Genomic DNA, 115,343 nt, shown 5'->3' with positions numbered 1-115,343 from the left:
CAACCCGGCGATTTCGACGTAGTGTTCCAGCCCGGCGATCGGCCCCTCGACCTGCACCGAGCGACACCACTGCACCGGCATGCCGAGTTCGGCGGTGATCACCTGCGCCATTTCGTCCGCCCGCGCTCGCAGCTGCTCGACCAGTGCGCGGATGTAACCCGCGCGGACGCTGGACGAGGTTCGCGACCATGAACCAAAGGCTCGTCGGGCCGCGGCCACGGCGCGATCAACGTCACGCTCGTCGCCCAACGGTACGGAGCCTGCGACCTGTTCAGTGGCCGGGTTGATCACTTCCGCCAGGCCCTGGCCGGAAGGTTGCTGCCAGGCGCCATCCATAAACAGCCTGCTGTAATTACGCATCGCCCCGTCCCTCCATCAATTCATTGGCGCAGCGGACAATCCGCTGGCAGGCATCGCGCAGGGGTTCGGTGCCCAGTACCAGCCCCAGGCGAATATGCCCGGCGGCACTCGGGCCGAACGCTTCACCGGCCAGCACCGAGACGCCGTGTCGATCCAGCAGGCGGTCGGCGAAGGCCTGGGCACTGAGCCCGGTTTCGCGGATGTCGACCATCACGAACATCCCGCCATCGGGCTTCAGGGCACGCACGCCTGGGCAGTCGGCCAGGCATTCGCAGACCAGGTCCCGACGCTGGCGATAGGCCTGGCGCATGGCCTCGAGTTCCGGCAGCTGGGTCTCCAGCGCGACGACCGCGGCGTCCTGAATAAAATCCGGGGAGCCGTAGAGCATGCACAGCGCGAGGTTTTCCAGATGCCCGGCGAGTGACGGCGGCGCGACCACCCAGCCGACGCGCCAGCCGGTCATGGCGTGGGATTTCGACAGGCTGTTGAGGGTCGCGGTGCGCTCGGCCATGCCTGGCAGACTGGCCGGGCTGACGTGCTCGCCTTCGAACAACAGCTCGCTGTAGACCTCGTCGGAAATCAGCCACAGGTCATGGGCAATGCACAGCTCGGCCAGCGCCTGCCAGGTGGTGCGCGGCAGGCTGGCGCCGGACGGGTTGTGCGGGCTATTGAGCGCCAACGCGCGAGTACGCGGGGTAATGCGTGCGGCGACGTCTTCAGGCAACACCCTAAAGCCGTTCTCGGAGCGCACCGGCACCGGAATCACCACCGCGCCGCAGGCACCGAACACCGCTTCATAGGTGACGTACATCGGCTCGGCGACTATCACTTCATCGCCGGGATTGAGCACGCACTGGGCGACGCTGAACAACGCACATTGCGCGCCGGCCAGCACCACCACCTGATCGGCATCGACCGGTTGACCGCTGCGTTGCCGATGTCGTTTGGCGATGCTCTCGCGCAGGGTACGCTTGCCGCGCACGTCGGCGTAGTGGGTATTGCCTGCCTGCAGGCTATCGATGGCCGCTTGCACAATCGGCACCGGGGTATCGAAATCCGGGTCGCCCACCGACAGCAACAGAATGTCCCGGCCCTGCTCCCGAAGCGCCAGGGCACGGTAATGGATCTCCCAGGCGGCGGCACCGTCACCGGCGACACGTTGGGTCAGATCGGAAAAACGCATAGAGTTTATTCCTTGTTGATGGTTTAACCGACCAGCGCACAGGCGTGCTTGAGTTCGATCAGGGTCACACCGTTTCGTTGGAAGCCGGCACGCAGGTCGGTTTGCAGTTCGTCCAGGTTCCGGGGTTGCGTCACGGTGCAACCAAAGGCGCGGCCCAATGCGGCAAAATCCGGGTTGCGCGGCAGCACGCCAATCGGTTCGATGTCGAGGCCGAGCATGTCGTCGCGGATCTGCCCCAAGGCTTCGTTGTTCCACAACAGCACCACCAGCGGGCTGTCCAGCTCTTCCACGGCGGTCGCCAGTTCTTGCGCGGTGTAGAGAAAACCACCGTCGCCGACCAGCACCAGGCCGGGCCGGTTCGGCGCACCGAACTTGGCGCCGATACCCGCTGGCAAGCCATAACCCAAGGTGCCGTAACCGGTCGGGTGCAGCCAACTGCGCGGCGCCTTGCTGCTGAAGGCGTAGTTGCCGGTGTAGGCCAGTTGAGTCATGTCGCTGCTGATAAAGGCGTTGTCCGGCAGTTCGGCCGAAACCCGGTCGAGGATCGCCTGATGGATCGACTGCAAGGTGCCGTGCCCGGCCTTGACTGCTTTGCGCAAGGTGTCGACGGCTTGAATGGAAGCGCTCGCATCCCGTGGGGATTCGGGCAGGCGCTCCAGCAAGGCCACGACGGTTTGCCGCGCATCGCCTTGCAAGGCCACCGCGCACGGATAGAAATCGTTGAACTTGCGCGAGTCGATATCCACCCGCAGCAGCTCGGCATTCAGCGGCAGACGTTCACGCCAGTAATCGGTGTCGGCCATCTCGGTGCCCACCGCGAGCACCACGTCGGCTTCGGCGATCAGCGCCCAGCCAGGTTCCACACACAGGGTCGACCCGGCATTCAGCGGTGCATCCGGCGGCAACAAGCCCTTGCCGGCGACGCTGCTGAAAAACGGCGCGCCCAGCCGCGTGCTCAAGGCCTCGAGCGCCTGGGCGGCATTCAGCGCGCCGCCGCCGGCGATGATCATCGGCCGGCGTGCCGCCTGCAGTTTTGCCACCGCCTGATCCAGCGCCTCGGCAGCCGGCAGGCCGCGTCCCGGACGGCGCACCACCTCATTGCTCCAGTCACGCGTGACGGGCGCGGCCAGTACATCCAGCGGCACCGAAATATGCACCGGACGCGGACGTTCGCTGTCGAACACCCCGTAAGCGCGGGCGATCAGCCCGGGCAAGTCCTCGGCACTCAAGGCCACCGCCGAAAACGCGGTGATCGGCGCGGTCATGGCGCGCTGGTCCTGGGTTTCGTGCAGGCAACCCCAACCTTTGCCAAGACTGGCCGTATGGTTGACGCTGGAAATCACCAGCATCGGGATCGAGTCGGCGTAGGCCTGGCCGATCGCGGTCGCGGCATTGGTCACGCCGGGGCCGGTGATGATGAAGCACACCCCCGGCTTGCCGCTGACCCGCGCATAGCCGTCGGCCATGAAACCGGCCCCTTGCTCGTGCCGGGTCAGCACATGGCGAATGCCACTGCCGGGCAAGCCGCGATACAGCTCCAGGGTATGCACGCCAGGAATGCCGAACACGGTGTCGACGCCGTAATTGGCCAACAGGCGCACCAGGGTCTGGCCGCCGGTCAAGGTTTTGCTTTGCATGCTCAGATCCTCAAGCTTGGCCGAGGCGTATCAACGCATCGACCGCAGTGGTGCCTTGGGCACCGACCAACAATGGGTTCACATCGAGTTCGAGCAACTGCCCGGCGTTCTCACAGGCGTAGTCCGCCACAGCGCGGATCGCCGCCACCAGCGCCTCCAGATCCGCGGCTTCGCGACCACGAAACCCTTGCAGCAAGGCGGCGCTGCGCAGGCTCGACAACGCGTTGCGAATGGCACCGTCAGTGGTTGGCAACAGCAGGCTGCGGCTGTCCTTGAGCAGCTCCACCAGAATCCCCCCGGCACCGATGACCAGCGCCAGGCCGAAGCCGGTTTCGCGCTTGATCCCCACGATCAGCTCGGCCAAGGGCGGGGTTGCCATGCGCTCCAGCAGCACCTGATCGAAGGCTACCCCCGGTGCGTAGTCGGCTATCCGCGTGCGCATCTGTTCCAGGGCGTCACTCAAGGCCTGCGGATCGCGCAGGTTCAGTGCCACGGCACCGGCTTCGGTCTTGTGCGGCAGCTCGGCGCTGACCGCCTTGAGTACCAATGGATAACCCAGGGAATTCGCCGCGTGCAACGCCTCGCCCGGCGTGCTCAACAGGCCTTGCGGGATCGGCAGGCCAAAGGCGCGCAAGGCCTGCTTGGATTGCCATTCATCAAGCAGTTGCCCCTCGCCTTCCAGCGCTGGCGGGCAGAGCGGCACCAGCGCCGACTCACCGAGTGCAAGCAGCGCCAGGCGCTTGCGCTGATAACCGGCGATCCGCCCCCACGCCGCCAAGCCATCCTCGACGCCCTGCAATGCCGCCACCCCGCGAGCATGCAGATGCTCGCGAGCACTGGCCGGCAGCAGTTCGGGAAAGGCCGAGGTGACGAAACCGGTCTTGCCGTGACGGCTCAACGCATCGCAATACAGCTCCAGCAGCAGGTCACATTCCTTGCGCTCGCCGGTGGCCTGCGAGGGGTAATCGAGCACCAGCACCGCGGCGTCGGCTTCGGTGCGCAGGGCACTGTCGAGCATCTTGTCCAGCGCTTCGCGGTCACCCCAGATCGCCGTGGTGAAATCCAGCGGGTTGACCAGGTTGGCGTAGCTCGGCAGCACCTGATCGAGTTCGACCCGCTGGCTTTCATCGAGCTTGGGCAGACTCAAGTCATTGCGTTCGGCATAGTCGGCAATCAACCCGGCATCGCCACCGGAACAGGCCAGGGCGATCAGGCTGTTGCCTGCCGGCAGATTGCCGCAGGCCGCGGCTTTGAGGGTTTCGACAAAACTCACCGGACCACTGACGCGAATCACCCCGAGGCGCTCGAACAGGCTGTCGTACAACACATCGGAACCGGCCAGCGAGCTGGTGTGGCTGAGGGCCAATTCGGCGCCGATCTGCGACACCCCGGTTTTCAGCGCGATGATCGGAATACCTTTTTCCAGCGCCTTGTGTGCCGCTCGAGCAAAGCCTGGAACGTTTTTCAGGCCTTCCAGATGCAGGCCGATCGCGGTGACGCGCGGCTCGTCGAGCAGCACATCCATCAGCTCGGCGATGCCCAGTTGCGCCTGGTTGCCGACTGAGGCCATATAGGCCACTGGCAACGAGCGGTCACTCATGGACAGGTTGTAGGCAAAGTTGCCGCTCTGGGTCAGCACGGCGACGCCCTTCTCCACTGTCTTGCCGCCATGGGCGACCGGCCACAGGGCCGAGCTGTGCAGGTAATCGAGCAAGCCGTAGCAGTTGGGGCCGAGCAAGGCCATGTCGCCGGCCGCCTTGAGCAACTGGTCTTGCAGGGCCTGGCCTTGCGCGCCGGTCTCGGCGAAACCCGAGGCGTAGCAAATCGCCCCGCCCGCGCCCCTGGCCGCCAGTTCGGCGACACAGGTCAAGGTCAGCTCGCGGTTGGTGGCGATGAACACCGCGTCCGGGCCACACGGCAGTTCTGCCACGCTACGCACACAGGGCACGCCTTCGAGGCTGTCGTGCTGCGGGTTGACCAGCCACATCTGGCCTTGATAACCGCCCTCGGCACAGCGCTTGAGCGCACGGGCCATGCTCCGGCCGCCAATGAATGCCAGGTGGCGCGGCGCGAGCAGGCGTTTGAGGTTGTCGCGAATCTGTTGGGACATATCCGTTCTCCGATCCGATCAGCGCAGCAGCGGCCGCAGCAGTTCGCGGGAAATAATGTGACGCTGGATCTCCGAGGTGCCTTCCCAGATGCGCTCGATCCGGGCGTTGCGCCAGATGCGCTCGACCGGACCTTCGTCCATCAAGCCCATGCCGCCGAAAATCTGCACCGCTTCGTCGGCCACGCGACCGAGCACTTCACTGGCGAACAACTTGGCCATTCCGGCTTCGCCGTCGGTCATGCTGCCCTGATCCATTTTCCAGGCGGTGTGCAGGGTCAAGAGTTCGGCAGCGCGGATTTGCGTGGCCATGTCGGCCAGCTTGAACGACACCCCTTGATAGGTGCCGATGGGTTGGCCGAACTGCTTGCGATCCGCCGCCCATTGCAGCGAAACGTCCAGCGCCCGCTGGGCCTGGCCGACGCAGTTGGCGGCGACCATCACCCGCCCGGCGGTCAGCCAGGCGTTGGCCACTTCCCAGCCCTTGCCGACTTCACCGAGCACTTTGGAAGCCGGGACGCGGCAGTCGTCGAAGAACATTTCATAGGTGTGATAACCGCGGTTGCTGACGCACTTGGGCCCGCGGCGGATCGTCATGCCCGGCGTGCCCCGGTCGACCAGGAACGAGGTCACGGCGTTGCGCTGGCGACCATTGTGTTGGTAGGTGTCGGTCACGGCGAAGACAATCGCGAAATCGGCGTGCCCGGCATGGCTGATGAAGTGCTTGCTGCCGTTCAACACAAAGTCGTCACCGTCGCGTACGGCACGGGTCTTGATGGCGTTGGCATCGGAACCGGCACCCGGTTCGGTGAGGGCGAAGCAGTCGATCTTTTCGCCCTGGATGCACGGCAGCAAATAGTCCTGAATCTGCTGGCCGGTGCAGGCCATGAGGATTTTCGACGGGCGTGCGACGAACACATGCAGCGCCCACGATACCTTGGACAGTTCGCGTTCGATCAAGGCCTGGGACAGGTAGTCGAGCCCGCCTCCGCCGACTTCTTCAGGCATGTTGAAGGCATAGAAACCTGCCGCCAGGGCCTTGCCGCGAATCTGTGCGGCGAGTTCCGGGGACACTTCGTCGGCGCGATCGACCGCTTCCTCATGGGGCAGCAGTTCCTTGGCGACAAAACTGCGAACCGCGTCCACCAACATTTCTTGTTCTTGGGTCAGCTGGAAATTCATAACGCTACCTGTTCTTCGATCATCGTTTTTATTCGTGGGCTGCGATGGCGCATTTATTGGCCAACCTATTTACCTACAAAGGCAGGCAGACGTTTTTCCATCGCCGCGCGCAAGGCCTCGGCGCCATCTTCACTGCGACCACAGAGCAAACCGGCGGCGAGTTCCGCGCTCAGTTGTTCCGACAGGCTGCGCTGGGCGCCTTCACGCATCAGTTGCTTGGTCTGGGCAAAAGCGAAGGTCGGACCGCTGGCCAGGCGCGCGGCCAGTTCGCCCACCACGCCCGGCAGTTGTTCATCGGCGCAGACTTCGCTGACCAGGCCGGCCCCCAGGGCGCGATCGGCACTCCAGAGTTCATCGAGGAACAGCAGACGCTTGGCCTGCTCGGTGCCGATCAGACGTGGCAGATGCCAGCTGGCACCGGCGTCCGGCGAGTAGGCCATGCTGGTGTAACCGGCCTTGAACCGGGCGGACTGCGCAGCAACTCGCAAGTCACAGCACAGGGTCAAATCCATCCCGGCTCCGACGGCGGTGCCGTTGATCGCGGCAATGGTCGGTTTATCGAGGCTGTACAGGCGGCTCATCATGGCGTGGGCGGTTTCTGTCCAGCCGTAGCTTTCCAGCGCACCGCGGGCCTCGGCTTCGGCCCATTCGGCGAGGTCGGCACCGGCGCAGAAACTGCGACCGGTCCCGGTCAGCACGATCACTCGCACCGCCGGATCGACGTTGAATTGGTCGAGCAAGGCGTGAAGGTTTTTCAGGGTCGGAATGTCCAGCGCGTTGCGTTGCGCGGCACGGTTGAGCGTGATCCAGGCAACACCCGCTTCGACCTGACTGAGCAGAGAAGATTGAGTAGTCATACGAGTCCTCGAATTGTTGTGTTTGGCATGAGGGGGGAGCGACATGGCGACCATACTAAACGAGTGTTCAGTAAGACGGCAATCCTGGGGCCTGGGTGCCTGTAACAGCCGCAAAAACCATCTAACCTATTGTTTTAAAAGAGAATAACTAAAGATTTCGAGCACCCGTCGGAAAAGTTGTTACATCTTTGAACAACTGACTACGGGGGCTATGTACGGGGGTCTTGATGTCGAGGAAATCGAAATGTGGGAGCGGGCTTGCTCGCGAAAGCGGTGTGTCAGTCGACACAGATGTTGAATGCCACACCGCTTTCGCGAGCAAGCCCGCTCCCACATTTGGCCCTTCGTCTGTTGGCTTAAACCGTCGCCTGCGCCAATGCCGCCTGGCGTTTGCCATTGGTCAGGAAGTAAGCGCCGTAGCAAATGGCGATAAAGCCAAAGCCCCAATACAGCGACGGACGCTGCGTCTCGTCCAGCGCCAGGAATACGAACAGCGAACAGCACAAGGCGATGCATAGCAGCGGCAGGAACGGGAACCAGGGTGCGCGGTATTTCAGATCGCTGAGCTTGCCGCCTTCCCTGATGAAGGCGCGACGGAATTTATATTGCGCCAGCGCGATCACGATCCAGGTCACAGTACCGGCCATGCCGCTGACGGCCATCAGCACCATGAACAGGGTGTCGGCGGCAATGAAGCTGGTCAGCAGCGACACCAGGGCAAAGCACAGAGTGATGCTCAGCGCCCGCAACGGCACGCCGCGAGAACTCAAGGCCGAGAGGCTTTTGGGTGCCATGCCGGTTTTCGACATGGCCCAGAGGATCCGCGTCGAGGCATACAGCCCGGAGTTACCCACCGAGAGAATCGCCGTGAGGATCACGAAGTTCATCAAGTCGGCGGCGTAAGGAATGCCGACCATGTCGAACACCTGCACGAACGGACTTTCCATCAAGCCGGCCTGCTGCCATGGGACGATGGCCGACAGCACCACGATGGCCAGCACATAGAAGATCAGCACGCGGAACACCACGTTGCGCACCGCCTTGGGGATGCTCTTCTCCGGCTGGTCGGTTTCGCCAGCGGCAACGCCCATGATTTCACAGCCCTGAAAGGCATAGACCACAGTCATCATCACCGCGAACACCGCCGACAGACCGTTGGGAAACAGCGAGTCGCCGATCAGGTTGGTCATCATCGGCGCCGGGGCGCCGCTGGTCAGCGGTATCGCGCCGAAAATCACCAGGACGCCAACGATGATAAAACCGAGGATCGCCGCCACCTTGATCCCGGAGAACCAGAATTCCGCTTCACCGAAGGCGCGAGTGGCCAGGGCGTTCAACCCGAACAGCACCACCACAAATAGCGCCGACCAATACCAGATAGGGATGTCCGGGAACCAGCGCACCATCAACATGCCCGCCGCGGTGAATTCCAGGCCGACGGTGGTCGCCCAGCTCATCCAGTACACCCAGCCGATCATGAAACCGGTGGCCGGCCCGATGTACTTTGTGGCATGGGTCTGGAACGAGCCGGACACCGGCATCTGCACCGACAGCTCGCCGAGGCAGACCATCACCAGGTACATCAGGAAACCGGCCACCAGGTAAGCCAGGACCGCCCCCATGGGACCGCCCTGGTTGATGGTGACGCCCGAGCCCATGAACAGCCCGGTGCCAATCACCCCGCCCAGGGACAGCATGAAAATGTGCCGGCTTTTCAAGGCTCGGGTCAGCTGTATGCCTTTACGCTCGATAGATTCGCTCATGTCCGCACCTCTCAAGACTGGGCGAGGTGCAAGGCGGATGACAGGAGGTCATTGCGCGGGGGAAGATCAGCTTTACGGCAGTTCATTATTATTATCTCCAATAAGCTTCGAAGACCGCGTCTGGCGCGGTTGTGCCGATTATTGGAAAGCCATGTAAGTTCGCGTTGAAGCTGAAGATCAAAGTTGTAAAAAGTCGTAACGATTTTGTACGTCAGGCGTTCAACACCTCCGCCAGCACCCCTTGCGACCCCTGCAACACCCCATGAAACCTCGGCACCAACGCTTGCACCGCCGTCGTGTCGTTGCTCAATGCCGCCTCTTCCAGGGCTCGCAACACCTCGGCCAAGGCGCGAAAGCCCAGTGAGTCACTGCTCCCGGCCAAACGGTGGGCCAGATGCGCAACCTCGGTACAGTCACCGGCTTCAATGGCTTCCATAATCCCCACGCGGTGCTGGGCAATCGAGTCGCGCAGCACCCCCAGCAAGCCCTGTAGTTTTTGCTCGCCGAGCAGGCTGCGATGGGTGTGCAGCAACTGCCAGTCCATCAGCTGCCAGCCCATCGGATGAGTGTCCGGCGCCGGCTCGGGCATCGGTAGTTCACCGGCCAGTGCCTGGCGCAGGTTGTCGAGCTTCAGCGGCTTGGCGAGAATGCCCTGCATGCCGGCATCCAGATAACCGCGAACCAGCGCCGGCTGCACACTGGCAGTCAGGGCGAAGATCCGGCTGTGTTGATTGGGCCCCGGTGTGCTGCGGATCAGCCTGCACAGTTCGACGCCACTCAAGCCCGGCAGATGCACATCGAGCAGAATCAACTCGAAGGACTGCCGGCGGCAGAGTTCCAGCGCTTGCTCGGCATCTTCCGCGAGGCTGACCCAATGCCCGTCGCGTTCCAGCAGGCCGCTGACCACTTCCCGGTTCAGCGCCACATCTTCGACCACCAGAATGCTCAGGGCCTGAACCGGTGAAGTGGCGCGTGTGACAGGGGCCACGGCCAAAGCCGGTTGCAGGGACAGCTCGAACCAGAAGCAACTGCCCTGCCCTTCCTGGCTGTCGACACCGATGCGCCCGCCGAGCAACTGCACCAGGTGTTTACTGATGGCCAATCCCAGCCCGGTACCGCCATAACGCTGGGCCACGTCTTCGCTGGCCTGGGTAAAACGCTCGAAGATCTTTTCCTGCACCGACGCCGCGATGCCGATGCCATTGTCGGTCACGCTGAACCGCAGGTGTTGCCCTGTGGACGGGTCGCCCGCCGTCAGTAGCGCGACTTCGACGCTAATGTGTCCGGCCTCGGTGAACTTGATGGCGTTGGCCAACAGGTTACTCAACACCTGACGTAAAAACTGCTCGGCGCCACGACAACGATCGTCGACCTGCGGATCGACCCGACACTGCAGTTGCGTGCCATTACTCAGCCCTCGCGGTTCCAGCAACGTCAGTACCTCATCGAGCAGTTGCCTGAGGGAGAAGTCGACCTGCTCCGGATGGCTTTCGCCCTCCTCCAGCCGGGCGAAATACAGCACTTCGTTGAGAATTGTCAGCAGACCTTCGCCGGCTTTGTACAGCGCTTCCAGGCGTTTGCCATCGCGCTCGTCGAGGCTGGCGCCGCGCAGCAATTGGGCCATGCCGAGAATGCCATTGAGTGGCGTGCGCAGTTCATGGCTCATGGTGGCGAGGAAGCGCGTCTTGGCGAGGTTGGCCGCTTCGGCCTCATCCTTGGCGCGCAGCAGACTGGCCGTGCGCCGCTCGACCATTTTCTGCAGTTCGTCGCGCTTGTCCTGCAGCGCCAGGCGGTCGACTTCGCGGCGGTGGATATCGCTGAGAATCGCCCGGCGCATGTCATCCAGGGCGTGAGCCACGGTATCGATTTCGTCTTCGCTGCCGGTGCTGCTTTTGTCCAGGCGCAAAGGTTCATGCCAGTCACCGGCGGCAATGCGTCGGGCAAAATCGGCCATGACCTGCAAATGCCGAGTCACCAGCCGGTAGAACAACCCCGACAGCGCCACCGCCAGCCCACAGAGGAACACACTCATCCATAACAGGCTGGTCAGGCCGGTGGCGTACAACCGGCGGTATACCGCGTCCAGGTCGATACTGACTTCCAGCTCGCCCAGATGTCGCGACGGGCCGGACGGCGGCTGATAATTGAGCTGGAAACGCTCGATGCGCAAGGGGCCGGCCGGCGCGGCGCTGCCTTGCAGCAGGTCGAAATCGGGACTGCGCAAACGCACCCGGGCCACATCGGAAAAATCCACCAGGCCGCGCAGTTGCACATTCAACTGCTCCTGGTTGAGATCCCAGAGGCTGCGTTCCAGGCTTGCCAGGTAGCCGGCGCGGATCAGCTCCATGCGCGAATCGATATCGCGCATTTCACGGCGGTACTCGAAATACAGCTGCACGGTGCTGGCGAGAATGGTGAAGCACAGGCTGAACAGCAGGATGAACAGCAGCAGGCGGCGCAACAGGCCGCCGGGACTGGCTCGGCTCATTGCACGTCCGCCGGCAGTCTGATCATGTCGCGATAGGTGGCTTCACTCTCGTTCAGCCAGCGTTCGATCTCGCCCGCGTCAACCATCCGCTGCAGTTCGGCGTCAATCGCGGGCATGCGCTCGGCCAGCGTGGAACGGCGCGATACGGCGATCCGCAAATAGTCGACGCTCAATGAATGGGGCAACGCCTGGATGTCTGCGGCACCCGGCAGGGTTTCCACGAACAGCTGCCCGGTGCGCCGCTCATGGGTGATGAAGTCGATTCTGCCGCGAATCAGCTTGCCGAAGTTCTGGCGACTGTCGGATACCCATTCGATATTGCCGTGCCGGGCGACGAAGCGATCGAAGTCCAGGCCATAGCTTTCCCCAAACAGCAGGCCGCCGCGGTAATTGCCGAGGTCTTCAAGCCGTTCGAACTTCACCGGGTGTTGGCGGTTGAAGAACACCGCGACCTCTTCACGCAACACCGGCACCGTCGAGAAGCGCATGGTCTGTTCACGTTGCGCCGTGCTGTAGGCCAGGACCACGTCGACCCGGCCTTCGGCGGCGTCCAGCAGGCAGCGCTTCCAGTTGCCCAGCACGACGATCTCGACCTCGTACCCCAGGTTGCCAAACAGCTTCTTCACCACACTGGGCGCCAGGCCGCGCACCTGTTTGCCGTCGCTCCAGGAAATCGGCGGGTAGACCGGGTAATCGCAGTAGCGAATTTTCTCGGCCGCAGCCGACGTGCCCGTCAGTGCCAGAAGTAACCAGAGCAGCCGCCACACAGGGTTCAGGCCGCCACGCTGGCGGTGAACAGATAACCGGCGCCATGGATGGTAATGATCAATTGCGGCTCGGCGGGATCGTCATGCAATTTGCGCCGCAAGCGCCCGACCAGCACGTCGATGGAGCGGTCGTTGGGCACCCATTCACGGTTGCGGATCTGATCCATCAACTGATCTCGGCTCAAGGTATGCCCGCTGTTGCGCAGGAAGACACTGAGCAACTGGAATTCACCATGGGTCAGCAGGGTTTCGCCACCGGCATCATCGATCAAGCGCCGGCGATCAGTGTCCAGGCCCCAGGTAGCAAACTGTTTGACCTGACGCAGCGCCGGCGCCGGTTGCTGCAGCTGGGCATGGCGAACCCGGCGCACCAGGTTCTTCGCCCGCGACACCAGTTCCCGTGGATTGAGGGGTTTGATCACGTAATCGTCAGCGCCGCATTCGAGGCCGACGATGCGGTCGATTTCGTCATTGCGCCCGGTAATCAGGATGATCCCGACTTCCGAGCGCACGCGCAGCTCGCGGGTCAGGGTCAGGCCATCCTTGCCCGGAAGGCGGATGTCCAGCATCACCAGGTCGACAGTATTGGTCGCCAGAAAGGTTTCGGCCAGCTCCGCCGTCGCGGCGCAGTGCACGTCGTAACCTTCTTGCGAAAGATAGGCGTGAAGGAGTTCGCGAATCAGCGGATCGTCGTCGACGATCAGTACCCGAGGAGTCATCGCTTGGTGTCCTTCATAAGCCCGAAGGGCATGCTTCTTATTAGAATTTGTCTTGCTTGAGCGGCAGAGAGTAGCGATTGCTGAACGATCGATCAACAGCCCTCTGTCTGCAAACGAAAACGCTGGTGACCGCCTGCCTGCAAACCGTCGACCCAGGCTTCACAGATCTGCACGCCCTGGCTCGGGGTGAAGGTGCCGGGGTTGAGTCCCGACTCCAGCCACAAGCCATCGAGCAGCGCACTCAGGCTGATGGCGGCAAGGTCGGCATCGAAAGCCTCCCAGCCCTCTTGCCGAGCCAGATCGTTGAGCACCTTGCGCAATTCGCTGCGGTATTCACCATAGGAATGCTCATGGGCGAGATTGATCGCTTCGGCGGTCTTTACCGCGCCCCAGAACGCCAGCCAGGCATCCAGCAGTTGCGGGTCCAGCAGTTCGGCGGAGAACGACGCGCGAAAAAACGCTGACAAACGCTCACGGCCATTCGGCGCGGCTTGCTCCATGGCGTCGCGTAACAGGCTCATGACTCGCCCGGTGACCGCCATATAGGCTTCGGCCACCAGCTCATCCTTGCCGGAGTAGTGATGGCTGATCAACCCGACCGACACCCCCGCTTCAGCCGAGATCTTGCGGATCGAAGCCCCCTGGAAGCCATGGCGCTTGAGGCATACCAGCGTCGCCTCGACCAGATTGGCCTTGCGCAACTCCGGCTCCATTCGGGAAAAGCGGGCTTCCTGGGTCATGGGATCAATCTCCTTGGAACAGTCGTTGGGCTGGTGTTTTGCAGCCACTGAGCTGAACGACTGTACAGCAGGAGCGCAATTTGTGGCGAGGGGGCATTGCGCTCAATCCCGATAACCCGGCGCCACTCGATCCGCCAACCGCACCAACGCCGACCATGCCAACTGCATGGCATCCGGATCATTCAGCTCGCCCTCCGCCAATGGCCGACCCGGCTCGTTGAACTGGCGCTCGGTGTGCTCGCAAACGGCCGCCGGTGGCAGCACCAGTTCGCCGCAGGCCTGTGCCGCCAATTGGATCTCGCAGGCTTTTTCCAAGTAGTACATGCGCAGAAAGGCCTGGCCGACGCTCGCACCGAGGGTCAACAAACCATGGTTGCGCAGCATCAACACCGTCTTGTCACCCAGGTCATGAACCAGTCGCCGCTGCTCGCCCAGATCCAGCGCCACGCCCTCATAGTCGTGGTAAGCGACCCGTTCGTAGAACTCCATGGAGATCTGATTCACCGGCAATAACCCGCACTTCAACGCCGCCACCGCGCAACCGGCCCTGGTGTGGGTATGCAGCACGCACTGCGCATCTTCGCGGGCACCGTGGATGGCGCTGTGAATCACGAAGCCAGCCGGGTTGACCGGATACGGCGACGACTCCACCGCACGACCATCGAGGTCGATCTTGACCAGGCTGGAGGCGGTGATTTCGTCGAACATCAGCCCATAGGGGTTGATCAGGAAGTGATGTTCAGGCCCCGGCAGACGCACCGAGATGTGGGTGAAAATCAGGTCACTCATGCGAAAGTGCGCGATCAATCGATAACAGGCAGCCAGCTCCTGGCGCAGCCGTTGTTCGGTAGAAACCTGCTCGGCAGCGGCAGCCGTCGTGTGTGCAATTTCATTCATTGTTTCTGCTCTCTGGGCTGATCGTCTGCGCGAAGAATAGGACTCGACGTCCCAATCTATTTATCCACCAGTAAAAAAACAAGTTGATTTTTTACTGAGGGTAAATTTCTATAGCGCAATAATAACAACGCCGAACACCCTGTTTTCCAGCTTCGGCTCGCCTGGAGTATCGCACTATGCCGACTTCCACCCCAGCGTTCGCGCACCTGTTCGAACCGCTGCAGATCCGTGGCAAACGCCTCAAGAACCGCATCATGTCCAGCGGCCACGACACTTCGATGCCGACCGACAACCTGGTCAACGAGCAATTGATCGCCTATCACCGGGCACGTGCCGAAGGCGGCGTCGGGCTGATCGTGCTGCAGGTTGCCGGGGTGCATGACAGTGCGCGCTACACCTCCCATGTGCTGATGGCCACCGATGACGCCTGCATCGACGGTTATCGACAGCTGGCCGACACCTGTCATGCCCATGGCACGGTGGTGCTCTCGCAGATTTTCCATCCGGGGCGGGAAATCATGGAGTCCAGCGATGGCCTGCTAGCCGTCGCCTACTCGCCTTCGGCGGTGCCCAACGAACGTTTTCGGGTCATGCCGCGCGCGCTGGATCAAGCCATGATCGACGAGATCGTCGCCGGTTATGGCGCGGCGGCCCGGCGTTTATACCAGGCCGGGCTGGACGGCGTGGAAGTGGTCGCCAGCCATGGTTACCTGCCCGCGCAATTCATCAACCCGCGGGTCAACCGGCGCACCGACGGCTACAACGGCGACCTGCAACAGCGCCTGCGGTTTTTGCGCGAAGTCATTGCGGTGGTCCGCGCCAACACGGATGAGCAGTTCATCATCGGCTTGCGCATCAGTGCCGATGAGCGCGACCCCGAAGGCCTGACCGAAGACGAGTCGCTGGCGGCGGTCAAGTCATTGCAACAGCAGCTGGATTACGTGCACATCGTCGCCGGCACTTCGGCATCGTTGGGCGGTGCGGTGCATATCGTGCCGCCGATGGCCATCGAAGCGGCCTATCTGGCCAAGGAAGCCGGGACGTTCAAGGCCAGTCTGTCGATTCCGCTGTTCGTCACCGGGCGCATCAATCAGCCGCAAGAAGCCGAGCTGATCCTTGCCCGTGGTCAGGCCGATGTCTGCGGCATGACCCGCGCACTGATCTGCGACCCGCAAATGCCGAACAAGACCGATGCCGGGCGCAGCGAGGATGTACGAGCGTGCATCGCCTGCAATCAGGCGTGCATCGGGCACTTTCATAAAGGCTTGCCGATCTCCTGCATCCAGCATCCGGAAACCGGTCGGGAACTGATCTTCGGCAAGCGCCAGGCGACCGCCAACCCCAAGCGCATCATGATCGCCGGCGGCGGCCCGGCCGGGATGAAGGCGGCCGCCGTCGCCGCCGCGCGCGGGCATGAGGTCACACTCTACGAAGCCGGTTCGCAGCTCGGCGGGCAAATCCTGCTGGCGCAACTGCTGCCGCGGCGCAGCGAATTCGGCGGCGCCAGCACCAACCTGCAGCGGGAAATGCAACTGGCTGGCGTACGCGTGGTGCGCAATACCCGCGTCGACCGGGCGCTGGTCGAACGGGAACGGCCGGACCTGGTGATTGTTGCAACCGGTGCCGAACCCTACTGGCCGACCTTCGACCGGGGTGGCGACCTGCAAGTGGTGGATGCCTGGCAGGTACTGCGCGACGAGGTCAAGCCTGGACGTTCGGTGCTGGTCGTCGACTGGCGGTGCGACTGGATTGGTCCTGGCATCGCCGAACGCCTGGTGCGTGCCGGCCATCAGGTGCAGCTGGCGGTCAACGGCACCCATTGCGGAGAAAACCTGCCCCTGTACGTGCGCGATCAATTGGCCGGAGAACTGCACAAGGCGGGCATCCCCATTACACCTTACGCCCGCCTTTACGGCTGCGATGACAGCACCGTGTACATGCAACACACCGCCAGCGCCGAGCCGATCATTTTCGAAGACATCGACACGCTGGTGCTGTGCCAGGGCCATCAGCCGGTGGATACCCTCGGCGCGGAACTGCAAGGGCTGGTGGAGTTCCGGCGGATCGGCGACTGCCTGGCTCCGCGCACCGCCGAAGAAGCGATTTATGACGGTTTGAGGGTTGCGTGGGACCTCTGAGGCTGCTCTATACTCCCGGCCTTTGTCAGCCATCAGGCCCGAGGGTTTCAACCCGCTCGGGCACAGTCCGGTTCGGAGCACGCAATGAGCAACAGCAGCAACCTGCCGCCTGCCAGCGCGCCCGCAAGTCAGCCCGCTGCCACAGGGCCGCACTTCCTCGGCACGCGGATTCGCGGCCTGCGCAAACGCCGGGGCATGACCCTGGCCGCGCTGGCAGACATGAGCGAGCTGACAGCGGGCTATATCAGCCAGCTGGAACGCAACCTGGCTTACCCGTCGATTCCGGCGCTGTTCAACATCGCCCGCAGCCTGGGCGTGACCATCCAGTGGTTCTTCGCCAGCGAAGCCGGCACGGCCCCCGAGGACAGTGGTTATGTGGTCCGCAAGCACAGCCGGATGAGCGTGCATTACGAAGACGGCATCGTTGACCAATTGCTGACCCCGCAGCCCAATCGCCAGCTGGAGATCCTGCATTCGCGCTTTCCACCAGGCAGTTACAGCCAGCAAAGCTATAGCCATGAAGGCGAGGAAGCCGGCTACCTGCTCAGCGGCAGTTTCGAGTTGTGGGTTGGCGAACGCCATTTCCAGCTCAATGAAGGCGACAGTTTCAGTTTTTCCAGCCAGGAACCCCATCGCTATGGCAACCCCGGCGAGGTCGACGCGGTGGTGATCTGGGTGATTACCCCGCCGACGTTTTGAGGGGCAAAAACAACAAAAAAGCTGCCGGAACGTTTGTGTTCCGGCCAGTGAACTTCAGTCAAGTCGGCGGGCAGAAGCTTTCACCGGCATCACGCGTGCGTGGCGCGTTCGAACACTTCGTCAGCCCACTGGTTCAGGACCAAAATGGACCGACCAAAATGGGGACTGATCTATTTCGCGACCAAAATGGGGACTGATCTATTTCGAGACTAGAGCGATTCAATCGCTTGTTGATGCCTGGTGAGTCAAATATGAAATCGCCGCGACCAAAAAAATGGGGGCGGATCTATCTTAGGAGACCTTCTGTACTCGCCTGCAAATAGATCCGTCACCTTTTCCACCGTCACCTTTTCCACGCATGGAACATCTCGACTAACAAGGACGCGATACTTATGGAAATCCCCTTTTCTCAAATCAGCGAGCGTTTGAACAACCGCCGATTTACGGTCGCGGACAACGCCCAAGGGCTATCCGGTACAGGCACAGTATTTCTTTACCACGTCGAGGGAGATGCCATTTCGGGCACTTACCAAGGCGGCCGGACCCGCATGGGTCATCAAGTCGGGCGCGCGACAGGCCCCGATACCATCGAGCTTCTTTATCAGTGTTTGACTACGGACGGCGAGACGCTTGCCGGCTGGTCTCGTGGCGCGGTAGGCATTGATCACGCAGGACGTACCACACTGTCCTTCGTATGGGGCTGGTTGTCGGGTGCAACTGGAGGTGGGGAGTCCAGCTACGTCGAGCTTCTCGAATAGCGTTCAAGGATTTTTTGATGACAAGCGAGTGCAGAAATCAGGGCGTGCCGTCACGTTCGCTCGCAAATTAAACATCCGCGCAAGGCGCGTGTTTAAGCGCCCTACTGCTTACCTCCTGAAAGCTACAAGACCTGGGGTCGTTGCCTACAGGTACGCCAGAATCCGCCGGCTTGTGCGCCTTGGGGCCGCCCGGTAACTTGATTCGTGTCACTGCTCATCAGTGATCGGGTTTAGCAGTCCGCGATTTTCCGATTTAAAAAGGAGTTTCGCTCGTGAGCGAAGAACAATCCGAAAAACCCACTTACTTTGGTAAAGCGTTAGCAGGGGAGTTTGAGCCAGCTTACCCTGTCAAAGACGCGTTCAGCGATCTTGAAAACGTCCTCGGTGACATGATGTCCATCACTATTTCTACTAGCAATTTGGCCGTTTTTAATCTTGAGAATCTGGTTCTCGACGATGATAGGCGCAGCGAAGGTCTGGATCTGATTGCAGAGCATAAAAAATCGATGCAGGCATTATCGATTCGACTGACCACTATCCTTGAGCGCGCAAAGGGAGCGGAAAATGGGAGCAATTGACGAATCCCTGCTGAGAAAGTTAGAGCAATCGGGTCGAGGAAGCAGTCTGCCAAGCGGAAGTGACAACGGCAAAAGTGGAGGCCATACTGAGCGCATGAACGAAATCAGTCGCGAAGAATTCAACGCAAAACTCGAGACCATCGAAGTCAAGATGGATGCTCGAGTCGAGTCTGTATCCGCGAAAATCGACGGTTTTCTATCTGCTCAAGCTGAACGTGACAAGCGATTGGATGCGACGCTTTCGCAGATCGGCGCGAACCACGCCGAGATTCAAAGCAGCCTCGGCTCCATGAAGGCCGCTATGGTTATTACAGCCGTATCGACAGTATTGGCAATCGTTTTCGGAATCGCTTCGTTTAACACCGCACTGACCGCCAATATGATGGCTGCATTCCAGGTTGGGCTCAGCAAATCCGAACAGTCCCAAGTCCCCCCTCCTGTTCCAACAATTCCGCCAGAAAATCCGACGAATCAGCCAGCACAAAAATGAATGGAGTTCGGCCGAGCGCCGGGCTTTTCCGTTCTGTTGTTTACGGTTTTTTCATGACACGGCGCGTAGCGTTGTTTCTGCTCTTGCAAGACTTTAAGCCCCGCTAAACTCCATCGCGGGCTTTTTCTTCCTGTGATTCAATACTATTCCCTCCTACGTTCCCCCACCCACGCTCTCGATCGTACGTGGACGCATGGCAGGCAAGATTCGCACAAATCACGGGGCCCTGTTTTTTGGGCCGTATGCGTCCGGCCAGCACACCTTTCTGACCCCGATACCAAAGGAGATGGTGTCCACCTGATTTGGTGGACCCAATCGCCTTTGGCGTCGGGTCAGGAAGGTGTGTTGGCCGGACGCCTACTTTGGGCCGGGATCCCAACGTAAAGCTCTCGCAACAGACACAAGGAACCGACAGGATGTTGCACGCCATCACCCATAAAAAGACCCAACTACATCACCGTTATTTTGGGCATCGGGAAGTAGGAGAAACACGGGTCGCTGAAGAGGACGAAATCACATCGCTGCTTATGGGCCCCTTGGCCTTTGTGTCTCCGACTGGCATCGCGGCCTTCTGGACGGCGGTAGTCCGCCATTCAACCCACGATCTGGATTGGCCAGAGGGGCCACGGGAGGCAACTGGATCAGTGCCTACCAACAGGATGACCATGGCTACATGTATTACTCACTGGCAAGCTCGCTACCACTGGTGCTCAAGCCAAAGCATAAAGCTAGCAGCTATCTCGTTTTCCAGATCAGTTTGGCAGGGGATGGCATACAAGCTTCGGATAACGTCGAACCGTTGCTCCATATTGGTCGCTGGGATGCGCACATAGATTTTGATAATGGCCCTTACATGGGGTTTCCTCTCAGCGGCTATGATGGTCCCGAGTTCAGCATCGAAAAGGATGTTCTCATGCGCTGGCAAGGTGACACGCAGCCAGACTCCTGGCTATACAGCCTCCAGCTTTCAGAGATCAATACCCTGCATGATGTGCATGTGAAGATTCTTGAACCGGTACGGACGCTTTTACTCGGAGCACGAGTCGAGCAAGCTCTGCCTGTTACGCTCACCGGATTGGTTCGGTACATAGCCATGGATGAGGGAAAAGGGCAATTTCGAACCGCCTTCTGTGGGTGACCGCTACGACCACTTCCACCCTGACGGAGTGGGCCCCCACCTGAAGCTCGCCAATCTCTGGCGGTTTTTTTTTGAACCTTTACGACCTGGTGTAGCCCCTAAGCTATGGAACATTGACACGCATTCTGAGAAATGGGAACGCTCTATCACAGGAGGAATGACCATGATTGACGAATCGAAAATCCGGCAAAGAGCTTATGAATTGTGGGAAAGAGATGCTCGTCCCGATGGCGCTGAAGAACATTATTGGTTGCTCGCTCAAGAACAGCTTGAGAAAGAAAGGCAGCCGTCTGCTGCCGACACTGTTGTGCCCGCCTCTGGCGAATGGGAAAGCGGCTCAGACGAACCCACGCAGCAGGCTGAAGGTGGCGAAAAAGCTGACGAGGATGACTGGCCGGCAAAAGGTGAAGCCGCACGCTACTCAGGCGCGTAGTTTGTCCCGTGCGGTGTACTTGTCCAACCGCGCCGCCATCAAGGTCAGGTCCTCGACCTCTCTGGACGAGAGCATTGCGCCATTGAACATCGTCGGCAGCAAGCGACCGTCGTTGTACTTGAGTAGCAGAAAGGGACAGGCGTACCGTCATGTGCGCTCGCAAATTAAACATCCGCGCAAGGCGCGTGTTTAAGCGCCCTACTGCTTACCTCCTGAAAGCTACAACACCTTGCGCCGTTGCCTACGGGTACGCCAGAATCCGCCGGCTTGTGCGCCTTGGGGCCGCTCGGTAACTTGATTCGCGTCACTGCCCATCAGTGATCGGGTTTAGCAGCCCATAGATAACCTAAGACGTGCAACGCTCCTATCAGTCAGGTTTTTTGCCTGCATTTTGATGGTGGCTGTGCGCAGGGCGCCCTTGGGCGCGCCGGTTTCTTAGGTTCACCGGTCTGCTAACCTGCGTGCAGCTGCCACCCTCTTCGTTTAGCAGCAGGGGGGTTGGCACACCTTCAGGAACCTAAGATATGTTCAAGGTCACACCCAATCCCCCGGACACCGTTCCAGCATCCCCAAACGAACGCGATTCAAACACACTCCACGAGACCGCCGAACGCGCCCTCGATTTTCACTTCCCCTCGACTGCCGACATCAAAGCCACGCCGCGCACACCCAGTACCCTGTTTACCGTCGACCCAAAGACGACGACCGAAACCCTCATGGTTTATCTGGTCGAAACGCTGGCCTCGGTCGATGTGATGGTTCACCACCTGGTGGATCATCTGGACGGCGGGTCGCGTCACGCCTTGTTGGGCATTTCCAATAGCATCATGCTCGCCGAAATCACGGCGAACCAGGTGCTGGATCAGATCGATCCGCGCGAGTAGCTGGGGTTGACTGAGGCCGAATGAGTAAGCTCTGCGGTCTGTGCTGCGGTCTCTTTATTCGGGACCGCATTTCTGCCAAGCAGCGCCAAGGCCGATTCCTCTGGCAAGATGCTCGGCACGGTTCGTAGTTGGAACTGCTCAGCTGCCACGTAGGGGATTACCTGTACCAACAAGCGGACCTGAGCGGCATAACGAGGATCAAGCGACATTGGCAAAACGAAGGAACTCTTTATCAAGTCGACCACCTGGGGTGATCTGACGTTTGCCTTTGCCTAAATCGATCCTTGAAAGAACTATTCGCTCATACCATGCGTGGCCAGCGTTTCGAGCCAGCAGAAGGAAGACACGCTTGACTCGAATGGAGCTACAGGCTTCAAGCAGTTTTTGTAAGCGTCGAGGACTTAGCGTGGCCAAGCCGCTGAACACATCGACCACACTACTGAAAAGAACTTCATTTGCGCTGCGGTGGATAAGCTCGAGCACGGCACGCTCTGGAGTGGAGATTTTCAGTTCAAATCGAGAGTAAGGCACTTGAAAGGTTTGCAACGCAGGGTCTTCCATTGAAGTGAAGAGCCCGGTGGAGTGAAAATTTACCGGGACTTCCCAAGCGTACTTGCTGAACCAGCCAGGCAGGCTGGTGCCGGCTGTACCGAACAGCTCGACAGCCTCTTTCCCGAATGACAGGTAATGGCTATATCCAGCCAGGCTCAAAGCGGTCGCCCCACCCGGCCAAATCCGTAATGGGTCTTCCTGTTGCAATGCGAAAACGCCGCCTTGCCAGTCAATCTTATCGCCGCTGCGCTTCCACGTGCCATGGCCGATACGCTCCAGCCAACCGGTATGCTGATACTTTTGTACCAGGTTTGGCCCTACGCCATGCTCATGCAGCCATTCAGCCAGTCGGATGTCGGCGGGCATGCTCTCTGGTGGATCATCTGGACGGTGGGTCGCGCAATGCCCTGCTGGGTATTTCCAACAGCAGCATGCTGGCGGTAATCACGGTGAACCGGATGCTGAATCAGATCGATCCGCCCGCTTGAGGCGAACGAGTCAGCCATGCGGGCTGTGCAGCGGCCCCTATTTTTAGGGGACCGCATTTTAGCGGATGGTCATTCCAATATCGAAACCAGTCGCGGCCCAATCGAACAATCAAGCCCTCTAAAAATGAGAGGCACATAGGCTCGCGCGCAAACCCCGCACCCTGCGAAAAATCGGCTCAAACGCTTACAATCCTGCCTTTCGAAGCTCATGCTGCTGGCGCAGTCGCCTCCACAGGTGATACCAGCCGCTCGACAGAAGTCGCAATTCAATCCCGAGCAATCTTGTCATTTGCCAAGGCTTAGGGCAGGGTCGAAACCACTGACATCTCTGCCAAAGGAGTCACCCCATGTCAAAGCTATATCCCAGTATCGATCCTGAGGGGCTGGTCGAGTACTCAGTGGTCTACACCGACCGCTCGCTCAACCACATGTCGCAGTCATTTCAAGCCGTAATGAAGAACATTTCCAGGACCCTGAAACAGGTCTACAACGCCCAGGCTGTTGCGGTGGTCCCGGGCAGCGGCACATTCGGCATGGAAGCGGTGGCGCGACAGTTTGCCACCGACCAGCAATGTCTGGTGATACGCAACGGCTGGTTCAGTTATCGCTGGAGCCAGATCCTTGAGATGGGCAACATCCCGGCGGCCACCACGGTGCTGAAAGCCCGACCGGTCGATACGGGTCGCCAGGCTGCCTACGCCCCACCCCCTCTGGACGAAGTGCTGGCAGCCATTCAGGCGCATAAGCCGCAGATTGTCTTCGCCCCCCACGTTGAAACCTCATCAGGGATTATCCTGCCCGACGCCTACCTGCGGGCCGTCGGCGACGCCGTGCATGCGGTGGGCGGCCTGTTCGTGCTGGACTGCATCGCCTCAGGCACGCTTTGGGTTGATATGCACAAATGCGCAGTCGACCTGCTGATCAGCGCACCGCAGAAAGGCTGGAGCGCCTCCCCTTGCTGCGCCCTGGTGATGTTCAGTTCTTTGGCCCTCGAGCGCATCGAGCAGACGCAAAGCAGCAGCTTCGCCTGCGACCTGAAAAAGTGGCTTCAGATCATGCAGGCCTACGAACAGGGCGGACATGCCTACCATGCGACCATGCCCAGCGATTCCCTCGCGCGGTTTAACGAAGTGATGAAAGAGACGCAAGCCTACGGTTTCGACAAGGTCCGCGGCGAACAACAGGCTCTGGGCGATCGGGTGCGCGCAATGTTGACCGGCAAAGGCATCAAAAGCGTGGCCGCGGCCGGCTTTCAGGCCCCTGGCGTAGTGGTGAGCTACACCGATGATGCCGACATCAAGAGCGGCAAGAAATTTGCCGACCACGGCCTGCAGATCGCCGCCGGAGTGCCGTTGCAATGCGACGAGCCGGCCGACTTCCAGACCTTCCGCATCGGCCTGTTCGGACTCGAAAAGCTGCACAATATCGAGCGCACGGTCAGCACCCTCGAGCAGGCACTGGACGAGGCGATGGTTAACTAAGCCCTCATCTTGCCCGCAGCACATACCGAACTTGTGAATTCAAGGAAGGCATCCTGCCCTGGACTGCCGGCCCATGGCGCTGATCTTCGACGAATATGACGCTGGTCGCCCGGACGTCATGTTAGAACCACAAGGGAAAGCCCGTGCACGCGTCTTGCTGACACCTGCGCCCTTCAGCGCTATCAAAAAGGGCTCCAACGAAGCCTTTCACGGGGCGGATGATTGGCGGCTGTATGACTTGGATCGACCCAAACCGGCCGGTCGTATCCGACAGGCATTCACCCAGCGAACAATTCAGGGATTTATGCCCACTTGATTCGATCCAGCAGCCGATGCTGTCCGACTGCGACGACAAGTCAAGGTAAGCGAACGAGACTGCGCATAACGCGTTTATGGTAAATCCGCGTCCGTTCAGCCCGTGTCTAGGCGGTTTTTTCCTTAAGGCTATTGAGAAAGGAGGGACCAACCCGCAGCCCAACCCCGTACATGAACAAGTAGTAGAAGAGATTCATGGTGAACGTGTCGAGCTTGAGCGTGATGCCATAGAGGGATGCGGCAATGGCAACACCACAGCCCACCACTATGGCGCCACCTACTGTGCCCAATCCCCACAATAATCCGACAATTTTCGCCATGCCCCCAAAACGCCGAAAGCCCGGCAAAAAAGCCTCAAAAAATTTTCAAACAAAAAAAAATGAACTATACCCAATGAGGAAAATCGCTGTCTGACCCCGATGTCGCCGTCGCCGTTCTTTCAGTGGATGATTTGGCAGCAGGAGCGTTGGACTCCATCAGGCGAACCGGCTTCGACACACGCCCCGCGCTATCTGGCTGAGTTCGAATATCGCTTCAATCGCCGCTTCGATCTCGGCTCGATGATAGAGCGTTTCAGCTATGTCGCCCTTCGGACACCACCCATGCCTTATCGACTGCTCAGGATGGCTGAGGTTTATGCGTAATCAGGTAGTTATTAACAGTCGACTTGAAAATGTTGGCTTCAGTCCCCGGAAAACCTTGGATCGGCATGTATGGAAAATATACGATCGGCGCGAACAACAAATGAGGATTTTATTGGCTGGCGAGAAGTCGATACCGCACAGCATTGCGACACTCGACAAGGTCCGCGGTGTAGCGCTGGTGAGGGATATTGTGGGATGGGGAAACACACACATGAACAGTAACCCACATCAGCGGTTCGCTCACTCTTTGGCACGCGCCGCGTTATGCGCTGGTGCGCTCTGCTTAAGCGCGGCAAATGCGCAAGCACGGCCGCACGACCAGGAAGATTTGCGCTCCTATATGCATGGCATCGAAGCGGTCAAAGGGGCCGACGGCCGTTTTTTGATTTTCATTAGCAGTTCCGGAATTCCACCAAAAGGCGAGGACGAAAACGGCAACTGGCCGCACGACATCTACCTTTCGAAATGGGGAATCAATGATACGCGGATCAGTCCGCCCACACTATTCATCCAAAAGCCGGAAGCGCAAGAACCGGTGTCGGTCGCCCAAACAACTGACGGCAATGTCATGCTTTCGTTTGAAGACGGCTGGAATACCACGAACGAAGTCAATCAACGTTATGGCGTTTACGATGCGAAGCTGCGACCGATCGCGCCGTATCCGCGCGACGTTGCGACCGGCGGACATTCCGGCCATGTTGCCGCAGCAGGAAAGCATTTCGTCGTGTTGTATTCCGAGGACTGGGTCAACGGTGGCGGTGTCGATGATCTCGGTACCGGCAATGGTGTATATGCAAAGGTCTTCGATAGTCACGGCCACCTGCTCAGTACGTCCGATGTCGCACCCCAGCGGCGTGAATGGTGGCCGATGATTGCTGGTTCCAGCAATCGCGCGCTACTGGTCTGGCAACAATTCGTACCTGATCAAACCTCTGCAAATTTGAAGATAACGGTACTCGATCCTGAGACCGGGAAACTCTCCGCCCATAAGATCCTGAGATCCGGCTTGAATTACTACACCTACAAAGCCAAATATATTCCATTGATCGATCGTTTTCTCGTGACCGGTACAACGGTGAACGGTAAAGGTTTTGCGTACTTGATCAACAACGACGGCAAAGTCAGCGCGACGTTGGAATGCATGCCGGCAACTGTGAGGGGAGCCGATATTGTCGCCAGCGAGAATATCGCCTATACGCCTTCGCAAGACAACCGCCTTCTGCACCTGGAGCTCACACCCTCTTCAATCAAGCTGAAAGCTGTGCAGCGCTCGCCGCTGACTTGGTCCTATATCGGGAGCCTCGGATTGATGCGAAATCCCTCTTCAATTCATTGGATATCGCTGACAAAGAATGGAGTCGAGGAAACCGATTTTGATTTGCGCAATGCGGTGCAACCCGATCGATCCGACCTGTGCCGATGATGGTTGCGCCAAGGCGGAAGGGTAAATTTCTGTCATTACCGAAATTTTTTCTGCCGCACCCCAACCTCTATAAGTGGAACAGTCAACTGGGCACGCGCAGCCTTGGCGCTGTCTTAGTACCCAATCACTCGACGTTTTCCAAGAATCGTCACGGCCGTTTCCGAGACAGCGATCTATTTCGCTGGTTGTTCAATGAAGGGCTGCGTTGTTCTCGCTGACAGACAATTGACCCCTGTTAAAAAATCGCATCAGCGCCAACAACTAAACCCCAGACGCAAAAAGCCGGACGCCGAAGGGTAACCCCGCGTCTGACGAGTAACGGAGATCTGTGAAGGCCCCTGAGTGCTTTTACTACTCCTCGAAAAGGTCAGCGTGGGTTCCGGCTCGAACAAAGACGATTTGCTCTTGTTTGCTTTCAGCAGCCAGACGGTAAATCAGCAGGAAATCTCCGCCGACATGGCACTCCCGAAAGCCCACCCAGTTGCCTTTTAACGGATGGTCTAACCATTCAGGCGCTAAAGCCCCATCATTGACGACCAGCAGCATCATGACTTCCTTGAGCCGGTTAAGATCAAAACGACCGGAGCGCGACAGTCGCTCCCAATCCTTTAGGAAGGTCTTCGCATAGTCAGACGTGCGAGGTAACGCCGCACGTTTACTGGCCGCTGTTTTTTTCAAGGTCATCGACCAGCTCGTCAATTGATTCAAAGCGCGCAGCGTTAGTCCGCATGATCTCTTCCGCTTCGGCCATCGCCACGCGGGTCTTCGCATTGGGCACTTTTAGTTCGAGCGGAAAAGCCTGATCAACCGCGATGCGGTGCAAAAAGATCCGCACGGCTTCGGACATACTCATGCCCAGGTGACCTAACGCAGCGCTGGCCTGAGCCTTGATGTCATCATCAACACGGACATGCAGCATGGATGTTTGGGTAGCCATAACGACCTCCTGAGCGAATAAAGCCTATTGTATCTCAACTGAGATACAATACAAATGCCGATACATTCTCAGCAACACTCCTGACTGCGCAGAACGGCGTTTACGTAAAAGAGGACCCCACACTGAAGCCCGGTGTGGGGGCCTTTTTTTGGAGACAGGGAAACCACCCCCGCCGGGGCTGGTCTACCATTCCATACCCGTCTGGCTGACGCGCAGAGCGTCCTCACTTGAACAGGAACACTGCTCCTGTCCTACGCCTACGAAGTGTTGGCATGGGATACGGGGGCGGATTTGATTCCCCTGGTCGCAATCGTCTGCTATGGGTCGATTCTGTTGAAAAAGTTGGCCATGGTTTCCGCAGCAGCAAAGCATGCGTCTGAAATTGAAATCATTACTTCCGAGAGTGGCTGTTGGACTCAGATTTCACGTTGCAGCGTCCTAAAATGGTGTATTCACCGATCGCTCTCCTGGCCATTTCAGATAACCGACTTTTTCAACACAATCGGTCGTTTTCAGCCGGTCGCCACAGGCAGAAAACGGCCAGCAGCGGTCATTCGTCAATCGCACTCGACACCCCCACGTCTGGCGCGGACGGCTGGATGCGCTGCGCAATCCAGCTCCGAATGTACTCCAGAACGCGCTTCGCGCCTTCGACTGTTTCCGCAAGCTCGATCGGGCTCTCGCCGTCCAGGCATGGGTTGGGCTGCTCCATCCATTTGTGGGCGGCGGCACGACTTCCGCGGACAGGGATCGCGAGTTCCATTATTTCCTTCAGCAACTCTGGTTGCCCATACCAAGATTCCGGCTTGGTGGTCGGGCGCTTGCCCGTGTTGCGGATTGGCGTGTGCGATGTAACAAATTTGGTTAACCTCAGGTAGAGCAGTCAGCGATTCATCCACGATTTAGAAACGTTCGCTCATGCAACTTAAACGTCCGCAGAAGGCACGTGTTTAAGCGCCCTACAACTTACTTCCTGAAAGCCACAAGACCTTGCGCCGTTGCCTACGGTTACGCCAGAATCCGCCGGCTTGTGCGCCTGTGGCCCGCTCGGTAACTTGATTCCCGTCACTGCCCATCAGTGATCGGGTTTAGCAGCCCGGGGTTATAAGTAAGGAGCACAAGCTCTTGTCAGTCAGGCATTCCCATGCCTGCACTTGATGGTGGTTGTGCGCAGGGCGCCTTTGGGCGCGCCGGCTTTGCTAGCTTCCCCGGTCTGCTAACCTGCGTACAGCTGCCTCCCTCTCGTTTAGCAGCAGGAGGGCTGGCACCCAATCACGGAAGTCAGCTTATGTTCAAGGTCACACCCAATCCCCCAGACACCGATCCGGCATCCCCCTACGAAAGCCCCGATTCAAACACACTCAACGAAGCCGCCGAACGCGCCCTCGACTTCCACTTCCCGTCGACGGCCGACATCAAAGCCACGCCGCGCACACCCAGTACCCTGTTTACCGTCGACCCGCAGGCCACGACCGAAACCCTCGCGGTTTATCTGGTCGAAACGCTGGCCTCGGTCGATGTGATGGTCCATCACCTGGTGGATCATCTGGACGGCGGATCGCGCAATGCCCTGCTGGGTATTTCCAACAGCATCATGCTGGCGGAAATCACGGCGAACCGGATGCTGGATCAGATCGATCCGCCCGCTTGAGGCGAACGAGTCAGCCATGCGGGCTGTGCAGCGGTCCCTTTTTTAGGGGACCGCATTTCAGCGGAGGGTCATTCCAATATCGAAACCAGCCGCGGCTCAATCGAACAATCAAGCACCTCTGATGATGAGAGGCACATAGGCTCATGCGCAAACCGCTGCAGCGCGTTCGGCCACGTGCCGTAACATGTCGAAATTGATATTGGCACCGGAGTCGATGGCGATCAGGGTCTGACCCCGGACACCCGTGCGCGCTACGTATTTCTTGATCCCGGCCACGGCCAAGGCACCGGAAGGCTCAGTGATTGAGCGGGTGTCGTCGTAGATATTCTTTGTTGCGATGCACAGCTCATCGTTACTGACGGTTATCACATCATTGACGCAGAAGCGGCACACTTCGAAACCATGGGCACCGATCTGCGCGACCGCTACGCCATCGGCGAAGGTGCCCACGCTTGGCAGGACTACACGCTCATCGGCCTGTAAAGCCAATTTCCCTACCCCTCTTTTTGGCCTGCCCAACTGTACCTTGCACCTGCGGGTCATCGCGCGCACCGACGATCCACGTCACTCCCATTGATTCGCCACTTCGGCAGCGCTTTGTCACGCCCCGAACTGATATGATTTTTTTCAACTGTGTTGCATATGGATTTTTATTGTGTCATTTATAGCTCGCCGATCACAGGACTGATCCACCGCGCCAACCCGGATGGCGGGCACCCGCTCCCCCAAATGCCCTCAAGGAGTCAACAATATGAACAAGACTGAACTTCTAGGTGCGCTGGCGTTATGCGCTTTCAGCTTCCTGGCACAGGCCGACGAAGACAGCCTGCGTATCGGTATCGAAGCCGCCTACCCGCCCTTCTCCTTCAAGACACCAGAGGGCAACGTGAGCGGCTTCGATTACGACATCGGCAACGCCTTGTGCGAAGAAATGAAGGTCAAGTGCGAGTGGGTCATTCAGGAGTTCGACGGCATGATCCCGTCGCTCAAAGTGCGCAAGATCGATGCCGTGCTGTCGTCGATGTCCATTACCGAAGACCGGATGAAGTCCGTGGACTTCAGCAAAAAGTACTACCACACACCGGGCAAGTTCGCGATGAAGGCCGGCAACGTGATCAATGACCCTTTGGTGGACCTCAAGGGCAAGAAAGTCGGCGTGCAACGCTCCTCGACTTACGATCGATTTGCCACCGAGCAACTGGAAAAAGCCGGCGTCGTTGTGGTGCGCTACTCCTCACAAAATGAAGCCTTCCTCGATCTCGCCTCGGGTCGCCTGGACGCCACCCTCGCCGACATCGTCAACACCGACGAGAGCTTCATCAAAACCCCGGCTGGCCAGGGTTTCGCGCTGACAGGGCCGGACATCAACGACCCGAAGTATTTTGGCCGGGGCGCCGGGATCGCTGTGCGCAAAGGCGACAGTGCCAACGTTGCGCGCCTGAGTGCCGCGATTGACGCCATTCGCGCCAATGGCAAGTACCAGCAGGTGATGGCCAAGTACTTCGCGTTCGATATCTACGGCGAATAAACCTTGCTCTCCGCCCCGGCGCCGGCCCATTGCAGGCGTCTCCCGGGGCTTGTCTTGCGCGCCTCGCGGCGCTCGCTTGAGGAACTTCATCATGCTCCACGGCTACGGATCGAGCATTCTCGATGGCGCCTGGCTGACCATTAACCTGGCCTTGACGTCCATGTCCCTGGCGATTGCCCTGGGTCTGATCGGCGCGGCTTTTCGCTTGTCACCGCTCAAATGGCTGGCCATGCTCGGGGAAAGTTACACCACCCTGATTCGCGGTATTCCAGACCTGGTGCTGATCCTGCTGATCTTCTACGGCGGCCAGGATCTGGTGAACCGCATGGCCCTGGCGCTCGGTTACACCCGCTATATCGACATCAACCCCTTTATCGCCGGCGTCTGCACCATGGGCTTCATTTTTGGCGCCTACCTCTCGGAAACCTTTCGCGGCGCCTTCATGGCGATCCCCAAGGGTCAGGCCGAGGCCGGCGTGGCCTATGGCATGGGCGGTGCGCAGGTGTTCTGGCGAATTCTGGTACCGCAGATGATTCGTTTCGCCATTCCCGGGTTCACCAACAATTGGCTGGTGCTGACCAAGTCCACCGCGCTGATCTCGGTGATTGGCTTGCAGGACATGATGTTCAAGGCCAAGAACGCCGCGGATGCCACCCACGAGCCCTTCACGTTTTACCTCGCGGTGGCGGCGCTGTACCTGATGCTCACCAGCCTGTCCTTGCTGGTGCTGCGCTATCTGGAAAAACACTACTCGGTCGGCATCAAAGCCGCCGAATTGTGAGGGGAGCCCGCCCATGATTCTCGACTACAACCTGATCTGGGAAAACCTGCCGCTGTATTTCAATGGCGCCTTGTTGACCCTCAAAGTCCTGCTCATTTCCCTGGCCCTGGGTTTGGTATTGGCGATTCCACTGGCGCTGATGCGGGTGTCGCGGTCGCCGCTGATCAACTTCCCGGCCTGGCTCTATACCTACGTGATTCGCGGCACGCCGATGCTGGTGCAATTGTTCCTGATCTATTACGGCCTGGCGCAGTTCGAAGCCGTGCGCCAAAGCGTGCTCTGGCCTTACCTGTCCAGCGCCACCTTTTGCGCCTGCCTGGCCTTCGCGATCAACACCAGTGCCTATAGCGCAGAACTGCTGGCCGGCAGCTTGAGAGCCACTCCCCATGGCGAGATCGAAGCCGCCAAGGCCATGGGCATGTCACGCCTGACCCTGTATCGCCGCATTCTCATGCCGTCGGCCTTGCGCCGGGCATTGCCGCAGTACAGCAACGAAGTGCTGATGATGCTGCAAACCACCAGCCTGGCCTCCATCGTCACCCTCGTCGACATCACCGGAGCCGCGCGTACTGTCAGCTCACGGTTCTATCTACCGTTCGAGGCGTTTATCACCGCCGGTCTCATCTACCTCGTCCTGACCTTCATCCTGGTGCGTCTGTTCAAGCTGGCCGAGCGCCGCTGGCTGGCGTACCTGGCACCGCGCAAGCACTAAGGAGCTGCAATGGAGCACATTCAATACCTGTTGCCGTGGAGTGCCTCGGGCACCGAACGCACGCTGACCCTGTTTCGTTTTGGCAGTGGACCGCGCAAAGCGTACATCCAGGCGTCATTGCATGCCGACGAATTGCCGGGGATGCGCGTCGCCGTCGAGCTCAAGCAACGCCTTCTGGAACTGGAAGCACAAGGCCGCCTGACCGGGGTGATCGAGTTGGTGCCAATGGCCAATCCGATCGGTATCGCCCAGATGTTCCAGGCCACCCATCAGGGGCGCTTTGAATTCTCCAGCGGCAAGAACTTCAATCGCGACTTCCCGGAGTTGGTCGATGCCGTTGCACGGCTGCTGGAAGGCCAACTGGGAGACGATGCCGACGCCAACATCGCACTTATCCGCGGTGCCATGGGCGATGCCCTGGCCGCCATGCCAGCACCGACCTCGGAGCTCGACGGCCTGCGCCGCCTGTTGCTGCAGCATGCCTGTGACGCCGATGTGGTGCTGGACCTGCACTGCGATTTCGAATCGATCATGTTGTTGTATGCGATGCCGCAACACTGGCCACGCTTGCAGTCACTGGCCGCTCGCCTCGGCGCAGGGGTCACGTTACTGGCCGAAGATGCGGGCGGCAGTGCCTTCGACGAAGCCTGCGCCATTGCCTGGCTACGCCTGGCCGAGCGGTTTCCGGAAGCCAATATTCCCCTGGCGTGCGTGGCCACCACCATCGAATTGCGTGGCATGGCCGACACCGAACGCGAGCAATGCGTCGACAGTGCCCAAGCCATTCTCGGGTATCTCGCCGAACAAGGCCTGATCAGCGGTGACTGGCCAGCGGCACCGCCGAGCCATTGCCAGGCCCTGCCATTCGCCGGCGCGCAGTACGCCTGTGCGCCCCATCCGGGTGTAGTGAGTTTTCTGCAACCGCTGGGTGCGCAGGTCAAGGTCGGCGATCCGCTATTCGAGGTCATCGACCCCCTGACCGACCGCCATAGCGTGGTGAGCGCCAGCACCGACGGCATTCTCTATGCCCGCGAACGGCTGCGCTTTGCCCAGCCTGGATTGTGGCTGGCCAAGGTTGCAGGCTCTACCCCCATTCGCCAGGGTCGCTTGCTCAGCGACTGACTCCAGAGAGTTCAAACCATGTACAAACTTGAAGTTCAGGACCTGCACAAAAGTTACGGCGCGCACCAGGTGCTCAAGGGCGTGTCCCTGCAAGCACAGGCCGGTGACGTGATCAGCATCATCGGCTCCAGCGGCTCGGGCAAAAGTACCTTCCTGCGCTGCATCAACCTGCTGGAGCCACCCAATGCGGGCACTATCGTGCTCAATGGCGAACCGCTCAAGCTGGCGGCCAACAAGCTTGGCGGGCTGAAGGCGGCCGAACCCAGGCAGTTGCAACGCATGCGTTCGCAGCTATCGATGGTGTTTCAACACTTCAACCTCTGGTCCCACATGAGCGCTTTGGAAAACGTCATGGAAGCCCCGGTGCATGTGCAGGGGCTGGGCAAGAAAGAGGCACGGGAAAAGGCCGAGCACTATCTGAACAAAGTCGGGGTGGCGCATCGCAAGAACGCCTGGCCGGCGCATATGTCCGGTGGCGAGCAGCAGCGTGTGGCCATTGCCCGCGCACTGGCGATGGAACCGCAAGTGATGCTGTTTGATGAGCCGACGTCGGCGCTCGACCCGGAACTGGTCGGCGAAGTGCTTAAAGTCATGCAGGATCTGGCGCAGGAAGGCCGCACCATGGTGGTGGTGACTCACGAAATGGGCTTTGCCCGCGAGGTTTCCAACCAACTGGTGTTCCTGCACAAGGGCGTTGTCGAAGAGCGCGGCGACCCGCGTGAGGTGCTGGTCAACCCGCAGTCCGAACGCCTCCAGCAGTTTCTGGCCGGGAGCTTGAAGTAAGACCGCCGCCCGCCCATCCACTGCTCGGCGCTGCCCTGACAAGGCAGGCTTGGGATACACTCCGGCCAACCTTGTCAGGGCATCAGGCACAGCCCTTCTCTCACCTTCAGGAAATGTTGAGCTGGATATGCCAACCCCATCGAAAGACACCACAGTCTATGCCGCGCCGGTCATGCGCAAACTGACGGAAATCGTTTGCGAACTGCCGCCGTCACTGCGCAAGGTGGCGGACTTTATCCTGCGTCACCCGCTCAAGGCCGCGACCCTGACCATCGAGGAGATGGCTCACGCAACATTGACCTCACCCGCCGCCGTCAACCGTCTGGCCAAAGCGCTGAACCTCGGTGGTTACAGCGGCATGAAGGCCGAGCTGGTCGCAACGTTGCAGCAGATGGTGTCGCCGGTCGACAAACTGCGCAACGAACTTGCCCATCGCCCGGGCGGCACGTTTGGCCTGCACGAGCAACTCCAGAGCGCCAGCAGCAACCTGGCCACGGCGGTGACCAACAACCACGCCGACACCTTTGAAGCGTTCGTCACTCGCCTGACCACAGCACGCAAAATCTACATTCTGGGGTTCGGCAACAGTGTCTACTTCGCCGGCCTCGCCGCCTCGACCCTGATGCCCTTCTGTGCCGACGCCACGGCCATCAGCATGGAGGGCGGTAACGAAAACGCCGCTTACCGTCTGGCCGCAATCACCGATCAGGACGTGCTGCTGGCGATCGCCCTGCCGCGCTACTCCCTCGACACCCTGCAACTGGCACGCTTCGCCAATGAACGTGGCGCATCGGTGCTGGCAATTACCGATTCACCCGCCTCGCCGCTCACCGGCATTGCCGAGCACACGCTGTTTGCGCCTTGCGATCACCCGGTGCTGACCAGTTCCAACATCGCCGTGCTGGCCTTGATCGAAGGCTTGGTCGCCGGCGTGATGGCGCGCAATAAAGAAGCGGTCAAACTGGCAACCGAACTGACTGAAAGCGTGATGTCGTACCTGCACATCCCTACCAGCGGTAAACCACCGAAAAAGTGATCAAGGCGCATCTCATGGATGCCAGCCTGACGACACAAATTATTACAAATACACTGTGCGCACCAGCATTCTACGGCTACGCTCAAAGCTCCAAATTGGTGAGGCTTCGTCATGTCGAGTAGGATTTTTCAGGTTGATTTTTGCGCAAGCATCGGTGATTGCGGCGACGGTTTGGTGGTTGTAAAAGACGGCGCGGTGAATGGGGAAACCCTCACTATCTGTATCAAGGATGTACAGGCCTGATTGAAACTCCTTTTTGGGAATGCTTAAGCTCCCATCAAGCGCGGATGATTACTTCTACCTGTCCGTGCTGCCCCCCTACTAATAGTCAGCCGACCGGAAAGCCCAACCGATGGCACATCATTTTTTTGGGTACAAGGATAGAAAACCCATGAGCACCCCACTGCGCATCAACGAAGCACTTTTGATTGTTGGCGACGCATTCGAACCTTTTCAATGCGTCGCCTGGGCTCCGCAAGACGGTAATGGCGAACTGAGCCTGACCGTCATCGACCGGGCCAGCACTCGTATTGGTCACAAACAGATTCCAAGGAGTACCTATACCGATTCGGCGCAGCTGGAAAGCCTGCTGGAAGAGGCGCGCGCCCAGTTGAGCCAGGAGGGCTACAAGCTGCAATCCTGGTCAATGCCAGAGTAAGCACTCTCCCGGATCGCTACCGGTGAGCGCGCGTCACGCAATCAGTAAAAAACGGTGGTTTCATCCCGCCGTTTTTTTTCGTCTGTATAAAACCCTGTTACCGACGTTTGACTAAGCTGAACAGATCGCTACGAACTGAAATCCAAACAATTGCGGCCATCAGCGCATCCTGATGGGTATGAAGACGGTAACTCATGAGGGAGACGACTATGTATGCGGTTATAAGAACCTACTCGGGTCCTGGCGCAAAGCAGCTTTTCGATGTGTTAGAACAGCAAAAGGCCGACGTCGAAGCTGCGCTCCGGAAAGTGTCTGGCCTGGCAAGCTACACCCTGATACCTCTCGGTGATGGCGGTATGTCGGTGACCGTTTGCACGGACAAGGCCGGCACCGATGAGAGCATGAAAGTCGCGCGCGACTGGATTCAGAAGAACGCCTCACACATTCAGGCAACCCCGCCGGTCGTTACGGAAGGTCCGGTCATTGTGCAGATCACTGATCCGCGGACCCCGTAACGGCGAAAATGTTGCAGGGCACTCGATACAGAACATGCTCTGTCGTACTGCCCACCCATTTGCCCAGTCCCTTGCGATGCGCATTTCCCATGACGATCACATCGGCCCGGTGATGCGCTGCAAAGTCGGCCAGCGCTTTGCCAGGCGGCCCTTCGACGAAGTGTTGTCGCTCCGTGGGCACGCCATAGTGGGCGGCCAATGCGATAAACGCTTTTTGCAGTGACTTGCGCACATCGCTGCTGAAGCCTGGCATCGTCACTGCACCAGCGCCTGCGTCGGATATATGTGTCACCGATAGATCGTAGGCATGCAGCAGATGCAGTTCCGCGCTGCATTGCATCGACAATCCGTTCGCCGCCTGGATGATGCGGTCGTTGATGCCAGTGATCTGAGTCTCGGGTTGTGACGGATCGACTGCCGCCACTACCACCCGCGGAAGTGGACACCTGACTTCGCTGACCAGATGCACAGCCACCGGACATTCGCGCAACAGGTGCCAATCCAGGGGCGTAATGAAAACGCGTTTGAGCGCTGACTCGTGTTGCACGTCCTTGATCACCAGATCCGGCTGCATTTCTGCCACATGCCGAAGTATTTCTTGCAGCGCGGTGCGCGTAACAAGCACTTCGGTACTCACCATAACCCCGCGCCCGCGGATTAGATCGGCCTCATCCTTCAGCCACGTTTCGTTCTCTTTCTGACAGGCCTCACGAAAACGCGCACCAGCGCTCGTCAAACCCAAGAGGTTGGAGTCTTCGATAAACACCGTGATGTGCAGCGCTGCGCCAGTGGCTTCGGCAATGGCGACCGCTCGCTCCAACGCCGGCGTGTGACGCATGGCTGGACCGGCTATCAGAAAGAGTCGTTGATATTGGCTCATGTAACACCTCCAAACGTTCCGGGATATCTAGCTCCCCCAGCGCTCTCGCCTGTCACGTCGCCGACGATTTACTATCGCCTCAACCATCTGGATCGACACTATCAATATACGCCTGGATTCCATCAATGCCCCACTTGGCCGGGTCGACTTTTTCAACAGAAGCGGCCAGAAGCAAGCATTAGCTGCCGGCAGCAATCCAGCGTTTGTCCCGAGACGGCTGGAGACCACGTTTTTACTGGACCAACGGGCAAAGAGCACTAGACTAGCAGCCATGATGCTGACATTTTTTTGGTTCGGGTTTTACCGGCTTTGGCTCGGCGAATATTCGGGCATGTAGTCACAAAAAAGGAGCACCGCCATGCAGGAGCATCTGATGCCTGTTCCGTTCTACGAGGACACGGTAGTTCTGGTTGGTCAGGGTACTGTTCCGTTTGTAGCTGTGAAGCCGATCGTCACAAATATGGGACTGGACTGGCAAACGCAGTTCCGAAAACTGGAGGAGAGATTTAATTCGGTTATGGTTGAACTGACCACAACTGGAGGTGATGGCAAACAATACGCAATGACCTGTCTCCCCCTTCGCAAGCTTCCGGCGTGGCTCTACTCAATAAGCCCGGACAAGGTGAAGCCCGAGTTTCGCGCCAAGATCATTCGCTACCAGGAAGAATGCGACGACGTGTTGTGGGACTACTGGACCAAGGGCAGCACTTCTCGCGCAGAATCGCCGAACGTTGCTCAACTGATAGCCCTCTCACGCCATCGGGTTGCACTGCTCAAGGAATTGAGTCGAACCTGCGACAACGCCATACGCACTGCAATCCATGAGCAAGTCGCACTCGCCTCCCACCAGTTAGGCTTGTCAGTCCCCGACCTGACCACCATCGGGACTGGGACACCACCTACTGCCGACATATTGGTCGAGTTCTGGGATGCGCTGGCGTTTCTGGACAGCAAGGGTGTGCGCTACAACCACTGCACCCCGTCGAAGGATTTTCTCTACTTACAGCTTCCCCACCTTGCGCAACTATTCAAAAAACACAACATCGAGATCAAGTTCACCCGCGAATTACGCCAGGCGATGAGAGAGTCCAAGCATCCACGTTATGTCAGTAATACGACTCAACACAGCGCTATAGAACGTATATCGTTGAAATGCTGGGTATTTGAGTGGCCCATTCGCCGTGAACGAGATGTTTTTGAAGCCCTCGATAAATATCCGGCCAGGCGAAATACAGCCTGACTGGATTTACCCCTGCCGAGAGAGCCCGCGACTGCGTTTTTTTTTGCCGGGCTACAGGCGTCGTCGACCGCCACCCGGGAAGTTCAGCATCGTTACGATCGTAGTTTGGGGCCTGCCGCAGAAGATGTCCGCACTAGACTCGCTCATCCTGCAGCCCTGCCATACTGTTCAGTATGACCAGTGCAACCTTCCGCTTCTACGAGGAGCTCAACGATTTCCTGCCGGCCGAACGGCGGCGGCAGTCATTCACCTGCGAGTGCGCGCGAGGGGCGACGGTCAAGCACATGATCGAGGCGCTCGGGATACCGCACACGGAGGTCGAGTTGGTGCTGCTCAACGGCGAGTCGGTGGGCTTCGAGCGGGTGATCCTCGACAGTGACCGGCTGGCGGTGTATCCCAAGTTCGAAGCGCTGGACATCAGCCCGCTGCTCAAGGTTCGTGCGCAACCTTTACGGGTGCTGCGCTTCGTCGCTGATGCGCACCTGGGCGGGCTGGCCAGCCTGCTGCGCATGAGCGGCTTCGACACCCTCTACGACAATGGCTTCGAGGATGGCGAGATCGCCGAGATCGCTGCGCAGCAAGGACGCATCGTGCTAACCCGCGACCGCGAACTGCTCAAGCGGCGGATCATCAGCCACGGCTGTTACGTGCATGCCCTGAAACCGTCGCTGCAGCTGCGCGAATTGTACGAGCGCCTCGACCTGGCGCGTAGCGCGCGGCCCTTCAGCCTGTGCCTTCATTGCAACCTGCCGCTGCGCGAGATCAGCCCGGAACTGGCCCGGCCACAGGTGCCGCCACGGGTTGGCGCCCTCTATTCGCGCTTCCTGCACTGCGACACCTGCCAACGGATTTACTGGGAGGGTTCGCACTGGCGCGGCATGTGTGCACTGCTGGCACCGCTGCTGGACCGAAAGCCGGGCACATCGGGCCAGCTGTAGCCAGGGATCACTGGCTTTTGCATCAAGTAGATAACGGCCCAAAGCAGTCGGTTGCGTCAGGCAAATGAGTTGCTTGCCGCTGATCTATTCGGCGAGTCGGACGCACAGCGCTTGAGCAACGTCCTGATCGATCCACGAACATTTCGTTTGTCCAACTCCTTCGTTGAAAACCAGCGACAATCATCGATCTCGTTACATGGGCGGGGTTTGCGCTGCCCTGTCCGCCGAGCTTCGAAGAGGAAATGGATAACCTTGTCCTGCTCGTATTCGGAGACGTAGGCGAGTTGGTCAAAGGTCAAACCGGTCTCTTCTGCCATTTCACGCACGGCAGCCTGCAGGGGCGTCTCGCCTTGCTCGACGCGACCGCCGGGCAGGTTCCACTTCGCATTGCGTTTGCGCACAAAAAGAATCTCTTCGTCGCGGCGATAGATCACCGTCGCTCGCCTTTTCAGATTCTTGTCCTTTGCGGTCTCGGCTTCCATTGCCCCCATGAGCGATACCTTCCGTCTTATTATTGAATAGGTAGGTCAAGCACCATCAGTAGCTCGTCGACCAGAGTGCGCGACGAAGATGTCGTTATGATGACCGTCCAGTATTACAACTTCACGTGCGACGAACTCTGAGGGTGGCTGCCTCATCTCGGCAGCGCTAGGCTAGGATTCGTCAGTGCAGGAAATGCTGAACCAGCACCCAAGCTCCTATGAGAGATTCAGGCCGCTGCATAGGGATATAAAGCACACCAAGGGATTCTCTCCATGAACGCAATATCGGCATTGTTTAGACGTCTGCATCGCAAAGCGGCTGACTCAATTACGCCGACCAGGCAATTGAACCTTCTGCGGTGGTTTTCGATTATCAGTTTCATCCTCATCAGCGTGATAGCTTTTGGGCTGGGTTCAGTGGCGACGCGTTTTCTAGTCATCGAAAGCCTGGAGCGCGATGCCCTATTGTCAGCGCAGTTTATCCAGACCATCGCCAAGGGTGAGATACGTCACCACGGGTTGGCCGGGATGCGGATGGGCGACGTTCTGGCAGCTACCCAATATGGAATGCTGTCGGAAGAAATGTCGCAGAACAGGCAACGTGCACGCTCCGAGTTCCTCGACCACCTTTCACACCTCCCGGACTCACTCCTGATAAGCATCTACTCCCCTCTTCGGACAGTGATGTGGTCGACCAATGCGCAGCTTATCGGACAAAAATTTCTCAACGACGAGGCTCTTGAAGCGGCATTCAGCTCTAAAGACCGGGTTTCTACCAAATACAGCAATGCTGATGAAATCCGTCCCGAACAGCAATTTTTGCATCCTCCCAAAATGTTCTTCATCGAAAGCTATATCCCTCTGGTAGATGACCTGGGGAATACCCTGGCGGTGGTTGAAATTTACAAGGAACCGGTCGACCTGATCGAACGCCTCGATCGTGGCCACTGGATAATTTGGCTGTCTACGGCAGTGGGCGGCCTGCTCCTTTACTTCGGGCTTTATTGGATTGTCCGACGGGCATCGATCCAGCTGGCGTCACAGGAAGCGCAGCTCGTCGCCAACAAGACCTACGTGGGTTTGGTCGAGATGTCCACGGCGGTCGCCCATAGTCTTCGGAACCCCCTGGCCTGCATCCGCTCGAGCGCAGAATTGGCGAACGACATGGACGCTCAACCCGCGAAGAAGAACATCGACGACATTGTGGGTCAGGTGGATCGGATGTCGCAGTGGGTGCATGAGTTGCTGCTGTGCTTGCGCCCGATCCGTGGAGAGGCAGAGCTGGTGGAGCCAATGGCGGTGGTACAGGCCACACTGAACAGCTTCAGTGCGCAACTGACTCAATCAAGAATCCAGGTCGCGTTCAAAAATGAGCCCGCCCCTCGGATAATTACTAATCCGCTTTTGCTTTCTCAGATTCTCAATAGCGTCATTGCCAATGCCATAGAGGCGATGCCGGGAGGAGGGAAATTAACCTTTCAGGCCAGTGTGGATGAAGCCAACCAATGGCTGCATCTGACCATTGGTGATTCCGGGGAAGGAACCTCACGGAAGCAAGAAATGATGGCTTTCAAATCCTTCTACACCACCAGGCAAGGCAGGCTAGGTATCGGGCTGATCATGGTGAAGCAGATCATGGAAAGTTTTGGTGGAGAGGCCAGTCTGACCAACCACGAACCACAGGGAACATCAGTGCACTTGAGTTTCAAGGTTGTGGAAAGAAGGGGCAGCGCGTTGAGCTAGTCCTCGTCCGCGAGCAGCCGTTCGCAAAGCTGATGACTAAGTGAAGGCTGCCCCATGTGATCCGTATGGGGCGGTACATTTACGCATAAGTAGAAAGGCAGACTCGTCGGCCGCTCCCGCGCCTCTCAGTAATCCTGGCCTGCCACCTTGCCTTGGTCTGCCGCCCTCCCCTCGACGTTTCTGACGTAACAGATCCCGACCCACGATTACTGGCTTCGCCGTCAAGAGTGCGCCGGAGGGTGGTCGCTGCCTGCCTTCCAGGCCCCGGCTCAGCGTCCCAATATGCGAAGAAGTTGTCCCGCAATGCCCATGGCATCGCAGCCTCAGTACCTACTATCAGTCCCGTGGACCGATGAGGCGGCGCCCGTGCCCGACTGACAGAGGCCCAGTTACACCTGCCGGATTTTCCTATTGCGCACCGCCGCAAAAGTACAAATTGGAGAGCACAATGACAACAGTCGCCGAAGCCCAAGACACCACTTCGCCAACTTCACCAACTGCACCCTCGGCACCCTCGGCACCCTCGGCACCCTCGGCACCCTCGGCACCGGCCATCATCCGGCCGTCGGTGCGCCAGCATTCGATCAAGGTAGAGCGTTGCACGCCCGCCATCGGTGCCGAGCTCAGCAACATCAGCCTTGTCGACGCTGCACATGACCCGGAAATGATCGCGGAAATCCGGGCCCTGTGGCTGAAGCACAAAGTGCTGTTCTTCCGCGATCAGGACATCACCCCGATGGAGCAACAGAACTTCGCCGCTCAATTCGGTGAACTGGAAGGTCATCCCCTGGCACCGAGCCATCCAGAGGCGGACAAGCTGCTGATGCTGTATCGCAATCTCGATCCGGGCAAGCCCAAGAGCTACGTCGAGAAGGCCAGCCGCGAAAACCTTTGGCATGCCGATGTCACCTTCAAGAAGGCTCCGCCCCGCGGCGCGGTGTTGCGCTGCGAACTGGGTCCGGACACCGGCGGAGACACCCTGTGGTCCAACATGGTGATGGCCTACGAAAACCTGCCTGAAACCATCAAGCAACGGATCGATGGCTTGTATGCAAAGCACGGTGCCGAGCAGTCCTTTGGTGCCCAGTTACCCCGCGAAGAACGGCACGCGATGGCCCTGAAGACCCCCGCCGCTGAACACCCCGTAGTGCTTACCCATCCTGAAACGGGCGAAAAGGTGCTGTTCGTCAACTCGGCGTTCACCACCCATTTCTCGAATTTCTTCAACTTCAAGGACATCCGCTACGGCCAGGACTTCATGCCGGAGGCTCATCATTTGATGAACTACCTGACGTCTCAGGCCACGATTCCGGAGTATCAGGTACGTCTGAAGTGGCGAACCAACACGATTGCCATGTGGGACAACCTGCAAGTCCAGCACTACGCGGCGGCTGACTACGGCAATGCGCCAAGAAAGATGCTGCGCGCCACCCTCGCGGGCTCCCCTCTCGCCTGATCCGAATCGTCCCCCCCCCCGGGGAGTCCAGGGTTCCCGACCATGAGAGACAGTCGGGCAGCCCTGGCCCCTCACCAATGCTCGACCTCAACTGCATCAATGGAGATGGATATGCTCTACGAACACGTCGACACCGCAGTCATCGATGGCGAATCGCTGCCGTGGGTGCCGTTTACGCCCTATGCGCAAAACGTCCTGCTGAAGTACTTCAAGCTCGACCCGATCCGTGGTGAATGGATCGTCATGATGAAAGCGCCGATCGACATGCAACTCCCCAAGCATCACCACACTGGAACGGTCATGGTCTACACGTTCGAAGGCCAGTGGAAATACAAGGAGCATGACTGGATCGCCGGCCCTGGCAGCATCGTGTACGAGACGGCCGGATCGACTCACACGCCGGAAGTCGTCAGCACCGCAAGTGGAGACGGATACGTGCTCACGCTGGTTCAGGTAAATGGTGATCTCGCGTTCCTGGATGGGAACGACAACATCGTCGCGCTCGAAAACTGGAAGTCCGGGCTGCAACGTTATCTTGCCTATTGCGAGCAGCATGGCATCACGCCAAAAGACCTCACGGCATTCAACTGAGTAACAGGGCATTGCCGCGAAAAACGCGAATCGGGGCGAGCGCGTCAAGGCGCTCGCCCCGATCATTAGAACTGCCTGAGAAACATCAGGAGCAATTCGTTGACTTGATCGGCGCTCTCTTCCGCGGCGCTATGGCCCACGCCGGGTAGCAGTACCTTCTTCTGCAGTGCGGGTAGATAGGTGTCGAGCTGGTCGTAGAGACTGCGGATTTCGATCGGCTCGAGTGAAGGGTCGGCAGCACCACCGATGAACATGCTCGGCTGACGTACCACTGCACCGTCGAGAAATGCTGTGATTTCCCAATTCCGGTCGCGACAGCGGTAGTAATTCAGAGCACCGGTAAACCCTGTGCGCGTATATTCAGCGACGTAGTAGTCGAGCGACCGTGCGCTCAACCATGACGGGAATTGCGCCTTCGGCTCGGTGAAGGCGTTGAGAATGGGCTCACCCGGCTCGACGAACAGGCGCCAGCGCTCCGCACCGACGGCGTTGCCGGAGATTGAGTAGAAGACGCTGCGCAACGTCTTGCGCGGATCACTGGCTAACTCGCGATCCGGCTTACCGAGTTGCTGGAAGTACAGATGGTGGTACACCCTGCCCTTGGCCATTGCCTGCAAACCTACGGTCGGTTTGACCTTGCCGCGCGGTGGCACCGGTGTATTGAGCATCACGAGGCCACGGAACAGATCCGGTCGCAACATGGCCGACGCTTGAGCGACCCATGCACCCAAGTCATGTCCAACGATTACCGCAGACGTTTCGCCCAAGGTCGCCATCAAACCAACCATGTCGCCGACTGCCTGACTCATATCATAGGCTTCAATGGCGTCTGGTCGATCCGTTTGCCCAAATCCCCGTTGATCGGGAACGACGACCCGAAAGCCGGCCTCGGCCAAAGCCAGTATCTGGCGCCGCCACATGTACCAAAGGTATGGGAAACCGTGCAGCAGAATGACAAGCGGGCCCTGCCCCTCATCGATGTAATGCATACGAATGCCATTGATTTCGGCAAAGCAGTGGTTGAATGCATCGGGGTCGTCGACATCTACTTGCCGCGTTGCGGTGAGCGGTTGACCGATGCGCATTGCAGTGCGCGTATCCATTATCTACCTCCATCTATTTTCAATTGTCGGCCTGAAGGTAGCCCTGGCAGGGTGCTATGCACTAAGCTTTTCAGGACACAATCTGGTGAAATTGGGACATGAGGGAAAGCATGTATACCCTGACGCGAAGCGCTAGCATTACCGACTATGAGCAGGTTGCCCGTTCAGTGGGGCTCGATCCTTTCCGTATGCTGCGGATCGCCAAGCTGCCGGCCAGTGTCCTCGACGATCCGAATATCATGGTCAGTAGCGATTCGGTTGGGTGGCTGCTGGAGGAGTCAGCCCGCTTGTCCGGCCAAGAGGCCTTTGGACTGCTGCTCGCGGAAAGGAGACACCTTTCCAACTTTGGCATGCTGGCGCTGCTCATCCGCGAAGAACCGACACTGCGCGCCGCCTTGCAATCTTGCTTGCGCTATTTGCGACTGCATAATGCCGGTGTGCAATTGCGGCTTGAGGATGCAGGCGACCTGATCCTGCTGCATGTGGGTGTGAATATGCAGGGCCATCACGGCGTCTGGCGCCAGGCTATAGAACAGTCGACCGGTATTGTATTGCGCACGTTGAGCATTCTGAGCGGCGATGCCTTCCGGCCGGTAAGGGTCTGCTTCACTCACGAATGCCCTGCCAGCCTGCAAGTGCACCACCGCGTGCTGGGAACATCGATCGAGTTTTCACAGGAATTCAATGTCATCGTTTGCCGCGGGCGCGATCTGGATATGGCAATCCCTGCTGCAGACCCGGCGCTGCATCGCGAAGTGAAGCGATCGCTGGACATGCTGTTGACTAACCTGCGCGACGAGCCGGCGCAGCGGGTGCGCCAGATCGTCAAGATGCTGTTGCCAAGCGGGCTGTGTTCGGTCGATGTTGTGGCCCAACATCTTGGCGTGCATCGACGCACGCTTAACCGACACCTGGCGGTCGAAGGTGAGAGTGTCACAACGATCATCAGTGCTGTACGTGCTGAACTCGCCGAAGAGTATCTCTCCAACAGCAAACGCCGACTGTATGAGGTCGCCGAACTCCTCGGCTTTTCCTCTGCCGGTGACTTTTCACGCTGGTTCCGCAGTCACTTTGGCAAGACACCCTCGGATTGGGCTGCCTGCTACCGAGAGCGCAAGGCGATACCCGGGTCCATAGCGCATGCTTGATCAGAGTGTCCATCGGCACTGGCCTTATCATGCCGATTGTCTGCGCCAAGTGCCGGGTGATGTGCCGAACTGGCGTTTGAATGCGCGACTGAATGCGGCTTCGGATTCGTAGCCAACTGCAAAGCCGATCTGCGCCACATTACCGCGACCTTCGCGCAGGTGCTGAGCGGCCACGTGCATGCGCCAGAGCGTCAGGTATTGCATCGGTGGCTGTCCGACCAATGCAGTGAATCGTTGCGCGAATACCGAGCGCGACATGCCCACTTCCAGAGCCAGGGCTTCTGCTGTCCAGCTCTCGGTGGGACGAGCATGGAGCAGCGCCAGTGCGCGCCCGACATGCGGATCTCGCAAACCCGCCAGCCACCCGCGCCGCTCAGCGGGGAGGCTGGCGACATACTGGCTGACAGCTTCGACAAACAGCAATTCAGATAGCTTGGCGATGACCGTTGTCGAGCCGACGCGCCCCGCCGCGATCTCACTGACCGCGAAACGGAATGAGCTTTCGATCCAGGCGCCCGAAGCCGTCGCGCGCAGGTCCAGTTTCAATAAGGATGGCAGCGACGAAAGCAACGGACTGAAGGGTGTTTCAGAGCCGAGGAATCCGCACAATAACTGCGTGGCCTCCCCGCCCCCGCCGTACTTGATCCGTGAAATGCCGCCGACTTCCGGCGGCTGGACAACGTCCCTCGCCGACATGGGCGCAATGCTCAGGTCGCTGCCAAAAGAATGAGCGTCGTTGCAAGGTAGCAAAACGAGTTCGCCTGCCCCCACGTCGATGGCGGCACCACCGTCGATGCGTATTTGCATGTGCCCCGCGGCGACAAAATGCGAGGCAATGATATGTCGGGGAGCCGCCAGGAACGGTTTGCAATCGTCCGCCGAGATCCTTCCGCTGATGCACCAGGGCGCAGTGAATTCCGCCTCGAGGAAAACCCCTCCAGACAGCCGAATCACCCGCAAGACATCAGAAAGCGCATCCAACAATTGCCAGCCCTCCTTTCCGGAGTCCGGAGCAGGTAATCAGGCGCAACGGTCATTCATCACCTGAACGGCGAGGCCTAGATTAGCACCAACGCGGACTCGGCGATCGAGACCACCCCCAGAGGCTTCACCATCGGTCATTGGTTCCGCCGTCAACCGTAACTGCCCAACGCAGGAGATCGATATGAACACCGTCGCGACCATACCCGGTTCAGATTCGGGCAACGCCGCCCGTTATGCTCAACTTGTCAGATCATCGAAGAGAGCGGAATGGCAGATCGATCGCGATTTGCTACAGGACCGCAGCTTCGACTTCTCGCGCAAATTCTTGCCCGACGGACTGTCGCGGATCGACCGCCTGACGTTTCTCGCCGCGGACGAGGCGCGCCTGCTCAGTCAGCTTCAGGGCCGAACCTATGCGTACCTCTTTGGCCTGGTCGAGCGCTTTATCAGTGCCAAAATGCTCGATCAAGGTCGCGCCCACGTCTTTGACGATCAACTCGCACTCGAAGCACTGGTGCGCTTTTCCAGCGACGAGATCAAGCACCAGGAGCTGTTCCGGCGCATGGAGACGATGATGGGTTCGCAAATGCCCGCGGGATATCGTCAAGTTGCCGATCCAAACGAGGTGGCCCGCGCGGTACTGGCGGCCAGCACCTGGTCGGTGCTGGCGCTGACCTGTCATATCGAGCTGTTCGTTCAAACGCACTACGCGCAAAGCATCGCCCCGCGCGAGGAGTTGTGCCCACTGTTCAAGGATGTTTTCAAATTTCACTGGAAGGATGAAAGCCGTCACGTAGTACTCGATGAACTGGAGTGGAAGGCGGAACACGCCAAACGCTCGCCAGCCGAACGCGACCAGGCAGTGAACGATCTGATTGCGCTGGTGGCGGCCGTCGACGCCATCTTGCAGGCACAATCGGCCGCCGATGCCGACTACTTCACGGGAAATGTTTCACGATCACTCAGTGTCGATGAGTCCGCGCAAATCCAAGCCTGCGTGCTGGGCGCCTACCGCTGGCAATACATTATCTCGGGCGTGCAGCATCCACACTTTGCTCGGCTGCTGACGCACATGACAACACCCGCACAGATGTTCAGGATTCAGACCGCACTGGCACCCATCATGGGCCAGTGATCGACAGCGCGCGACCGACCGCTTGTCGGCCGCGCAGCTGTGGGATGACGTGCTGAACCGATTGATCGAGGATGGCAGCCATGACGATACCCATGTGGATGTTGCTTGGATTTGCGACCTGGACATTGCTGCTATTGATGGCAACCGTCGGGGTGTATCGCTGGGTCTTGATCCTGTTCTCGAATGTTCCGATTGCCTCTTTCCGAAGCGATCGGCTCGAAGGCGAGGATTGGTATCGGCGCGGGACAAGAGCACACGCGAACTGCGTGGAAAACCTGCCGGTCTTTGGCGCTATCGTGTGGGTGATTTCAGCCCTTGAGGTCAACGGCCCTGCAGTGAGCTACTTGTCCGTACTCGTCCTGATCGCTCGCGTGTGCCAGTCTCTGGTTCACGTATCCCATGTGCAAACCGATACGTTCGTGGCGGTTCGGTTTACCTTCTTTTGCGTTCAGTTGGTCTGTTTTCTCGCGCTCATTGTCATAGCAGCTTGTTACGGCCAGGTTCTACCAAAACCTCTACACTGAATTCCCAACTGACTGCTGTAGTCATCGCCAAAGTGAGCAGCCATGTAACCACCAACGATTTACCAATCCAACCATGGGTATACATCATGAAATTCATGATCTTGGTGCAGCGTACCTGGAACTCCGTAGCCTCTGCGAACCGCCCTTACTCCCACGTCATGCGACGCTATAGTTCGCCCCTCGCCGTACTTGGAATGAGTCTGATAGCTTCAATGGCGGTGTTCGCTGCCGACCCCTTACCGTCCTGGAATGAAGGGCCGGCCAAGCAAGCCATCGTAGAGTTCGTCAAGGCGACCACCCATGAAGGCGATGCTCAATACGTGTCGCCGGCCGAGCGCATCGCGACCTTCGACCAGGACGGCACATTGTGGGTCGAGCACCCTGCCTATGGTCAATTGTTCTTTTGCCTGAGTCGCATACCTGCGGCGGTCGAGGCAAAGCCTGAGTTGGCTCACGTCGAACCCTTCAAGACAGTGCTATCGGGGGATCGTGCCGCTATGGCGAAACTGACCCTTGATGACTATCTGAAAATTGCCATGGTGACCCTGAGCGGCATGCCCACGGACGAGTTCAAGCAGCAAGTCCATGCCTGGCTGGCCAAAGCCAGTGACCCACGCTGGAAGCGCCCCTTTACAGAGCTGACGTACCAGCCAATGAAGGAAGTTATGCAATACCTGCGTGACAATGGCTACAAAACCTACATCGTCACCGGCGGTGGTCAGGACTTCGTTCGCGCCTATTCCGAAGAGGTCTATGGTGTGCCTCCGGAACAGGTAGTCGGCAGTGCCGGGGCGACCGAATATGGCTACGACAAGAGCGGCAAGCCGCAGTTGATCAAGCAACCCAAGATATTGCTCAACGACAACGATGCCGGTAAGCCAGAGAACATTTACTTGCTGGTTGGCCGTCAGCCCTACGCCGCCTTCGGCAATTCCACCGGTGACAAGCAGATGCTGGAGTACACCAAGGCCGGCAAGGGTGCGCGCCTGGCGATGCTGGTATTGCATGACGACGGCGAACGTGAATATGCCTATGGCCCGGCGCAAGGACTAACGGATACCAAGGTGGGCACCTTTACCCAATCGTTGTATGACCAAGCGAAAAACGAAGGCTGGATTGTTATCAGCATGAAGAAGGACTGGAAGAAGATTTTTGCATTCGAGTGAAATGCAGCTGTAGTTGAATTTTAGCTGTAGGCCGATATCGATCGATACGAGAGGAATAGAACACGTTTTTACACAGCCTCGGCCAGAAGCAGCCGGTGGCGCAGCACCGATCTTACAGGTCTGCGGCACCGGGCGCTTCGGGTCAATATCAGACTGCCAGGAATGACTGCTTCGGGCGCTGCCAGTTAACATCCCGGAACCCTGCATTCATTAAGGAACGTGACCACATCAGTTTCAGACGCTATTTGCCCATCGCCGCCCTGGCCGCCTCGATCTTGGCTTTTACCGAATCAAGGTTGAAGCTCGCGCCTTTTTGCATCGGCGGGAATTCAATAGCCGTTTCGGCGAGTTTGGCAACCTGCTGCTGCACGAACACGAAGCGCCAGAACTCGAACCTGAACCAGTCGAAGTATTGCATGGAGCCATTGGCCGCCTGGTTCTGCGGCCAGCCAGTACGTTCGAACGGATCCAGGCGCAGATTGGTCAGTACGGGCACGTCGATACTGACCTTGGCACCCAACCAGCCGTCTGGCTGATCGATGAAGCGGTACTTGTAGTCGTCGATTCGTACCGCACCCAGATTGCTTTCGCCGAAATAGAAAATTTCGTGACGGTTGGACGGCCCTTTTCCGGTGAGCATGGGGGTTTGGTCATAACCGTCCAGGTGCACCTTGTAGTTCGTGCCAGCCAGTTGTTTGCCTTTGAGCAGTTCCTCGGTGATGTTCGGGTTGCCCGCGGCCGCCACTAGAGTCGGGAACCAGTCCATGCCGGACATGATGCCGTTCTCAACCTTGCCCGCCGGCACCTTGCCCGGCCAGCGGATGATCGCCGGAGCCCGGAAGCCACCCTCCATGACCGTCCCCTTGCCCATGGCGAACGGCGTCTGACCGCCATCGGGCCAGGTGAAGTTTTCCGCACCGTTGTCGGTGGTGAACACTACGATGGTGTTTTCGTCCAGGCCGTCTTTTTTCAGCTTGGCCAGGACATCCCCGACGACGTCATCGAGTTGCGCCATGCCCGCTTCCTGTTCGGACCAGCCATTCTGCGAGTTGCGCATGGCCTCGTACTTGTCGGAGAGGTGGGTGACGATGTGCATGCGGGTCGGGTTGAGCCAGACGAAGAACGGTTTGTTGTCCTGCTTGGCCTTGTCAATAAAGCTGAAGGCCTTGTCGCGTATTTCGTCGTCGACGGTTTTCATGCGCTCAGGATAAAGCGTGCCGGCGTCTTCGATTTTCTGTTTGCCCACTTTGCCCCATCGCGGCATGACGGTCGGATCGTCAGTGGCGGTTGCCCAGCTGTGCACCATATTGCGCGGGCCGACGGTAGCCAACAGTTCTTGTGGGTAGTTGGGGTGGGCGGGGTCTTCCATGGCATCGAGGTGATAGAGGTAGCCGAAGAACTCGTCGAAACCATGTACGGTAGGCAAGAACTGATTCAGGTCACCCAGGTGGTTTTTGCCGAATTGGCCGGTGGCGTAGCCCATGGACTTCAGTACAGTGGCAATGGTCACTGCCGGTAATGAAGTTGGATCGACCAGCGGTGCAGCTGGCTTCTGCATAATAATCGGTGAAACGCATGCCTTCGTTGGCCAGGGTGTCGAGGTTGGGGGTTCTGCCGGCCATCATGCCCTGGTTGTAGACACCGATATTGGACCAGCCGATGTCGTCACCCATGATGACAAGAATGTTCGGCGCCTTATCGGCCGCTTGGCACAGGCCAGGTATCGCAGCCAGCGACAGCAGCGCCGTGGCCGCCAATAGGCTTGTTCGTATGCTGTGGTTCATATGAGCTCCGTCACACTTACGTGAGTATTTTCGAGAATTCCCCGCACATTTCCCGAAAATGGATGCCCCCCGCAGATAGCGTAGTAGGAAGAATGGAAAATCCAGTATCTTTTTTACCGTGCGTGCGTGCTTTGTTATTTCGAAAGCAACTTAGAAATATCGACAATTACGTACGCCTAAAAACAAGGTACCCAGGGAAATCCACTTGCCCAACAGCTGTTTTGGCTTTGACGGTTGTTTACACAATTGAAGGCGTCGCGGTCGAAGCGAATCAATGGGCCGTACAGGGTTGGATAAGCAGGGGGGGAATTACTTGGGAAACAACAGCGTAAACGCCACCCGAAATCCCCAGCCCTCAGCGCCATCTTTCGGGCTATCAACCCAGTAGCGCGGTCCTGCTTGCAGGCTCATGGGTTGATGACCCACTTTGAACAACTGGGTGACGAACAGGTTAATCGGCACTGACCATTCGCGGGTTTGCCAGTCGTAGGTGGATTCGGTGTTAATGCCGTAGGTTGTATAGGTATGGGTGGTGTAGCTGAAGAAAGGTTGCAGAAAGGTTTGGTTGATTTTGTCTTTGTCATCGGGCGGGCTGTTGTCCAGCGACCAGATGTGGTTGGCCAGAATACCGCGGGTCCAGCCATTACTTTGTTTGAGGGCAACCACGGTGGGCCCCGCCCCCCATTGTTCACCGCTCAACAGCTCATCGCTGCCAGTCGGCACCAGAATCGCCGGCCCCGCCCCCCAAATCCAGCCGCTTGCGGTCGGGTGTTTGGGTGAAAAGAAGAAACTCTGGGTCACGTCACCGATACCGGATTTGTCTGCCTGCCCGCCAGGTACCAGGCCATGCTGATCGATGATCGGCAAGATGGTTCGGGAAATAAGATTCCACTCGTCGTTGAGACTGAATGGCAATACCGGTTGGACATTGGTGACGCTTTGATAACCCTCACCGCTGGGACCGAGTTTCTGGTTCCAGTTGTACTGAATGGGCACGCTGTAGAGAGCGGCAACCGGATTCAGTGATTGCTTGGCCAGCTCAGCCTGGCTATCGGCAGTAAGCCCGATTTTGGGCCAAATAATTGCCAAAGCCATAACGGGGGTGAAGTAAAAGCCTTTTTTCATCAGTAGCGCCTTCCCGATATTGAGAATATGGACTACCACTTATGTGTGACCGAACCGGCCCCGTTAGCTTAGTTCAGGTTTTCTCGACTATGGCTAATTCGACTTGAGAGGGTGTGTGGTGCGCCCATTAATGACCCTGTGTCCAATGGCCGCCAGCTACCCTTACTCGAAAGTGGTATTTGGCTTGCAGGTGCTCTACGGCGACCTGAGCTTCGATCGCGACGCAGGCACCAATGTCCCGGGCAGCGGCAGGACTGGTCGGAGTTCGGTGACATCGCCGTGCAGGTCGACACCACGGCGTTCGGATCGCAATCGAAAACCGTCGACGATGGCGATTCTGAAGTACCGCTAACAAAAAAACGACTCAATCCATGGAGCACACACTGCTATGAACTTGCCCCGAAACTTGCTCGTCGGCGCCACACTGGCCGGTCTGTTGCTCAGCGGTTGTACCTCGAAAGTCACGGAACGGGACCAGTACTCCGGCTTTCTGCCCAACTACAACAACCTGGAAGAAGTGACCACCACCAGCGGCGAGAAGGCCATGCGCTGGGTGAGTCCGTCGTGGAACGCAAATGCGTACGACACAGTGGTGTTCAACAAGCTGGAACTCTATCCGGCGCCCAAACCCAACGAGCGGGTCAACCAGCAGACGCTGGACGAATTGCAGAACTACATGACCAGCAAGGCCAAAGGCGTGCTGGGCCAGAAATACCGGGTAGTGTCCAAAACGTCCGCTGCACCGGGCGGCTCAAAACCCCTGATCCTGCGCGCAGCGATCACCGGGGTGAGCGCCTCCAACGAAGGCATGAAGTGGTATGAAGTGGTGCCGATCGCGGCCGTGGTCGGGGCGACGCAGGCAGCCACCGGTCACCGGGATCAGGACACTAACCTGTTCATCGAAGCCGAGTTTATCGACGCGAAAACCAATCAGACCGTGGCCAAAGTGGTGCGCAAGGTATTTGGCACCATACTGGAAAATGAAAGCCAGAAGGTTACTGCCAAGGACTTCAAAGCCGCGATCGACAAACTGAACGCCGATCTCTGGGCGTTCATCCGCAGTTGACTCCCGTTTCAACCACCAACAAACGTTGGCGGTTGAACAAACTCAAGCAGAGGGTAGCTGACATGTGGACCCCTTCATCGCTTCGATTCTCAAGATTGCACAGACCGTTACTACTCGCAGCCCTCATCACCAGTGTGCTTGGGCTGAGCGCTTGCGCATCGGTGGATGCGCAGACGACCGCTTACGTTGGGGTCGAACATCCCGCGCCGACCCTGCCCAGCGAAGTCCAAGTATTACGCGCAGAACCGACGCGCCCCCATGTGCGGCTGGGCGAAATCCTGATCGATGCCACGGTCGACCCGGCACCGCCCATCACTCAGGTCGAGCAAAAATTGCGTGAAGAAGCTGCCAAGCTTGGCGCAGACGCGGTAGTCGTGGTTTACGACCACATTCAGCCCGTCGCCGCTTACGTGACTGGCCCTCTGTGGAGCCGTGGCATAGAAACGATCCAGGGACGCAAACTCAAAGGCATTGCCATCAAATACCAATAACGAGGTGCACAACAATGAAAGCTATCCTGTCCTGGTTGACGCTCACGTTGGCGACCGTGCTGATAAGCGCCTGCTCCGCCGTGGGATCAACCGATGGCGGTGCCGGTGAAATAGAAATTCGCTCAGGGAAGATTGAGCAGATATCGCTGACGCAGATGCAGACCAACCACGACAGCGGCGTCGGCGCCGTACTCGGAGGCCTTGGCGGACTAGGTATCGGCAGCTTGATCGGTCGTGGCACCGGGCGCGATGTCGCCATGGTTGCTGGTGCTCTCGCCGGTGCTGTTGGCGGTAATTACGCAGAGAAGAAAAAATACGACCAACCGATCGAGGCGCAACAGATCATCGTGCGGGTCAAAAGTGGCGTGCTGGTATCGGTTACCCAGCCGATCAATCCATCCCTGGGTAAAGGTATGAACGTTTACATCCAAGGTTCAGGTAATGATGCCCGAGTGGTGCCGCAAGGCGGTTAAACGGCTGGGGCATGGGTCGGGTTTAATTCGAGCAACTGACGACGCCTGGCCCGCTAGCCTCGTGAAAATCCATCTACATCGACTTGATCGAAACCACTTCCACAAATCGGAATTTTTTCCTGGCCGCCCTGGTAGCTTCTTGCTCAGCCAGGAGGGTACTTAACGTATCGGCCTCATGGACCATCTCGTGCGTCTTGCCTTCAAATTCATTGCCCACCCGAAGCGTGACTCTCAGCCTAGGTGTAAATGCTTTCGCGACCTTCTTTTTCTCTGCCACTTTCGGCGTCTGCGTAATCACGATATCCGAGAGAGGCTTTTGCACTGGAGGCGCATTGTCCTGCGCAACTTGCTCGCCAGCACCGAACAGCGCCCGGCGCATCTCTTCTTCAGTTAGTTCTTGATTCATGCCAATTCTCAGAGGGATGTTATGAGTAGCTAGTACGATTCTATCAGCATGACGAGTTTTTCCAGTAGCAAGTCCCCTCTGATCAGCTCTAAATCCTTGGCGACCACGGCTGGAGAAGCAAGGACGCATCGTGCCAACCCGCGACCGCGAACTGCTCAAGCGGCGGCTCGCCTTGCGCGCAGCGCTGACCCGCTCGGGGTCTTCTAGGTTCCCAGTTCGTTGAGCATGCCCGCCAGGGTGTTGAACAGTGTCACGCCATTCGAACCGTCGGGATCAGCGACTTCAGGCTGTGCCGCCAGCACGCTGTTGTCGGAAGCGGGCGGCCCCGGCCAGATGCTCTGGATGCGGCCGTAGCCGCCCTGCCTCAGCAGGTCGTTCACCACGTCGAAGGCCGAGACCGGCCGACCCAGTCGCACCCATTCGCCGCTCAGCGCCTGGCCGGCGGCGGGCGCCGGCACGTTCATCTTCGCAGCCATCAGCGCGCGGCGGTAATTGCGTACCTTGGTCGAGTATCCATCGGTGATCTGCCGGTCGAACGAGGCGATCGCCGCGCTGCCATCAAACGTCATGCCGCGCCGGCGAAAGTGGGTCGCGCCGACCAGGCACCAGACATCATCGACGATGACGGAGGTGGTACGGATGTAAGCCGCCCTGCCCGGGAAACCGACCGGATGGAACAGCAGCACGCGATCTCTGGCGGCGGCCTGCAGGTTGCCGAAGGCTTCCATGCGCGCCGCGTAATGCTGCCGGTGAAACGTCTTGTAGCTGTCGGCAAAGTCGGACAGGCGCGGCGTGCAGACGATCACGTGCAGGTTCGGCTGCGCCACCAGTCGGGCCGCGAGTTCGGCCACCAGATCGACTTCGAAGGGCTGCGGGGTTCCAGTGGCGTGCGCAGTGCGGGCGAACTGCGGCGACTCGATATAGACCAGTTCGCGCGCCTCTGCAAAGGCGCGTCGCAGGGACCACTGCGCATCCCGAAAGCCCTGCTTGGCGGCAAAAAACTCGCGGCGCACCTCGCGCTGCAGGCGCGGCTCGTTGTTGACGGTGACGGTCAGCGCTGGCGCCGGCACGCCGATGGCAGTGGCCGCGCTCTGGATCATCTGGTCGATCGTGTTGTTGGCTGGCGGTGGCGTGAAAGTCGCCAGCCAAGGGGTTTCGCAGCCGACGGCAATGGATTGGAGCAACACGCCGCTCCCGGTGTTCACGACGTTCGCCGAATCCGACGGAACGTCGAAGTTGTCGCCCATCGACGTCACCAACCAGCCCTGCACCGTGCCAGCATTCGACGCCGGCAGCGGAATCAGCGGCTGCGCCCGCTTGAGCGCATGCAGCGCCAGGTCGTAGGCCAGCGCGCCCGTCACCGCAACGCCCGGCGCATGCACATCGGGCCCGGCCGGGTTGCCGGGATTGCCGTCGGCATGCTGCGCAGAGCGCGACTCGGCCGCCCATCGGGCGCCGCTCAGCACCGCCTGCCAGAGCAGCGAGCCGGCGGGCAGCGCCCCCGCGCTGGTGGTGCCGGTGACGGCGACTGTCTCCAGCCGGCCCATGGTCGGCAACCGCGGCGCCTTGCGCGGCGACGGCTCGGACGCCAGGCTGAGCACCAGGTCGCGCAGAGTAGCCGGCGGCGCGGGCGGCGGCGCGGTGGTGCTCGGAATGCCGAACAGCGGCGCTTCGCTGACGCCCTGCAGGCTGATGGGCATGATGCCCATGATGTTCGCCGACGCTGGACCAAAAAAAGGATCGGTCGGCGGCGAGGCCGGCCCGGCTGCAACATTGACCGCCACCGCGCCGGTCAGCCGGCGCCGGCCGACGCGCGGCGCGACGACGATGTCCATCGTCAGCAGCGCCGGGTTGGGCAGCGGTTGCGCCGCCCCTAGGTTGAAGGGATTGCGCAGCAGGATATTCACCGCACTGGCGCCGTTGACGATGTTGGACCCGCCATCGGCACGGACGAAGGACGGCTCGGCGCCATTGATGGAAGCGATTTCGACGAAGCGCTGGGTAAATATGCGCACCGTCGCGCCGTCGGGCGCGGCGCCGGCGGCCAGCGTCACGACCACGTCCTTGCCGGCAAAGGCTGCCGAGACATTGGCCGATGTCAGCCGCACGGGCGGCGCTGGAAATGGCGCGTTGGTGTTGACGGCCGGAAACGTCGGCCAGTGCGCTTGCGCGCCCGGCAGTGCGGGCGTGATCAGCGTCTGGTCGATGTTGGGCGACACCGAGACGATCATGCTTTGCGACGGGCGCGTCAGGATGCGCGTCGCCTCGGCCAGCATGTCGGGCCCGTCGGCGAGGTAGTCGATATCAACCTGGTCACGCACCGCCGGCAGCAGGTCGGACGGAATGCGCCCGTCGTCCCCCAAAACGCCCAGCACCGCCGCCCCAGTGCGGTTGCCGAGCAGATACCAGGGCTGGTCAACGACCATCATTCGGTAAAAGCGCCGGGCGATGGCGCCGTTGGCCAGCGCCGGAATCGCCAGCGGATTTGCGCTCAGGGTGCCGTTGGTGGCGAAGCCGAAGCGCAGCGGCGTGGTCGCGGCGCTGGCGTTGGCGGCAATACGATTGCCAGTGGCCAGCGTGATCAGATTGCCTGAGACAGTGCCGGTGCTGGTGCCGGCACCATCGTCGGTGATCAGGCCGGCGCCCGGCGATGCGATGCGCGGCGCATTGCCGTGCGGGTCGATGAAGTGCACACGCACATCGGCGGCGGCCAGTCCGGCAATCGACTGCACGCCACCCGGCCCGTTGGCGGCGGCGGTGACGGCAGGTGGAATCAGGCCCGGCAGCGCGCCGGCGCCACTGAGGTCGGCGAACAGCCCGGCGACATAGATGGGGTCGATGATGAAACCGCGCGCGTCGTGGAAGGAAATCGCACCGCTGGCGTCGTCGAGCGTTTCGTCTGCGCGGTACCAGCGCGATGCGCGAAAGCCCGCCGCGCCCTGCACCAGCAGCGTGGCCGGCAGCGGCAGCGTCAGCGGCTGGCCCGCCGGCGCATAGCGCGCGGTGCAAATCGTCTGCAGCCGCACCGCAGCCTGCGGATGCAGGCGCAGGCCGGTGGCGTTGACGTCGAGCGGCGCGCCGTTCACGTCGTAGAACGCGCCGACGCGCTGCGCCGGCGTCAGGCGCAACGTCACCCGGTCGCCGTCCCCGAACGCCTGTTTCGCAGTGCCGAGCGCGCCGCGAACGACCGTCAGGCTGTCGCCGATGAGCTGGGTGCATTCAACCACTTCCTGCTTGCTCCCCGAGCTGTCCGACAGCGTGAGCAGTATGCGGCCCGGCGTCACCGGCGCGGGAAAACTGCTGCCGGTGCCGACTGCCAGCGCCAGCGTGGTGGCGTTGGCCGGGGCCGCCGTAGCCAGGGTGGACGAGGCGTCGCGAAACAGGTTTTCGCGGATGCCGAGGAAAGGCGCGCGCACCGTGCCGGCAATGGCCAGCGTCAACGCGATGCTGTCGAAGTCGCCGCTGCCCGGCGTGACGTCGGCCCAGCGCGTGCCGAGCGCCACGGTGGTGAGGCCAAGTGCCGCCAGGCCATTGTTCTGGAGGCTTTGCTGCACCGCATTGGGTGTGAGGGTTGCCATGGCGAGTTATCCGGGAAGCTGAACGATCTGCGTCACCCGGCCATCGGGGGCGGTCAGGCGCACGGTGATCTGCGTGAAGGCGATGCGCACGAAGACGTAATAGTTGAAGTCCGGGCCAGCACCGGGCATGCGGCGCACGCGCAGCGGATCGACGCCCGCTGGCACCGGCCCCGGCTCGTCGAGCGGTACGTCGGACAGTGCCATCTGCAACGAAATCGGCGGCTGGGGCAAGAACCAAGGGCCCAGCCTGCGCGGCGGCCGGGCAATGGTGACGCGCACTATGTAAACGCCGGGATCGAGCGGCGTGCTGCTCGACCAGTTCAGTTGCGCGCCAGGCGGCGGCACGTTCATCGTGATCAGCGGCTGTGTGATCACCGGATCCGGTAGCAGCGGCCCGGCCTTGATCGTCGCCAGTGTTTCGGTCGAGCGGCCGACCGGGTCGGTGATGCGCACGCTGATTTCCACAGCGTCGTTGACATCGGTGCGGCGGATCAGCGCGCTGTACTGCGCGGGCTTGGCGGCGCCTTCGCGCCAGGCGCCCGAACCGGTGGCCGGCTGCACCAGTGGCAGCTGCGACAGCGGCCCCTCGAAAGCCAGCAGCGCCGGCTCTTCCTGGGGCGCACCAACGCGCCGGGCGCGGATCGACAACGTGTGGTGGCCAATCGAGGTCTTTGGCACCGGCGCGGCGCTGGTCCATTTCAGCAGCACATCGGCCATGGCGCCACCCGGCCACTGCAGGGCGATGGCCGAAAGGTCAGGCGCCGTGGACGGAGGAATCACCACCCAGGCTGCGGTGCTGGCCGGTGAGCGCGCGCCCAGCGTACCGTGCAGCAGATCGGCGTCGGACCAGGCCGTAACGCGGTACCAGACGCGTTTCCAGGAGCCGGCCGGGGTGTCGGTTCCGCTGGCGCTGGTGATGTGCATGCCCAGTTCGTCGCTGGTCTGCGCGACGCTCCAGCCTACCGTCGATGGCTCTACCGTCAGCACCGGCGGCCCCATGGTGTCGAGGTCTTTCGCTGCATCGTCGACCCGCACCCGGTGCAGGTGGAGGCGGCGCACGCGCGGGCCCTTGCGCGTGGCGATGCGCAGCTGCGTCCGGAACACCGGCGGCGTCACGCTCTTGTCGAGCACGCAGGTCGCTTCGATCGTCGGCGCGGCCGGCTTCGGCACGCGCGGCACGGCGAAGGCGTACAACGAGGTCGAAGCGCCCGGCCATTGCGCTTCGACCTGTCCGGCGCTGACGCCAAGCACCACATAAAGATGGATCACCGTCGATCCGCGCGGCAGCGTGACGTCGGCCGAGCTTGCCTTGATCAGCCGGCTGTTGCGCCGGGTAAATGCGCTACGCATGCGCGCCGGCTGGGCATCGAAAATCTGCCGCAGCCGCGTCAGCCGCTGGCTCAGCGTCTTGGCGGGATCGGGATCGGCTTCGCCAGCCGCCTGCAGCAGCCTGGATTCGGTGCTTTCGTAGATGAAATAGCCGTCGGCGCCGCTCGAGCCCGACCAGTTCAGCACGGCATGCGACTCACCAGCGGCGTCCGGCAGGCTCGACAGCGCAACGATGTCCGCAACGATTAGCGGCGGCCTTGGATCGGACGTGGCAATCATGCTGGGCTCGGTGCTCCAGCCGCCAACGCGTTGCGGCGCAATCGCTTCCTGCCCCTGGGCCCACAGTGCCAGGCCGATATGGCCGGGCGGGCCGAAGTCGAGTTCAAAGCCCGGGATCGTAACCCGGTAGCGGCGCGTCTCGTCCCCCTGCGCGGCGCCGAAAGCCACTTGCGTGTCGCCGGCCTGGTTCAGCGCGATGCAGTGCGTCCCGGCGATGTAGCCGGGCCAGGACGAGGTCGGCGCGCCGCTGCCCGTCAGCACGTCGAATCGCAGCGTGAAGGTGGTCACAAGCGGACCGCCGAGCCGGGTCTGCAGGCCACCGGGCAGCGTCTTGTCGGGCGGTGGCTCGCCGTGGTAAGCGGCCGCACTCAGGCGGCCCCGGAAGCTGACAGCCAGCGGGCTGCGAATGCGCCAGTCCCAGAGAAATTCCAGTACCAGGTTCGCGTTGCACCGGGCCAGCGGCGGCACCGGCACGCTGGTGAACTGGAAATCGCCCGATACGATGCGCACATCGTCAACGCCCGGCTGCGTCAGCGTCGCGTCGAGGGCGACCCACTTGCTCCACTGGCCGTAAATGTCCTGCTGCGCCGCGGCGTACTTGAGCATTCGGCTGCCCGGGTCGTTGGGAATCGGAATCTCCCGTTCCACCGCGCTCAGGCGGTTCGGCTCCGGGTCGGTCGGCCCACTGGCGTAGTTGATGGCGATCGCCAGGGGCGCGCCGTCCGAACGCTTGTTCATGATGAGCGTTGCCGGCGACGCCGGCGCAACACCCGAGCGCGCCAGCGCGAACGAGCGCGGACGAAAGAGCGGAATCGGCACCGGTTTGTCCCAGGACACGCGCACCGACGCGAGCCAGTTGCCGTCCGTGAAGAATGGCCGCAGGTTGCCCATCATCTGCTGCGCCATCGCGGCCGGCGGCGGCGTGCCGATGGCCTGCTGCGGTGACGGCACGATGGCCGCGTAGTCGACGGCGCTGTCGGTGCCGCTCAGGCCCTTTTCATAGCGGGCCGTGATCATGTAGTCGTAGTCGAGCGCGCTGCCTTGGTTGTCCGGCCCGAGGACGACGGCGTAGGCGGTGCCGAAGCCCAGTCCCAGGCAGTTGAAACAGTCGGTGCAGGCGGCCATGTAGGTCATGCCGAGCGGCGATACCTGCGAAGTGGTTCCCGGTCCCGACATTCGATCGCCGGAGGAATTTTCCGGCGGCGGCAGGCTTTTCCCCAGCCTGGTCGCTGCCTGGCTGGCCGGCGGCAGGCCAGCGATACCGCGCAGATCGTCGAGCAACCCCTTCTGCAGCTCGGTCACCACGACCGTCCCGGCCGGCGCGCTCCAGGCCGGTGCCGGCAATGCGGCCTCGATCAGCGCGGCCCAGCCGAACGGCGGCGCGCCGCGCTCCAGCCTTTGCAGCGCTGCCGATTCCGCGTCAGTGAGCGCGCTGAACATGCCCTGTTCGGTGCCATGGTCGCCAATGCCCTGCCCGGCCCACTCGCTTTTCTTCACCGGCAGGCCGACCCGTTCGAACTTTTCCCAGCCCGAAGCGGCGCAAAGATCGTCGGCGCGCACGCCGTTGATGCTGTTAATGCTGTTGATGCTGTTCGACACCATCAGCCCTTCGATGGCTGGAGCGGTGAGCGACACCGTCTGATTCGCGCCGGCCGGCACGGCGGCGATGGCGACAATCGACGTCAGCCAGGGGCTGCCGACAAAGCCGTACACCACGCCCGGGCCGCCCGAGACATTCAGGGTGACATGGGTGTATGAGCCTTTCAGGTCAACGACGACGCCTTGGCCAAACAGGCCCGATGAATGGGTCTGGGCCTCGATGCCCTTGGGCTGATTGAGCTTGCGGTTGCGCCGCCAGACGATGAAGGGCTCGGTCGGCAGGCCGAGCTCGGGCTTGAGCGTCCAGCGCAGATGAAGCACAGACGGCATCAGCCGGTTGCCTGCCGCGTCGAGCATGCCGAGCCGGCGCGCCACCAGTTGCCAGCGCAGGTAGGCGCCTTCGGCCTGGAACTTGGTGGTATCGACGAGGTAGACCATCAGTCTTCTTCCTCCCAGGGCGCACGGCTGAGCCTGGTGTCGACGATGGTGAACAACTGGTCGGCGGCGGCCGGCCCGTCCAGGTAGTCCTGCTTCATCGCGACCTTGCGCAGCGCAAGGCGCAGGGTCTTGCCGCGCGCATTGGCGTTGAGCGTGATCAGCGCGCGCTGGCCGCCGGGGGCGCGGATCATGCTGGCCACGATCGCATCGCCGCCGGCTTCCTGTTCCAGCTTGAGCCATTGCACCGGCGTCATTTCGTAGCGCGACGCATTCGGCGGATTGGGGTCGATGCTTTCGACCGGGATTCTGCGGCTGCGCCACATCGGTTCGCAGGCATCGACCAGCACGGCAGCCGGTTGCGGGTCGGGAACGCCCGCCTGCCAGAACACGACGATGCGCGGCGCTTCGGGAACCCCCATCGGCTCAAGGCCGGCAGCGATCATCGCCTCGTCGAGCTGATTGCCCTGCGGATCGGCTGCCCATGGCAGCGCGGCAATCGCCTGCAGTTTGCCAGGCTCGCAGAAGCGGTGCAGCACGCGGTTGAACTGGAAGGACTGCGCGAACGCAGCCGGCGTTGCGAAACGTCCGGTCGAAAAGCCGGTGCGCCAGACGACGGTGCCGGTGGTGTCTTCGGGCGCCGTCTTGTCGGCGCTTTCGATGTCGAGCACATAATCGGTGAACGGCTCCAGCGGAATCGGCAGCGTCGTCATCGAATGCCGGATTCGGGTGCCGCTGACCGGCACGCACGACCCCGCCAGCTGCTCGGCGGCGACGGCTTCCCAGGGCGACAGCACGCTGGCCTTCACCGGAATCAGCGTTGCGGGTGTCAACGGGAATGGATGCGGCACGCTGGGGGTGCTTGGCAACGGCCGGAACGACGCCGCGCGGAGCCGGATCTGCAGCCGCTTGCCGTACGCGTCGTAGATGCGGCCGACATCCGGGCTGTTGAACACGATGTGCACCGCCAGCTCGCCGAAATAGTGGTGCTCGTTGTCTTCCGGCGTGCTGCACATCATCCATGGGTCGAGCCGGCGCGGCGCCTGGTTGTCGGTGAAAAACCAGAAGGTCTGGTGCAGATTCGGCGCCGCGACAATGTCCTTCACCGGCTCGCCCGGCGCCCGCTTGCCGCGCTGCGCGTCGTAGCTCACCTTGACTGCGTAGGCCGTGTCGGGCTTGAGCAGCGCCTGGCCCGAACTGCTGTCGCCCAGCGCCGCCTCCAGCACGCCCTGTTTGCTCGTTTGCTGCGCCGTGTCATAGCTGGAACGCAGCGCCTCGGCGGCGGTCAGCACTTCGACTGCGGCGACATAGAAAGGCCTGTCCATGTGCTTGCGGTGCCAGTCGGCGCTTTGCGGCAGCAGTCCGATCTGGAAGCGATCGGCCTTCTCGTGGCCCTTGAGGGTGACCAGCACGCCGACGAAGCCACGCCGCTGCAGCGTGCCCTGGTGCTGCGCGACATGCGCGATTTCGTCGAACCACGGCCCGGCCGGGTCGATCCAGTGCGCCGGGAACACCTGCGGCGGCATCATGAACGAGCTGTCGAGGATTTGCTGGTTCAGCACCGTGTCGCTCGCGTCGGTCGCGGCCACGACGACGGTGCGCGAACCCAGGATCTCGCGGTGCACAAACAGGTAGAAAGTGGCAACCCGCGCGGGGCCGGTATGGAACACAACGGCATCGTCGAACGGGCCCGGCCTGAAGCCCGATTTCTTGCGGGCCTGGCCCGCCTGCTCGATACGCTCAGGGCCGCCAAAGGGACGCAGCTCACGCCCGTCGAGCACCGGCGCCGCCAGCACCCGGCTAGTGCAGGCAGCGCGGTCCGGGTTGGCCGGCGTGGCGGTTGCGGGCGTGACGACCAGCCGGGTCAGCATCCCGCGGGAAATATCGAAACCGGAATTTGCGCGGCCGGCCAGTTCGATCAGCGAAAACTCTTGCGTTACAAAAGCATCGGGCCGCTTGCTGCCGCGCGCCGCCAGGACCGGGTTGATCCGCAGCCGGCCCGCCACGTTGCCCGGTAGCGGGCGCACACCGGGCTCGATCCGACCACCCTGTCGGGGCGGGCAGATCACCGACGAGCCTTCGACCACGGCGGGAATGACGCCGATCAGGTTGTCGACCTGCGCCTCGCCGCTGCGCCAGCGCTCAGTCACCTTCAGCAGCAGCGTCGGCGGTGCCGAGCGCACCGTGCCGGACGGGTCGGGCCAGGCTTCGCCGTCGAGCATCCAACCGATGGCCGACGGTCCGAAAGGCTCCTGCAGGCAGGTGAACAGCACGGAGGACGGTGGCGCCGCTGGACGGCACACCGTGCCCCAGGTTTCGGTGAAGGTTTGTTCGAGGAACGTGCTGCGCTCGATGGCTTTGGGCGTCGGATCGGGCACCCAGCTCAGCAGGCCGAGCTGCGCCGCCACGTCGCCGGCCTTCTGCGGCCACCACACGGCCGGCGTCGCGCCATCGAGCAGTTCGCCAATCAGCTCGACACTCTTGAGTGTGTACTGGAACACGTCTTCGCCGCGCTGCACCCAGCCGTCGGCCGGCGCATTCGGCGTGCCAGGCGTCTGCGCCACCGGGGCTGCGCGGAAGATGTATTGCGTTGCGGCGATGGTCGGCGGCATGGCAAGCATCGCCAGCGCAATCGCGTCGATCGGCACGCGCCGGTCGGTCATCGGAACATCGGGCTGCGGCTGGCCGATGGCAGCCGGAGGCGGCGGTTCCGGCGGTGCGGGCGGCTGTGCATCGCCCTTGATGCCTTCGGCAATGCCGCCGTCGATGGCCTTGTCCACGCCGCTTCCGATGGCCAGTGCCGGCGAGCGGCTGACCAGCCGCAGCGACTGAAACAGTTCGGGCGGCGCGATGGCCGGAACCGACGTGGCGCCGACGGCGAAATCGACACAGCCCTGGATGTCGAAAAAAAAGAACTCGACCTTGCCGCAGATCTCGCCGGAAATGCGCGAGACCTTGGACTTGTCGGGCAGCTCGCCGATCTCCACCGTCAGGTCGGCCCAGGCGCTCAGGTCGAGGATGAACAGATGCAGCGTGCCGCGCAAATAGAGCTTGCCGGCCAGCAGGAATGGATCGAAGCCGAGCACCGCGTCGAAACCGGCCGCCACTTGCGCATACAGCCCGACGCTCTTGCTGCCCCAGACAATGGACACATGCAGGCCGGTGGAAATGGCAAAACCGGTCACCGCCGGCAACGCGTCGGCAATCTCCGCGTCAGTGAAGCCCTTGCCCGACAGCATCAGGTAGCCCGAGCCTTCGAACACCTCGAAAATTTTCGCGTGAACCGGGTCGACGTAGCGCCCCAGGTACAGGTGCCAGTCTTTGCCTTCGTTGAAGTTGAAGAAGGCCTCGACCGGGATGCGGATTTCCAGCAGCGGCTTGATATCGAACTGCACGGAGACGCCGATGGTCAGCGTGCCGCGTCCCATGTCGAGGTCGATCACCGCCAGGAAAGTGCCCTCCGCGGTGCTCTTGAGCTCGGGCAGCACCGACAGCAGCTTGGCCTTCATCACCAGCAACAGCCGTGGGCCCGGCAACTCGAGCAGTATCACGCCCTTCAAGTTGAAGATGACGCTCGATCCCATGGTGCCGACGATCGCGCCGATGCCGAATGCCCAGGTGTCGATCTTGGGCTCCCAGGCCACGAGATCCATCGGGTTGCCGTGGGCCACGTCCTTGAGCCATGCCAGGGCTGGCGCCATCGTCGATGTTGCGGGCTCCTTGCGCCGGTAATGCATCGCGAACAAGCCGAGAAAACCGTAAATCCCCAAGCCCGAGTTGGCCAACGGTATCGCCACTGGAAATTCGACTTCCAGCGCGATGATCACGCCGGTCGCCTTGCGCCCACCCTCGTCGATGTCGGCGACGCCAACGCCGGCAGCAATCCGCACCTGGACCGGAACGATGGTCAGGTCGATCTGGCCCTTGATCTCGTTCTCGTTGAGTTCCATGTAGCCCCGGCCGCGCAGCGCGCCGGGAATATCCACGCCGGCGGCAAAGGCGGTGAGTTCGGGCGAGCCCAGCGGATCGAACTTCATGCGAATCCGCGCCCGCTCGATGGTGACCACACCGAGATCGACGGCAAAGCCCAGGTCGATCTCGAAGACCAGCGGGTTGTTGCGCGCAATGCGTGCGCCCAGGATCGTCAGAATGCTGTCGAGCGGCGACGCCACGCTGATCGCGCCCGGCTTGGACACGTCGATGGTGTAGCCCTTGGAGGCGTCGAACACCGGACGGAACTGGAACTTCGGCTGGTCCGGGTCGTTGCCGATGCGGATGCCGACCGCCTTGTAGCGCACCGACAGCGGCGAGCCGGGCTTGATTTCGATCAGCTTCTTACCGCCGATGGAAACGTTCAGGTTCAGTGCGGCTTCCATGTCGAACAAAATCACCGCTTCAACACCTGACGGTCGGCTGCGGAACTGCACTTCGCCGCCGTACCAGATCACCCGTTCGCAATGCACCTTCACTGGGCTGGCGCCGATCTCGGCCAGGCCGGCGATGCTCGCCGGAATCGCCAGCATGGCTGCCGTCATTCCGATCTCAGCCAGCGCGCCGTCGTTGGCCACCGCGCCGGCAGCCGCTGACAGCAGCGGCATGAAGACGATCGTCGTGCCAAAGAAGTTGAGCCCGAAGCCCGGATTGGCGGGCGGCATCAGGCCGGGCCGGGTTCCCCACAGGTACAGGCCGTCGACGTCGGCCGGATCGGCGCCGTAGTAGCCGATCACGGTGACGGTGTCCGTCGCGTCGTCGATCTGCACGACCAGCCGGAAGTCGATCAGGCCATCGGCCGGGTTTGCGCCAAGCGGCGCGCCCGCCGGCAGCGCGCCCGAATTGCCGGGGGGCATGCCGGCCTGCAGCCGGTCTTCGGCGGCGGTCTGGATGTCGATCTTGGCATTAACCTCGCAGGCGACGAATTGGTCGCGAATGATGCGCACCTTCGCGCCCATCTGCCGGAACCAACGCGGCGGCGCCGCCGGCTGCGCGTTGGGCGGCGGGTCGATCACCGTCGGCGCCGACGTCGAGGGCGTCTGCGGGTCGCGGTGCAACGTGATGGTGGCGATGGTTTGCGGCGTGTTCGCCGGCGGCCACGAGGCCACCGCCTTCCACCAGATGCGGCGCGTCTCGACTGCCGGGAAGCCCTGGCTGGTCCAGTTCGTCATGTTCGGCGCATGGCTCACCGTCATGTTCCTGGCTGCCAGGCCGGTGCCGGGGTCGGCGATCAGCGCTTCGACAATCGCCCGCAGGCTCAGCGCGCGGCGGCGCGCCAAGTCTTCGTTATAGGCGCGCTTGGTGGTATCGACGGCGGGTGGTGGCGGGCCTTCGTAGCTGGCAAAGCCTTCGATGTTGATCGCGGTGCCGACGGGAAGACTCTGCAACACCGGCAGGAGCGCGGTTTGCACTTCGCTGCCGCCCAGCCAGCCGGCGGTCGTGCCCTCGTCGGCCGCCGTGGTGGTGTGGGTGTTGTCCGGATTCAGCCCGAAGGCGCGGGTATCGGCATCGGTCTGGACGCGGTTGCTATCGATGTAGGGCGGCTTGTCGAAGCGCAAGTAGCTGGTGAAATTGGCCACGCCGGTTTCGCCGGGCAGCGTTGCGGTGACGGTGGCGTCGGGGCCGCCGGAAGGCAGATCGACCGTCAGCGTCGCACTGGTTCCGGCCGGAGCACCGTTGAGCTTCCACTGCGTCAGCGCCGCCCGGGCCGGCGCCACGTTGAGGCCCACCACCACCGACGTCGATGTCTGCGAAACGATCTCCAGCCGGGGCTGCTGCACCGCAACGCTGCCCTGCAGCGTCGAGGACGCGGTGATTTCTGCCGCCTTGACCGGGCCTAGCGATGTCGTGCCGGGCACCTCCACTGCCGGCGGCCTGCGGCTGGCCTCGACAGTAAACGTAGCGGCGCGCTGCGGCGAGCTGGTGTCGCTGGCAGTAATGACAATGGTGCGCGTGGCGCTGGAGAACAGGTCGATGGCGGCCTCGCGGCCGGCAATCGGAGCACCGCCGGAAATCGTTACCGACACGGTGATCGGTGTGCGCCCGCCTTCGACATCGACGACCATGCGCGACTGCTCGGGCAACTGCACCGTGGCCGTGGTGTCCGAGGTCCGGACGATGCCGTAGCCGCGCTGGTCGGCGTCGTAGAAACGCGCGCCGAGCTTTAGCGGGCCGGCGCCCTGGTCGATCACCTGGAGCGAAAAATCGCCGGTGACGCCCGACGACGCGCCAATGCCGATCAGCAAGTTTTCGACGCCGCCCTCCACCGCGAAATCGCGCGCGCCGTGCGGGGCCACGAACAGCCGGATTTCGGGCAGGTACAGGCCCGTCCACGACTCATCGAAACCGAATTGCGCCAGCACGTCGGGCGGCGTTGACTGGTCCGACAAGTCGAGCGTGCCCGAGCGAAAGCCGAAGCCGACGACCTGCGAGGGGCCGATGAAGGCATACGGCGGCTCCATCTTGATCAGCTCGGCAACGGCGATATCGCCCGGATCGTCGAGCCCGCTGGCGCCGGCCGACAGCAGCGTCGCCACGATCGGATCGCCATTGAGCGGCCCCTGGGACAGCCGGAATTTCAGTCGCGGCAGCGAGAACTTGACCTTTTCGTTTTGCGGGTCGGGCACGAGCTGCCCGTTGGGGTCGCGCTTGGCGCCGCGCAGGAAAGGTGGGCGCAACACCACCGTGGTCAGCAGCAGGTCGAGCACGAAGCCGGTGGACGGATAGTCCGACGGCGGCGCATCGATTGGAATGTTGTCGTAGGCGGACAGCACCTGGGCGGTGTTGGCAAAGGCCGGGCTGGCGCCGATGGCCGCGACTGCGGTGGAGACTTTCTGCGACGCGACGCGCGGTACGACAAGCTGGAATTCCAGCCGGGCATCGCGCACGTCGATCCATGGATCGCGCCGCGAAGCGTCGTTCTCGGGATGGCTTTCGGTATTGCTCCAGGCCAGCGACATGTTGGCCGGATCGACCGTCAGGTTACCCTCGAAATCGACGCTGCCACGCAGGGTGATGCCGTTTTCGTCGCAAGCCACCTCATGTTCAGAGACGCGCAATGCCGCGTACACCGCATGCCAGGCGCCGAAGGTGTCGCCCTGCAGCACGTAGGGCGACACCAAGTCGATCAGTGACAGCTCGAACGGCATGGCGAGCTCAGGTTCGGCGGGTCAAGGAATGGCGCGGGTGTCTGGCAAGCCGTGTCTGAAAGATGCAAGGGGGCGCAGGTGCGCCAACTGAAACCGAAGCGCCGCTTGAATCTGGCATCGCGTTCTCCCCTTGTTCACTTGTCTGGCTGGATTAGGCCCTGAACAATCTTAGTCGACGCCAATGATTAGCCGAATCAAGACTTAGATATGTTTGGTCTATTGATCATAAGCAAATCGTTTGATACCGACAGCGACTGGGATTACCTCGACGTCTGCCCCTCCAGAATCAGGGTCAGAAGGAAATCTTGATCTCCACCCACAATTCCTTCTGGTGGTAAGCCAAAACAGCTCGGTTCTGCGGTGCCGTAGGCGTTGTCATAAACGTTGCAATTTCATTTGCGATCACGCTGTCACCGATCACCACACGCTGACTGGTTTTCGTATTCAAGGCTTCATAAAGTTCGGGATAAGGCATATTCCAGTCGTTGTCCTGTGCGACTTGCCGCACCACGGGGATCATCGCCACCAACCTGGTGTCGGTCATTTTTTCCAGCCCCAACTGCCGCAGCGTGGCGTTGTGGCTGCAATGGTGACCGACTTTGTACAGCGTCACGCGCGCCAGGATGTCATCGACGGTCAGCGCGCCGCCCTGCGCCGGATCGGGAGTTCGCGGATAGGTCTGGTCGGCCCATGACAGCCAGTTGCCTACCTGGGCGTCTCCCGGAAACAACAGGACCTGCCCGTCCGGAAGTTCGAAGGCCAGTACCAGGCTTGTGTTGTTGGTGTCGGAGTCCATCTTCAGTGCCAACGTCTCGGCGGATGAATACCACTCGTCATCGATTTTCCGCTTCGTGGCTGTGGGGTCGTAGTACAGCTTTTGGGGGATGGTGCGATCCGTTGCTTTTTTCTGCGTGATTTCGTCCAGCGGTCGTTGATGCGGGCACGCAAACGGCAGATCGAGCGCTGAAACGGTATGACCGTCGAGATGATCGAGTTGAAGATTGATGGCATGTACGTCCTCCTGACGGGTCAGGTACACCTCCTTGGCGGCACCCTTGGAAGGTAAATCCTTGCGCAAACGTTCTTCGTTCCTGGGCGGCCCCATTACGTAGGCCCTGAGCCCGGTAATCTCGGTCGGCCTGACCACGTCGCCCGGTTCCAGATAACGGGTTCGCGCCGGGGTTGCCTTTTCCTTGAGCATTGTCAAGGTGCTGGCGCCGGTGGGGCGACCTCCTTCGGCTGCGCCCATGAAAGCGCTGAGCTCTAAAACGGTCGTGATATGAGCATCGTGATCTTTCAATGCCGTCATTTTCGAATGAGTGGCCAAGGCGGCCAGCGTATTTTTGGCCTTGTCAAACCGCTCATGCAGCATAACCGCCTTGGGATCGTTGGGGTTCTCGGTCCAGGCAAGCCAAAACTCACGGATCTCGAAGTTCTTCTGGAAACAATCCCGCTCATAGAGAAACCCTGAGAGGTGATCGTGGTGCTCATGGGTCACAACCAAAAGATCAAGCTTGCCACCCGTGGTTTCAAGAAGATCGCTGACGATGTCTTTCATCCGGCCTTTGGCATTTGCGACTCCTTGCAAGACCCCGCAATCGATCAGGATGTGCTTGACTGCGGCCCCGTCCTGCTCATGCCGCAGCAAAAAACAGTCGCCAAGAATGCCGCGATACATGCGCACTGATACTGAGCCTGAAGTACTATTTTTGGTCATGACCTCAGACTCCACGATGCGTCATGGCGAACGGATTATCCTTGGCGTTTACGCCACGGTAGGTCAGCGTCAGACTGTCCGTGCCCGTCTCGAAGAATTGACGCTGGGCCGCCAGTCGGTCCACGTCATCTATACGCTTGCGGATGACATACCGCACCTTACCGTCACGCAAATCGATGATCAGCGTCGCTCCGCCCCGAAACTGGAAATCACTGGTCAGCGGTGGCGTCAAACCGACCAGTTCCTGCTGATCCTGGAACTCCTGGTCCGCCGTATTGAGAAAGCCCTGGCGTCGCTGCGTCACTTCAATCACCAATTGGCGTAGATCCTGGCCATCGGGGCCTGCACGGCGGCAGGTCCTTACCGAGTGCACCTCGACTGCTGGCCGACTGAGGTCCCGTCCAAAGAAGAGACTGCCAGCGATGTAGCCGCTCGTGCGGTTGGTATTGAAAACCACGCCCAGTGCATCGACCCAATGGGAATCCGAGCTGCAGACCTTCATGACCCAATACCAGACAATCTTGCGATTGCGCTCGGCCTGGCGAAAGCCCTTGTGTCGCTGATACTGCGGTGTGATATCGAGCGCGTGCGCCCCTTTGGGAGCGTTCAGCAGTTCTTTAGCCTCAAGCTCAATATTGGGCGACTCCCACAACAGGCTGTCCGGTGCCAGTGACAGGCATTTTTCGGGCAGTATGCCGCGGCGACGGAACGCCTGAATCATCGCCAGGCGATACTGCATCGGATCGTTCGGAACCAGGTCGGTGTCAGCGGTGATGATTCCACGCAAGAACTCACCGAATCGCACATCCACCGGCGGCAAGTAATCCAGCGCACGAATGCACATGCGCAATACATGGTCCGCCGACTTGGTTGCTTCGCGGGTCAAACGCTGAACCAGTTCCGGTGGCAGATGACTGCCTGTGCGGCCCGCGCCATCGGCCAGGCGCAAGAGATCGGCCGAGCGCTGCTCATAGATGCTGATAAATGCGTCGAAGACCGCGGCGACAAGAATTGCGCCGCGCTTGTGTGGCTCGCGTGTCTTCGACAGCAGGGTCGGGTCGGGCAACTGCTGGCTGTCCTTGTCATCGATTGCCTCGCGCAGTGCGGCATAACGTCCAGTGGCTTCGCCGAACTGCCGGGCCAGGCCGCTCATCCAGGAACGCTGGCTGAGGTTGCCGCCATTGGCGGCGACATGCATGGACACTGCCTCCGGCAACATGAAGTGCATCATCAGGGCCACGATGTCAGCAAATGCCTCATGGAACGCCAGGCTGTCCGGACCGGTCGCTTCACTATAGCGACGGTGCAAACCGTCAAGTATCGCGTGGGTAGTTTCGTGGGCGATGATGTCGTGGGACAACGCTGTGAACACCCAACTTCCCGGAAGATTGACGCCGGGATCGGTCATGGAAGCCTTGAAGTAACCGAACAACAACGCTTTTTTCTCTTTGCTGTAATACGCATTCGCTTCGCGTAACGCATGAGGATAAATGCGCAATTTGCGCACCTGCTGGTAAGAGCCGGAATTTTCATCCCACTGCGGGCACCAATACACCTTTCGTCCCAGCGCCCGCTCGAACAGCTTCACGGTTTTCATCGCCACGGCAAACACCATCTGCTGATGGAAGCGTGGATCACCCTCGGAAGGCGTAAGTCCGTCCTGCGCCAGCAAATGCTGGTCGTTCAGATCCACCGCATCGTAAAACTGGCCGCTGCTCGGATCGATATCGATGACTTCGAAATACTCGTTGACCGGGCCGGGCTGCATCTTTGCTTCCCATCGCTCCTCCCAGGGAATCTGGATGGTCGCGTGGCTGATGCGGGCGGTATCCAACTGTGTGGCGGCCTGCGGGTCGAAGGCATAAACCCTCAGTTTGCGCATCGGTGGCGGTGGGTAGTTGGTCATATGCACTCCACTCTTCAGCGTGACGTCATCCGTTTGAATTTCTCCCTGGCTGACTCAGCTACCTGACGCTAAAGAAGTTCCGGGGCATAGGCCGCAATCCGGGCCTTGACCAGAGAGGCGCCATGGCGAGTCAGCACGGCCATTTCTTCCGATGACAATCGACGCAGGTTTGTGTCAATGGCTGACGCAAATGCCGCGTCCCCCTGCCGAGCCTCACCGTCGCGACTGTCGATCGAGAACCACATCGGTTTGGGCCCCTTCCCTGCCAGATGCCGGTACTGCAGACGGTCGAACTCCAGGCCACGGATTTGCTCCATCATGATGTCCAGCGCCGCCTTGAGCACGATTGCACCGGACTCCGTCGGTTGACTGTTGTTCGCAAACGGCTTTCCGCCGTCGCTGACAATGATGTAGTCCAGTGCATTCCTGTCGCGCAATAGCGGGTTGACCCCCATGTTGTCGTAGACGCCACCGTCCGTGAGCGTCACGTACTCCACACTGGCGGGGCCGTATGCGCTGGAGTCGAGCCTCAGGGGAGGAAAAACGGGAGGAAATGCAGATGAAGCTGCAACGGCCTGACAGACAGGGAACTGCGGTGCCGGAACCACTCCGAGCTCATGCTCCCCCATTTCGCATGCCCCACCGCCGCCGGCAACGAAGAAAAACATGTTGCCGGTCGCCAGGTTGGTGGCATTCAAATAAATACGCGGGCCATTGCTCAGTGCCGATAGATTCTTCTTCTGGAACAGATCTTTATCATAACTGTCGGCCAGTTTCTCAAGTCGAGACTCGAACGGATCGAGAGAGCCCGCAATGAAAGATGATACGGCGATTGAACGTGTACGCAGGTAAGTATCGAGCAGCTCGAGTTTGTTGGCAGCGCCCCAGTTCAGGGCAACCGTGGTCCCCGCGATACTGCCGCCGCTCACACAACTCAACAGATCAATTTTGTCGAGAAGTCCGTTATTTTTCAGCTCCTGCATCACACCCAAGTGGAAAGCGGCGGCTCTGAACCCGCCCCCCGACATCGCCAGACCGATGCGTTTGGTTTTGCCATCTATGACCACAGACATGATTAGCTCCCTTGAATTGAGAACCCGCTGCATTGGTTCAGCATAGCGTGGATCCATTTTTACGCCTGTGGACACTGGGCCGCCGAGTACCAGTCTTTCAAAATGATGTCAAAACTACCAATCCACCTCCCTCCAATAAAAGTCCTACCGCGCCTCTGGCCACGTTAATCGAGGAACTTTTTTCCTCTCAAGGCGCTGTTCGAATCAAAGCTTACGAATCGCTGGTCCGAAATGAGTGTGCTCCAGCGACACAAACAGTAGCTCAATCTGGAATAATCGATATTCCAGACAATACTATAATAAACCCACCCCCAACAATTTTTGAAACATACAATCAATTAACCTTACTTAACTAAAATTGCATCTTGCGTCACGCATCTACAGCCAGGTTCAAAGCGGAGGCAACCATGAGTGTTAAAGTAAACCTCGCCCAAATACTGAAACTTTCCCCCAGCGCAAGGACCAGCTACCGAGAAGCTTTCGAGCAGAGCCAACCTGTCCTTGATCACTACGGCATCTCAGCCAACTCGTTACGGGTTGCCCATTTCATGGCTCAAGTGCTGCATGAATGCGGCGGTCTCACCATCCAGTTCGAGAATCTCAATTACAGCCCTGAGCGATTGCCTAAGGTCTGGCCAAGCCGCTTCCTGCCCAAGGGCCCTCTCGATCCTCAGGCATACGCACACAATCCACAGAAACTGGCCAATTCAGTCTATGGCAAGCGCATGGGCAATACGGGGCCAAATGATGGTTTCAACTATCGAGGTCGCGGATTGCTCCAGTTGACAGGCAAAGAGAGCTACACCAGAGCCACGGAACTTCTACGCCAATGGAAGCCCGACGCACCGGACTTCAGCCTGTCACCTGACGAGGTCCTCAGTGCCCAGTGGTGCGTGGCCATCGCCGCTGCAGTATGGGATGCAAAACACTGCAATGCGCTGGCCGATTCAGACAGCATTAGAAAAGTCACACTGGCCATCAATGGTGGTTTGATCGGGCTCGCTGAACGTGAAGAATGGCTACGCAGAACCAAAAATATATGGTGATTCACCCGCATCCCACACCACCCTTCAACGCTTTCTGCGCCGAAGGCCGCGATTCAACCTGATCGACCGTACTTTTGCGACCACCCGAAATCCGTACTTAACGCAACTGAAACCAGGTGGTTTTCAGTTGTGTGTATTTATCAAACGAATGCAGCGATAGATCGCGACCGAAGCCTGACTGCTTGCCTCCGCCAAACGGCACCGACACATCCAGCGCGTCGATGGTGTTGACGGAGACAGTACCGGCATTCAAGGCACGGGCTACGCGGTGCGCGCGGTTCAGATCATCGCTCCAAACAGACGCAGCCAGTCCGTAGATGCTGTCATTGGCTTGCTGCACCGCCTCTTCCTCAGTGTCAAAAGCGCTGACCGCCAGAACCGGACCGAACACTTCATCCCGTGAAATGCGCATGCCGCTGGTCACGTCACCAAAGATCGTCGGCTGAATGAAGTTTGAAGAACCATTGATGCTCAATTGCTCGCCACCGGACAGCAGCGTGGCCCCGTCAATACGTGCCTCTGCGACCGCTTTCATAATTCGGCTGGTTTGCTCACTGTCGACGATTGCCCCAGCAGCGCTCCCAGGGTTCAGTGGATCACCGGGCATCCACGCACGCGACTTGCTGATCAGCCGTTCAACAAATTCGTCATGGATGGATCGTTGCACGTACAGGCGGGAATTGGCCGAGCACACTTCACCCTGGTTGAAGAAAATACCGAAGGCGGCCTTCTCCGCAGCCAGGTCCAGATCCTGACAGTCTTCAAACACCAGGTTCGGGCTCTTTCCGCCGCACTCCAGCCAGACCTGCTTGAGGTTGGACTGCGCCGAGTACTGCATAAAGTACTTGCCTACCTGAGTGGAGCCGGTGAACACCAGACAATCCACGTCCGGATGCAACCCCAGTGCCTTGCCGGCGCTTTCGCCCAGGCCCGGTACCACGTTCAGCACGCCCTCTGGAATGCCTGCTTCCAAGGCAAGCTGAGCCAGACGCAGGGCCGAAAATGGCGATTGCTCGGCGGGCTTGAGTACCACGCTGTTGCCGGCCGCCAATGCAGGCGCTAGTTTCCACGCAGCCATGTCCAGCGGGAAGTTCCACGGCACTACTGCGGCAACTACCCCCAAGGCTTCCCGCGTGATGGTGGCCAATGCATTCTGGGCCGTAGGCGCGACCTGATCGTAAACCTTGTCGAGCGCTTCGCCGTACCAGGCAAAGACGTGGGCGGCGCCGGGCACATCCACGTTGTAGGCATCCATCACCGGCTTGCCCATGTTCAGCGAATCGAGCAGCGCCAACTCTTCGCGATGCACCATCAGCAACTCGGAAAGTTTGATCAGGATTTTCTTGCGCTCGCCGGGGGACATACGCCGCCAAGGGCCTGCATTGAAAGCCCGGCGTGCGGAGCGCACTGCCAGGTTGACGTCTTCTTCGCCGCAAGCGGCAACACGCGCGAGCAATTGATTGGTCGCAGGGTTGATGGCGTCGAATGTCGCTCCGGATATCGACGACACTGGCTGGCCGCCGATCAAGGCGGTGTCGATGAAGGATTGGCGGGCAACACGCTGCTGCCAGTAGTTAAGGTCGAACACGTTGTACTCCCACATTGACCGTCTACACGGTCAGTTGTTATTGATCTGGATGGATGGTGCGCAACTATCGAGGCAGGAAGCACGGCCTGGTACAGGCCATCGAGCCGACTCAAACCGCAATGACCTGTTGTCAAAACCTGCGTGTTTTGGGATGTATCACTCCGCCATCTGCAAGTCCGGCATCTTCACCCTGAACCCACGCGTGACACCCAACAAACAAATCAGCCCCAAACCCATCCAGCACAGACCAATCGTGAACGCCATACCGGAAAGGCTTGTCCACAGCCAAATGGTGCTGAGAAACCCCAAGGCCGGCAGCGCCGCGTACATCAGGTAGTTGCGTGTGCCGCGCAGTTTCTGGTCGACCAGGTAATGCTTGATCACCGCCAGGTTCACCGCCGAGAACGCGAAGAGCGCGCCGAAGCTGATCATGTTGGCGACGGTATCCAGGGTGATAAACAAGGCAATCAGCGAGAACAGGCTGACCAGCATGATCGCGGGGGCCGGCACGCGCTTTTTCGTGACCAGCTTGCCGAACACGCTCGGCAATGCACCATCGCGCCCCATCGCGAACAGCACGCGCGAGACACTCGCCTGGGAGACCATTGCCGAAGCGAAACAGCCCGCTACATAGGTCGCGGTAAATGCAGTCACCAGCAGTTCACCGCCGACGCGGCGCATCACGTCCACTGAGGCTGAATCAGGGTCGGCGAAACTGTTCCATTCCGGAAACACCATCTGGGCGAAATACGAAACCAGCAGAAACAACAGCCCCCCGAACAACGACACCACCATAATGGCGAGCGGAATAGTTCTTCGCGGGTTGGGTGTTTCCTCGGCCATGGTCGACACGGCATCGAAGCCAAGAAACGACAGGCAGAGCACCGCAGCGCCCGCCATGACCAGCGGGACGCTGAAACCTTCATGATGGAAAGGTGCGAGCAGCGAAACCGGGGCAGAATGCCCACTCAGGTTGTGAAGCGATAACGCGACGAACACAACGATGAAGACCAACTGGGCAACCACGAGTATCCAGTTGACCCGCGTGATGGACTCGATGCCGACCAGATTTAGAACGGTGACCAGCGCAATTGAACCGAGCACCCACACGGCGGTAGGCACAGCGGGAAAATATTCCGACATGTAGATGCCGATCAGCAGATAACTGAGCAACGGCAAGAAGATGTAATCCAGTAACAAGGTCCAACCTGCAATAAAGCCGAAATACGCGCCAAATGCCTTGCGCGTATAGGTATAAACCGATCCTGAATAGGGGTGCGCCTGGACCATGCGTCCATAGCTGTAAGCGGTCAGCAACATGGCCGCAAGGGTCAGCAGGTAGGCGGTGGGCAAGTGCCCTTTGGTCATCTGGGTGACGAGGCCATAGGTTGTAAACACCGCCAGCGGGACCATGTATGCCAGACCGAAAAGTACCAGTCCGACGAGCCCCAGGGGCTGTCGAAACCTACGCGATGAAGTGGGTTGCGATGGGGAATGATGGGAGGGAGCATCGGCCACGTTTGTTATTGTATTCATTGCTGACTCCTGGAAATGGGCATGCAGGACGCCGCGGTATCCGATGAAATCGATACCGTTATCCGTTGAAAAGTGGACTGCCCTATGTGCACGCTGGGCAATGTAACGATGCGGTTCTCCACCCCTTGCGCGGGAGTGGAAAACCGCTCACTTCACAGCTTTCCCGCGATCCGTGCGGTGCGGTCTACCGCGATACGGGTCTTGTCCACCAGTTCGTCGAGTTCCGCGCGCGTTGCTACCAGTGCCGGCGCCATGATCATGCGGCCGAGTGTCGAGCGAATGATCACACCCTCTTCAAAACCAAAGGTGCGGCACTGCCAGGCCAGGTCATTTTCATTGTCGAAGCGCTTGCGTGTGTCTTTGTCCTCGGCGAACTGCATGGCCGCGAGCAGACCGGTTCCCTGGACCTCGCCGATCATCGGATGGTTGCCAAACACTTCACGCAGGATCTGCTGCAAGTACGGCCCGGTATCTTCCTTTACCGTGCGAACAATGCCTTCATCACGCAACGCCTTGAGGTTGGCGAGTGCAACCGCCGCCGCGACCGGGTGCCCGGAATAGGTCAGGCCGTGGGCGAACACGCCGCCCCGCTCCACCAGCGCATCCGCAATGCGTTTGCTCAGCACCAGGCCGCCCATGGGGATATAGCCGGAGGTCAGGCCCTTGGCGATCGAAAGGGTGTCGGGCTCGAAGCCGAAATACTCGTGGGCGAACCACTCGCCCGTGCGACCAAAACCGCCAATCACCTCATCGGCGCACAGCAGCACATCGTATTGACGGCAGATGCGCTGGATTTCCGGCCAGTAGCTTTGCGGCGGGAAAATCATCCCGCCTGCGCCCTGGAAGGGTTCGGCGATAAAGCCCGCAACATTTTCGGCGCCCAGTTCGAGAATCTTCTCTTCCAGTTGCAAGGCGCAGCGACGACCGAACTCGGCCGGAGTCAAGTCGCCGCCCTGTGCGTACCAGTAGGGCTCATCGATGTGCGCCACGTCCGGAATCATGCCGCCCATCTCGTGCATGAACTTCATGCCGCCCAGCGCAGAAGCCGCCAGGGTGGAGCCGTGATAGCCATTCCAGCGACCGATCATGATCTTTTTCTTGGGTTGGCCGACCACTTGCCAGTAGCGGCGAACGGTACGGATCAACACCTCGTTGGCTTCGGAGCCGGAGTTGGTGTAGATCACGTGACTGTAGTGGCCCGGGAGCAGGCTGAACAGCAGCTCGGACAGCTCAATCACCGCCGGATGAGTGGTGTGGAAGAACATGTTGTAGTACGCCAACTGGTCCATCTGCGCGGCGGCGGCGGCGGTCAGGTCCTTTCGCCCATAACCGAGCTGGGTGCACCACAGACCCGACATGCCGTCCAGGTAGCGCTTACCTTCACTGTCCCACAGATACAGGCCCTCACCACGCACCATCACGCGCGGGCCTTCGGCGTTCAGCGCCTTTTGATCCAGAAACGCGTGGATGTGGTGGGCCGCGTCGGACTTCTGATAGTCCTGGGTTTGGCGTTTGGGTTCGAATGGCAGGTTCATGTTTTTTCTCTCTTGTTAGTCGTCATCCGCTCAGCGGATCTTGTTCATGTAGCTTTCAAGGGGGTCCTTGCTCAGCACGCCCTGTGCCTCGGCCAACGAATCGATGAACAGCGAAAACAGTTCCGATTGCGCACCGATATCGAGCTTGCTGTAGATGTGTTTGCGGTGGGATTTGATGGTGTCTTCCGATACACCCAGGCGCTCGGCAAGCGAGCGGGTGGAGTGCCCACGCAGGATCAATTGGGCGATACGACATTCGCGCTCGGTCAGGATCGACGAGCCAAAATTGTTCAGCGCCGAGTGAATACGCTGCTCCAGCAGGCTTTCGAAGCGGGAACCCTGCGCTTGCAGACCAACGAAGTGTTTGCCCAACACCGCCAGCACCCAGGGCGCTATACGCTTGAATTGTTGGGTGGTGGCCGCGTCCAGCTTCTGCGTAAATGCCAGAGATACCGCCAGACTCAACCCGTTGTTGGACTGCAGGATGTAGTTCAACTCATCCTCCAGGTGCGAATGTCGGTAAAACGACTGGAAGTACTCGCTGAGCTCGAAATGATCGGGGGCGACATCGGCAAGGTCGTAACACCCGGAGCCGACGCCCTCTACGCACGCGCCGTAAAACGGATCGAGCAAATAGAAGCCCGACAGGTACTGACGCACATTACCCTGCGGCAGCCATGGGCCTTCCAATTCAAACAATGCGCTGGGCATGCCACCGTGCGGATACAGGTAGAGCGTGGTGGCCTGGATCGGCCAGATACAACCGAGGGCCTCGAACAAAGTGGCGGCGAAGCCCGCTTGCCCGATGCTCTCGGTTACCTTGGCGATCTGTTCAAACCATTGCGCAGAAGAAAGCCGGTCGTTTTCCACTTCGAAGACTCGCTGAAAGAACGTTAGAGATGGTCCCACACCCGGGAAACCATCGAAATCACCCTATAGGGTGAGCCTGCATCCGATATTTATGCTCACTTCCCAGCTTAATAATATTTTATTAACAGCCCCCCTCCCCCTAGCCTTGAAGTCATGCACGAACTGAATCCACCTGCCGATTATCGCAACCGGGATTTCTGCTGGTGGCTGGGGGTGTTGGGCGAGTGGGACCAAGCGGCGATGAAACCCGGCCGTGAGCACGTAACCATTGCAGTGAGCGGTGCACACGGCGGCAAGACAATCGATTTCCGTGAGCTGGCCCAGCAAGGCATGACCCTGGTTGGCCTCACGCAATCCTTCAGCGGCAACCTCGCCAGCTTCCAGCCCAACCTGGTGGAAAACCTGGCGCGTGGCGATGAAAACTACCTGGCCTTGCTGGATGCGGCCGACGCCTACGTGGAGCGCAACGGCCTGGACTTGCCGCTGGAGCCTGAAGCCCGTCGCGTGTTTCCCGACGCCGACTGTATCAAGAACCCGATTCTGGGACTGGACCTCGACAAAGCCGGCATCACCTCGATCATCTGGGCCACTGGGTTTGCCGTGGACTACAGCTGGCTGAAGGTCGATGCGTTTGACGCCGCCGGCAAGCCCCAGCATCAGCGCGGCGTCTCCAGCGAATCCGGGATCTATTTCCTCGGTTTGCCGTGGCAGTCGCGCCGTGGCTCGTCGTTTATCTGGGGCGTGTGGCACGACGCCAAATACGTCGCCGACCATATCGCCATTCAGCGCCAATACCTTGAGTACCGCGACGCCGCCCCGGTGGTTCGTCAGTCCCCTGTCAACGCCTGATCCCTTTTTTCCGGAGTTTTTTGATGCCTACTCACACTCGTATCCGTATGTTCAACACCAAGGAAACCTACCCTAACCAAACCCTGGACAACGACCTGTGCCAGGCCGTACGCGCCGGCAATACCGTGTATGTTCGCGGCCAGGTGGGCACTGATTTCGAGGGTAACCTGATTGGCCCCGGCGACCCGCGCGCCCAGACCGAACAGGCGATGAAGAACGTCAAGCAACTGCTGGAAGAGGCCGGCAGCGACCTGAGCCATATCGTCAAAACCACCACCTACCTGATTGACCCGCGCTACCGCGAGCCGGTGTACCAGGAAGTCGGCAAATGGCTCAAGGGTGTGTTCCCGATCTCCACCGGGCTGGTGGTGTCGGCCCTGGGTCAGCCGCAGTGGTTGATGGAAATCGATGTAATCGCGGTTATCCCGGAGTAAGGAGGCTTCCCATGACCTTTTCAATCGTGGCCCGGTGTGCGGACACTGGCCAGTTGGGCATTGCCATCAGTTCATCATCAGATACTTGGGAATCGAGGTCGATGATGCCCTGGAAATGGCGGAACAGACGGAAGTCTGACCATCTATAGCGACGGTCGATGCTAGACCGTCGCTATCCGACCCAAAGCAATGGGATGGACTCCTCCTCACTTCGGCATCTTGGGTGCCAGACTGAAAGTGCGAACCACAGTCAACAGTGAGAAGGAGGCCACACATGAAGCTTATGCGCATTGGGGTCGACTTGGCCAAGAACGTATTTCAGATCCACGGTGTGGATTGCCATGAGAAGCCGGTCTGGCGGCAGCGGCTACCACGTGATCGTTGGCTTCAAACGGTGCTGGAAAAGGTCGAGCCTGGTTGTGAGATTGGCATGGAAAGTTGCGGTGGGGCCCATCATTGGGCGCGACAACTCGAAGCTCGCGGATTTCGAGTCAAGCTGATCGCCCCCCAGTTCGTTAAACCCTATGTCAAAAGCAACAAGAACGACGCGAACGATGCCGAGGCGATCTGTGAAGCGATGAGCCGTCCCAGCATGCGCTTCGTCGCCATCAAGACGATCGAACAACAGGATATCCAGGCGACGCATCGCATCCGGGCCGGCTTAATCGAACAGCGGACGGCCAAAGCCAATCAGATCCGTGGGCTGGTCGCCGAGTACGGTCTCATTGCACCGAAGGAATTGCTGATGCTGCGTCGCGCAATACCGTGCTGGCTAGAAGATGCGGATAACGGTTTGACAGCACGCTTTCGTCGTCTGCTGGATGGTTTGTGGGACGACCTACGTGCGCTGGATGGGCGCGTACGCAAGCTCGACGGCGAGATCACTGCGATCGCGACAAACGAGCCGTCCGCCGTTCGCCTTCAACAGTTACGCGGTGTCGGCCCAATGATCGCCACCGCGCTCGTCGTCGCTCTCGGTGATGCCCGTCAGTTTGCCAATGGCCGACAGTTTGCCGCCTCGCTGGGACTGACACCCAGGCAACACAGTTCTGGTGGTAAGGGTCGACTGCTCGGTATCAGCAAGCGCGGTGATGTGTATCTGCGAACATTGATGGTGCATGGCGCACGCTCGGCGCTACGCACAGCCAAATCCAAAGAGGATCGACTCAGCCAGTGGGCCGTTCGTTTAGCCGAGCGATCGCATCCCAATGTGGCCGCTATTGCGCTGGCCAACAAAACTGCACGCATGGCTTGGGCGATGCTGCGTCACGACACTGATTACCAACCGAATCATGCAGCGGCCTGATCTATTTACCCGACGAGTTCTACGAGAGAAGCAACTCTTAACCACGATTGCGAAGCAACCTGAGCGATGGCAAACCGGTCGAACCGGCGTCGGCAAAACCCTCGAATGTCCAAGTGCGAAAAGCACGAAAAAGCGATCGGGAGCCGGCGCGCGAATAGCCCATCATGGCCCTGCATCGAAACGATGTCGTATTTAGAGGCCGAATATACGTGTGTAGTCGGCACGGGAGCCAAAGCAAAGGGGCTTGCAATGAGGAGGAGTCCATATACGGACGTAGCGAGAAAGAGGAAACCCTTAAATCCTAAATGATGTGAAGGATCCCAACGCCGGTTCATCAGTACACCTCCACTGCACCTCAACCTCGATCTCGTCCTCTAGTCCTAGCTCAAGCTTCCCCGCGATCGGCTCACGAGCGTATGGTGGCGCATTGAATGCACTCAGGGGGAGGTGATATGAGCAATGAAAGCTTAAAAAGTCTGCTTGGACACGGCGTAAAGATCGTAGGGGCAGGCGTCGGTGCTGTTGTGCAGGGATTAATAAGTCCATCGGACTCAATGGCGGGGGCTGTTATTGGTGCAACACTCGGGCAGGGCTGCGCGAACGTGTTGGACGATGTAGCAGAACGGCTCATGTCTATGAAAGAAAAAGAGCGAGTGGGCGGTGTCGCTGCGATCGCTATTAGTGAGATTAAAGAGCGTTTGCTGTGGAAAGAACCGCGTTCAGACGGTTTCTTTGACAAAAGTGAAAATGGGCCTTCGCCTGCTGAGGAAGTTTTCGAGGGAGTGCTGCTAGCTGCGAAGCAGGAGCATGAACAGCAAAAATTGCCTTATCTCGCCAATTTTTACTCAGGTCTGGTTTTCTATCCCTCGGTGTCGAAGGCGCAGGCCAATTTCCTACTGAGCCTGGCGGAAAGCATGACCTATCGCCAGTTTGTGATCCTAAGCTTGGTAGAACAGATCAATTCTTTCAAAACACGCGACCGCCCCTGGCAGGTTCGCGAACCCATGCATCCGAACTCCCATAGCATCAGCATGGAGGCATTGGTTTTGTACCAACAGCAACTCATCGTCAGCTATAACGTCAATGCGGGTCGCGGCGATAACGTGTACGAACCAGGACTCGTCATTCCAGCCAGATCAATGATTTCGGGGCCGGGCGTGACCCTCTGCTATCTAATGGGGCTACATAAAATCCCCAAACAAGAGTTAGAAGTCCTCGCAAGTGAGTGGTAATTATTAAAGATGGGAGTGAAAAGAGTGAAAAGGGGGCGGATTTATTTTACCGTCCGATTTATTTACCCTCCTTTGCTGGAAAATAAATCTGTCCCGAATGGCACTTACTTAGCAGCTAACCCCTTGAGCTAAAAGCAAAAAATGAAGAAGGGCTGGTCTTGGTCTACGGTGATAGTTGCGAACACACACCGACGAACCAAGGACACAACCCCAATGAATCGTAGACGTCAAATTCTCCAGCATCAACAGCAACGTTTTCATCGACACGCTTCGAACTGTGATGCGTATGCTTTTTTCAATCTTCTCACTGCTCCCGAACTTTTACAGCGCGTCGAGTCTGCACTGCCAGAATATCGGGAGCGTCTGTTTCCGCCGACTGAAACGCTGTCTATGTTTCTGGCTCAAGCGATGAGTGCCGACCGTTCCTGCCAGAACGCCGTCAACGACTTGTCCATCAAACGGTCTTGTGGCGGTATCAAGCCCAATAGCATTCGCACGGGCGCCTACTGTAAAGCCAGAAAGCGCCTGCCTGTGGAAATGGTTTCCACGTTGGTTAAGTACACCGGTGCTTCGATAAGTGATCAAGCACCATCGTCGTGGCGCTGGATGGGACGCCCTGTACGCCTTGTCGACGGTACGACGGTCAGCATGCCCGACACCGCGGCCAATCAGGGTGCCTATCCGCAGTCTCGCGGTCAGAAAGTCGGTCTTGGTTTCCCGCTGTGTCGAGTGGTTGGCATCGTTTGCCTCTCCAGCGGCGCCGTTTTAGATGCCGCCCTTGGGCGTTTCCGAGGCAAGGGTGGCGATGAACAGACGCTGCTCAGATCAATGCTCGACACGTTGAAAACAGGCGACATTTTGTTGGGCGACGCTTACTACGCTACTTATTTCCTGTTGTGCGAGTTGCAACGAAGAGGTGTCGATGGCGTGTTCGAACAATATGGTGCGCGACGGCGCAGCACTGACTTTCGCTTGGGTCAAAGTCTCGGTTCGGAAGATCACCTGAACGAGTTGCAAAAGCCCGAAAGAAGGCCGCCTTGGATGAGTCAGGCGCATTACGAACAGGCGCCTGAAAGGCTGACAGTGAGGGAGCTGAAGACTGGCGGAAAGACTTTGGTGACCACGTTGCATTGCCCGAAGCAGACACCAAAAACAGCCCTCAAATCGCTGTACAAGGGTCGATGGCATGTCGAGTTAGATTTGCGCAATCTCAAAGCGACGCTGGGACTTGGAAAGTTAAGCTGCAAAACCCCAGGCATGGCAGTCAAGGAGCTGTGGGTCTATCTGTTGGCACACAATCTGATCCGAATGCTCATGGCACAATCGGCTCTATTAGCTGACTGCTTACCTCGCGAACTGAGCTTCAAACACAGCCTTCAGCTACGGCTGGCGTTGCGACAATATGGCAGCCCTGAAGAAGAGGATGACCTGTCAAATTTATTGACGCTGATCGCTCAAAAGCGCGTTGGAAACCGACCTGGTCGTATCGAGCCGCGAGCCATAAAACGAAGACCTCAAGCCTACCCCTTGCTGACCAAATCACGCCGGTCAGCAAGGGCAGATGTCAGAAAAAATGGGCACGCGAAACATGTTAAGTAAGTGCCATTCAAATCTGTCCCCTTTTTCCGAGCCTCATCAGGCGCCGGGAAAAAGGGGGCCTGAAGAACCGCAAGATCACGCGCTCGGACGCAGCCGGGGCGGCCTGACGACCAAGATTCACATGCTGTGCGATGCCAATGGCGTGCCTTTGCACTTTCTACTTTCAGGCGGGCAGGCCAGTGATATCGCCTATGCCCAACCGCTGCTGGATGAGGCTTGCATCCCAAGCTTGCGCGGCCGTCCCCGCAAACGCTGTCGATGGCTGCTGGCCGACAAGGGCTATGACGCCGAGGCCTTGCGCCGTTACTGCGATCGTTATCGGATGCAGCCAGTGATCCCGTTGCGAAGCATGAAGCGCAAGCCTCGACCGGGTTTACCCAGGCTGTTTGATCGCCCCAAATACCGACAGCGCAACATCATCGAGCGCATGTTCGGATGGCTGAAGGAGAACCGCCGCATCGTTACACGCTTCGACAAGCTCGCGAAAAGTTTTGCTGCGATGGTCTCATTGGCCTGTGCCATGCGGTGTTTGCGACATTACTTTTCGTACAGAACCTAGTATCGGACCAAGCTGTACGCACTAAAGGTTCGATCATCTCTTGACGCCCTGTTCATAGTAATCTTGACTAATGATGTCGCCGGCTTTTTATGGTCAGCGCCTTTTTTTCTTGTGAGGTGACGATCATGTCGACCATTGGCGACACTTTTGACAGCGCCAATCGGGGACTAGGCCTGCACATTAATAGCGCCTGCGATCTTTCATACTATAATCATACGCTGGCTCCAGCATCCATTTGCTCGCATTCAGCCGTCGCGCGTGCAGGTGCGGACTGTATAGCAATTCATGGCTCAATATGCCTGGCCCAACTCTCGAGCCTATTTGTTCTCGGTGTTTCATATTGGAAGGTGTATCCGTCACTACCCACCATAAAAACTGGCTGTAGGCATGGTGGCGCTCAGAATTCCTTTACTCCAACGAGCTTCAGACTGATTGAAGAATCCGGGAGGATGATGTGACCGATGAACGTAACCGCCAAAATGGCAATAATGTTCAAGACTTCGATCCTTTAGTCGCTGCCGCCCTGAATGCATTCGATGCGCGGCTAGAGCGCCTGGAAAAGCCAGAGGAAAATACGTGGCTGAAGAAGATCGAAAAAAAGATGAGTTTACTTGCTCTGCTCGTAGGTATTGTGCTCAGCGCCATATCGTTGTTCGATGTATTTTGGAGCAAGCCTAACGAAGAGCGGATCAGGGACTTGGCGGAATTCAACGGCGCCGTAAACGCTGTAGCCAACCTTCGTCAAGGAATGGTGAGATTACAATTCGAATCCAATAACCCGCAAATGTTTGCCGCGATGAATTCGATGGTCATTCCTCAGGTTCTAGCCAATATTCAGTATGCGACAGAAGTGCTACCCAGACTTGGTGATGATGTGGGTATTCCACAGCTTGTAGTGTTGATATCCGAGGCAATGAATATCTACGACTGGAAGAGCGCGCAGAAGCTGGTGGACCGGGCGGTAGCTACAAAGAACGCTGCTCCTTCGATGATGTCAGAGGCCTATCGCTTTCAAGGTAGACTTATGTTTTTCACGGGCAGGATCGACTCTGGTCGAACCGCTTATGAGCAATCGTTGAAAGTGCTAGCGGGTGAGCAGGCTTTCGGTATAAATGCCACACGTGCGTTCGTTGTTTCCGACTGGATCATGGCTGAACTTTCGATGGGCGACTGTAGCCTAGCGAATAAACGCACCCAAGATTTTGCTGAGCTGGTGAGGTCATCTCAAATCGCGGGTATGGCCCGAATCGCTCTCGTCACAACTCTGAAGGCCCAGATTGCCCAGATCGTGACTAGCACCGGGCGGTGTCTGGAACCTCCGGAATTGTCGCTTTTAGATTCCTCCTTAGGTCATCAATAACGAGTACGTTTTAGTCCGTGCGACTGAGAATATAACGTGGAAAGCTTTTGGATATACATTTTTCTACTTTCTTATTCTGTGCCAGTAAGAATCAAAGGATAGCTATGAACCGCAGACAACTACTTACTGGCTTAACAATCGCTTTAGCTGGAATTCCACTAGAAACATTTGCGTACCAACAGTGCAATCCTGCTGGCGCCTGTGAAGTCGGCATTTCAATGCAAAGGCTTCATCAGACGTACGCGACTCAACAAATGTCTCAGTGGTGCTGGGCTGCTTCGATTCAGATGATTTTTTCATACTATGGCTACTATGTGAGCCAGCAAGCAATTGTTCTTCAGGTATACGGAACTATAAGCAACATACCAGCACTATCGGGGTCCGTAGTTTCTCAGGCGTTGACACGACGCTGGATCGATCAAAACGGAAATCGATTCGATGTTAGATTAATTGCAGCGTATGACGCAGACGCAGGCGTAAACGCGATAAACAACCAGCTCATTTTGCAAAGCCTCGCGCAAGAACGCCCGTTAGTGTTTGGCAATCTCTCCCACGCAATGGTATTGACAGCAGCCGCCTTTCAAAACACCCCCATGGGTCCTCAAATATTCAATCTAGGTTTCATGGATCCGTGGCCAGGAAATGGGATACGAGGTTTGACTGATCCACTGGAACTGCGCCCTATGCATTTGGGTGGACATATTCGATATCTCGCCCTCCCCATAATTACTCCTGCATAATTGTGTGTTCATAGAAGAAATGGGTTAAGGGACGGGGTTAAGGGGTTAAGGGGACAGGGGTTAAGGGGACGGATTTATTTTCGAAAAAATAAATCCGTCCCGTTTTTGCGCGTTTTTGCGTTTAAAAAATAAATCCGTCCCGTTTTTGGCGGCGGCTCTATCAAGGAACCGGTATAGGCGAGATCGCGGATTATTGGCCTTGGTTGCTGAGCATGGTCGTGCTGGCCTTCGGCGGTAATGCGCTGGAAGAGGTGCTGTTTCGCGGGTTCCTGCAAGGTCACCTCGAACACCACACCTCTGCGCTACGAGCAGCCCTGGTCAGCGCTGTCGCCTTCGCAGCCTGCCATGCGTTCCTGGCGCTACGCGTCACCCGGATTGGCTGGCCGATTTTACTGTTCACTCTGGTTGAGGGCCTGGTCTGTTCTTTCGTCCGCGTGCGCTACGGCGTAAACGCCGCCACAGCCGCACACGGGACTGCGATATTACTCATCGCCGCGCCTATGTGATTGATGACCGGCGGGTAGCGCCGGTCGACACTGCGCAGAGCGCTTTTCCTTCTCGGAAGACTGGCGGTTCAGGGTCGACTTCGGTCAGTTGTTATAGGCAGAAAACGGCCAGGAGCTGCCGGTGGACATGGTGATGGCAAATCGGTAGCTTCGACCCTCTACGCTGAATCTTTACCGCAGTTGAGCTTGCCGTCATCCATGTCGCGTTTCTCCCTGGGGTATGTCGCGTTTGCTGCGACTCCCTCCAAGCTAGACAAGGGCTTACAGGACGACAAGGAACATTATAAGACATTGCTGTCGCGTTTAAACGCGACAGCAATGTCGCCTAATAGTAGTTATGTAAATCGGAGGTGCTCAGAATGCAAAATCATCATATGATGGCTCGTGCCATCGCCGCGCAAATAATTTCAATTCCAATTGCAACACTTTTCATCATACTCATCGGATGTAACGTTGTGTGGGCTGAATCTACCGACCCTCTACCCCCAGGCGAGGAGCCAATGCTCGCTGAACCCGGAGACTGGGCTGCAGACTTCAATGAAGCTGCAATCGCCTGTTACGGGGGGTCAATGGCAGCGTGTGACGCAATCTGGCTAAACGAACGGCTCTTGATGGATACCTTACTTTTCAGATATGGGCGGACCTGTGGCGGACGCGTGGACTATCGCGCGATAAGACGCTCAGGGGCCAGCTGTGTTGACGTATTCCCCGGACATGAATAGGTGAGTTATCGAAATCTGTAGGTAAAGAACTATTGCCTAAGATTTACATAACTAGTCATTCAAGTTCGCTTCACTTTGTTCCGCCGGACGCTGCGCCAAGTCGCAGCGCCGCTTAATTCGTCGTTAGCTGGACGAGGCATTGCATATGCGAAAAGGATGCCAAACCGGCACGCGCCTGCCGGCATCTTCAAGCTCTTCTACCTGAAAGCCTGCACGCGTATGCTTCAAGCCACAAATCCAGCAACGCTGAACACTTACTTTCTACAGCCGGCTCAAGTCCGTGGCGCGGCCTAACAATGCGTAAAATCGTTCGCTTCGCTCACTGGGACCGGCTAAAGCCAACCCCTTAGCTCAACGTTAGGCAGTGTCCGCAATGGGTCCAGGCTGTGTGAAAACGTTTTCGAGCAGGTTTGACAGTCAGGACTGGAACGAAAATCGCGTTTCTATGCAAATTCCTGGTCTGCTGATTGACCAATCGTGGGCAGATGTTACGTAACAACGCAGACTTCAAAACGGCGCCTGCGTTTTCACACAGCCTGGACCCAAGGCGGACATTCGCTGAAGCAAGTTGAAGCTTTTGTAGGGTGGGTGAAACCCACGCGGTAATGCCACAGGACAAGCAACGCGGGTTTCACCAGCCCTACCTGGCTACCTTGAGCGGCTAACGTCGGCTGGAGCGCCTAGTTGGGTATCCGCAGGGCATCTATTTGTCTCGCTCCCAATAGAATGACTCCTTAAAATCAGCCGAAGTGATGCACACTTGTCCGACGAAGTATAGAAAGTAAAACTGCAATTCTGATTCGAATGCAGCAGAATAGATGACCCGGTTGTACAACCGTTTCGAGCGACCAAGTACAAGAAAGAGGCTCAGAACACCAAGCAGCCACCACCACGAATAAATGAACGCTAAAGCTACCGAGCCTATGGGCAAGACAAACGAACTTGCCATGTAGAGTTTATTAGCGGCTTGCTGCATGGACGATGCAAAAAGGTTGAAGATGTTCACCTCGAAATGCACCGAAAATCTTTGTAAGAGAAAGCTGTGATCCCGTAGCGCGGCCTGAAGAGCAGAGAACGTTGGGAAGGGAAATCTAGGGATCGTCGCTACAGATGTCGGGATGAATTGCCCTTTCTTGCGCATTTCATCAACGATGCGAAGGATTTCTGTTTCCGTTACTGGAGTCATTACAGACCTCTTATTCGGATGCCCAACATGTTGTTGAGCGGCGCGGCCCCGGCCAGAACCCGAATACATCAACCACTTCACCGCGTCTGCTCGAGCTAGAGGTTCGGAGCGGCTTGCTCATTCTGAACTGGCGAAATATAGAAGTCAGAATCAGGATGCACAGGGTCCGGAAGCATCGCGACCCGTCCCGAGCAACTCGGGCACTTGATGAACGTGCCGGAGCAATCTGTTTCTACCGGCGGTCTATCGGCTGTGTTAAGCCAAATGGCGTCGCCGCTCCCACCGTGTTGCCTTAGCTCTTTACGAAAGAGAACATTACCGCAGAGCGGACATGGAAATTCTTTTATATCGCCTACCGCCATGATGACTCCTAACGTAAATGGACCCCAAGTGGGGTGATAATGCGTTCAGGCTCGGTGGATAACATTCCCTGTTCTCTCATCTATCTACCATCGCCGGAGAACCAAACCTGCTCGCTCATTCCCGGCAATAGGCTGAGCGTAGCTAGTCAATCAACGCTCTTCCACCCACCGGCCGCTTTTGGCCGGTAGTTGCCTGTCACAAATGGCAAGGTAACAACCAGCATCAGATAAATGTCTCACTAAGGCATGAATGAAATGTAGCGTAAATCCTATGTTTCAAAGCTCTCCGCCGAAGCGATACTGCCAGACTATGCCAATGACATCGTACTCGCTGCCCGTGCGGGTATGCCCGCCATTACTCGCGTTCAGCTTTAGCGAATGGTTCCGATTCAACGGTAGCGTGAGGGTGCCTCCGTAGCGTGTGTTTTCCTGAAAATCGTGGTTGCCGACCCCATCGACTGAGCTACTCCCGCCAGCGAAGTAAGTCGCATCCAGCGACGCCCAAATACCGTTGCTAAAGGCATAGATAAGATGCGCCTGTACCTGGTAAATCGGGTTCTGGGAAAGTACGTGGTCGCCGAGTAACTCGTCATTGTCGGTGTAAAAGGTTCCCGCGCCGGATAATTCCAGGGTCACTTGCCCCAGACGCTTGGAAACCCCAAGTTCAGGCTTGAATGACCAGCGATTGTTGCCGAGATTGACCAGCCTGCTAGCGTCGTATTGGCCGAGCGGCGCCGTGATCGCCAGGCTGGCGCCGATAATCACATCCTGTTGATAGCTGGGGAACTCAGCCAGCGACATCGCCGGGGCGCCATACAAGTTGACCGAAAAGCGGAATCTTGGATCGATCAACCCAGTAACATTACGCTCCTTGGGTTCACCGGCGAGCAGAGCAGAGCCCGTCAATTTTGCCTCAGGCACGACGATATCGAACTTCCCGGAGCGGCCCCAGACGTCCAGAGATCTGGCAAAGGCAAACACGACAGTCTTTATGTTGAGCTTGGCATCTTGGAGCGGGATTGACGGGTTGGCCGTCACGCTGCCGTTGAGATCGCTGTAGCCCACGAGCAGGAAATTGATACCGACCGGCGTATTGGCATAGGACCTGGGTTCGAGATCCTCTGCGACTGCAGCGGGGGCTACTATGATGAGCGAAGCGGAGGCCAACCGAACCAACCTGACGACGCAGAGTTTGTGTTTCATTCACATTCGCTCGCTTCCTGTGAGGACCCCAGAGTTCTACGTATTGTAGTAGCGCATCTGCATTCGTTTGGCACTTACAGCTGCCACACAGCACTGTGTGGCCGCACTTACTGTTTGATCGGATACTCTTGGCCGATCAGTGCCTTGGGATGCTGTTTTTTGGATGAGGTTTGCCCCCTGGTTCCGTGGACAACTCGACGTCTTGACAAGGCGCTGCAAGAGACAGATCGTCTGGGTTTCCTCAGACGAAATCGACAGGCAGCTTTTGGCCGTTTTCTGCCCTGCATGAAGCGCAGCAACAGATCATGCCTAGATGTTGAGGTGGTAAAAATGATACTGGTTGCGATGGCCGTTGCAGCAGGAACTTCAGGGTATGGGCCAGGTCAATAGCGGACCTGTATCGGAAATGCCGAGCAGCGCTGTGGTCTGTTTTACGGCAATGCCGTCCGAGTTCAGTCGAGTCCGCCCCCTGATGCCAACCAAGAGTTTTCTGCCGGGCCTCATCCTGGTGTTCTGCGCCGTCGCGTCGTTTTGTTCTGTCGCTGCCGAGCGAAGAGCGCCCGCGCAAAGCAACAGCGCATCGACCACCCTGATCGAAACCGCCTCGCGACAGTATGAAAATGGCAAGTTGGACCAAGCCGCTGCCACGCTGGAGCGTGCCCTGCATATCCAGCCGAACAATCCCGCGACGCTGCATTACCTTGGAGTGTTGCGTCTTCAGCAGGGGCAGTACCAGCAGGCTGAAACCTTGGCTGTGCGCTCGAACATGCGGGTTGGTCGCAACGTCGAGTTGCGCAACCGCAACTACCAATTGATCCAGGCGGCGCAGCAGGCGCAATCTTCGGGTACCCACCCCAATGCCAAAGAGGACCTGGTCGCAGTACAGAAGGGGCTGGAAGAGGAGACCCAAAGGCGCCGCGAAGCTGAAATGGCGGTTGTTGAGCAATCCATTCCGGACACTGGGCGTGACGCTGGCAGCTTCGCTAGCGCAGAGACCGATCGGGTTTCGGATGCACCGACGGCTGGCAGAGCCGGGCCCGAAGGAAAATTGCAAATGGCTAATCTCGAGCCAGAGCGGGCGTACGCTGAGGTTGAGATTCCCCGCGGCCATATGCCGCCTCCGGGTAAATGCCGAATTTGGTTTCCTGATCGTCCGCCAGGGCACCAGCCTGCACCCGGCAAATGCAAGAAGCTGCGAGATCGGGTTCCCCCAGGGGCCTACCTGGTGCGCGGTTGAGTTTCTGAGTGTCCACTTCTGGCCGATTGTGTTGAAAAAGTCGCCCCAGCCTGGCTACCCATGCATTGAACGTGAAAACTCCATTTTTGCACGCTGCTACCAGAAACAAACCAAAAGCGCCGGAATGCGGTTCTCAACATCAACCTACCGTCTAATCTGATGAGTACCCGACTACACACACGCTGCTAGCCGCCTTCTGCAGGACAATGCCATGACCGGAAAAACAGCACGCCACTGCGCGTCTTGGGTCCTGCCCTCCCTGCTCGCCATCAACCTGGCGTTGCTGGCGGGATGTTCAGGTAAAGCGGCCACGGCGCGCTATTCCGCGTCGAGCTTAGGCTCGAATTGCTATGCCAAAGCGCTCCCCACCTCCGGCGAGGGCGGTCTCGCCTGGGGAGACACCTTGAGCATGGCGCGCAAGAAATCCCTGAATAACTGCATTCGTTATGCCGGCCGATCCGGTGGCACGCCGGATACCTGTCAAGTGGTGTTGGCCGAGTGCAGAAAATAGGCATTCAGCAATGTTCGCTCACTCACCTTAAACGTCATGGCTAGAGTTGCTCGACTTCCAACATTACCCAGCCAGAATTATTGTCGTAGAACCCTAGTTCGATTTGCACATCGTTGAAGTAGCAGAGCATCTGGCCGCTGACGGGCACGGTGAACTCACCACCGTCTTTCATTACCCAAGGGTGGTTCTTATCCACGGTGCCAATGAGGGCGAACCATTTGGCGTCATCCTTGCGCTTACCATGGACAAGTGAGGCAGTCCTGTGGGCGACGCTGTCCCAGTCCTCACCGTCGATACCCCGCGCGATGTACTTGAGATCGCGTAAGGGTTCGCCAACCCCGGGCACGACGTGGGCTCGGTAACGGACGCCGGCGCGCAGGAACACACCGGTCTGGTTCCAGTATTTTTCGGCGTAGATGCGCTGGGTGCGTTGCGCCGTGGTTGTACCGTGGGGAAGCTCACCGGGGTTTCGAACAAAGTACCCCACCAGCTTGGGCGGGCGGTAGGTGGGGTCCTCCTGCCAGCGGCGTAGCACGGAATCATCAATGGTTTCGTTAATGGTGCACAGGGAGCCCGCCGTACCTCCTGCCGTAACGATACTGCGGGGTAGCCTGCCGATATCTCGGTAATTACGCTGGTCGCCGTTTTTGATTTCGTCCCAGATGTTGAGGATCTGACCGGCGAAGGCTTTGAAACTGTCGTGAACGGGGTCGTGCCACGCGCCGGGGCGGGGCTCGATGGTGTGAGTGAACGCAAGGCCGAGCGCAGTGGCCTTCTGCATCATCCAGTGCAGGGTAATATTGGGTAGATCATCGTCCTGGTAGCCGCCGCCAACGTCGGAGTGCGCACCGATAAACCAGCGTTGCTCGTAGCATTTAGTGAAATCGGCGAGTGTTTCTGCTTCCTTTCCCGTTTCGGCGAAGGCGCGCCACAGGGAGGCCTCGAACATTGGGCGGTGTTCGTCGATGGCGAGGGCATGGTAGCCGTAGCCCTGCGCCCGTGTGGGTCGCACGTTGTGAGCGGCGGACTTGCCGCGGTGGGCGTCTTTGTTATGCAGGGCGTCGGCATCGATGGCGCCAACGGTGTCCCACAGGCCGGCCATATGGATCTTCACCGCACGCACGTAGACGTCATCGATGAGGCGGGCCTCCAAGCGGTCGGGATGCCAGCCGGAAGGCGCTTGCGCCGGGTGGCCTTGCCAGTAGCGCAATCGCCATATGGGGCGGATGACCTCGCTATCCTGCTGCGAAATATCTGCATAACGGTCGAAAATTTCCTTGGTGCTCCATTCCTTGAGCGTGTCCGGGCGTGCAAGTCCGCAGATGGCGATCATCTGCACGAGGCTGCGAGCGGCGAAGGCGCCTCGGCTGAAGCCGAAGACGTAAATCTGCGCGTCGTCCTGATAATTCTCGACCAGCCATTCGTAGCCTTCACGAATTTTGCGGGCAACGCCCTGGCCAAAGATGCTGCCTCGGACGAGTTCGCCAACGTCGGTGCCGACTCCCGAGATGTATTCCTTTTTCTGGGGAACACCATTCACGTCTTTTTCCGCGAGCAACCCATAGGTGCGCCAGACGTTGGTGCGATCCTTGGGCGTGTTGTCGGTGCCATCAAAAAGCAGGATGAGACGTAAAGAAGGCATGTCTGATCTCCTTACGAAACGTGGGAGGGGGCAACATTCGGTGTCTCATATCAGACACCGCTATCGGGATAGGGAAACGCTTTGGGTTTATTCAGCTCGGCATCGACGTAGGTGCGTAAAGCCGCATCCGTAACCGCGTATCCCCAATTGATCAATCGTTCCTGCAGCTCCTCATCCAGCCGCTTCAGACGCGTAGAGATGCCGGCCAGCTCTTGGGTGCGCGCAGCATTGCAACTGAGAGTGAGTGCGCGGCCCGAGTAGTGATCGTACTGGGTGCCTATTCCCCAATAGGTCCCCAGGCGCTTGCCGGGATCATCAGGTTTGGCTTGATAGCTCGCGATGAGCGCGCGTTTGCGAAGACTACGCACCTGATTGTCGATCAGATCCAGGACGCGATAGGCGTGGCGTGGCCAATCGTGTTTAGGCTCTTCCTCTGGTTTGATTTTGGCGCCAGCGTCGCTGACAAGAACCGTTTCGTAGCGTTTCCAAACGGTCTCCAGGCCCAGGTTGTCATAAACGCCGCCGTCGGCCAGCACGACATCAGAGGTAAAAGGTGGCCGTTGCAGGTCGTCGCCCGAGCCAGGTTTAAAGGCGGCCGGATGAAGTTCGATGGTCAGCGGTGATAGCACCGGTGGAAAGGCTGAAGAGGCTGCAACCGCCCGGGCGATCGAAAAATCAGGCTTCTCGATGAGCCCGACGCGATAGTCGCCCATGTAAGGTTTGGAAAAACGCCACAGCACGCAGGATTGCACGTTGGTGGCATTGATTACAAAGCGAGGGGTATCAGGCAGGTCCTGCAATGTTGCCCCGTCGAAAAGGTACTTGTCATAGGCCGCAGCGACGTTCTCACCAATACTTCCGGGAAGCAGAAAGCCACCGATAATTGCATCGGCGTCAAGCGTACGTCGTGCAAGCGCACGAATGGGGTCGACAACACGTGCCTCGAAGGGCCCCCGTGCGCCATCAAAAGGTAGATGCTTCCAGGCCAGGGCGAGAACTGCGCTGGTGATCGAGCCTCCGGATACGCTCGAGATACGCTGCAGCGAAAAGAGCTGGCCGGTTTCATAGAGGCGCCAAAGGCTTCCCACGTGAAACAGCATCGCTCGGTAACCACCGCCGGATAGACACAGCCCTACGCCTGACTCCGGGCGACCTGCTGCAGATTCCGGTTGCTCAGTCACTGCCACATTCACAGGTTCTACATTACTCGCTGACGCCTCCCCAACATCGGCATGATCCCCCATGATCTCGAACGTCGTATCGCCGTCTATTGCCATCGGCTGATTTTCCAGTGCGACAATGTCAGGGTCCTGGGCATTGGTTAACTTGCCCGCGGCATCAAATTTTGCCGCCATCAGGTACCCGACCTCGGTCTTTGTATAGGCGGGATCCCAGTGTGTGTTTTCGGGTACATGGCAGTGCCCGAAATGGCCGCCTTTGGTCCAGTTCTCCGTGCTGCGTAAATGGCCGCCCGGATCCTTGCCGTTCTTGGCGGGCTTGGGCAGCCCCGACGGCCAAACCAATGGGACGTCATGGATCTGCTCGAGCCAACGGCAGAGGCGGGCCAGGTTCTTCAGCGTCGCTTTGTTTTTGGGTTTACCGGCGAAACCGACAACTTCTATCTGCAGGGCGCGATCTCGGTTGGTTTGTACACCGTCTTTTGCATTGCGTAGCGAGCGCGCCGCTGTGTCGGTGTCGATATGCTGGTAAATTTTGCTGGCGTCGACCGTGAAGTGCGGGTCCGACCGGTTGGACTTGAACGCGGTAAAGGCGCCCTCTGCGCTCCCACCCTCCGTCGTGTGATGAACAATTTTGAAGACGCCGCCCGTGTAACTTCCGCTGGTACCGGTAATGGGGCGCTGTTCGGCAAAGGGGCATTTGGCCATGGTTTATCTCTCCTGTCAGAAGTCGCCGAATTCAACGCCCGCGATATAGGCGCTGCGATAAGCTTTCATCAGCGCTTGCTCCGTCGGATTAAAACACCCTGTACTCAAGATAGAGATCCGTGGAATTCAGAGCGTTTTTGAACTGCGTGTAGTGCGCATTGAGGGTGTCATCGTTGCGAAACGTTCGCCCTTTGGTTGCGGTCAGGATGGCCTCCTTCAGATGAGGATTAGGCATCTGCCAACCTTTAGCGCCTTGCTGCTTGCCGAAGACCTCGTCCGTGGGAATCGCTGCCACCAGCTCGCGGTGAGTCATCAGGTCGAGGCCTTTCTCCTTGAGCGTTGCGTTGTGACTGCCGTGGTGCCCAACCTTGTAAAAACGCACACGCCCCAGAATGTCAGTTGCCGAGAGCTCTCGGTCCTCGTCCTGGTACTTGTACTTGTACTTCTGATCGTGCCAGGACAACCAATTGCCAACCTGCGCATCGCCAGGAAAAAGCATGAAGGTTTCGTCGGGAAGCTCAAACGCAAGCACGAGGCTCGTATTGTTGGTGTCAGAGTCGAGTTTGAGGGCAAGCGGGCCGGCAGCGCCGAGCCAATCGGCATCGATTGCCCGACGCGATTGATCGCGCCCGTCTCTATCGGCCCCAGCGTAATAGCGCTCATTGAGCCACCGGAGAATACCGGTGTCGGTGTTTACATCGATGGCGGTCGACGCATTGTCCGCCGCGCGAACATGGTCCGTACGGATGCGATGAGATCGGCTTGCGAACGGCAAGTCGTTATCCGGGTCGTGAGACTCACCGTCTACCAAACGGAACAGAAGATCGTCAAAGGCCCTGTTATCGAGATAAGTCTCTTTCGCCGGACCCGACGAAGGTTTGTCCTGTTTCAGCCGTTCCAAATTGTGCGGGGGACCGAGAACAAAGGCCTTCAGTGCTCCGGGAGCGGCGACAACCTGACCGGGTAACAGGAATTCCTTGGAGAGTGCCTCAGCCTTCACTTTTTCCATGATGTCGCGGCCTTTGAGCCGCTTGGCTTTGACCGGTGCGGCACCGAACGCGGCATCGACCGGCCCGGCCCCACTGTTTGCAACAAGTGGCCCTAAAAAAGCATCGAGCCCGGAAAGTGCAACCTGCCGGTCGGCGGCAAACGGCGATGAGGTTGGACTCGCAGCAGCCTGCTGAATGATTTCGGAAAGAGCCGCCAATGCAACGCCGCGCTTGTCGCGATCCTGGCGTAGCTGATTAGCAAAGGCATCGTTGTCATCCTCGGTCCAGGCCATCCAGAGTTTATTAATGGCAAGGCCGCCGAAGATGATGTCTTGCGCCTGCGAAAAACCCGAGATGTGGTCCCAGTGTTCGTGGGTGATGACCAGCAAATCGAGCGAGCCTTTTGTCAGTACGCTGCCATCCGCCGCGAAGGTGCCACCTGTCGTCTTGACGATATCGGTAGCAATTTGCCGCATACGTGCTTCGGCCTGCGCACTGCCCATCAGAATGCCAAAGTCGATCAGGATGTGTGCAGGTGGTTCATCGCCGTTGAGCACGCGGATAAGGAAACAATCGCCCAGATAGCCGGCATATTCACGCCCTTGAGCACCCAACGCCCGGTACATGCGTACGATTATTTGGCTCTTCGCGTTAGCGGGGCCGCCTTTCTTTGGTCGAGTCATTCGAAGCTCCTGTGCAGGAAGGCGAATGGCTCAAGATTGGCGCTCACACGTGAGCCAATCGCCTGCCCCGATGTTTTGCCTGCACGGAAGTCGCGCTGGGCAGCCAAGCGTTTGTCGTCGCAAACATTCTTTCTGATGATGCGAATCAGCTTGCCATCGCGCAGGTCAATGTGAATGGTGGCGCCACCTCGGAACCAGAAATCGGGGTCACGCGCAAGGAGAGCAGTGTCACCCGCATCCGCCTTCTCCTGGTCGATCGGATCGTCGTATCCACGTCGTTTCTGCGTCATCTGGATGATGAGTTGATGCGTCTCTTGCCCTTCGGGACCGGCTCGCCGAGCGATGCGCGCTGAATGCACCTCGAACCTCGGCACCTTGGAAAATTCGCCGTTCTTATTCGCCTTGCCTGTCCACAACGTAGGGACGTTGGTCAGCGGCGCCTTGCGACGAGGATCATCGAAGGCAAGCAGACGTAGGCCGACCAGCTTCTCCCAACCCTCGTCGAACGCACTGTCTTCCTTGAACCATTTGTGAATGAGGAACTGGTTACGCTGGATTACGCCGACAGCGGCTTCGCGGAGGTTGCGTCGCCCACCGCCAGAGGCTCCATGCACGCTCGACGCGTGTATGGGCCCCAGTGCAATGGACAGTTTGAGTGTAGCGAGCAGTTCGGAGAAGACGTTGCTGAGCCCCTCTTCGGGATTCCCGCCGGCTTCACCAAACTCGGGGGTCTCGGAAAGATCCGGCTCGTCCCATAGCAAGCTGTCAGGTGCCATCGAGATGCAACCGGGCACGGTGATGCCACGCTTTCTAAAAGCTTCGACGAAAGCGATGCGATAACGCATCGGGTCGTTAGCGACGAGATCCATATCGGCCGTGATAATCGCCCGCAAATATTCGCCGAAGTGCAGGTCGACCGGGGGAGTATAGTCCAGCGCCCGCACGCACATGCGAAGCACCTGATCCGCGGCTCTTCCGGCCTCGACAGCCAAACGGTCAACGAGTTCGGCAGAGAGATAATCCTGATTGGGTGCGGCATTCGACCGCGCGAGGCGAAAGAGATCAGCCGTCTTTTGCTCGTAAATGGTGACGAATGCATCAAAGATGGCGGCAACGAGAAAGCCACCACGGGCGTGCGCTTCGAACGTTTCAGAAAGTTTCTTGGGTGGCTCGATTTCGCCACTGCCTTTCTCATCGGCCTGGGATGTAGCACCGGCCGATTTTACGGGAGACCCCAGGTACTGCAGTGCATAGCGCAACGAGCCGCGGCGCCCCGTCGCGTGACCAAATTGAAGAGCAAGACCATTCAGCAGGCCCGGCTCGCGCAGCGAACCTTTACTCTGTGCCAGCTGATGCCTTACGACATTCGTCAAACTGAAATGCTGCAGTAGCGCAATGATGTCGGCAAAAGCCTCATGAAAGGCCAGTGAGTCGAGATTGGAGGATTCAATCGAGCGCTGCTGCATTCCATGAAGAATCGCATGCGTTGTTTCATGGGCAACGATGTCTTGCGAGAGACAGGTAAAGACCCAACTGCTGGAAGCGCTATCGCCTTCTGGATGCTTGAAGTACCCGAAAAGCAGTGCGCGCTTGCTGGGGCTGTAATAGGCATTCTTTTCGCGAAGGCCGTGGGGATAGATCCGCAACCGACGTGTGAAGCTTCGATCCGGCGTGTCTTGCGGTGCATTCCTGTCGCCAGCCCACAAGACCACGCGCCCAAGCGCCCGCTCGAAATTACGGATGGTGCGCATCGCAACCGCGAACACCATCTGCTGATGGAACTGTGGGCAACCTTCAGACGGTGGTAACCCGTCTTGAGCCAGCAGAAAGGGGGCGTTGAGATCGACCGGGGCGTAAAAGACGTCTGAACTGGGATCGTAATCGATCACCTCGAGATAGTCGTTAATGGGGCCTGGCTCCAGCTCGTCTTCCCAACGTGGTTCCCATGGAAGCTCGATGACCGTGTCGTTAATGACCGCGGTCTTCAGTTCCACTGAAGATTGTGGATCGAAAGCGTATACGCGAAGCCGCCGTATGGGTGGCTTCGGCACCAGAGGAACCAGCTGCTGGATATCCGTCATCGTTTCGGTCCTCGCTGGCGTGTAGAGGAGGAATAAACGCTTTTTCACCCATGTCGAGCCGCCGATAAGGCGTCAGCTGCATCTCGGTTAGCTGGGGATGTCTACCGGAGCGAGAGTAGTCCACCCACCTATAGTTAGAGTCTTGAGCCAGAGGGATCCGGTTCATAGATGGCAACTCAGCTTCCGCTGCAGTTTTTTTGGCAAAAATTAATAATACTTGGAGTTGCAGGTATTAATTTGCGCAATGCCTCGAACCGCAAGTCTAGCTATAAAAATGAGCCTGCTTCTATTAAAAGAGAGTTACGCTTATGACAAAAGAGTATTGAGAGCGCTAGCAGACACGGGTCGCTACTGCCCATAGTTCAAGCGCGCTACAAGAATGTTTTTTGGCGCCATTTTTTTGGCATGGAGTGTCTTGTGCGGCTGAACGAGCGAGCACATCGGGACAATTCCGAACCGGCTTGATCGGGACAATGACGAGCCGCAGCTGCTGACATAGGCTATTGTAAATAGTATTGGCTGAATCAAACCAAAAGTCGCAGCGTGGGTTGCTTGCTGGACAGGATCATCGGGCAGATTACTTGAATCGAATGATCGGTTGCACTTAAAAAGGAACCTTCTATGACTGAAGACCAACTGAATGCAGCGCTTCAAGCAGAATATTTACATCTCCAAAAAACCATTGAGGACTTCGATTCACGCGCCTTGACCATTAAAGCTTGGAGCGTAACCTTCGGTCTGGTCTCGATAGCGGGAGCTTTCGCTAGTCATTCGTATATTCCTTTTCTTATCTCCTCCATGAGTACTGCAATTTTTTGGCTACTTGAGACTCAATGGAAGCTCTTTCAGATCTGTTACTCTTCCCGGAGTAGTCTGATTGAGGAACACTTCCGTGGCAAAGCGAAAGTCGAACACCCTTTTCAAATTGGCTCGTCGTGGTCCACCGCGTGGAAAGCGATACGAACCCAGAAACTTAAACAAGTCCCACTGTGGCCCCATGTTGCACTTCCTCACGCCTTTGTTATGATTCTGGGCATATTGCTATTCTTCCTCTCAATTACACATGTAATCGACCTCGATGCCCCCTAGTTTCATAGACACCTCTGACTGGGCTACTGCTACGGTATTCGCTCCGAGCGCCGGTTGTGCGAAGAAGCTCATTTGAACCTGGCGTATCATTAGTTTTTTCGGTTGAGCCTTGAAGACGACATCCCCAATCACTCCACGTTTTCCAAGAATTGTAGTGGTCAACTAATCCCGGACACGCCCTTCGCAGCAAGTGGCCCCCAACCTTTGCGCCTGTGGATCGGCGCTTTACCTTTATGTCGGCTAGGGGCGTGATTGCAAGCTAAGACTTAGGTAGTAACTTACGATTATCTCCACAATCAGCAGTAAGACGAAGAAACCAACCAATGCATAGGTTATGGAGCGAGGTGACTTGGCCCAGTGCGCCTCCCATCCGTACTGTACAAACCCAAGCAAGGCTTCGAGACGGCGTAGGTATTGAGCCATGACGTTCACGTGCATATACGTCACGGCTGAGAGGCTCGCTGAAAAGAAAAGCAAGGCAGGCGGAAGGTAAGCGGCTGCCACTAGAAATTCGACGCTCTGGCTGCTGGAGCCTGTGGCACCACTCTTTGGGACATTGGTGAGTATCCACGCGTAAATGGCTACTCCACCAAACAGGGAAAACTTGATGAGCGTTTCAATCCGCTGCAACAACGTACCAATCTCGGACTTTAGCTGTTTGAATTCCTCCATATGAAAGGCGGGAGGATCTTGGGCCATAATAATTTCCCCTTCAAAAAAATGTGCTCATTTGGAGCCTACCCCTACAGGGCCGCATCGACGCTAAGGGGTGTGCAAGCTAGGCAGGAAGGTATGCGGCGCGAGCATGCTCTGGGGCAATTAGAGTGGGGCCCCGCCGTAAACTTCCCCATCACGCTCCAAACGTGACGTGACGTGGATTGGGTATAGTTGCGCGGCATAGATATGTCAAAGCCCAGATATCCTGCGCCGTACAGCGGGGGCTGATACCCCCTGTTTCCGCCAAGATGCGCTGTATCGATGAGTGGTTTCGTTCAAATACTTCCGCGCCGATGATGCCGACTGCAAACGCCCTAGCAAACGCGTTCAGAAATGTTCGCTCACTCACTTTAAACGTCCGCGCAAGGCGCGTGTTTAAGCGCCCTACTGCTTGTTTCCTGAAAGCTACAAGACCTTGCGCCGTTGCCTACGGTTACGCCAGAATCCGCCGGCTTGTGCGCCTTGGGGTTGCTCGGTAACTTGATTCGCGTCACTGCCCATCAGTGATCGGGTTTAGCAGCCCGCGACAACTCGGTTGTGCGTGCATCTGTCATGCAGGTATTTCATTGCCTGTCCTTGATGGTAGCTGTACGTAGGGCGCCCTCGGGCGCGCCGGTTTTCTGAGTTTTCCCGGTCTGCTAACCTGCGTGCAGCTGCCACCCCTCTTCGTTTAGCAGCAGGAGGGTTGGCAACCATTGGGAAACTCAGAACATGAAGAAGCCTTCACCAAACCCGCCGGACACCGATCCAATCTCCCCGTACGAATCTGATTCAAACCATCTAAACGAAGCCGCCGAACGCGCCCTCGACGTCCACGTCCCATCGACTGCCAACATCAAAGCCACCCCGCGCACACCCAGCACGATGTTTACCGTGGACCCAGAGATCACTACCGAAACCTTGGTGGTTTATTTAGTCGAGACACTGGCCTCGGTCGATGTGATGGTTCATCACCTGGTGGATCATCTGGACGGTGGGTCGCGCAACGCCCTGCTGGGCATTTCCAACAGCATCATGCTGGCGGAAATCACGGCGAACCGGGTGCTGGATCAGATCGATCCGCCCGCCTGAGGCGAACGAGTCAGCCATGCGGGCTGTGCAGCGGGTCCCTTTATTTGGGGACCCTGTCCACCCAACACTTCTGACTTTGGCGAACGCTACGACCACTACATCGGCGTTTTCAAGTCGATCATGTACGTTGTCCTGTTTCGCCCCTTACCAGATTGCAATGTCATAGGTGAAATAAATCCGATTACTATCGCGCCCGCGTGCGAAGTCCGCGCGATAGACATAATTACGCACCTTCACACCCACGCCTTTAAATGCACCACTCTGGATTCGTAAGCCAATTCAGTGTCACGTTCGGACTCTTTGATGTGGGTGTCGGACTTGCCATCGTTGCCCTTCAGGTAACGGGTCATGAACGTCAGGCCTGGTACGCCCAAGGGCGCAAAGTCATAACCGTAGCTGAGCATCCAGGTTTTCTCGTCCTCTTCGATGAACTTGCCGATACCGACGTTGCTGAACGTGATCGAAATGCAGGTGTGAGGGCAGCATCGAGAGCGGCTTGTCCGTGATCTTGCGCGCCAATAGGGTGATGTTTTCTTTCTGGTTAGCGCCCGAATCAAACATCAGCGCCTGATCCGTCCCCACCAACAAGTACGAATAGTTCTTCTGGTAGTAGTGGGGCTCGCCGATGGCGTAAAGAAAGTTCGTTAACTTATGCACCATAAAGGCCGGACTTTGCGCCTTGGAGGCTTCTTGTGCCTGAGTGGCGAATGGAGCAGCGAGGATGGTGAAGGAAACCAGGGTCAGGATTTTTACGAGCTTGCGCATGGAATGCGAACCTTTTCTCTTATTGTCAACGGATGGCAGAGCACTGTCTGCCGTGCCTATCTCACTGGCTGTGGGTTCGCAGATCAATGGATGATTTTTAAAGTAGGACACTTCAGTTCAACTTAAGCGTGCGGCAAATAGTCAGTAACCTTTTAGCGCCCTGAAAGTAAAATTCGAAGATCCAGGCTTTTCAGTCGACTGATCGCTACTGAGCTACAGAGTCCTAAACCATCCACCATATGAATAATGCATGTGCAAACATGTGATTTCCATAATCCCTGTGGATTGGAGAGTATTTGCCCATCGAAACCAGCCATCTCCAAAGGGGAATGCCATGTTCAGTAAGGCAGTAGCTCTCGCACTAATCCCGGTGGGTACCGCATTGCTGGCAGGTGCAGTCCTGCCCTTCCAGGCTGCCAGCAATGCAGCCGTCGGCCGAGCATTAGGGCACCCGCTTTGGGGGGCGTTAACTTCGCTGTTCGTCAGTACCGTTGTGGTGGTGATTGCACTGTTAGTCCTGCGGGTATCTGCGCCTGACGTCGGCAAGGCTTTGCAGGGTTCTTGGTGGCTATGGATCGGCGGCATTTTGGGTGCCGTGTATGTAGGCAGCGCAACGGCCATCACTCCCCAGCTAGGGGCTAGCGGTTTTCTACTGCTCGTCGTAGCGGGACAAATTTTAGCTTCCGTCCTGGTTGACCATTTCGGGCTGATGGGACTCGCCAACAAACCGATCACTGTCACTCGACTGGCAGGGGTCGTGCTCATCTTCGGTGGTGTGTTGCTAGTTCAGGGCATCGGCACTCCAACGGTTGAGAACAGCGCTATCCAAATCAACAAGTAACCCGCTTTACCCGTTTTATGCAAACCCGCAACGCAACCGCAACGTTCTGACTCACGATAGGAGAAACAAAGATGAACTTCGTAAAACTTCAGTTCAGCGATGGCCGTTCCGATGTTGAAGGTATCGATAGCGTCAACGCTGTCTTGCGCAGCGTAGGTGTGCGCGCCAGCACTGTCTCCATTCCCGAAGAAGCCAAGCCGATTCTCAAAGCCTCGCTGATTAACGCCCTCAGCGAAGAAGATCAAAACAAGCTGCTTTCGATATTCAGTCTCAACCGTGCTGAACTGCTGGAGCAAATCCACCTCGCAGGCCGTACTCCTGAGGTACACCGTGGTGGCTACCTGGGTACTCGCGAGGGAGATACAGCGCCCTATCCAAAGGTCTACGACATGAAAGCCATGACTCCAGAGATGCGGACATGGGCACTGAATCGTTATGGTCGTCTTCATGTAAACACTTCGGACAACGGCGCGGGCATTGATGAAGTGATGACGGTGGTATCCGGTGGTGCTTTCACCTGGATGTTTGTGCTGCCAGATGGCGTCCTTGCGCGTCTGACCGTGCATGAGATCAATCCTGAAGGGCCTGCCGTGCGCCTCAGCTATCCTGGCTTCGGCATGCACGCCGGCTACATGGATCCGCACCAGGGCGTAATTGTTGCTTATGCCCATGGGCCGGAAAGCTTCACCATTCGCTTCGATGAACCCAGCGTGCCGCATGCCAAGTTGCTGAACACTAACCCCTGGGTCGACTTCTCGGGTGAGGTGCCTCAACTGTTTTCCAAGATCATGTAATTCGTCGAATTTGACGCACGCATCGTGGAGAGTACCCATCTAAAATTTGAAATCTCGATGGGTACTCAAATCATCAAATCGAGTTGAAAGGCCCTGCTCTGCAATCCTGATGGCTTGGCTGAGAGCACTTGAATACTGCTTCCCGCAGCCAGCGATGTGCGGCATCACCCTCTTTCCTGGTGTGCCAAGCCTGCTGATAGGCGAATCGGGGGATTTCAATGGGCGGTTCGAATTGCCGTAGCGATTTGTGGTTTCGCATCGGGCCTACCGCGCGACTGGCAACCGTAAGAATCAAATCGGTACCAGCAAGCACTTCAACCGCTGCGCTCCAGTGGGGCAAAGCTAAGGCGATGTGACGCTTCAAACCTCGCGCGGCCAACGCCTGCTCGATCTCATCGTTCGCATCAGGGCGAAGCGCGAGCATTACATGCGGGCGTGATAGCCAATCGTTCAGTGAAAGACCGCCCCGCGCGGGCAATACTTTTTTATCGGCGAGACTGATGAATCCTTCGCAAAAGAGATCTTGAAGCGCAATGGCATCCGGAACCTCGGGAAAGATGCCCAGTGCAAGGTCGAGTTCACCATCCAAAAGCTGAGAAATCATCATTTCTCGACTTGCCTGACTGATAGCCAAATCAATACCAGGAGCTTCGTGACGAATTTTCTGGGCAAGCGGGGGCAGAAGGATCCGCGCCGCATAGTCCGATAACGACAATCTGAAACGGCCCTTTGCCGTTGATGGCTCAAATGACGGAGCGCCCAACAGCGAGTTCAGGTTGCCCAAAGCATCCTGAAGCGGCTGAGCCAGCGCTCGTGCCCTCGCCGTCAAAACCATTGATCCGTTTCGCCGTATGAGCAGAGGGTCATCAAAATGGGCTCTGAGCAAAGCAAGGGCGTGGCTGACTGCTGGCTGGCTTTTATGCAAACGGACAGACGCTCGCGTGACGTGTTTCTCGGCCAATAACGCATGAAGCGTTACCAGCATGTTGAGGTCAATTCTGCGCAGTTCATCCATCGAATGAATACTCGAGTCGCTAAGCAGTGATTTTCATCAATTTATCACATGAATAGTTGCCCAGCTTGAGAACGACTGCTAGTGCCAAACAATCGGGTTTTTAGCATCTGCATCAGGTCGCTTGCTGCCCTTGGCGACGGTCAGGAACCGGTCCAGAGTGATCTGTTCCCTGTTTTCCCGCGACCGTTTTCTATGCCTGTCACAACTACCCTGACATCGGGTGGGCCTATACTTTAAGGGTCGGCACACTCGATGTGGCATGCAATCGTGTTTGATGTATAGGGTGACGCTTCGAGCGATCGTTCACGCAGGCCACGGCCTGCCTTCGTCGTAGGGAGGAAAATATCATGGCGCGTAAATACATCGACTGCCGCGAGTTTCCGAGCGATTCCCAATGCTCAGTCGCACTGTCCGCAGACTCTGAAAGCGAACTGCTCGAGGCCGCCGCACAGCATGCAGTCAGTGTTCACAAGCACACCGACTCACCGGAACTGCGTGCTCAACTGAAGACGATGTTTCACGACGGCACCCCGCCTGTTGAAGCACCGCGTCCCGCTTAGTATCCAGGGGCATCAGGGGATGGGATTGTCATCCATACGCACCTGCGGGGCCCATTTCGATAAGCTCGCACTACTTCGATACCACCAGCGCCGGTGGCTGCCAGCTGCCTTCGCCAGCGGGAAGAATCGAAGGCGGTGTGGTCTTCGGCCAGTAGAGGCGCATCACGAGATAAACCGTGTCGTCAGGCGCCGGCAACCAGTTGGCCTCCTTGGCCTTGCCCGGCGAATCTTTCTGGATGTACAGCGTCAGTGAACCATCCGCGTTCTTCTTCATGGCCGACAGCATCGGCGAATTGATCAGGTAGCGATTGATCGGATTCTTGATCAGCAGCTGGCTCTTGCCGTCGTACATGGTCACCGACCAGAAGGCATTGACTGGCGGCAGTTTGCCGGCCGGGAAGGTGAGCGTGTAGTTGCGCTTGCTGGTATCGAGCGTCTGGCCGCTGCCGTCAGTGCGCGTGTAGGGGTACATCGCCTCGGCGGCGTCGTTGCCGTACAGACCGCCCTTCGCGGCGCCGGCACGCTTCAGCCAGTCTGTCTGGTAGAACGCTTGGTCGCCGAAGAACGCGCCGACATTCCAGCCGTTGATATTCTTCATTCCGCCCGAGAGAAACTTGTCGACCTTTTCGTCGCCAGCCTTCATCCCGAGCAGCACCACGGCCTTGTGCTCGAGCGAGAGGTCCTTGAATTCGAAGTTCCGCCCGGGGCCTACCCCGATGCTGGCCAGCCTGGCACGAATCTCCTTGTCGTCAGCCGATGCTGGCACATACTGCATCGCGGCCGACAGGTACTCGAAGAAGTTGGCCTTGATGCCTTCCGTGGTAGCCGGTACGAAATCAATCTTCGGCGCAGCGGGCGGCGCGGGTTGATGGAGGAAGGCGGACAGCGGCTGGATCTTGTAGCCCGCCTGCACCTTCTCGACATTTGGCATGTCGGCCGGATTGAACAGCTGGGTCCGGATCAGGGTCAGGCCGAACGGGGTGGTGGAGGTGAACACCTTGTCGATGCCTGGAGGTGTCGCACCCTTCCAGTCGGGGCCTGCAACCAGATAACTCCCGGGCGCGCTGGCGGTTGCCCGGCTGCCGATGTAGCCGTAGTTATAGGTATTGCCGTCGATCAGCTGAATCGAGTAGTAGCGCTTTTTGGAGACGGCCGGCACCGTGATCACGAGCGGCTCTGCGCGCAGATCCGCCCAGAGCATCGAGTACGGGGTGTCGCTGTTTGGCGTAATGACGGCGGTGTCAGCGGGGGTCGCGACCCGATGCTCGTTGTGCAGTTGATTGAAGGGGGCCTTGAACTGGCTGGATTTGGGGTCCACCGCGAACTCGTTCATCACGGCGTAGTTCATGACCAGCGGCAAGCCGTAGATAAAGCCTTCCTCGGCGATCGCCTTGGTCTGCTCGAGACTCGGCGCGGGCACGCCCTTGGCCACATCGGCCTTGTCTGCCTGCGTGATCGGATCCGTCTTGCTCGCACACCCCGCGAAAAGCGTTGAACCCACTACGACGAGTGCCGCGCCCATTGTCCAGCCCCGGTTAGACTTCCTGTTCATTTCCACCTCGTTAGTGTTGAGCAAGCTGGCACCGTGAGTGTTCATGGACACGGTGAAATAATTTGAATGCCTGAAACCCTCCCGACTTTTTTCAGTAGTGCCAAGTCATGTTGGCGATCAGGGCTTCAATCCAGGCGTTGTCGAACTCGCCTGATACACGATTGCCAGACAAGGGTTTTTGCTGATCGACTGGCATGCCCCCACCCAGACCGCGACCCAACTGAAATTCAGGTCTGTCTCTTTACTTAGCGACTAAGTAAATCCTGTGGCGAGGCGCCAACTCACACGCCCAGGGAGTGTAGATCACAAAAAGCCAGCATCCCCTTGTGCAGTTAAGATCGTGCCCGTTATTTGTACGTTGTGTGGGCTGTGCAGCGGTCCCTTTTTCTGGGGGCCGCATTTCAGCAGAGGGTCATTCCAATAATGAAACCAGCCGCGGCTCAATCGTACCCTCAAGCATCTCTAACAACGCCAGCGTCACCGGCAGCTTGAATCTGCGCCGCCCCGCGCTGCCTGGATTGAGGTACAGCCGTTCACCGCGCCATTCAATGCGGGGCTTATGCGAATGGCCGGTGATCACCAGTTTTATCCCGGCATCCAGCGCCGCCGGGACATCGGCAATGTCGTGCACCAGGAAGGTGTGCCAACCGTTCAGGTCGAAACACAGGCGGTCGGCGAGATTGTCTGCCCAGGGGGCGTCCAGGTCATTGTTCCCGCGTACTACGTGCAGCGGGGCAATCGATGCCAGTTGCTCGAGGATCTCGACTGTTCCGATGTCGCCGGCGTGAATGATCCGCTCGCAACCCTCCAGGGCAGCCAGGGCTTCGGCGCGGAGCAAGCCGTGGGTATCGGAGATCACGCCAACTTTCATGCACCGCTCCCGGGCAGGCTGATGAATGTGAATACAGGATACCCAAGCCAACGCGCTCAGGTCGCAACACAAAAACCTGGTGGTCACTTCACCAGGCGCTTTTCCTTGGAAGGCCGGTAGCCAAAATACGAGCTGTAGCACTTGCTGAAGTGACTGGGCGACACAAACCCACAGGCCACCAGCACGTCGACCTGGGACAGCTCCGTGTGCTGCAGCAGTCGGCGCGCTTCGGTGATCCGCAGTTCCATGTAGTAGCGCTGCGGCGTGGTTCCCAGTTGTTCCTTGAACAGGCGCTCGAGCTGTCGACGTGAGCGGCCGGCGTAGACCGCCAGTTGCTCCAGCTCCAGCGGCTCTTCGAGGTTGGTGTCCATCAGCTTCACCACTTCGCGCAAGGGCGCGCTCACGCAGATGTTTTCACTGGGCTTGATGCGCCGGTAGCGAGATTCCTCGAACGCCAGGATGTCTTCGATGCCCTCGACCAGGGCTTTGTCGTGCAAGCCCTTGATCCAGTCCAGCGCCATGTGGAAGGCGCCGGAGGGGCTGGATGCGGTGAGCCGGTCGCGATCGATGACATAGGGTTCGCTGCTGACCTGGGTCGCCTTGGCGATTTCGGCGAGGGCGGGGCGATGTTCGGGGTGGATTGCACAGCGATAGCCATCGAGCAGGCCTGCCCTGCCCAGGAACCATGCACCGTTCCACAATCCGGCCAGGGTGACACCCTGGTCTGTCGCCGCTCGCAACAGGTTGATGAACTCTTCGGTGGCCTTCAGTTCTGTCCTGTAGCCGCCGCAGATCACCAACAGATCCAGGTCGTGGATAGCTGCAGAATCGATGCGTGCATCCGGGCGGATCACCAGCCCCAGATCGCTGACGACTTCTGCGTCATTCAGGCCGAACGTGCGCGATGAGAACAACCCGGGGCGCAGTAGATTAGAGGTGACAATCGTATCCAGTGCCTGGGTGAACGCAGGCAGCGAGAAATGCTCGAGCAGCAAAAAGCCCGCTCGAGTCATCTGGGCAGGCTGGCCAGGGTTTTCATTCAGGTAGCGGAGGTTTTTACCCTTCATGCCTCCGCTGAATTGACGTCGTTCGATCAATGTTTGAACCACTCGTTTACGTTAACCAGCCTGTCGCTTGGCGCGCCGGTAAAGCGTCATGCTACCTGCACAAGCGTAGAAAGCCCTAGCGCCATTATGCGTCCGATCAGGCGAGCTGGAAGCATGATTCTTGCGTCGTTGCCGTGGTACATAACCTGATTGAGAATCCCGCGTCCGAATGAGGTCTGCCAATGCTCCGCTCCCCCCGCTTGCCACAACTGCTGTCCTGCGCCCTGCTCGGTTTACTGGCTGGCGGCGCACAGGCCAGTACGCCCTCGCCGACCCCCGACAGCTTGCAACCGCTGCTGGCAACGATGAACGAGCGCCTGAACATTGCCGATCTGGTGGCGTTGACCAAGTGGGACAGCGGCAAGCCGATCCAGGACAGTGCCCGGGAAGCACAAGTCATCGCCGACGCGAGGAAGCTGGCCGTGGCGCGCAAGCTGGACCCGGACGACGTCGCCGAACTGGTCGGGGCTCAGATAGAGGCAAACAAGCTGGTGCAGTACGGCCTGATCGCGCAATGGCATGCGGCGGGCAAGGCGCCGGATACGCCACGGCCGGACCTCACCAAGCAGATCAGGCCGCAGCTGGACGAACTGCAGAACCGCCTGTTGCAGCAATACGCCCGGTTCGTGCCCTATCGCACCGACCCGAACTGCCAGGACTGGTTGGCCAAGGCCCGATCCAGCCTGATCAAGGACGGTTTGCATGGTCAGGCGTTGATACGCGCTACAGGCGAGCTGTGTATCGCTGCTCGGTAAACCCTGGCTGATCCAGCCATTGACTGGGTTAATAGTCATCATTAACTCAATGAAGTTCTCTTAAAAACTCCGGAGCGTAACATCGCCTCCATACCAAACAACTACACCCCGGAGCACACAATCATGAAACGCCAAATCCTCCTCAGCATCGCTTTCTCGGTTTTTGCAGTGAACGCTTTTGCCGCTACTTCTGCTCACCCGGTTGTCGCTGAAGGCGGCTCGGATCGGTTGATTGAAAGTCGTGTGGCTGAGGGTGGTTCGGATCGGTTGATCGAAAATCGTGTGGCGGCTGATGGCTCGGATCGGTTGATCGAGAATCGCGTGGCTGCGGATGGCTCGGATCGGTTGATCGAGAATCGCGTTGCCGAAGGTGGTTCTGATCGTTTGATCGAAAGCCGTGCGGCGTAAATGAATGGTTTTACCGCAGCACTCAACGAAAAACCCGGCCTCGTCTGCCCAATGCCTGTCAGTTAAGGGTAAATCGGACCTGTAGGAGCCAGGCTTGCCGGCGAAGGCGTCCTTAAGAGCGCCTTCGCCGGCAAGCCTGGCTCCTACAGAAAAGCGGCTCATTCGCTTAACTGACTGACATTAGCCTCGTCTGCCGGTTTTTTTATACCTGCAATAACCCGCAATTCACGGGGTGCCCAGGCGATCTCCAAGCGCCAACGTCGACGGTAAAGCGTTAAAGGGCATCGACATGATTCGCTTCAATGAACAGGGGAAAATCGTCGAGTTCGAGGTGATGGTCCGCCCCTTCAGTGCCTTGCAAGCCTTGGGCGAACAAATGGGACAACGCCTTGGCGCTTACCTGGCGGCCAGTAAAGCCTGATTACTGCGACTGAAAGGTCTGAAGATAAGCCAGCACGTCGTCGACCTTTTCCGGATCGCTGAGTCCCCAGAAAATCATTCGGGTTCCGGGGACCACTCCCTTCGGATCTTCCAGGTACGCGGTCAGTGTTTCGCGAGTCCAGACGATGCCGGCCGCTTTCATCGCGTCGGAGTACAGGTAGTCCGTCGTGCTGCCTGAAGGGCGCCCGAAAATCCCGTTGAGCTGCGGACCAAAAGAGCCCCGCGCCGACTCCCCGACCTGATGGCAGCCACCGCAGATCCGCTTGAACAGTTTGCCGCCTGCTTCAGCATCGCCGGCCGCTTCGGCCTGGGCGCTGCAGAGTCCTGCATTGAGCAGCAGGGCGAAGGTCAGTACGGCGGCGTTTTTCATATCGGTTCCAGGTGTTGTTACGGCAAAAACAGGCGGCTATTTCATCATGGCAAGCTCCAACACCAAAACTTATATGCAAAAACGCCCTCCCCGGCCAAAGACACAGGGAGGGCGCCGGGCCCGATGTCGACTCAGCCGCGCACCTTGGCCAGGCGCGTGAACAGCTCCTTGTTTTGTATCGGCCTGTATGTTTTCCGGCGATCGTACACAGCGATACACAACCGCCGGTTCAGGACACACACGCACTACATGAGGGTGGAAAAGTGGGCGCCATCGGACATCAGCTGCTCCGATAAATCCAGCGACCTACCGCTGAAGAACCCAAAACCCCAGCAGGAGCCACCCATGATCAATCGAATCGACACCGTGCTGTACACCGGCAAGACCCACACCACTGGCGGGCGCAACGGCGAAGCGCGAAGCGACGATGGCCGTCTGGACATCAAGCTGTCCCCGCCCGGCAGTTCAGGCAGTGGCACCAACCCTGAACAGCTGCTGGCGGCAGGCTGGTCGGCCTGCTTCATCGGCGCGATGGGCAAGGCGGCCGCGGCGATGAAGCTGAGCCTGAGTGACATCACCGTCGATGCCGAAATCGACCTGGGCAAGACCGAAGAAGCGTTTTTCCTCCAGGCGCGCCTCAATGTCAGCCTGCCGGGCCTGGACCCTGCCGTCGCCCGGGCAGTGGTGGATGACGCACACCAGCGGTGCCCGTACTCCAAGGCGCTCAGTGGCAACATCGACATCACGATCAACCTCGTTTGACCGGCACACCCGGCTGAGCCTGTTCTTTCGCTCGTCCCGCGACCAGGAGATCGTCGCCCACAACCTGTCTCTTATACAACTCTGACGCTGCCGACGAAGAGGATAGTGTAGATCTCGGTGGTCGCCGTATCATTAAAAAAAAAAAAAAAAAAACAACAAAAAAAAACAAAAAAGCATACCCAATAACACCACACAAACCACCATGGTCTGAATATCATCGCGATCCGCCTGACGGGAGCGTTGAATCAATTCCACCAGCGCCTGATCCACCAATTCGCCACCCACAATCAGATCCGGTCCTTTTTCCCATGACTCGGTCGGACATTCCTT

General features: G+C 58.7%; 93 protein-coding genes and 16 pseudogenes (1 of these 109 running past the window's edge). 58 read left to right on the top strand and 51 right to left on the bottom strand.

Features of this window, described 5'->3' with window-relative positions; translation table 11 throughout:
- From F8N80_RS21580 to F8N80_RS21520, 12 genes are all read right to left on the bottom strand, one after another.
- On the bottom strand, nucleotides 1-360 hold the start of the coding sequence (locus F8N80_RS21580) for an aldehyde dehydrogenase family protein (protein WP_150784646.1). 1,056 nt of this gene lie to the left of the window's left edge; the window shows 360 of its 1,416 coding nt (coding positions 1-360); it begins with the start codon at nucleotides 358-360; its stop codon lies off the left edge, out of view.
- Entirely contained in the window at nucleotides 353-1,543 is a 1,191-nt protein-coding gene (locus tag F8N80_RS21575) for a pyridoxal phosphate-dependent aminotransferase (protein ID WP_150748770.1), read from the bottom strand. The genes F8N80_RS21580 and F8N80_RS21575 overlap by 8 nt, the downstream gene beginning before the upstream one ends.
- A gap of 23 nt (nucleotides 1,544-1,566) precedes the next feature.
- Nucleotides 1,567-3,180 carry a 5-guanidino-2-oxopentanoate decarboxylase gene (locus F8N80_RS21570; protein WP_150784645.1) on the bottom strand — a complete coding sequence of 538 codons (1,614 nt, stop codon included), beginning with the start codon at nucleotides 3,178-3,180 and terminating at the stop codon, nucleotides 1,567-1,569.
- A 10-nt stretch (nucleotides 3,181-3,190) separates the two neighbouring features.
- Nucleotides 3,191-5,290, bottom strand: a complete 2,100-nt coding sequence (locus tag F8N80_RS21565) for an acetate--CoA ligase family protein (RefSeq protein ID WP_150784644.1) — start codon at nucleotides 5,288-5,290, stop codon at nucleotides 3,191-3,193.
- A gap of 18 nt (nucleotides 5,291-5,308) precedes the next feature.
- Entirely contained in the window at nucleotides 5,309-6,469 is a 1,161-nt protein-coding gene (locus F8N80_RS21560) for an acyl-CoA dehydrogenase family protein (protein ID WP_150748898.1), read from the bottom strand.
- A gap of 65 nt (nucleotides 6,470-6,534) precedes the next feature.
- Entirely contained in the window at nucleotides 6,535-7,326 is a 792-nt protein-coding gene (locus F8N80_RS21555; protein WP_150784643.1) for an enoyl-CoA hydratase/isomerase family protein, read from the bottom strand.
- Between the two features lie 356 nt (nucleotides 7,327-7,682).
- A complete protein-coding gene (locus F8N80_RS21545; protein ID WP_150748896.1) occupies nucleotides 7,683-9,089 on the bottom strand; it encodes an amino acid permease in 1,407 nt (468 codons plus the stop codon).
- Nucleotides 9,090-9,300: 211 nt separating this feature from the next.
- On the bottom strand, nucleotides 9,301-11,577 hold the full coding sequence (locus tag F8N80_RS21540) for an ATP-binding protein (protein WP_150784642.1): 2,277 nt from the start codon (nucleotides 11,575-11,577) through the stop codon (nucleotides 9,301-9,303).
- Nucleotides 11,574-12,344, bottom strand: coding sequence for a substrate-binding periplasmic protein (locus tag F8N80_RS21535; protein ID WP_150784641.1), 771 nt, complete (start codon nucleotides 12,342-12,344; stop codon nucleotides 11,574-11,576). The genes F8N80_RS21540 and F8N80_RS21535 overlap by 4 nt, the downstream gene beginning before the upstream one ends.
- 5 nt (nucleotides 12,345-12,349) lie before the next feature.
- Nucleotides 12,350-13,063: a response regulator gene (locus tag F8N80_RS21530; protein WP_150748893.1), complete on the bottom strand. Its 714-nt coding sequence runs from the start codon at nucleotides 13,061-13,063 to the stop codon at nucleotides 12,350-12,352.
- Nucleotides 13,064-13,155: 92 nt separating this feature from the next.
- Complete coding sequence (locus F8N80_RS21525) at nucleotides 13,156-13,803, bottom strand: TetR family transcriptional regulator C-terminal domain-containing protein (protein WP_150748892.1); 648 nt, start codon at nucleotides 13,801-13,803, stop codon at nucleotides 13,156-13,158.
- A 102-nt stretch (nucleotides 13,804-13,905) separates the two neighbouring features.
- On the bottom strand, nucleotides 13,906-14,700 hold the full coding sequence (locus F8N80_RS21520) for a class II aldolase/adducin family protein (RefSeq protein ID WP_150784640.1): 795 nt from the start codon (nucleotides 14,698-14,700) through the stop codon (nucleotides 13,906-13,908).
- A 176-nt stretch (nucleotides 14,701-14,876) separates the two neighbouring features.
- Between F8N80_RS21520 and F8N80_RS21515 the strand changes: the two genes are divergently transcribed.
- The 7 genes from F8N80_RS21515 to F8N80_RS21485 all read left to right on the top strand — a co-directional run bounded on the left by F8N80_RS21515 (nucleotide 14,877) and on the right by F8N80_RS21485 (nucleotide 20,934).
- Nucleotides 14,877-16,838, top strand: coding sequence for an oxidoreductase (locus tag F8N80_RS21515; protein WP_150784639.1), 1,962 nt, complete (start codon nucleotides 14,877-14,879; stop codon nucleotides 16,836-16,838).
- A gap of 102 nt (nucleotides 16,839-16,940) precedes the next feature.
- Entirely contained in the window at nucleotides 16,941-17,537 is a 597-nt protein-coding gene (locus tag F8N80_RS21510) for a cupin domain-containing protein (protein WP_191632962.1), read from the top strand.
- Between the two features lie 392 nt (nucleotides 17,538-17,929).
- Complete coding sequence (locus tag F8N80_RS21505; RefSeq protein WP_150784637.1) at nucleotides 17,930-18,295, top strand: hypothetical protein; 366 nt, start codon at nucleotides 17,930-17,932, stop codon at nucleotides 18,293-18,295.
- Nucleotides 18,296-18,567: 272 nt separating this feature from the next.
- Nucleotides 18,568-18,873: a hypothetical protein gene (locus F8N80_RS21500; protein ID WP_150748887.1), complete on the top strand. Its 306-nt coding sequence runs from the start codon at nucleotides 18,568-18,570 to the stop codon at nucleotides 18,871-18,873.
- Nucleotides 18,860-19,363: a hypothetical protein gene (locus tag F8N80_RS21495; protein ID WP_150784636.1), complete on the top strand. Its 504-nt coding sequence runs from the start codon at nucleotides 18,860-18,862 to the stop codon at nucleotides 19,361-19,363. Before F8N80_RS21500 ends, F8N80_RS21495 begins: the two co-directional genes overlap by 14 nt.
- A gap of 673 nt (nucleotides 19,364-20,036) precedes the next feature.
- Nucleotides 20,037-20,501, top strand: coding sequence for a hypothetical protein (locus F8N80_RS21490; RefSeq protein ID WP_150784635.1), 465 nt, complete (start codon nucleotides 20,037-20,039; stop codon nucleotides 20,499-20,501).
- 163 nt (nucleotides 20,502-20,664) lie between these two features.
- Nucleotides 20,665-20,934 carry a DUF2934 domain-containing protein gene (locus F8N80_RS21485; RefSeq protein WP_224790737.1) on the top strand — a complete coding sequence of 90 codons (270 nt, stop codon included), beginning with the start codon at nucleotides 20,665-20,667 and terminating at the stop codon, nucleotides 20,932-20,934.
- A gap of 3 nt (nucleotides 20,935-20,937) precedes the next feature.
- On the opposite strand, the pseudogene F8N80_RS21480 reads toward F8N80_RS21485, so the two are convergent.
- Nucleotides 20,938-21,060 (bottom strand): annotated as a pseudogene (locus F8N80_RS21480) (OprD family outer membrane porin); the annotation flags it as partial.
- Between the two features lie 398 nt (nucleotides 21,061-21,458).
- Here F8N80_RS21480 and F8N80_RS21475 point away from each other — a divergent pair.
- Nucleotides 21,459-21,818 (top strand): DUF6124 family protein, encoded by a 360-nt coding sequence (locus F8N80_RS21475; RefSeq protein ID WP_150784633.1) that lies wholly within the window; start codon nucleotides 21,459-21,461, stop codon nucleotides 21,816-21,818.
- A 198-nt stretch (nucleotides 21,819-22,016) separates the two neighbouring features.
- Here the strand turns inward: F8N80_RS21475 and F8N80_RS21470 are convergent, their stop codons facing one another.
- Nucleotides 22,017-22,736, bottom strand: a complete 720-nt coding sequence (locus F8N80_RS21470; protein ID WP_150748412.1) for a type IV toxin-antitoxin system AbiEi family antitoxin domain-containing protein — start codon at nucleotides 22,734-22,736, stop codon at nucleotides 22,017-22,019.
- 5 nt (nucleotides 22,737-22,741) lie between these two features.
- Here F8N80_RS21470 and F8N80_RS32230 point away from each other — a divergent pair.
- From F8N80_RS32230 to F8N80_RS21460, 3 genes and pseudogenes are all read left to right on the top strand, one after another.
- A pseudogene (locus F8N80_RS32230) lies at nucleotides 22,742-22,858 on the top strand (DUF6124 family protein); the annotation flags it as partial.
- A 347-nt stretch (nucleotides 22,859-23,205) separates the two neighbouring features.
- Entirely contained in the window at nucleotides 23,206-24,339 is a 1,134-nt protein-coding gene (locus F8N80_RS21465) for an aminotransferase class V-fold PLP-dependent enzyme (protein WP_150784632.1), read from the top strand.
- Nucleotides 24,340-24,412: 73 nt separating this feature from the next.
- A complete protein-coding gene (locus tag F8N80_RS21460; RefSeq protein ID WP_150784631.1) occupies nucleotides 24,413-24,655 on the top strand; it encodes a hypothetical protein in 243 nt (80 codons plus the stop codon).
- A 106-nt stretch (nucleotides 24,656-24,761) separates the two neighbouring features.
- Here F8N80_RS21460 and F8N80_RS21455 read toward each other — a convergent pair whose 3' ends face one another.
- Nucleotides 24,762-24,974, bottom strand: a complete 213-nt coding sequence (locus F8N80_RS21455) for a hypothetical protein (RefSeq protein ID WP_224790736.1) — start codon at nucleotides 24,972-24,974, stop codon at nucleotides 24,762-24,764.
- A 177-nt stretch (nucleotides 24,975-25,151) separates the two neighbouring features.
- Between F8N80_RS21455 and F8N80_RS21450 the strand changes: the two are divergent.
- From F8N80_RS21450 to F8N80_RS32225, 3 genes and pseudogenes are all read left to right on the top strand, one after another.
- A pseudogene (locus F8N80_RS21450) lies at nucleotides 25,152-25,298 on the top strand (IS1595 family transposase); the annotation flags it as partial.
- On the top strand, nucleotides 25,291-26,721 hold the full coding sequence (locus F8N80_RS21445; protein ID WP_224790735.1) for a hypothetical protein: 1,431 nt from the start codon (nucleotides 25,291-25,293) through the stop codon (nucleotides 26,719-26,721). The pseudogene F8N80_RS21450 and the gene F8N80_RS21445, both read left to right, overlap by 8 nt.
- A 56-nt stretch (nucleotides 26,722-26,777) precedes the next feature.
- Nucleotides 26,778-26,927, top strand: a pseudogene (locus tag F8N80_RS32225) (IS5/IS1182 family transposase); the annotation flags it as partial.
- Nucleotides 26,928-27,072: 145 nt separating this feature from the next.
- Here the strand turns inward: F8N80_RS32225 and F8N80_RS21435 are convergent.
- The 3 genes and pseudogenes from F8N80_RS21435 to F8N80_RS21425 all read right to left on the bottom strand — a co-directional run.
- Nucleotides 27,073-27,405: a type II toxin-antitoxin system YafQ family toxin gene (locus F8N80_RS21435; RefSeq protein ID WP_150748415.1), complete on the bottom strand. Its 333-nt coding sequence runs from the start codon at nucleotides 27,403-27,405 to the stop codon at nucleotides 27,073-27,075.
- On the bottom strand, nucleotides 27,377-27,658 hold the full coding sequence (locus tag F8N80_RS21430) for a type II toxin-antitoxin system RelB/DinJ family antitoxin (protein ID WP_150748416.1): 282 nt from the start codon (nucleotides 27,656-27,658) through the stop codon (nucleotides 27,377-27,379). Before F8N80_RS21430 ends, F8N80_RS21435 begins: the two co-directional genes overlap by 29 nt.
- Nucleotides 27,659-28,208: 550 nt before the next feature.
- Nucleotides 28,209-28,484: pseudogene (locus F8N80_RS21425) on the bottom strand (antitoxin Xre/MbcA/ParS toxin-binding domain-containing protein); the annotation flags it as partial.
- Between the two features lie 462 nt (nucleotides 28,485-28,946).
- Here F8N80_RS21425 and F8N80_RS21420 point away from each other — a divergent pair.
- Nucleotides 28,947-29,309 (top strand): DUF6124 family protein, encoded by a 363-nt coding sequence (locus tag F8N80_RS21420; protein WP_150784630.1) that lies wholly within the window; start codon nucleotides 28,947-28,949, stop codon nucleotides 29,307-29,309.
- A gap of 159 nt (nucleotides 29,310-29,468) precedes the next feature.
- Here the strand turns inward: F8N80_RS21420 and F8N80_RS21415 are convergent.
- Nucleotides 29,469-29,795, bottom strand: a pseudogene (locus F8N80_RS21415) (pyridoxal-phosphate dependent enzyme); the annotation flags it as partial.
- Nucleotides 29,796-30,060: 265 nt separating this feature from the next.
- Between F8N80_RS21415 and F8N80_RS21410 the strand changes: the two are divergent.
- The 8 genes from F8N80_RS21410 to F8N80_RS21375 all read left to right on the top strand — a co-directional run bounded on the left by F8N80_RS21410 (nucleotide 30,061) and on the right by F8N80_RS21375 (nucleotide 36,444).
- Nucleotides 30,061-30,837: an ABC transporter substrate-binding protein gene (locus F8N80_RS21410; protein WP_150784629.1), complete on the top strand. Its 777-nt coding sequence runs from the start codon at nucleotides 30,061-30,063 to the stop codon at nucleotides 30,835-30,837.
- A 91-nt stretch (nucleotides 30,838-30,928) separates the two neighbouring features.
- Nucleotides 30,929-31,618 carry an ABC transporter permease gene (locus tag F8N80_RS21405; protein ID WP_150748420.1) on the top strand — a complete coding sequence of 230 codons (690 nt, stop codon included), beginning with the start codon at nucleotides 30,929-30,931 and terminating at the stop codon, nucleotides 31,616-31,618.
- 13 nt (nucleotides 31,619-31,631) lie between these two features.
- A complete protein-coding gene (locus F8N80_RS21400; protein WP_150748421.1) occupies nucleotides 31,632-32,330 on the top strand; it encodes an ABC transporter permease in 699 nt (232 codons plus the stop codon).
- 9 nt (nucleotides 32,331-32,339) lie between these two features.
- Nucleotides 32,340-33,452, top strand: coding sequence for a succinylglutamate desuccinylase/aspartoacylase family protein (locus F8N80_RS21395; protein ID WP_150784628.1), 1,113 nt, complete (start codon nucleotides 32,340-32,342; stop codon nucleotides 33,450-33,452).
- Between the two features lie 18 nt (nucleotides 33,453-33,470).
- Complete coding sequence (locus F8N80_RS21390) at nucleotides 33,471-34,235, top strand: ABC transporter ATP-binding protein (RefSeq protein ID WP_150748423.1); 765 nt, start codon at nucleotides 33,471-33,473, stop codon at nucleotides 34,233-34,235.
- Nucleotides 34,236-34,362: 127 nt separating this feature from the next.
- Nucleotides 34,363-35,271: a MurR/RpiR family transcriptional regulator gene (locus F8N80_RS21385; RefSeq protein WP_150748424.1), complete on the top strand. Its 909-nt coding sequence runs from the start codon at nucleotides 34,363-34,365 to the stop codon at nucleotides 35,269-35,271.
- A 391-nt stretch (nucleotides 35,272-35,662) separates the two neighbouring features.
- Nucleotides 35,663-35,929, top strand: a complete 267-nt coding sequence (locus F8N80_RS21380; protein ID WP_150748425.1) for a hypothetical protein — start codon at nucleotides 35,663-35,665, stop codon at nucleotides 35,927-35,929.
- Nucleotides 35,930-36,138: 209 nt separating this feature from the next.
- Complete coding sequence (locus F8N80_RS21375; protein ID WP_150748426.1) at nucleotides 36,139-36,444, top strand: hypothetical protein; 306 nt, start codon at nucleotides 36,139-36,141, stop codon at nucleotides 36,442-36,444.
- On the opposite strand, the gene F8N80_RS21370 is transcribed toward F8N80_RS21375, so the two are convergent.
- Complete coding sequence (locus F8N80_RS21370; RefSeq protein ID WP_150748427.1) at nucleotides 36,422-37,324, bottom strand: universal stress protein; 903 nt, start codon at nucleotides 37,322-37,324, stop codon at nucleotides 36,422-36,424. The genes F8N80_RS21375 and F8N80_RS21370 overlap by 23 nt on opposite strands.
- 358 nt (nucleotides 37,325-37,682) lie before the next feature.
- Between F8N80_RS21370 and F8N80_RS21365 the strand changes: the two genes are divergently transcribed.
- Nucleotides 37,683-38,564, top strand: coding sequence for a phage antirepressor N-terminal domain-containing protein (locus tag F8N80_RS21365; protein WP_150748428.1), 882 nt, complete (start codon nucleotides 37,683-37,685; stop codon nucleotides 38,562-38,564).
- Between the two features lie 173 nt (nucleotides 38,565-38,737).
- Nucleotides 38,738-39,502, top strand: coding sequence for a Mut7-C RNAse domain-containing protein (locus tag F8N80_RS21360; protein ID WP_150748429.1), 765 nt, complete (start codon nucleotides 38,738-38,740; stop codon nucleotides 39,500-39,502).
- A 56-nt stretch (nucleotides 39,503-39,558) separates the two neighbouring features.
- Here the strand turns inward: F8N80_RS21360 and F8N80_RS21355 are convergent, their stop codons facing one another.
- Nucleotides 39,559-39,993, bottom strand: a complete 435-nt coding sequence (locus F8N80_RS21355; RefSeq protein ID WP_191632959.1) for an NUDIX hydrolase — start codon at nucleotides 39,991-39,993, stop codon at nucleotides 39,559-39,561.
- Nucleotides 39,994-40,257: 264 nt separating this feature from the next.
- On the opposite strand from F8N80_RS21355, the gene F8N80_RS21350 reads away from it, so the two are divergent.
- The 3 genes from F8N80_RS21350 to F8N80_RS21340 all read left to right on the top strand — a co-directional run bounded on the left by F8N80_RS21350 (nucleotide 40,258) and on the right by F8N80_RS21340 (nucleotide 43,774).
- Complete coding sequence (locus F8N80_RS21350) at nucleotides 40,258-41,727, top strand: sensor histidine kinase (RefSeq protein WP_150784627.1); 1,470 nt, start codon at nucleotides 40,258-40,260, stop codon at nucleotides 41,725-41,727.
- Nucleotides 41,728-42,310: 583 nt separating this feature from the next.
- On the top strand, nucleotides 42,311-43,183 hold the full coding sequence (locus tag F8N80_RS21345) for a TauD/TfdA dioxygenase family protein (protein ID WP_224790740.1): 873 nt from the start codon (nucleotides 42,311-42,313) through the stop codon (nucleotides 43,181-43,183).
- 111 nt (nucleotides 43,184-43,294) lie between these two features.
- Entirely contained in the window at nucleotides 43,295-43,774 is a 480-nt protein-coding gene (locus F8N80_RS21340; RefSeq protein WP_150784625.1) for a 2,4'-dihydroxyacetophenone dioxygenase family protein, read from the top strand.
- Between the two features lie 65 nt (nucleotides 43,775-43,839).
- Here F8N80_RS21340 and F8N80_RS21335 read toward each other — a convergent pair whose 3' ends face one another.
- Nucleotides 43,840-44,877, bottom strand: coding sequence for an alpha/beta hydrolase (locus tag F8N80_RS21335; protein ID WP_224790734.1), 1,038 nt, complete (start codon nucleotides 44,875-44,877; stop codon nucleotides 43,840-43,842).
- A 110-nt stretch (nucleotides 44,878-44,987) separates the two neighbouring features.
- Between F8N80_RS21335 and F8N80_RS21330 the strand changes: the two genes are divergently transcribed.
- Complete coding sequence (locus F8N80_RS21330; RefSeq protein WP_150784624.1) at nucleotides 44,988-46,025, top strand: AraC family transcriptional regulator; 1,038 nt, start codon at nucleotides 44,988-44,990, stop codon at nucleotides 46,023-46,025.
- A 27-nt stretch (nucleotides 46,026-46,052) separates the two neighbouring features.
- On the opposite strand, the gene F8N80_RS21325 is transcribed toward F8N80_RS21330, so the two are convergent.
- The gene (locus F8N80_RS21325) at nucleotides 46,053-47,009 is read right to left on the bottom strand and encodes an AraC family transcriptional regulator (protein ID WP_150784623.1); all 957 of its coding nucleotides are present in this window, start codon (nucleotides 47,007-47,009) and stop codon (nucleotides 46,053-46,055) included.
- A 181-nt stretch (nucleotides 47,010-47,190) separates the two neighbouring features.
- On the opposite strand from F8N80_RS21325, the gene F8N80_RS21320 reads away from it, so the two are divergent.
- The 3 genes from F8N80_RS21320 to F8N80_RS21310 all read left to right on the top strand — a co-directional run bounded on the left by F8N80_RS21320 (nucleotide 47,191) and on the right by F8N80_RS21310 (nucleotide 49,834).
- A complete protein-coding gene (locus F8N80_RS21320) occupies nucleotides 47,191-48,144 on the top strand; it encodes a diiron oxygenase (RefSeq protein WP_150784622.1) in 954 nt (317 codons plus the stop codon).
- Nucleotides 48,145-48,224: 80 nt separating this feature from the next.
- Entirely contained in the window at nucleotides 48,225-48,668 is a 444-nt protein-coding gene (locus F8N80_RS21315; protein WP_150748433.1) for an MAPEG family protein, read from the top strand.
- A 194-nt stretch (nucleotides 48,669-48,862) separates the two neighbouring features.
- The gene (locus F8N80_RS21310; protein WP_224790733.1) at nucleotides 48,863-49,834 is read left to right on the top strand and encodes an HAD family hydrolase; all 972 of its coding nucleotides are present in this window, start codon (nucleotides 48,863-48,865) and stop codon (nucleotides 49,832-49,834) included.
- 241 nt (nucleotides 49,835-50,075) lie between these two features.
- On the opposite strand, the pseudogene F8N80_RS21305 reads toward F8N80_RS21310, so the two are convergent.
- Nucleotides 50,076-51,618, bottom strand: a pseudogene (locus F8N80_RS21305) (arylsulfatase).
- A gap of 309 nt (nucleotides 51,619-51,927) precedes the next feature.
- Nucleotides 51,928-52,713, bottom strand: coding sequence for a transporter (locus F8N80_RS21300; protein WP_224790739.1), 786 nt, complete (start codon nucleotides 52,711-52,713; stop codon nucleotides 51,928-51,930).
- A gap of 418 nt (nucleotides 52,714-53,131) precedes the next feature.
- On the opposite strand from F8N80_RS21300, the gene F8N80_RS21290 reads away from it, so the two are divergent.
- The 3 genes from F8N80_RS21290 (at nucleotide 53,132) to F8N80_RS21280 (ending at nucleotide 54,773) form a co-directional block, all read left to right on the top strand.
- Entirely contained in the window at nucleotides 53,132-53,809 is a 678-nt protein-coding gene (locus tag F8N80_RS21290) for a DUF3313 domain-containing protein (RefSeq protein ID WP_150748438.1), read from the top strand.
- Between the two features lie 62 nt (nucleotides 53,810-53,871).
- Entirely contained in the window at nucleotides 53,872-54,300 is a 429-nt protein-coding gene (locus F8N80_RS21285; protein ID WP_150748439.1) for a hypothetical protein, read from the top strand.
- Nucleotides 54,301-54,314: 14 nt separating this feature from the next.
- A complete protein-coding gene (locus tag F8N80_RS21280) occupies nucleotides 54,315-54,773 on the top strand; it encodes a glycine zipper 2TM domain-containing protein (protein WP_150748440.1) in 459 nt (152 codons plus the stop codon).
- A 73-nt stretch (nucleotides 54,774-54,846) separates the two neighbouring features.
- Here the strand turns inward: F8N80_RS21280 and F8N80_RS21275 are convergent, their stop codons facing one another.
- The 7 genes from F8N80_RS21275 to F8N80_RS21245 form a co-directional block, all read right to left on the bottom strand.
- On the bottom strand, nucleotides 54,847-55,179 hold the full coding sequence (locus tag F8N80_RS21275; protein ID WP_150748441.1) for a hypothetical protein: 333 nt from the start codon (nucleotides 55,177-55,179) through the stop codon (nucleotides 54,847-54,849).
- A 203-nt stretch (nucleotides 55,180-55,382) separates the two neighbouring features.
- A complete protein-coding gene (locus F8N80_RS21270; RefSeq protein WP_150784620.1) occupies nucleotides 55,383-58,757 on the bottom strand; it encodes a hypothetical protein in 3,375 nt (1,124 codons plus the stop codon).
- 6 nt (nucleotides 58,758-58,763) lie between these two features.
- Entirely contained in the window at nucleotides 58,764-62,402 is a 3,639-nt protein-coding gene (locus tag F8N80_RS21265) for a hypothetical protein (protein ID WP_150784619.1), read from the bottom strand.
- Nucleotides 62,402-69,538, bottom strand: coding sequence for a hypothetical protein (locus F8N80_RS21260; protein WP_150784618.1), 7,137 nt, complete (start codon nucleotides 69,536-69,538; stop codon nucleotides 62,402-62,404). Before F8N80_RS21260 ends, F8N80_RS21265 begins: the two co-directional genes overlap by 1 nt.
- Before the next feature lie 292 nt (nucleotides 69,539-69,830).
- Complete coding sequence (locus F8N80_RS21255) at nucleotides 69,831-71,255, bottom strand: hypothetical protein (protein ID WP_150784617.1); 1,425 nt, start codon at nucleotides 71,253-71,255, stop codon at nucleotides 69,831-69,833.
- A 4-nt stretch (nucleotides 71,256-71,259) separates the two neighbouring features.
- Nucleotides 71,260-73,161: a hypothetical protein gene (locus tag F8N80_RS21250; protein WP_150784616.1), complete on the bottom strand. Its 1,902-nt coding sequence runs from the start codon at nucleotides 73,159-73,161 to the stop codon at nucleotides 71,260-71,262.
- A 68-nt stretch (nucleotides 73,162-73,229) separates the two neighbouring features.
- The gene (locus F8N80_RS21245) at nucleotides 73,230-74,234 is read right to left on the bottom strand and encodes a patatin-like phospholipase family protein (RefSeq protein ID WP_150784615.1); all 1,005 of its coding nucleotides are present in this window, start codon (nucleotides 74,232-74,234) and stop codon (nucleotides 73,230-73,232) included.
- A gap of 407 nt (nucleotides 74,235-74,641) precedes the next feature.
- Here F8N80_RS21245 and F8N80_RS21240 point away from each other — a divergent pair, with 407 nt between their 5' ends.
- Nucleotides 74,642-75,280 carry a glycoside hydrolase family 19 protein gene (locus F8N80_RS21240; RefSeq protein WP_150784614.1) on the top strand — a complete coding sequence of 213 codons (639 nt, stop codon included), beginning with the start codon at nucleotides 74,642-74,644 and terminating at the stop codon, nucleotides 75,278-75,280.
- Nucleotides 75,281-75,377: 97 nt separating this feature from the next.
- Here the strand turns inward: F8N80_RS21240 and F8N80_RS21235 are convergent, their stop codons facing one another.
- From F8N80_RS21235 to F8N80_RS21220, 4 genes are all read right to left on the bottom strand, one after another.
- Nucleotides 75,378-76,868, bottom strand: a complete 1,491-nt coding sequence (locus tag F8N80_RS21235; protein ID WP_150748332.1) for an aldehyde dehydrogenase — start codon at nucleotides 76,866-76,868, stop codon at nucleotides 75,378-75,380.
- A 156-nt stretch (nucleotides 76,869-77,024) separates the two neighbouring features.
- Nucleotides 77,025-78,404: an APC family permease gene (locus F8N80_RS21230; RefSeq protein ID WP_150784613.1), complete on the bottom strand. Its 1,380-nt coding sequence runs from the start codon at nucleotides 78,402-78,404 to the stop codon at nucleotides 77,025-77,027.
- Nucleotides 78,405-78,556: 152 nt separating this feature from the next.
- Entirely contained in the window at nucleotides 78,557-79,939 is a 1,383-nt protein-coding gene (locus tag F8N80_RS21225; RefSeq protein WP_150748334.1) for an aspartate aminotransferase family protein, read from the bottom strand.
- A gap of 30 nt (nucleotides 79,940-79,969) precedes the next feature.
- Nucleotides 79,970-80,809, bottom strand: a complete 840-nt coding sequence (locus F8N80_RS21220; protein WP_150748352.1) for a response regulator transcription factor — start codon at nucleotides 80,807-80,809, stop codon at nucleotides 79,970-79,972.
- 168 nt (nucleotides 80,810-80,977) lie between these two features.
- Here F8N80_RS21220 and F8N80_RS21215 point away from each other — a divergent pair.
- The 10 genes and pseudogenes from F8N80_RS21215 to F8N80_RS21170 form a co-directional block, all read left to right on the top strand.
- Nucleotides 80,978-81,658, top strand: a pseudogene (locus tag F8N80_RS21215) (FAD-dependent oxidoreductase); the annotation flags it as partial.
- 23 nt (nucleotides 81,659-81,681) lie between these two features.
- Entirely contained in the window at nucleotides 81,682-82,092 is a 411-nt protein-coding gene (locus F8N80_RS21210) for a RidA family protein (RefSeq protein WP_150784612.1), read from the top strand.
- A gap of 11 nt (nucleotides 82,093-82,103) precedes the next feature.
- Nucleotides 82,104-82,205, top strand: a pseudogene (locus tag F8N80_RS21205) (DUF1028 domain-containing protein); the annotation flags it as partial.
- Between the two features lie 161 nt (nucleotides 82,206-82,366).
- Nucleotides 82,367-83,398 carry an IS110 family transposase gene (locus tag F8N80_RS21200; protein WP_150748336.1) on the top strand — a complete coding sequence of 344 codons (1,032 nt, stop codon included), beginning with the start codon at nucleotides 82,367-82,369 and terminating at the stop codon, nucleotides 83,396-83,398.
- A gap of 452 nt (nucleotides 83,399-83,850) precedes the next feature.
- Complete coding sequence (locus tag F8N80_RS21195; RefSeq protein WP_150748337.1) at nucleotides 83,851-84,630, top strand: hypothetical protein; 780 nt, start codon at nucleotides 83,851-83,853, stop codon at nucleotides 84,628-84,630.
- Between the two features lie 213 nt (nucleotides 84,631-84,843).
- Complete coding sequence (locus F8N80_RS21190; protein WP_150784611.1) at nucleotides 84,844-86,229, top strand: IS4 family transposase; 1,386 nt, start codon at nucleotides 84,844-84,846, stop codon at nucleotides 86,227-86,229.
- Nucleotides 86,230-86,256: 27 nt separating this feature from the next.
- Nucleotides 86,257-86,788, top strand: a pseudogene (locus F8N80_RS21185) (IS5 family transposase); the annotation flags it as partial.
- A 454-nt stretch (nucleotides 86,789-87,242) separates the two neighbouring features.
- Complete coding sequence (locus tag F8N80_RS21180; RefSeq protein WP_150748338.1) at nucleotides 87,243-88,148, top strand: hypothetical protein; 906 nt, start codon at nucleotides 87,243-87,245, stop codon at nucleotides 88,146-88,148.
- 104 nt (nucleotides 88,149-88,252) lie between these two features.
- Nucleotides 88,253-88,888: a papain-like cysteine protease family protein gene (locus F8N80_RS21175; RefSeq protein ID WP_150784610.1), complete on the top strand. Its 636-nt coding sequence runs from the start codon at nucleotides 88,253-88,255 to the stop codon at nucleotides 88,886-88,888.
- A gap of 152 nt (nucleotides 88,889-89,040) precedes the next feature.
- Nucleotides 89,041-89,394: pseudogene (locus F8N80_RS21170) on the top strand (lysostaphin resistance A-like protein); the annotation flags it as partial.
- Nucleotides 89,395-90,819: 1,425 nt separating this feature from the next.
- Here the strand turns inward: F8N80_RS21170 and F8N80_RS21160 are convergent.
- Together F8N80_RS21160 and F8N80_RS21155 are read right to left on the bottom strand one after the other, a co-directional pair.
- Nucleotides 90,820-91,302 carry a hypothetical protein gene (locus F8N80_RS21160; RefSeq protein WP_150784609.1) on the bottom strand — a complete coding sequence of 161 codons (483 nt, stop codon included), beginning with the start codon at nucleotides 91,300-91,302 and terminating at the stop codon, nucleotides 90,820-90,822.
- Between the two features lie 638 nt (nucleotides 91,303-91,940).
- Nucleotides 91,941-92,867: a transporter gene (locus tag F8N80_RS21155; protein ID WP_150784608.1), complete on the bottom strand. Its 927-nt coding sequence runs from the start codon at nucleotides 92,865-92,867 to the stop codon at nucleotides 91,941-91,943.
- A 472-nt stretch (nucleotides 92,868-93,339) separates the two neighbouring features.
- Between F8N80_RS21155 and F8N80_RS21150 the strand changes: the two genes are divergently transcribed.
- Both F8N80_RS21150 and F8N80_RS21145 read left to right on the top strand, forming a co-directional pair.
- Entirely contained in the window at nucleotides 93,340-94,104 is a 765-nt protein-coding gene (locus F8N80_RS21150) for a tetratricopeptide repeat protein (protein ID WP_150784670.1), read from the top strand.
- A gap of 211 nt (nucleotides 94,105-94,315) precedes the next feature.
- Nucleotides 94,316-94,615 (top strand): DUF4189 domain-containing protein, encoded by a 300-nt coding sequence (locus tag F8N80_RS21145; protein WP_150748344.1) that lies wholly within the window; start codon nucleotides 94,316-94,318, stop codon nucleotides 94,613-94,615.
- A 40-nt stretch (nucleotides 94,616-94,655) separates the two neighbouring features.
- On the opposite strand, the gene F8N80_RS21140 is transcribed toward F8N80_RS21145, so the two are convergent.
- From F8N80_RS21140 to F8N80_RS21125, 4 genes are all read right to left on the bottom strand, one after another.
- A complete protein-coding gene (locus tag F8N80_RS21140) occupies nucleotides 94,656-96,257 on the bottom strand; it encodes a phospholipase effector Tle1 domain-containing protein (RefSeq protein ID WP_150784607.1) in 1,602 nt (533 codons plus the stop codon).
- Nucleotides 96,258-96,307: 50 nt separating this feature from the next.
- Nucleotides 96,308-98,143 (bottom strand): patatin-like phospholipase family protein, encoded by a 1,836-nt coding sequence (locus F8N80_RS21135; protein ID WP_150784606.1) that lies wholly within the window; start codon nucleotides 98,141-98,143, stop codon nucleotides 96,308-96,310.
- An 88-nt stretch (nucleotides 98,144-98,231) separates the two neighbouring features.
- The gene (locus F8N80_RS21130; RefSeq protein ID WP_150784605.1) at nucleotides 98,232-99,815 is read right to left on the bottom strand and encodes a hypothetical protein; all 1,584 of its coding nucleotides are present in this window, start codon (nucleotides 99,813-99,815) and stop codon (nucleotides 98,232-98,234) included.
- Nucleotides 99,812-101,896 (bottom strand): hypothetical protein, encoded by a 2,085-nt coding sequence (locus tag F8N80_RS21125; protein ID WP_150784604.1) that lies wholly within the window; start codon nucleotides 101,894-101,896, stop codon nucleotides 99,812-99,814. The genes F8N80_RS21130 and F8N80_RS21125 overlap by 4 nt, the downstream gene beginning before the upstream one ends.
- A 621-nt stretch (nucleotides 101,897-102,517) precedes the next feature.
- On the opposite strand from F8N80_RS21125, the gene F8N80_RS21120 reads away from it, so the two are divergent.
- Both F8N80_RS21120 and F8N80_RS21115 read left to right on the top strand, forming a co-directional pair.
- A complete protein-coding gene (locus tag F8N80_RS21120) occupies nucleotides 102,518-102,985 on the top strand; it encodes a hypothetical protein (protein ID WP_150784603.1) in 468 nt (155 codons plus the stop codon).
- A gap of 18 nt (nucleotides 102,986-103,003) precedes the next feature.
- Nucleotides 103,004-103,147, top strand: a pseudogene (locus tag F8N80_RS21115) (transposase); the annotation flags it as partial.
- A 78-nt stretch (nucleotides 103,148-103,225) separates the two neighbouring features.
- On the opposite strand, the gene F8N80_RS21110 reads toward F8N80_RS21115, so the two are convergent.
- Nucleotides 103,226-103,684, bottom strand: a complete 459-nt coding sequence (locus F8N80_RS21110) for a hypothetical protein (RefSeq protein ID WP_150784602.1) — start codon at nucleotides 103,682-103,684, stop codon at nucleotides 103,226-103,228.
- A 729-nt stretch (nucleotides 103,685-104,413) separates the two neighbouring features.
- On the opposite strand from F8N80_RS21110, the gene F8N80_RS21100 reads away from it, so the two are divergent.
- Nucleotides 104,414-104,773, top strand: coding sequence for a DUF6124 family protein (locus tag F8N80_RS21100; protein WP_150784600.1), 360 nt, complete (start codon nucleotides 104,414-104,416; stop codon nucleotides 104,771-104,773).
- Nucleotides 104,774-104,917: 144 nt separating this feature from the next.
- On the opposite strand, the pseudogene F8N80_RS21095 reads toward F8N80_RS21100, so the two are convergent.
- Together F8N80_RS21095 and F8N80_RS21090 are read right to left on the bottom strand one after the other, a co-directional pair.
- Nucleotides 104,918-105,231, bottom strand: a pseudogene (locus F8N80_RS21095) (OprD family outer membrane porin); the annotation flags it as partial.
- Nucleotides 105,158-105,538: a hypothetical protein gene (locus F8N80_RS21090; protein ID WP_191632963.1), complete on the bottom strand. Its 381-nt coding sequence runs from the start codon at nucleotides 105,536-105,538 to the stop codon at nucleotides 105,158-105,160. The pseudogene F8N80_RS21095 and the gene F8N80_RS21090, both read right to left, overlap by 74 nt.
- Nucleotides 105,539-105,872: 334 nt before the next feature.
- Here F8N80_RS21090 and F8N80_RS21085 point away from each other — a divergent pair, with 334 nt between their 5' ends.
- Nucleotides 105,873-106,379 (top strand): DMT family transporter, encoded by a 507-nt coding sequence (locus F8N80_RS21085; protein WP_150784599.1) that lies wholly within the window; start codon nucleotides 105,873-105,875, stop codon nucleotides 106,377-106,379.
- A gap of 71 nt (nucleotides 106,380-106,450) precedes the next feature.
- Nucleotides 106,451-107,173, top strand: a complete 723-nt coding sequence (locus F8N80_RS21080; RefSeq protein WP_150784598.1) for a hypothetical protein — start codon at nucleotides 106,451-106,453, stop codon at nucleotides 107,171-107,173.
- A 73-nt stretch (nucleotides 107,174-107,246) separates the two neighbouring features.
- Here the strand turns inward: F8N80_RS21080 and F8N80_RS21075 are convergent, their stop codons facing one another.
- Nucleotides 107,247-108,188 (bottom strand): LysR family transcriptional regulator, encoded by a 942-nt coding sequence (locus tag F8N80_RS21075; RefSeq protein WP_150784597.1) that lies wholly within the window; start codon nucleotides 108,186-108,188, stop codon nucleotides 107,247-107,249.
- Nucleotides 108,189-108,535: 347 nt separating this feature from the next.
- Between F8N80_RS21075 and F8N80_RS21070 the strand changes: the two genes are divergently transcribed.
- The gene (locus tag F8N80_RS21070) at nucleotides 108,536-108,748 is read left to right on the top strand and encodes a DUF1059 domain-containing protein (RefSeq protein ID WP_020795174.1); all 213 of its coding nucleotides are present in this window, start codon (nucleotides 108,536-108,538) and stop codon (nucleotides 108,746-108,748) included.
- Between the two features lie 70 nt (nucleotides 108,749-108,818).
- On the opposite strand, the gene F8N80_RS21065 is transcribed toward F8N80_RS21070, so the two are convergent.
- The 3 genes from F8N80_RS21065 to F8N80_RS21055 all read right to left on the bottom strand — a co-directional run bounded on the left by F8N80_RS21065 (nucleotide 108,819) and on the right by F8N80_RS21055 (nucleotide 112,268).
- Nucleotides 108,819-110,270, bottom strand: a complete 1,452-nt coding sequence (locus F8N80_RS21065; RefSeq protein WP_224790732.1) for a DUF1254 domain-containing protein — start codon at nucleotides 110,268-110,270, stop codon at nucleotides 108,819-108,821.
- 442 nt (nucleotides 110,271-110,712) lie between these two features.
- Nucleotides 110,713-111,171 carry a metallophosphoesterase family protein gene (locus tag F8N80_RS21060; protein ID WP_150784596.1) on the bottom strand — a complete coding sequence of 153 codons (459 nt, stop codon included), beginning with the start codon at nucleotides 111,169-111,171 and terminating at the stop codon, nucleotides 110,713-110,715.
- An 83-nt stretch (nucleotides 111,172-111,254) separates the two neighbouring features.
- On the bottom strand, nucleotides 111,255-112,268 hold the full coding sequence (locus F8N80_RS21055) for a GlxA family transcriptional regulator (RefSeq protein WP_191632958.1): 1,014 nt from the start codon (nucleotides 112,266-112,268) through the stop codon (nucleotides 111,255-111,257).
- A 191-nt stretch (nucleotides 112,269-112,459) separates the two neighbouring features.
- Between F8N80_RS21055 and F8N80_RS21050 the strand changes: the two genes are divergently transcribed.
- From F8N80_RS21050 to F8N80_RS21040, 3 genes and pseudogenes are all read left to right on the top strand, one after another.
- Nucleotides 112,460-113,032 (top strand): chorismate mutase, encoded by a 573-nt coding sequence (locus tag F8N80_RS21050; RefSeq protein ID WP_150748348.1) that lies wholly within the window; start codon nucleotides 112,460-112,462, stop codon nucleotides 113,030-113,032.
- Nucleotides 113,033-113,155: 123 nt separating this feature from the next.
- Nucleotides 113,156-113,437, top strand: a pseudogene (locus F8N80_RS21045) (hypothetical protein); the annotation flags it as partial.
- A gap of 253 nt (nucleotides 113,438-113,690) precedes the next feature.
- Nucleotides 113,691-113,861, top strand: a pseudogene (locus F8N80_RS21040) (nuclear transport factor 2 family protein); the annotation flags it as partial.
- Here F8N80_RS21040 and F8N80_RS21035 read toward each other — a convergent pair.
- A complete protein-coding gene (locus tag F8N80_RS21035; RefSeq protein WP_150784595.1) occupies nucleotides 113,862-114,251 on the bottom strand; it encodes a c-type cytochrome in 390 nt (129 codons plus the stop codon).
- Between the two features lie 345 nt (nucleotides 114,252-114,596).
- Here F8N80_RS21035 and F8N80_RS21030 point away from each other — a divergent pair, with 345 nt between their 5' ends.
- Complete coding sequence (locus tag F8N80_RS21030; RefSeq protein ID WP_150748351.1) at nucleotides 114,597-115,013, top strand: organic hydroperoxide resistance protein; 417 nt, start codon at nucleotides 114,597-114,599, stop codon at nucleotides 115,011-115,013.
- Nucleotides 115,014-115,187: 174 nt separating this feature from the next.
- Here the strand turns inward: F8N80_RS21030 and F8N80_RS21025 are convergent.
- A pseudogene (locus tag F8N80_RS21025) lies at nucleotides 115,188-115,343 on the bottom strand (YkgJ family cysteine cluster protein); the annotation flags it as partial.

It is taken from the genome of Pseudomonas fluorescens (assembly GCF_902497995.1).
Lineage (GTDB): Bacteria > Pseudomonadota > Gammaproteobacteria > Pseudomonadales > Pseudomonadaceae > Aquipseudomonas > Aquipseudomonas fluorescens_BK.
Note: the sequence above shows the minus strand (reverse complement) of the source record. Positions and strands in the feature narration are given on the sequence as shown.

Bases quoted from the DNA above. Each gene is read 5' to 3' on its own strand.
- F8N80_RS21575 (WP_150748770.1), bottom strand. From the start codon at position 1,543: ATGCGTTTTTCCGATCTGACCCAACGTGTCGCCGGTGACGGTGCCGCC.
- F8N80_RS21570 (WP_150784645.1), bottom strand. From the start codon at position 3,180: ATGCAAAGCAAAACCTTGACCGGCGGCCAGACCCTGGTGCGCCTGTTG.
- F8N80_RS21565 (WP_150784644.1), bottom strand. From the start codon at position 5,290: ATGTCCCAACAGATTCGCGACAACCTCAAACGCCTGCTCGCGCCGCGC.
- F8N80_RS21560 (WP_150748898.1), bottom strand. From the start codon at position 6,469: ATGAATTTCCAGCTGACCCAAGAACAAGAAATGTTGGTGGACGCGGTT.
- F8N80_RS21555 (WP_150784643.1), bottom strand. From the start codon at position 7,326: ATGACTACTCAATCTTCTCTGCTCAGTCAGGTCGAAGCGGGTGTTGCC.
- F8N80_RS21545 (WP_150748896.1), bottom strand. From the start codon at position 9,089: ATGAGCGAATCTATCGAGCGTAAAGGCATACAGCTGACCCGAGCCTTG.
- F8N80_RS21540 (WP_150784642.1), bottom strand. From the start codon at position 11,577: ATGAGCCGAGCCAGTCCCGGCGGCCTGTTGCGCCGCCTGCTGCTGTTC.
- F8N80_RS21530 (WP_150748893.1), bottom strand. From the start codon at position 13,063: ATGACTCCTCGGGTACTGATCGTCGACGACGATCCGCTGATTCGCGAA.
- F8N80_RS21525 (WP_150748892.1), bottom strand. From the start codon at position 13,803: ATGACCCAGGAAGCCCGCTTTTCCCGAATGGAGCCGGAGTTGCGCAAG.
- F8N80_RS21520 (WP_150784640.1), bottom strand. From the start codon at position 14,700: ATGAATGAAATTGCACACACGACGGCTGCCGCTGCCGAGCAGGTTTCT.
- F8N80_RS21515 (WP_150784639.1), top strand. From the start codon at position 14,877: ATGCCGACTTCCACCCCAGCGTTCGCGCACCTGTTCGAACCGCTGCAG.
- F8N80_RS21505 (WP_150784637.1), top strand. From the start codon at position 17,930: ATGGAAATCCCCTTTTCTCAAATCAGCGAGCGTTTGAACAACCGCCGA.
- F8N80_RS21495 (WP_150784636.1), top strand. From the start codon at position 18,860: ATGGGAGCAATTGACGAATCCCTGCTGAGAAAGTTAGAGCAATCGGGT.
- F8N80_RS21490 (WP_150784635.1), top strand. From the start codon at position 20,037: ATGTATTACTCACTGGCAAGCTCGCTACCACTGGTGCTCAAGCCAAAG.
- F8N80_RS21485 (WP_224790737.1), top strand. From the start codon at position 20,665: ATGATTGACGAATCGAAAATCCGGCAAAGAGCTTATGAATTGTGGGAA.
- F8N80_RS21475 (WP_150784633.1), top strand. From the start codon at position 21,459: ATGTTCAAGGTCACACCCAATCCCCCGGACACCGTTCCAGCATCCCCA.
- F8N80_RS21470 (WP_150748412.1), bottom strand. From the start codon at position 22,736: ATGCCCGCCGACATCCGACTGGCTGAATGGCTGCATGAGCATGGCGTA.
- F8N80_RS21465 (WP_150784632.1), top strand. From the start codon at position 23,206: ATGTCAAAGCTATATCCCAGTATCGATCCTGAGGGGCTGGTCGAGTAC.
- F8N80_RS21460 (WP_150784631.1), top strand. From the start codon at position 24,413: ATGGCGCTGATCTTCGACGAATATGACGCTGGTCGCCCGGACGTCATG.
- F8N80_RS21455 (WP_224790736.1), bottom strand. From the start codon at position 24,974: ATGGCGAAAATTGTCGGATTATTGTGGGGATTGGGCACAGTAGGTGGC.
- F8N80_RS21445 (WP_224790735.1), top strand. From the start codon at position 25,291: ATGCGTAATCAGGTAGTTATTAACAGTCGACTTGAAAATGTTGGCTTC.
- F8N80_RS21435 (WP_150748415.1), bottom strand. From the start codon at position 27,405: ATGACCTTGAAAAAAACAGCGGCCAGTAAACGTGCGGCGTTACCTCGC.
- F8N80_RS21430 (WP_150748416.1), bottom strand. From the start codon at position 27,658: ATGGCTACCCAAACATCCATGCTGCATGTCCGTGTTGATGATGACATC.
- F8N80_RS21420 (WP_150784630.1), top strand. From the start codon at position 28,947: ATGTTCAAGGTCACACCCAATCCCCCAGACACCGATCCGGCATCCCCC.
- F8N80_RS21410 (WP_150784629.1), top strand. From the start codon at position 30,061: ATGAACAAGACTGAACTTCTAGGTGCGCTGGCGTTATGCGCTTTCAGC.
- F8N80_RS21405 (WP_150748420.1), top strand. From the start codon at position 30,929: ATGCTCCACGGCTACGGATCGAGCATTCTCGATGGCGCCTGGCTGACC.
- F8N80_RS21400 (WP_150748421.1), top strand. From the start codon at position 31,632: ATGATTCTCGACTACAACCTGATCTGGGAAAACCTGCCGCTGTATTTC.
- F8N80_RS21395 (WP_150784628.1), top strand. From the start codon at position 32,340: ATGGAGCACATTCAATACCTGTTGCCGTGGAGTGCCTCGGGCACCGAA.
- F8N80_RS21390 (WP_150748423.1), top strand. From the start codon at position 33,471: ATGTACAAACTTGAAGTTCAGGACCTGCACAAAAGTTACGGCGCGCAC.
- F8N80_RS21385 (WP_150748424.1), top strand. From the start codon at position 34,363: ATGCCAACCCCATCGAAAGACACCACAGTCTATGCCGCGCCGGTCATG.
- F8N80_RS21380 (WP_150748425.1), top strand. From the start codon at position 35,663: ATGAGCACCCCACTGCGCATCAACGAAGCACTTTTGATTGTTGGCGAC.
- F8N80_RS21375 (WP_150748426.1), top strand. From the start codon at position 36,139: ATGTATGCGGTTATAAGAACCTACTCGGGTCCTGGCGCAAAGCAGCTT.
- F8N80_RS21370 (WP_150748427.1), bottom strand. From the start codon at position 37,324: ATGAGCCAATATCAACGACTCTTTCTGATAGCCGGTCCAGCCATGCGT.
- F8N80_RS21365 (WP_150748428.1), top strand. From the start codon at position 37,683: ATGCAGGAGCATCTGATGCCTGTTCCGTTCTACGAGGACACGGTAGTT.
- F8N80_RS21360 (WP_150748429.1), top strand. From the start codon at position 38,738: ATGACCAGTGCAACCTTCCGCTTCTACGAGGAGCTCAACGATTTCCTG.
- F8N80_RS21355 (WP_191632959.1), bottom strand. From the start codon at position 39,993: ATGGGGGCAATGGAAGCCGAGACCGCAAAGGACAAGAATCTGAAAAGG.
- F8N80_RS21350 (WP_150784627.1), top strand. From the start codon at position 40,258: ATGAACGCAATATCGGCATTGTTTAGACGTCTGCATCGCAAAGCGGCT.
- F8N80_RS21340 (WP_150784625.1), top strand. From the start codon at position 43,295: ATGCTCTACGAACACGTCGACACCGCAGTCATCGATGGCGAATCGCTG.
- F8N80_RS21335 (WP_224790734.1), bottom strand. From the start codon at position 44,877: ATGGATACGCGCACTGCAATGCGCATCGGTCAACCGCTCACCGCAACG.
- F8N80_RS21330 (WP_150784624.1), top strand. From the start codon at position 44,988: ATGTATACCCTGACGCGAAGCGCTAGCATTACCGACTATGAGCAGGTT.
- F8N80_RS21320 (WP_150784622.1), top strand. From the start codon at position 47,191: ATGAACACCGTCGCGACCATACCCGGTTCAGATTCGGGCAACGCCGCC.
- F8N80_RS21315 (WP_150748433.1), top strand. From the start codon at position 48,225: ATGACGATACCCATGTGGATGTTGCTTGGATTTGCGACCTGGACATTG.
- F8N80_RS21310 (WP_224790733.1), top strand. From the start codon at position 48,863: ATGAGTCTGATAGCTTCAATGGCGGTGTTCGCTGCCGACCCCTTACCG.
- F8N80_RS21300 (WP_224790739.1), bottom strand. From the start codon at position 52,713: ATGGCTTTGGCAATTATTTGGCCCAAAATCGGGCTTACTGCCGATAGC.
- F8N80_RS21290 (WP_150748438.1), top strand. From the start codon at position 53,132: ATGAACTTGCCCCGAAACTTGCTCGTCGGCGCCACACTGGCCGGTCTG.
- F8N80_RS21285 (WP_150748439.1), top strand. From the start codon at position 53,872: ATGTGGACCCCTTCATCGCTTCGATTCTCAAGATTGCACAGACCGTTA.
- F8N80_RS21280 (WP_150748440.1), top strand. From the start codon at position 54,315: ATGAAAGCTATCCTGTCCTGGTTGACGCTCACGTTGGCGACCGTGCTG.
- F8N80_RS21275 (WP_150748441.1), bottom strand. From the start codon at position 55,179: ATGAATCAAGAACTAACTGAAGAAGAGATGCGCCGGGCGCTGTTCGGT.
- F8N80_RS21270 (WP_150784620.1), bottom strand. From the start codon at position 58,757: ATGGCAACCCTCACACCCAATGCGGTGCAGCAAAGCCTCCAGAACAAT.
- F8N80_RS21265 (WP_150784619.1), bottom strand. From the start codon at position 62,402: ATGGTCTACCTCGTCGATACCACCAAGTTCCAGGCCGAAGGCGCCTAC.
- F8N80_RS21260 (WP_150784618.1), bottom strand. From the start codon at position 69,538: ATGCCGTTCGAGCTGTCACTGATCGACTTGGTGTCGCCCTACGTGCTG.
- F8N80_RS21255 (WP_150784617.1), bottom strand. From the start codon at position 71,255: ATGACCAAAAATAGTACTTCAGGCTCAGTATCAGTGCGCATGTATCGC.
- F8N80_RS21250 (WP_150784616.1), bottom strand. From the start codon at position 73,161: ATGACCAACTACCCACCGCCACCGATGCGCAAACTGAGGGTTTATGCC.
- F8N80_RS21245 (WP_150784615.1), bottom strand. From the start codon at position 74,234: ATGTCTGTGGTCATAGATGGCAAAACCAAACGCATCGGTCTGGCGATG.
- F8N80_RS21240 (WP_150784614.1), top strand. From the start codon at position 74,642: ATGAGTGTTAAAGTAAACCTCGCCCAAATACTGAAACTTTCCCCCAGC.
- F8N80_RS21230 (WP_150784613.1), bottom strand. From the start codon at position 78,404: ATGAATACAATAACAAACGTGGCCGATGCTCCCTCCCATCATTCCCCA.
- F8N80_RS21225 (WP_150748334.1), bottom strand. From the start codon at position 79,939: ATGAACCTGCCATTCGAACCCAAACGCCAAACCCAGGACTATCAGAAG.
- F8N80_RS21210 (WP_150784612.1), top strand. From the start codon at position 81,682: ATGCCTACTCACACTCGTATCCGTATGTTCAACACCAAGGAAACCTAC.
- F8N80_RS21200 (WP_150748336.1), top strand. From the start codon at position 82,367: ATGAAGCTTATGCGCATTGGGGTCGACTTGGCCAAGAACGTATTTCAG.
- F8N80_RS21195 (WP_150748337.1), top strand. From the start codon at position 83,851: ATGAGCAATGAAAGCTTAAAAAGTCTGCTTGGACACGGCGTAAAGATC.
- F8N80_RS21190 (WP_150784611.1), top strand. From the start codon at position 84,844: ATGAATCGTAGACGTCAAATTCTCCAGCATCAACAGCAACGTTTTCAT.
- F8N80_RS21175 (WP_150784610.1), top strand. From the start codon at position 88,253: ATGAACCGCAGACAACTACTTACTGGCTTAACAATCGCTTTAGCTGGA.
- F8N80_RS21160 (WP_150784609.1), bottom strand. From the start codon at position 91,302: ATGACTCCAGTAACGGAAACAGAAATCCTTCGCATCGTTGATGAAATG.
- F8N80_RS21155 (WP_150784608.1), bottom strand. From the start codon at position 92,867: ATGAAACACAAACTCTGCGTCGTCAGGTTGGTTCGGTTGGCCTCCGCT.
- F8N80_RS21150 (WP_150784670.1), top strand. From the start codon at position 93,340: ATGCCAACCAAGAGTTTTCTGCCGGGCCTCATCCTGGTGTTCTGCGCC.
- F8N80_RS21145 (WP_150748344.1), top strand. From the start codon at position 94,316: ATGACCGGAAAAACAGCACGCCACTGCGCGTCTTGGGTCCTGCCCTCC.
- F8N80_RS21140 (WP_150784607.1), bottom strand. From the start codon at position 96,257: ATGCCTTCTTTACGTCTCATCCTGCTTTTTGATGGCACCGACAACACG.
- F8N80_RS21135 (WP_150784606.1), bottom strand. From the start codon at position 98,143: ATGGCCAAATGCCCCTTTGCCGAACAGCGCCCCATTACCGGTACCAGC.
- F8N80_RS21130 (WP_150784605.1), bottom strand. From the start codon at position 99,815: ATGACTCGACCAAAGAAAGGCGGCCCCGCTAACGCGAAGAGCCAAATA.
- F8N80_RS21125 (WP_150784604.1), bottom strand. From the start codon at position 101,896: ATGACGGATATCCAGCAGCTGGTTCCTCTGGTGCCGAAGCCACCCATA.
- F8N80_RS21120 (WP_150784603.1), top strand. From the start codon at position 102,518: ATGACTGAAGACCAACTGAATGCAGCGCTTCAAGCAGAATATTTACAT.
- F8N80_RS21110 (WP_150784602.1), bottom strand. From the start codon at position 103,684: ATGGCCCAAGATCCTCCCGCCTTTCATATGGAGGAATTCAAACAGCTA.
- F8N80_RS21100 (WP_150784600.1), top strand. From the start codon at position 104,414: ATGAAGAAGCCTTCACCAAACCCGCCGGACACCGATCCAATCTCCCCG.
- F8N80_RS21090 (WP_191632963.1), bottom strand. From the start codon at position 105,538: ATGCGCAAGCTCGTAAAAATCCTGACCCTGGTTTCCTTCACCATCCTC.
- F8N80_RS21085 (WP_150784599.1), top strand. From the start codon at position 105,873: ATGTTCAGTAAGGCAGTAGCTCTCGCACTAATCCCGGTGGGTACCGCA.
- F8N80_RS21080 (WP_150784598.1), top strand. From the start codon at position 106,451: ATGAACTTCGTAAAACTTCAGTTCAGCGATGGCCGTTCCGATGTTGAA.
- F8N80_RS21075 (WP_150784597.1), bottom strand. From the start codon at position 108,188: ATGGATGAACTGCGCAGAATTGACCTCAACATGCTGGTAACGCTTCAT.
- F8N80_RS21070 (WP_020795174.1), top strand. From the start codon at position 108,536: ATGGCGCGTAAATACATCGACTGCCGCGAGTTTCCGAGCGATTCCCAA.
- F8N80_RS21065 (WP_224790732.1), bottom strand. From the start codon at position 110,270: ATGGGCGCGGCACTCGTCGTAGTGGGTTCAACGCTTTTCGCGGGGTGT.
- F8N80_RS21060 (WP_150784596.1), bottom strand. From the start codon at position 111,171: ATGAAAGTTGGCGTGATCTCCGATACCCACGGCTTGCTCCGCGCCGAA.
- F8N80_RS21050 (WP_150748348.1), top strand. From the start codon at position 112,460: ATGCTCCGCTCCCCCCGCTTGCCACAACTGCTGTCCTGCGCCCTGCTC.
- F8N80_RS21035 (WP_150784595.1), bottom strand. From the start codon at position 114,251: ATGAAAAACGCCGCCGTACTGACCTTCGCCCTGCTGCTCAATGCAGGA.
- F8N80_RS21030 (WP_150748351.1), top strand. From the start codon at position 114,597: ATGATCAATCGAATCGACACCGTGCTGTACACCGGCAAGACCCACACC.